The sequence below is a fragment of the Gardnerella sp. DNF00753 genome (assembly GCF_049244275.1).
Lineage (GTDB): Bacteria > Actinomycetota > Actinomycetes > Actinomycetales > Bifidobacteriaceae > Bifidobacterium > Bifidobacterium greenwoodii.
In genome coordinates, this window is the sequence record NZ_CP058393.1 from 230685 (window position 1) to 346027 (window position 115343).

At 46.6% G+C, this 115343-nt stretch carries 95 protein-coding genes and 2 tRNA genes (2 of these 97 cut by a window edge); 81 read left to right on the forward strand and 16 right to left on the reverse strand.

Annotation, left to right across the window (positions count from 1 at the left end):
- From HXT33_RS01030 to HXT33_RS01240, 43 genes are all read left to right on the forward strand, one after another.
- Nucleotides 1-613, forward strand: partial view of an EamA family transporter gene (locus HXT33_RS01030; protein WP_421787181.1) — the 3' portion only. 320 nt of this gene lie to the left of the window's left edge; the window shows 613 of its 933 coding nt (coding positions 321-933); the start codon falls outside the window, past its left edge; it ends in the stop codon at nt 611-613.
- Nucleotides 614-712: 99 nt separating this feature from the next.
- Nucleotides 713-799, forward strand: a tRNA-Ser gene (locus tag HXT33_RS01035).
- 602 nt (nt 800-1401) lie between these two features.
- Nucleotides 1402-2310 (forward strand): hypothetical protein, encoded by a 909-nt coding sequence (locus HXT33_RS01040; protein ID WP_421787183.1) that lies wholly within the window; start codon nt 1402-1404, stop codon nt 2308-2310.
- 597 nt (nt 2311-2907) lie between these two features.
- Complete coding sequence (locus HXT33_RS01045) at nt 2908-5808, forward strand: peptidase (protein WP_421787185.1); 2901 nt, start codon at nt 2908-2910, stop codon at nt 5806-5808.
- Between the two features lie 196 nt (nt 5809-6004).
- Nucleotides 6005-6298 (forward strand): metal-sensitive transcriptional regulator, encoded by a 294-nt coding sequence (locus HXT33_RS01050; protein ID WP_019260714.1) that lies wholly within the window; start codon nt 6005-6007, stop codon nt 6296-6298.
- Nucleotides 6299-6304: 6 nt separating this feature from the next.
- Entirely contained in the window at nt 6305-6970 is a 666-nt protein-coding gene (locus HXT33_RS01055; RefSeq protein WP_421787187.1) for an IMPACT family protein, read from the forward strand.
- 39 nt (nt 6971-7009) lie between these two features.
- On the forward strand, nt 7010-7642 hold the full coding sequence (locus HXT33_RS01060) for an AbrB family transcriptional regulator (protein WP_421787189.1): 633 nt from the start codon (nt 7010-7012) through the stop codon (nt 7640-7642).
- A gap of 8 nt (nt 7643-7650) precedes the next feature.
- Complete coding sequence (malQ, locus tag HXT33_RS01065) at nt 7651-9816, forward strand: 4-alpha-glucanotransferase (protein ID WP_421787191.1); 2166 nt, start codon at nt 7651-7653, stop codon at nt 9814-9816.
- 273 nt (nt 9817-10089) lie between these two features.
- Nucleotides 10090-10539 (forward strand): 50S ribosomal protein L13, encoded by a 450-nt coding sequence (gene rplM / locus HXT33_RS01070; protein ID WP_004129067.1) that lies wholly within the window; start codon nt 10090-10092, stop codon nt 10537-10539.
- Nucleotides 10540-10556: 17 nt separating this feature from the next.
- Complete coding sequence (gene rpsI, locus HXT33_RS01075; protein WP_004129066.1) at nt 10557-11045, forward strand: 30S ribosomal protein S9; 489 nt, start codon at nt 10557-10559, stop codon at nt 11043-11045.
- Nucleotides 11046-11388: 343 nt separating this feature from the next.
- Nucleotides 11389-14091, forward strand: coding sequence for a bifunctional acetaldehyde-CoA/alcohol dehydrogenase (adhE, locus tag HXT33_RS01080; RefSeq protein ID WP_421787193.1), 2703 nt, complete (start codon nt 11389-11391; stop codon nt 14089-14091).
- 321 nt (nt 14092-14412) lie between these two features.
- Nucleotides 14413-14721: a 30S ribosomal protein S10 gene (rpsJ, locus tag HXT33_RS01085; RefSeq protein ID WP_003808013.1), complete on the forward strand. Its 309-nt coding sequence runs from the start codon at nt 14413-14415 to the stop codon at nt 14719-14721.
- A gap of 13 nt (nt 14722-14734) precedes the next feature.
- Complete coding sequence (rplC, locus tag HXT33_RS01090) at nt 14735-15385, forward strand: 50S ribosomal protein L3 (protein WP_004105519.1); 651 nt, start codon at nt 14735-14737, stop codon at nt 15383-15385.
- Between the two features lie 5 nt (nt 15386-15390).
- Entirely contained in the window at nt 15391-16056 is a 666-nt protein-coding gene (gene rplD, locus HXT33_RS01095) for a 50S ribosomal protein L4 (protein ID WP_004135723.1), read from the forward strand.
- Nucleotides 16057-16061: 5 nt separating this feature from the next.
- Nucleotides 16062-16358: a 50S ribosomal protein L23 gene (rplW, locus tag HXT33_RS01100; RefSeq protein WP_004105515.1), complete on the forward strand. Its 297-nt coding sequence runs from the start codon at nt 16062-16064 to the stop codon at nt 16356-16358.
- A gap of 34 nt (nt 16359-16392) precedes the next feature.
- The gene (gene rplB / locus HXT33_RS01105) at nt 16393-17223 is read left to right on the forward strand and encodes a 50S ribosomal protein L2 (protein WP_004129060.1); all 831 of its coding nucleotides are present in this window, start codon (nt 16393-16395) and stop codon (nt 17221-17223) included.
- 15 nt (nt 17224-17238) lie between these two features.
- Complete coding sequence (gene rpsS, locus HXT33_RS01110; RefSeq protein ID WP_004114357.1) at nt 17239-17517, forward strand: 30S ribosomal protein S19; 279 nt, start codon at nt 17239-17241, stop codon at nt 17515-17517.
- Nucleotides 17518-17533: 16 nt separating this feature from the next.
- Complete coding sequence (gene rplV, locus HXT33_RS01115) at nt 17534-17893, forward strand: 50S ribosomal protein L22 (RefSeq protein ID WP_004105510.1); 360 nt, start codon at nt 17534-17536, stop codon at nt 17891-17893.
- Between the two features lie 2 nt (nt 17894-17895).
- The gene (gene rpsC, locus HXT33_RS01120) at nt 17896-18711 is read left to right on the forward strand and encodes a 30S ribosomal protein S3 (protein ID WP_004129057.1); all 816 of its coding nucleotides are present in this window, start codon (nt 17896-17898) and stop codon (nt 18709-18711) included.
- Nucleotides 18712-18715: 4 nt separating this feature from the next.
- Nucleotides 18716-19135: a 50S ribosomal protein L16 gene (gene rplP / locus HXT33_RS01125; protein WP_004109684.1), complete on the forward strand. Its 420-nt coding sequence runs from the start codon at nt 18716-18718 to the stop codon at nt 19133-19135.
- Nucleotides 19135-19386, forward strand: a complete 252-nt coding sequence (rpmC, locus tag HXT33_RS01130; RefSeq protein WP_004129054.1) for a 50S ribosomal protein L29 — start codon at nt 19135-19137, stop codon at nt 19384-19386. Before rplP ends, rpmC begins: the two co-directional genes overlap by 1 nt.
- A gap of 2 nt (nt 19387-19388) precedes the next feature.
- Nucleotides 19389-19655, forward strand: a complete 267-nt coding sequence (gene rpsQ, locus HXT33_RS01135) for a 30S ribosomal protein S17 (protein WP_004114365.1) — start codon at nt 19389-19391, stop codon at nt 19653-19655.
- Nucleotides 19656-19746: 91 nt separating this feature from the next.
- The gene (gene rplN, locus HXT33_RS01140) at nt 19747-20115 is read left to right on the forward strand and encodes a 50S ribosomal protein L14 (RefSeq protein ID WP_004129052.1); all 369 of its coding nucleotides are present in this window, start codon (nt 19747-19749) and stop codon (nt 20113-20115) included.
- Nucleotide 20116: 1 nt separating this feature from the next.
- Entirely contained in the window at nt 20117-20452 is a 336-nt protein-coding gene (rplX, locus tag HXT33_RS01145) for a 50S ribosomal protein L24 (protein WP_004129050.1), read from the forward strand.
- Entirely contained in the window at nt 20449-21021 is a 573-nt protein-coding gene (rplE, locus tag HXT33_RS01150) for a 50S ribosomal protein L5 (RefSeq protein WP_004129048.1), read from the forward strand. The genes rplX and rplE overlap by 4 nt, the downstream gene beginning before the upstream one ends.
- Nucleotide 21022: 1 nt before the next feature.
- Nucleotides 21023-21208 carry a type Z 30S ribosomal protein S14 gene (locus tag HXT33_RS01155; RefSeq protein ID WP_003808046.1) on the forward strand — a complete coding sequence of 62 codons (186 nt, stop codon included), beginning with the start codon at nt 21023-21025 and terminating at the stop codon, nt 21206-21208.
- Between the two features lie 86 nt (nt 21209-21294).
- Nucleotides 21295-21693: a 30S ribosomal protein S8 gene (gene rpsH, locus HXT33_RS01160; protein WP_004105495.1), complete on the forward strand. Its 399-nt coding sequence runs from the start codon at nt 21295-21297 to the stop codon at nt 21691-21693.
- A gap of 16 nt (nt 21694-21709) precedes the next feature.
- Nucleotides 21710-22249: a 50S ribosomal protein L6 gene (gene rplF, locus HXT33_RS01165; RefSeq protein WP_004129046.1), complete on the forward strand. Its 540-nt coding sequence runs from the start codon at nt 21710-21712 to the stop codon at nt 22247-22249.
- A 1-nt stretch (nt 22250) separates the two neighbouring features.
- Nucleotides 22251-22622 carry a 50S ribosomal protein L18 gene (gene rplR / locus HXT33_RS01170; RefSeq protein ID WP_004109670.1) on the forward strand — a complete coding sequence of 124 codons (372 nt, stop codon included), beginning with the start codon at nt 22251-22253 and terminating at the stop codon, nt 22620-22622.
- Nucleotides 22619-23347, forward strand: a complete 729-nt coding sequence (rpsE, locus tag HXT33_RS01175; RefSeq protein WP_004134284.1) for a 30S ribosomal protein S5 — start codon at nt 22619-22621, stop codon at nt 23345-23347. The genes rplR and rpsE overlap by 4 nt, the downstream gene beginning before the upstream one ends.
- A complete protein-coding gene (rpmD, locus tag HXT33_RS01180) occupies nt 23347-23529 on the forward strand; it encodes a 50S ribosomal protein L30 (RefSeq protein ID WP_004105491.1) in 183 nt (60 codons plus the stop codon). Before rpsE ends, rpmD begins: the two co-directional genes overlap by 1 nt.
- A 2-nt stretch (nt 23530-23531) precedes the next feature.
- Nucleotides 23532-23987: a 50S ribosomal protein L15 gene (gene rplO, locus HXT33_RS01185; protein ID WP_004134287.1), complete on the forward strand. Its 456-nt coding sequence runs from the start codon at nt 23532-23534 to the stop codon at nt 23985-23987.
- A 195-nt stretch (nt 23988-24182) separates the two neighbouring features.
- Nucleotides 24183-25523, forward strand: a complete 1341-nt coding sequence (gene secY / locus HXT33_RS01190; RefSeq protein WP_421787195.1) for a preprotein translocase subunit SecY — start codon at nt 24183-24185, stop codon at nt 25521-25523.
- A gap of 34 nt (nt 25524-25557) precedes the next feature.
- Nucleotides 25558-26118 (forward strand): adenylate kinase, encoded by a 561-nt coding sequence (locus tag HXT33_RS01195; RefSeq protein ID WP_004129023.1) that lies wholly within the window; start codon nt 25558-25560, stop codon nt 26116-26118.
- A gap of 168 nt (nt 26119-26286) precedes the next feature.
- Entirely contained in the window at nt 26287-26505 is a 219-nt protein-coding gene (gene infA / locus HXT33_RS01200) for a translation initiation factor IF-1 (RefSeq protein ID WP_004129021.1), read from the forward strand.
- A 21-nt stretch (nt 26506-26526) separates the two neighbouring features.
- The gene (gene rpmJ / locus HXT33_RS01205) at nt 26527-26640 is read left to right on the forward strand and encodes a 50S ribosomal protein L36 (RefSeq protein WP_003842636.1); all 114 of its coding nucleotides are present in this window, start codon (nt 26527-26529) and stop codon (nt 26638-26640) included.
- A gap of 137 nt (nt 26641-26777) precedes the next feature.
- A complete protein-coding gene (rpsM, locus tag HXT33_RS01210) occupies nt 26778-27155 on the forward strand; it encodes a 30S ribosomal protein S13 (protein ID WP_004105472.1) in 378 nt (125 codons plus the stop codon).
- Nucleotides 27156-27238: 83 nt separating this feature from the next.
- Nucleotides 27239-27637, forward strand: coding sequence for a 30S ribosomal protein S11 (gene rpsK / locus HXT33_RS01215; protein ID WP_004105468.1), 399 nt, complete (start codon nt 27239-27241; stop codon nt 27635-27637).
- A gap of 79 nt (nt 27638-27716) precedes the next feature.
- The gene (locus tag HXT33_RS01220; protein ID WP_004134296.1) at nt 27717-28712 is read left to right on the forward strand and encodes a DNA-directed RNA polymerase subunit alpha; all 996 of its coding nucleotides are present in this window, start codon (nt 27717-27719) and stop codon (nt 28710-28712) included.
- A gap of 85 nt (nt 28713-28797) precedes the next feature.
- Entirely contained in the window at nt 28798-29232 is a 435-nt protein-coding gene (gene rplQ / locus HXT33_RS01225) for a 50S ribosomal protein L17 (protein WP_004129014.1), read from the forward strand.
- Nucleotides 29233-29360: 128 nt separating this feature from the next.
- Nucleotides 29361-30602 carry an Mbeg1-like protein gene (locus HXT33_RS01230; RefSeq protein ID WP_421787197.1) on the forward strand — a complete coding sequence of 414 codons (1242 nt, stop codon included), beginning with the start codon at nt 29361-29363 and terminating at the stop codon, nt 30600-30602.
- A gap of 27 nt (nt 30603-30629) precedes the next feature.
- Entirely contained in the window at nt 30630-31547 is a 918-nt protein-coding gene (locus HXT33_RS01235) for a tRNA pseudouridine synthase A (protein WP_421787199.1), read from the forward strand.
- A 90-nt stretch (nt 31548-31637) separates the two neighbouring features.
- Nucleotides 31638-31723: transfer RNA gene (locus HXT33_RS01240), tRNA-Ser, on the forward strand.
- A gap of 199 nt (nt 31724-31922) precedes the next feature.
- Here HXT33_RS01240 and HXT33_RS01245 read toward each other — a convergent pair.
- Both HXT33_RS01245 and HXT33_RS01250 read right to left on the reverse strand, forming a co-directional pair.
- On the reverse strand, nt 31923-32363 hold the full coding sequence (locus HXT33_RS01245; RefSeq protein ID WP_421787201.1) for a hypothetical protein: 441 nt from the start codon (nt 32361-32363) through the stop codon (nt 31923-31925).
- A 36-nt stretch (nt 32364-32399) separates the two neighbouring features.
- Complete coding sequence (locus HXT33_RS01250) at nt 32400-33443, reverse strand: hypothetical protein (RefSeq protein ID WP_421787203.1); 1044 nt, start codon at nt 33441-33443, stop codon at nt 32400-32402.
- Nucleotides 33444-33615: 172 nt separating this feature from the next.
- On the opposite strand from HXT33_RS01250, the gene nusA reads away from it, so the two are divergent.
- The 5 genes from nusA to ribF all read left to right on the forward strand — a co-directional run bounded on the left by nusA (nt 33616) and on the right by ribF (nt 40770).
- On the forward strand, nt 33616-34653 hold the full coding sequence (nusA, locus tag HXT33_RS01255) for a transcription termination factor NusA (RefSeq protein WP_004135703.1): 1038 nt from the start codon (nt 33616-33618) through the stop codon (nt 34651-34653).
- Between the two features lie 290 nt (nt 34654-34943).
- Nucleotides 34944-37751, forward strand: coding sequence for a translation initiation factor IF-2 (gene infB / locus HXT33_RS01260; RefSeq protein WP_421787632.1), 2808 nt, complete (start codon nt 34944-34946; stop codon nt 37749-37751).
- A 1-nt stretch (nt 37752) separates the two neighbouring features.
- Nucleotides 37753-38295: a 30S ribosome-binding factor RbfA gene (gene rbfA, locus HXT33_RS01265; protein WP_421787205.1), complete on the forward strand. Its 543-nt coding sequence runs from the start codon at nt 37753-37755 to the stop codon at nt 38293-38295.
- A gap of 23 nt (nt 38296-38318) precedes the next feature.
- Nucleotides 38319-39455 (forward strand): tRNA pseudouridine synthase B, encoded by a 1137-nt coding sequence (locus HXT33_RS01270; RefSeq protein ID WP_421787207.1) that lies wholly within the window; start codon nt 38319-38321, stop codon nt 39453-39455.
- Between the two features lie 70 nt (nt 39456-39525).
- A complete protein-coding gene (gene ribF, locus HXT33_RS01275; protein WP_004128996.1) occupies nt 39526-40770 on the forward strand; it encodes a bifunctional riboflavin kinase/FMN adenylyltransferase in 1245 nt (414 codons plus the stop codon).
- 25 nt (nt 40771-40795) lie between these two features.
- On the opposite strand, the gene radA is transcribed toward ribF, so the two are convergent.
- Nucleotides 40796-42292, reverse strand: coding sequence for a DNA repair protein RadA (gene radA / locus HXT33_RS01280; RefSeq protein ID WP_421787209.1), 1497 nt, complete (start codon nt 42290-42292; stop codon nt 40796-40798).
- 117 nt (nt 42293-42409) lie between these two features.
- On the opposite strand from radA, the gene HXT33_RS01285 reads away from it, so the two are divergent.
- Both HXT33_RS01285 and HXT33_RS01290 read left to right on the forward strand, forming a co-directional pair.
- Complete coding sequence (locus HXT33_RS01285; protein ID WP_374043018.1) at nt 42410-43012, forward strand: hypothetical protein; 603 nt, start codon at nt 42410-42412, stop codon at nt 43010-43012.
- 104 nt (nt 43013-43116) lie between these two features.
- Nucleotides 43117-43206, forward strand: a complete 90-nt coding sequence (locus tag HXT33_RS01290; protein WP_004268639.1) for a 30S ribosomal protein bS22 — start codon at nt 43117-43119, stop codon at nt 43204-43206.
- Nucleotides 43207-43343: 137 nt separating this feature from the next.
- On the opposite strand, the gene rpiA is transcribed toward HXT33_RS01290, so the two are convergent.
- The 4 genes from rpiA to HXT33_RS01310 all read right to left on the reverse strand — a co-directional run bounded on the left by rpiA (nt 43344) and on the right by HXT33_RS01310 (nt 48415).
- Nucleotides 43344-44027, reverse strand: a complete 684-nt coding sequence (gene rpiA / locus HXT33_RS01295; protein WP_421787211.1) for a ribose-5-phosphate isomerase RpiA — start codon at nt 44025-44027, stop codon at nt 43344-43346.
- A 461-nt stretch (nt 44028-44488) separates the two neighbouring features.
- Nucleotides 44489-45481, reverse strand: coding sequence for a ribonuclease H family protein (locus HXT33_RS01300; RefSeq protein WP_421787214.1), 993 nt, complete (start codon nt 45479-45481; stop codon nt 44489-44491).
- Nucleotides 45482-45581: 100 nt separating this feature from the next.
- The gene (pgm, locus tag HXT33_RS01305; protein ID WP_004134346.1) at nt 45582-47255 is read right to left on the reverse strand and encodes a phosphoglucomutase (alpha-D-glucose-1,6-bisphosphate-dependent); all 1674 of its coding nucleotides are present in this window, start codon (nt 47253-47255) and stop codon (nt 45582-45584) included.
- A 35-nt stretch (nt 47256-47290) separates the two neighbouring features.
- Entirely contained in the window at nt 47291-48415 is a 1125-nt protein-coding gene (locus tag HXT33_RS01310; RefSeq protein ID WP_004134348.1) for a diacylglycerol/lipid kinase family protein, read from the reverse strand.
- A gap of 112 nt (nt 48416-48527) precedes the next feature.
- Between HXT33_RS01310 and HXT33_RS01315 the strand changes: the two genes are divergently transcribed.
- The 6 genes from HXT33_RS01315 to HXT33_RS01340 all read left to right on the forward strand — a co-directional run bounded on the left by HXT33_RS01315 (nt 48528) and on the right by HXT33_RS01340 (nt 58792).
- A complete protein-coding gene (locus HXT33_RS01315; RefSeq protein WP_421787216.1) occupies nt 48528-49487 on the forward strand; it encodes an alpha/beta fold hydrolase in 960 nt (319 codons plus the stop codon).
- A 71-nt stretch (nt 49488-49558) separates the two neighbouring features.
- A complete protein-coding gene (locus HXT33_RS01320) occupies nt 49559-51403 on the forward strand; it encodes a L,D-transpeptidase (RefSeq protein WP_421787218.1) in 1845 nt (614 codons plus the stop codon).
- A 10-nt stretch (nt 51404-51413) separates the two neighbouring features.
- Nucleotides 51414-52892 (forward strand): App1 family protein, encoded by a 1479-nt coding sequence (locus HXT33_RS01325; RefSeq protein ID WP_421787634.1) that lies wholly within the window; start codon nt 51414-51416, stop codon nt 52890-52892.
- Between the two features lie 10 nt (nt 52893-52902).
- Nucleotides 52903-55479 (forward strand): S9 family peptidase, encoded by a 2577-nt coding sequence (locus HXT33_RS01330; RefSeq protein WP_421787220.1) that lies wholly within the window; start codon nt 52903-52905, stop codon nt 55477-55479.
- 223 nt (nt 55480-55702) lie between these two features.
- A complete protein-coding gene (locus HXT33_RS01335; RefSeq protein ID WP_116794305.1) occupies nt 55703-56428 on the forward strand; it encodes a Crp/Fnr family transcriptional regulator in 726 nt (241 codons plus the stop codon).
- Between the two features lie 36 nt (nt 56429-56464).
- Complete coding sequence (locus HXT33_RS01340) at nt 56465-58792, forward strand: transglycosylase domain-containing protein (protein ID WP_410314576.1); 2328 nt, start codon at nt 56465-56467, stop codon at nt 58790-58792.
- 120 nt (nt 58793-58912) lie between these two features.
- Here the strand turns inward: HXT33_RS01340 and HXT33_RS01345 are convergent, their stop codons facing one another.
- Nucleotides 58913-60067 carry a quinone-dependent dihydroorotate dehydrogenase gene (locus HXT33_RS01345; protein WP_421787222.1) on the reverse strand — a complete coding sequence of 385 codons (1155 nt, stop codon included), beginning with the start codon at nt 60065-60067 and terminating at the stop codon, nt 58913-58915.
- A 175-nt stretch (nt 60068-60242) separates the two neighbouring features.
- On the opposite strand from HXT33_RS01345, the gene HXT33_RS01350 reads away from it, so the two are divergent.
- Nucleotides 60243-61100 carry a DeoR/GlpR family DNA-binding transcription regulator gene (locus HXT33_RS01350; RefSeq protein ID WP_421787224.1) on the forward strand — a complete coding sequence of 286 codons (858 nt, stop codon included), beginning with the start codon at nt 60243-60245 and terminating at the stop codon, nt 61098-61100.
- A 47-nt stretch (nt 61101-61147) separates the two neighbouring features.
- Here HXT33_RS01350 and HXT33_RS01355 read toward each other — a convergent pair whose 3' ends face one another.
- On the reverse strand, nt 61148-61984 hold the full coding sequence (locus HXT33_RS01355; RefSeq protein WP_421787636.1) for a peptide ABC transporter permease: 837 nt from the start codon (nt 61982-61984) through the stop codon (nt 61148-61150).
- 31 nt (nt 61985-62015) lie between these two features.
- On the reverse strand, nt 62016-62705 hold the full coding sequence (locus HXT33_RS01360; protein WP_421787226.1) for a tRNA (cytidine(34)-2'-O)-methyltransferase: 690 nt from the start codon (nt 62703-62705) through the stop codon (nt 62016-62018).
- A 675-nt stretch (nt 62706-63380) separates the two neighbouring features.
- On the opposite strand from HXT33_RS01360, the gene rpoB reads away from it, so the two are divergent.
- The 11 genes from rpoB to HXT33_RS01415 all read left to right on the forward strand — a co-directional run bounded on the left by rpoB (nt 63381) and on the right by HXT33_RS01415 (nt 90939).
- Complete coding sequence (gene rpoB, locus HXT33_RS01365; protein WP_421787638.1) at nt 63381-66929, forward strand: DNA-directed RNA polymerase subunit beta; 3549 nt, start codon at nt 63381-63383, stop codon at nt 66927-66929.
- Nucleotides 66930-67011: 82 nt separating this feature from the next.
- On the forward strand, nt 67012-71031 hold the full coding sequence (locus HXT33_RS01370; protein WP_421787228.1) for a DNA-directed RNA polymerase subunit beta': 4020 nt from the start codon (nt 67012-67014) through the stop codon (nt 71029-71031).
- Nucleotides 71032-71611: 580 nt separating this feature from the next.
- A complete protein-coding gene (locus HXT33_RS01375; RefSeq protein WP_421787230.1) occupies nt 71612-72694 on the forward strand; it encodes an ORF6N domain-containing protein in 1083 nt (360 codons plus the stop codon).
- Between the two features lie 170 nt (nt 72695-72864).
- Complete coding sequence (locus HXT33_RS01380; RefSeq protein WP_230453930.1) at nt 72865-73287, forward strand: type II toxin-antitoxin system RelE/ParE family toxin; 423 nt, start codon at nt 72865-72867, stop codon at nt 73285-73287.
- Complete coding sequence (locus HXT33_RS01385; protein ID WP_421787232.1) at nt 73287-73646, forward strand: helix-turn-helix domain-containing protein; 360 nt, start codon at nt 73287-73289, stop codon at nt 73644-73646. The genes HXT33_RS01380 and HXT33_RS01385 overlap by 1 nt, the downstream gene beginning before the upstream one ends.
- Nucleotides 73647-74440: 794 nt before the next feature.
- The gene (locus HXT33_RS01390; RefSeq protein WP_421787234.1) at nt 74441-76228 is read left to right on the forward strand and encodes a SpaH/EbpB family LPXTG-anchored major pilin; all 1788 of its coding nucleotides are present in this window, start codon (nt 74441-74443) and stop codon (nt 76226-76228) included.
- Between the two features lie 249 nt (nt 76229-76477).
- Nucleotides 76478-76804 carry a hypothetical protein gene (locus HXT33_RS01395; RefSeq protein ID WP_421787236.1) on the forward strand — a complete coding sequence of 109 codons (327 nt, stop codon included), beginning with the start codon at nt 76478-76480 and terminating at the stop codon, nt 76802-76804.
- 283 nt (nt 76805-77087) lie between these two features.
- On the forward strand, nt 77088-78269 hold the full coding sequence (locus HXT33_RS01400) for a class C sortase (protein ID WP_421787640.1): 1182 nt from the start codon (nt 77088-77090) through the stop codon (nt 78267-78269).
- A gap of 170 nt (nt 78270-78439) precedes the next feature.
- On the forward strand, nt 78440-88021 hold the full coding sequence (locus tag HXT33_RS01405) for a hypothetical protein (protein ID WP_421787238.1): 9582 nt from the start codon (nt 78440-78442) through the stop codon (nt 88019-88021).
- A 190-nt stretch (nt 88022-88211) separates the two neighbouring features.
- The gene (gene thiD, locus HXT33_RS01410) at nt 88212-89210 is read left to right on the forward strand and encodes a bifunctional hydroxymethylpyrimidine kinase/phosphomethylpyrimidine kinase (protein WP_421787240.1); all 999 of its coding nucleotides are present in this window, start codon (nt 88212-88214) and stop codon (nt 89208-89210) included.
- Nucleotides 89211-89598: 388 nt separating this feature from the next.
- Complete coding sequence (locus tag HXT33_RS01415; protein WP_421787242.1) at nt 89599-90939, forward strand: hypothetical protein; 1341 nt, start codon at nt 89599-89601, stop codon at nt 90937-90939.
- A 651-nt stretch (nt 90940-91590) separates the two neighbouring features.
- Here the strand turns inward: HXT33_RS01415 and HXT33_RS01420 are convergent.
- Both HXT33_RS01420 and mvk read right to left on the reverse strand, forming a co-directional pair.
- Nucleotides 91591-92052 (reverse strand): hypothetical protein, encoded by a 462-nt coding sequence (locus HXT33_RS01420; protein ID WP_421787244.1) that lies wholly within the window; start codon nt 92050-92052, stop codon nt 91591-91593.
- Between the two features lie 480 nt (nt 92053-92532).
- Nucleotides 92533-93663 (reverse strand): mevalonate kinase, encoded by a 1131-nt coding sequence (gene mvk, locus HXT33_RS01425; protein ID WP_421787246.1) that lies wholly within the window; start codon nt 93661-93663, stop codon nt 92533-92535.
- 315 nt (nt 93664-93978) lie between these two features.
- Between mvk and mvaD the strand changes: the two genes are divergently transcribed.
- The 10 genes from mvaD to HXT33_RS01475 all read left to right on the forward strand — a co-directional run bounded on the left by mvaD (nt 93979) and on the right by HXT33_RS01475 (nt 106061).
- The gene (mvaD, locus tag HXT33_RS01430) at nt 93979-95121 is read left to right on the forward strand and encodes a diphosphomevalonate decarboxylase (protein ID WP_421787248.1); all 1143 of its coding nucleotides are present in this window, start codon (nt 93979-93981) and stop codon (nt 95119-95121) included.
- Nucleotides 95118-97532, forward strand: coding sequence for a type 2 isopentenyl-diphosphate Delta-isomerase (gene fni, locus HXT33_RS01435; RefSeq protein ID WP_421787250.1), 2415 nt, complete (start codon nt 95118-95120; stop codon nt 97530-97532). The genes mvaD and fni overlap by 4 nt, the downstream gene beginning before the upstream one ends.
- A gap of 139 nt (nt 97533-97671) precedes the next feature.
- Nucleotides 97672-97866: a 50S ribosomal protein L28 gene (gene rpmB, locus HXT33_RS01440; RefSeq protein WP_004105392.1), complete on the forward strand. Its 195-nt coding sequence runs from the start codon at nt 97672-97674 to the stop codon at nt 97864-97866.
- Between the two features lie 267 nt (nt 97867-98133).
- The gene (locus HXT33_RS01445) at nt 98134-100527 is read left to right on the forward strand and encodes an ATP-dependent DNA helicase RecG (protein ID WP_421787251.1); all 2394 of its coding nucleotides are present in this window, start codon (nt 98134-98136) and stop codon (nt 100525-100527) included.
- A gap of 216 nt (nt 100528-100743) precedes the next feature.
- A complete protein-coding gene (locus HXT33_RS01450) occupies nt 100744-101892 on the forward strand; it encodes a PfkB family carbohydrate kinase (RefSeq protein ID WP_375169064.1) in 1149 nt (382 codons plus the stop codon).
- 468 nt (nt 101893-102360) lie between these two features.
- Nucleotides 102361-102657 (forward strand): 30S ribosomal protein S6, encoded by a 297-nt coding sequence (rpsF, locus tag HXT33_RS01455; RefSeq protein ID WP_004136958.1) that lies wholly within the window; start codon nt 102361-102363, stop codon nt 102655-102657.
- 141 nt (nt 102658-102798) lie between these two features.
- Nucleotides 102799-103404 carry a single-stranded DNA-binding protein gene (locus HXT33_RS01460; RefSeq protein ID WP_004128901.1) on the forward strand — a complete coding sequence of 202 codons (606 nt, stop codon included), beginning with the start codon at nt 102799-102801 and terminating at the stop codon, nt 103402-103404.
- Nucleotides 103405-103512: 108 nt separating this feature from the next.
- The gene (gene rpsR, locus HXT33_RS01465) at nt 103513-103761 is read left to right on the forward strand and encodes a 30S ribosomal protein S18 (protein ID WP_004105399.1); all 249 of its coding nucleotides are present in this window, start codon (nt 103513-103515) and stop codon (nt 103759-103761) included.
- Nucleotides 103762-103777: 16 nt separating this feature from the next.
- On the forward strand, nt 103778-104224 hold the full coding sequence (rplI, locus tag HXT33_RS01470; protein WP_004128899.1) for a 50S ribosomal protein L9: 447 nt from the start codon (nt 103778-103780) through the stop codon (nt 104222-104224).
- Nucleotides 104225-104519: 295 nt separating this feature from the next.
- Entirely contained in the window at nt 104520-106061 is a 1542-nt protein-coding gene (locus tag HXT33_RS01475; RefSeq protein WP_421787252.1) for a zinc ribbon domain-containing protein, read from the forward strand.
- A gap of 27 nt (nt 106062-106088) precedes the next feature.
- Here the strand turns inward: HXT33_RS01475 and HXT33_RS01480 are convergent, their stop codons facing one another.
- The 4 genes from HXT33_RS01480 to HXT33_RS01495 form a co-directional block, all read right to left on the reverse strand.
- On the reverse strand, nt 106089-107405 hold the full coding sequence (locus HXT33_RS01480) for a hydroxymethylglutaryl-CoA synthase (RefSeq protein WP_421787254.1): 1317 nt from the start codon (nt 107403-107405) through the stop codon (nt 106089-106091).
- A gap of 24 nt (nt 107406-107429) precedes the next feature.
- Nucleotides 107430-108794, reverse strand: coding sequence for a hydroxymethylglutaryl-CoA reductase, degradative (locus tag HXT33_RS01485; protein WP_421787256.1), 1365 nt, complete (start codon nt 108792-108794; stop codon nt 107430-107432).
- 79 nt (nt 108795-108873) lie between these two features.
- Nucleotides 108874-110094: an acetyl-CoA C-acyltransferase gene (locus tag HXT33_RS01490; protein ID WP_421787258.1), complete on the reverse strand. Its 1221-nt coding sequence runs from the start codon at nt 110092-110094 to the stop codon at nt 108874-108876.
- A 558-nt stretch (nt 110095-110652) separates the two neighbouring features.
- Nucleotides 110653-111234 carry a xanthine phosphoribosyltransferase gene (locus tag HXT33_RS01495; protein ID WP_421787260.1) on the reverse strand — a complete coding sequence of 194 codons (582 nt, stop codon included), beginning with the start codon at nt 111232-111234 and terminating at the stop codon, nt 110653-110655.
- Nucleotides 111235-111400: 166 nt separating this feature from the next.
- On the opposite strand from HXT33_RS01495, the gene HXT33_RS01500 reads away from it, so the two are divergent.
- From HXT33_RS01500 to HXT33_RS01510, 3 genes are all read left to right on the forward strand, one after another.
- The gene (locus HXT33_RS01500) at nt 111401-114106 is read left to right on the forward strand and encodes an ATP-dependent helicase (protein WP_421787262.1); all 2706 of its coding nucleotides are present in this window, start codon (nt 111401-111403) and stop codon (nt 114104-114106) included.
- A gap of 141 nt (nt 114107-114247) precedes the next feature.
- Nucleotides 114248-114640, forward strand: coding sequence for a DUF4418 family protein (locus HXT33_RS01505; protein WP_102694940.1), 393 nt, complete (start codon nt 114248-114250; stop codon nt 114638-114640).
- A gap of 45 nt (nt 114641-114685) precedes the next feature.
- Nucleotides 114686-115343, forward strand: partial view of an ABC transporter permease gene (locus tag HXT33_RS01510; RefSeq protein ID WP_004136972.1) — the 5' portion only. The gene runs 554 nt beyond the window's last position; only the first 658 of its 1212 coding nucleotides appear in the window; the start codon lies at nt 114686-114688; its stop codon lies off the right edge, out of view.

Consider the following 115343-nt stretch of genomic DNA (forward strand, 5'->3'; position numbering starts at 1 on the left):
TGTAACTATAGAATTTATTGGCCCGCTGCTTGTGGCTGTTATTACCGGTCATGAATGGCGTGAAAGAGCGGGTATGGTAATTGCTGTTTGTGGAATTGCTTTACTTGCAAGCGCTTCCATGCATAGTGCAGTAAGTCAGCATTTTCTAATAGGTTTATGCGCTATTATTGTTGGCGGCTTAATGTGGGGCGTGTATATTGTTTCCGGACGAAAAATTGCAAAAGCTTCGCATGCTATTGACCGCGTAAGTGTTGCGGCTCTTATTGGATGGCTTTTGCAATCTACAGTTCTTGCTGTTCCTGCAGTTAAGAATGTTATTTGGCCTAAAGCGGAGGCTACGTGGGCTTCTAGGCCTGGGGGATCTTTTGCTTTGCTTGCATTGATGCTTGTGATTGCAGTATGTGCTTCATTCTTCCCGGCTTTGCTGGACCAGGTTTTACTTAAGCGCGTTAGCTCCGCAAAATATTCTGTTATGCAAGCACTGTATCCTGCAATTGCTGTGGTTATTGGAATGGGATTTGGTGAGATTCCAACTCTAACAGATGTTGCTGGTATAGCTTTGGTTATGTGTGCTGTGGTGGTTACGTTCTCTGGCGACCATAATCCTGTTTAGTGCTTTGATTGATTTTAAGTGTGTCGCGTCGGTCTTGTTTACAGTCCGTAAGAGGTGCTATAGTGTCAATCTGTTGCTAATTGTACGCAACAAATAATTGGAGTCATGCCTGAGTGGCCGATAGGGGCACCCTGCTAAGGTGTTAGTCGCGTAAGCGGCTCGAGAGTTCGAATCTCTCTGACTCCGCGGATTACTCCGGATTGCTTTTTGCAGTCCGGAGTTTTTGTTTTTTGTTACTTATGTAGCTGCGTTTCTGCGCTGGTAACGAATAAATGGTGTTTTGCGTTGTTAGTGCAGTGGGCAATCTGCGTTAGTAACGAATAATTGCGATTTATTGTTACTCGCGCAGTACATAATCTGCGTTAGTGACGAATAGGTGACGAGGGCGTTTGTGCGTGCGTGGGGGCGCACGGCGTGTCGTTTAGGAATGGCGGTTTTTCAAGGGTTTGCGGGCGGCGTGGGGCGGAGTGCGTGAGTTTCCTGAGAGTTTTCTGAGAAAAATCTTTGAAAATCGTGAAATAGTATTTTTTACGATTAAACAGTGTTGTTTAGCGTATTTTTTATAGTTTTACGCGCTTTTACTGGAATATTTTCGCAGTTTTGTTGATATTTTCTATGTCGGATGCTTGTTTTTGCTCTTGACTTTTTCGAACGGGGGGGGGGGGGTATCTTAAATAGCAAGCGCCGGTCAGTCCTAGTTTGACAGGCGTGTGTAGCTCCGCTTGGAGCTGCATAGCAAATTTTTCTTCGTGTGCCTAGCACGAAGGAGAAGAAGAAAGGAAAATATTATGTTTAACAAGAAGGCTATCGCCGCACTCGCTGCTGGCGCCACCCTCGTTTCCGGCTTGGCTTTCGCCGCCCCAGCAATGGCTGACGAAGTTGAAGATCTCAGCAAGCAGCTTACAGCTACTATTAATGCAGACCCATCTCTCAAAGCTACTATGGACAAGCTTAACGAGAAGTTGAAGAAGGATAATAACGGCGAAATCACAGCGACAAAGGTTGGTGATGGTGTAAATACTAACATCAATAATGCTGAAGCTGCAGTTAGTGCCTCAACAGATCTTGTTAAGAAGCTTAACCAAACTCCTAAGGGTAAGGAAGTTGTTAAGCAGCTTAACATTGTTCAGTATTACTATAACAAGATCGAGAATATGATTCTTGGCTTGCGCGATAAGTTAGGTGACTGCAATTATCTTCGTCACACCCTTCCACAGTTGAAGGCTTTGTTGGCTGATTTGAATGCTCAGTACAAGGCTTTGCAGACTGCTTGGACTGCATACTACGATGCTCGTGAAGCAAATCGTTATGTAGATCAGTCTCGTCCTGCAGAAGAGCAGGCTGTAACTGTTGATATGCATGCTGCTTCTGACATCTCTAAGTCTCTCGTTGAGGCTAAGCAGGATGAGACTCAGGTTCTTATCGATAAGGCCAATGCTGATGTTAAGGAAGTTGAAGGCAAGCTTGCTGATTGCAAGGCTGCTGTTGACAAGTTCATTGGTGGCGTTCATGACGGCATTAACAAGTTGAGCGGCGCTAAGGACGCTAAGAAGGCTGACAAGAAGGCTGACAAGAAGGCTGCTGATAAGAAGGCTGCTGCTCCATTGGCTAAGACCGGTGCTGCTGTAGCTTTGGCTGCTGTTGCTGCTTCCGTGCTTGCTGGCATGGGTGCTGCTCTTCGCAAGATCCGTCACTAAGCTGTTAGCACATTAAGTGTGTTGATTGTTTAATGGTTTGTTTGTGAGCGCACTGTATGTGAGTATGGTGCGCTCACTTGTTAAATCTTTCACTCAACGTGCTGTAAGGGTTTTATGTTCTTGCAGCGGGTTTGCTTTCGGGCTTTTGCATGATTCTACTGTTTTGCCAAATCTCTTTCTTTACAGTGTGATTATGTGCGGTTCGTTAGTGTAACTGTTGAGTGTAGGCCGGTTCTGTTTATTAGGGAAAACGATCCGGTTTTTTAAAGGGCTTGGGCTTGGCACTGTAGGGGTGCTATCTCCAAGCCTTTTTTCGTATGTAGATTCTTATTTTTACGGTAAGCGACCTAAACTGCTCAGCGGTGAGTAGTTTATGTCGCTTTTGCGGAAGATTTCGGGTTATTTCCCAAATTGTGGATTTGTGGATAACTTTTATTCAAATCTGACCTTTTAACCACAATACTAAAAAAATATTTACGCAAATCTTTTCTAAAGTCATAGTTGATGTCATGAGCGCTTACTCTAGTGCTCAATGCAAATAGAAAATTATTCTCATAATTCGCTATTGCATTAAGGGTTGGGTTAAAGGAGATTTTTATGGAAACATATTTGGGGAAGCATACTAGTTTTAGTTGTGCAAATAAATTGCGAAACCTCATGAAACAAAAAAATATTCGCAAAATGTTGGCATTGTTTACTTCCGCAGTACTAGTTCCTTCGGTGCTTTGTTCGCAAATTGCTATGGGATCTGTCGATAAATTAACGGGTTATTATTACAAAAAGTCGAATACTGTTGAATGGCTAAGCGAAAAGATTGCAAGGCTAAGGCTCGGTCCTGTTACGGATAAGTGGGGAGGTAGAAAGAATTCTATTTTTTGCATTGAATCTTCCGTATTTATAGATTACAAAGGCGATATTAAGCAGATGAATGGTGAAGATTATCGTATTGCTGCAAATATTATTAAAACGCACAACACCAATGACGATGATCTAACTCAGGCTGCTTTGGCGTTTATGATTCATAGTCGTTTTGATATTAATCAAGATAGATGGAAGGAGGTTGTTGAAAACGGATTTGTAGGCGTTGAAACAGAAACTTTAAGGAATAAGGCAGATGAGTTGTGGCAGCAGGGTGTTAAAGAAACTCCGGTTAAGGCTGTGCTAAAAAATGATTACACTAAGGGTAAGCGCGTTGGTGTAATGCATATTAGTCTGCAAAATTCTAATGGAGATTCTTTAGGAGGAGTACCTATTAAAGTAAAATCCTCAAATAATCTTATTAAATTTGCTAACGGATCTGAGTCTTTTGAAGGAAAATCTAAAAAAGAAGGTTTAGATATTACTTGGAACGCACTTGATGCTGGAAACGCTCGAGTTGAAGTTTCTTTTAATGCTCCAAAAGCTGAACGTTTATTCTCTCCAGATGGTCAAGATGTGATTAGATCTTTTGAAAATACGTGGTATCCACAAGATTTTTCTTTTGGTGTAGAAAAAACTTTCCAGCCGTTGCTTAAGTCGAAAATATCAAAGCATGAGCTGCGTGCAGGAGAGCAGGTAGATAGTACTGTAACTAGCGGTGTTGCGGGAAATGATTCTTGGCCAGAAAATGTTCGTCTTCGCGCGCAAGGCTACTATTTTGTAGGTTCTGCTGAAGATATTTTGCATATTCAACAGCGAAATAGTGGTGAATCTGCTAAAGAGTACTTGAATCGTATGCGCTCTATGCCTAATTTGCGTCAAGTTGCTGCGGCTAAAGCTAATTTCTCTAATTCTGGCGAAACTATAACTGCAGTAGCAAAACGTGCTAATGGCGATATTACAGCATCTGATCTTGATAAAGCAGAAGCTTATAAAGTAAATGATTTAGAAGCAGGTTTGTTTGGCACATGGGTTTGGATTATTTCTCGCGATTCCCAGAATAAATCTGACCGAGAGTTTTTGAAAGATGATGTTGTGCAGCTATTTGGTTCTACAGACACTACGGCTGTTCATCAAGCAACTGTGAGCTCAGATATTGTTGCTAAGCAGCAAACTGTTGGGCTTAATACGGAAATTGTTAATGAGATTACTGTAAGAGGTCTTCCTGAAACTTACGGATCTTTTAAGGGAAATAACAGTTACGGCTTTAATGAAGATAAAAAAGCGCATATTCGCGTTTGGTGGGCTGGTGCAGGTAGCGAAAATCCTACTAAAAAAGATAACGAAAATTATATGCCGGGATCTAAAGGCGAGCCGTCTTATCAAGAGCCAAAAGAAGATAGTCATCATCGTTTGATTGCTAAGTGGGATGTTCCTGCAGTTAATGGCGTGTACAAGATTGGCAACGGAAATATTACGCTTAGACCTATTGCTGGAACTGATAGGTCTACTACTGAGCCGAAAGTTTTGGAAAATAACGTGCATATTCGTGCCGATAAGAATAGTGCTTCAGGCTGGTATGTGTTTGTGTACGATTTTCCTGGATCTTCGCGTGCTGTAGCTTATAAATCGGCGTACGACAATTTGTGGAGCCGCACGTATGTAGAACCAACTGCTTTGGTTCATCCTGTATCTGTTACAACTAGAGTTAGTGACGATAAAGTGCAGGTTGGAGAAAAGTTCCATGATAATGCTCGTATTACCGGTGATGTTCCAAAGGGAAGTTACGTAGTATTTAGCGCATATGCGTATGGTGACGATAATGCTAACGATAAATACAAGTCTTCTTCGCTAAAGTCTGATGCAGAAGAAAAAGGAAAGGCAAAAGAAAAGGCAAAGGTAAAATCAACTGATGCGCCTCATGCTTCACCATCTGCCAACTCTGTAACATCTGCACAAAGCGATGAGATTATGCCTGAATCGCGCGTAAATATTACGGATAAGCAATCTGAAGATAGCAAGAAATCTCCGATTACCGTTAAATCTGCGGATATTACTTTGAATCACGACGGAATTGTTTATTGGAAGGCGGAAGTTTTCGATGTTCAAGGTCATCCTTTAGCTACTCATGTTTTGGGTGTAGAGGGTGAAACTGTGCAGGTAATGGATAATTCTGCGCGCTCTTATGGAGATCAGAATCAGGATGATCAAGCTGATTTTGAGAATCAAGGTGAAAATGGCGAAAACGACAAAAGTGGTAAAGGCAGTGCAGATGGTAAGTCCGATGCAAATTCAAATTATCCAATTGATTTAAAGAATTTTGGTTTTGCGGATGGCAATAATGGGAATAACGCTAAGAGTGGCAAAAGCAATACACAGTCTACTCCAAACAATTTGGATGAATTGTCGGATAACAGGTTAGATAAAGATGATAGTGATGAAATAACAAATACGAACCCATCTTCACTGGCTGTTACTGGCGTGTCTGGTGCAACTGTAATGCTTCTTGCGCTAACAACGCTAACATTCGCTAGTGGAATGTTCCTAGGGCGATTTGTTGCTGTAATTCCTAGACACGGACGCAAATTCGACAACGCGCGTCACGGTTGTGCTCGTCAATTGAAACGTAGATTGGTGTAGTACTTATTCCTAGGAATATTCGGAATTTGGCGCGTTAATCTTATGAATTTTTCAAAAATATGATTAGCGCGTCAAATTTTTTGTTGTAATTGCTTTACAATTTGCGCATAATATGAGTAGTATGTCAACTTGTGCTATATTGGCTATGACGTTATGACATATATATTACTGTGCTTTTATTGAAGAGGGAGCAGCAATGAAAGATTATGATATTGATAAAAATAAACTGTTAGTACGCTTGCACAGAGTGCAGGGGCAGCTTAGCGCTATCAATACTATGATTGAGAAAGATGCTGAATGCAAAGATGTTCTTATGCAACTTTCTGCTGCAACAGCTGCGTTACATTCTTTAGCTGTGTTGACTGCGCGTGAGCATGTTAATAGTGATATACAGCATGCTGTTGAAACAGGCACGGCTGAAGGCGCAAAACAAGCAATGGAAGATGTTACTGAGATTATTGATCGTTTGCTTCGCTACGAAAAGGCCTAGTATATAGTGCCAGATTTGCATACTGATTCGCATACTGATTCGCACACAGTGCAAGAAAATTCTTCTAATCCGGCGCATGATGCGTTTGTTGAGAAAAAGTCAGAATTTATTGGCAATATTTGTCATGTAACAACTCTTGATGAAGCTGTGGATTTTGTGCAGTCGGTTAAAGTTGCGAATCCTAAAGCGCGTCACGTTGCGTATGCTGCTATATGCGGAATGCATGGAGCGCAATTATGCGAGCGAATGAGCGATGACGGCGAGCCTGCCGGAACAGCTGGAAAACCAATACTTGATGTTTTACGCTCAGCAAATTTAACAGATTGTGTAGTAACAGTAACGCGCTACTTTGGCGGTATTTTACTTGGCTCGGGCGGATTAACGCGAGCTTATGCTAAGTCTGCAAGTATGGCGGTTGCTGCAGCAAAAATCGTAGATATTGTTTCTTGCATTAGCTTTGCGTGTAATCTTAAATATCAGCAATTGCGCATGTTGCAGCATATAGTCAATCAAGTAGAAGGCGTAATTGACAGCGAAAATTATGGAGCTGATATTACTCTAAATATTTCCGTACCAACTTATAAATCGGAAGAATTTCTTTTGCTAGTTAAAAATGCTTTTTCTGGAAGTGTTGTTCCTGAAGTGTTGTGCCGAAAGCAGATGGTACTCTAAGTAATAAGCTAATCGACATAAAGCGTTAAAGGTGATTTTATGAGTACGAATAATCAAGAGCAGCAAAATAACGATGCAGAATATGAGCCTTTAACCGCAGTATATGAGCATTTGCGCCATAGTGAGGATTCTGCAGAACTTCACGAATTTGCTAGACGCAAGTTGCCAGATAGGTCTGATCAAGCCGCGTTTTCTAGAGCCACTTCTTTATTGGAAGCTGTTGCTGGAAACGCAAATACTCCAGAAGAAGACAGAATCTACTTAGCTACTTCAATGCCATTCCCGAATATATTAGTGAAACTTTCAGAAGATTGCGCAGATGATGTTCGTCTTGCTGTTGCTGAAAATCACGATGCTAAAAATTGGTTAGTTGGAAGACTTACAAAAGATTCTTGCCCTAAGGTTCGCGATGCTGCATTGTGCAATCCAAAAGCATCTTGGAAAATGCGTTTAGAAGGTGCGCAAGTAGATGGCGTAAGTGCGAAAACCTTGCAATATCTTGCATCTCTTGGAGTAAGTATAGAAGAAAGCGCGCCAACCGTATTGGCAACTATGGTGCGTAGAGCAGTTGCGCTAAATCCTGGAGTTCCGCAAAATGTTTTGCAAACTTTGTGCAACGACAAGTCGGAAGATGTGGCTTTGGCGGCGCGCGGTCGTTGCTCTCGCGAATAATGGGAAACATGAATAATAAAACAGAAGAAGTGACAGAAGCGTCGCCACTGCATCGCCTAGCAGAATTAATGGGCGTAGGTGTGCGTTACGTTGGTTCCGACAATAAAGAACATGAAATTCAAGATAATGTATTGGTGTCTGTTTTAGCCGCATTAGGCGTAGATGCTTCTAGCGATGCTGCAATAGAAAAATCTATGCAAGATGTTTTGGCTTATCGTCACGGGCGTATTGTTGCTCCAACAGTTTTGCATACGGTTGGAAAGTGCGATGAAGTAACTGTGAATACTGGAATTCTCGAGTATCCAGTGGCAACTATTACGTTGGAAAATGGCGAACAGTATGAGGGTGAATTAGAAATCGTACCTAACGATAACACCACTGCATACCCTGTAAATGGCAAGTTTGTAGCTACATCTTTAATTAAAATTCCTGAAGATTTGCCAATGGGCTACCACACTTTGCGAGTAACTGTTGGGGAGCGTCAAGAAGAAGCAACACTTATTAGTGCTCCAGAAAGCATTACTACACTTGATTCTCTTGAAGCAAACGGCGAGCAGCTTTGGGGATGGATGGCTCAGCTTTATTCAATCCGTTCTTCAAAGTCTTGGGGTGTTGGCGATTTTGCAGATTTGGCAACTCTTCTTGCTGAATCTAAGAAAAAAACTGGCGCCGACTTTGTGCTAATCAACCCAATGCATGCAGGTGAGCCTGTAACTCCGCTTACGCCATCTCCGTACTTACCGGTTGCTCGAGGAATGGTAAACGTAACGTATATTCGCCCAGAAAGTATTCCTGAGTATGAAACGTTAAACGATAAAACTCGAAAAGAAGTCGAAAAATTACATGCCCAAGTAGAGCCTCTTAACAACGATGCTCAAATCATTGATAGAGATTCTATGTGGCGTGTAAAAATGCGCGCATTGTGGCTGATTTTCAAGGCTGGCATGCCAGAAAATCGCACTCGCGTTTTTGACGAGTTTAAGCAGGAAATGGGCGAGCGTCTTGAATCCTATGCCACATGGTGCCTTTGCTACGACAAGTGGGGTGCTCCAAAGGGTGACGATTGCTGGGAGAAGACTCTTACTAAAGATTCTGACCAAGTGCGCGAATTAGCTAAGCGCTTCCCGGATACTCTTGAGTTTTATCGTTGGCTTGAATGGGTTGCTTTTACGCAATTGCATGATGCTCAAGTTGCTGCACGTGCTGCTGGTATGAAGATTGGCATTATGTCAGATATGGCTGTTGGTGTGCATCCTGCAGGATCTGAAGTTTGGTGGAATCCAGAGAGATTTGCTAACGGTGCTACAGTTGGTGCTCCGCCTGACTACTTCAATCAGCAGGGCCAGGATTGGTCGCAGCCTCCACTGCATCCGTTTGAGCTTGAGCGCACTGGTTTTAAAACATACCGAGATATGGTTCATGGAATGTTTGCTTCAGCTGGTGCTGTGCGAATTGATCACATTCTTGGACTTTTCCGCTTATGGTGGATTCCAGAAGGTTCAGCTCCAAGTGGCGGTGCTTACGTTTACTACGATGCTGACATTATGCTTGGCATTTTGGCAATTGAAGCCGCTCGCGCTCACGGTGTAGTTGTTGGCGAAGATTTGGGTGTTTTGCCTGCAAATGCTTTGGATGTGCTGCGCAAGAAGGCTGTGCTTGGTTGCACGGTTGAATGGTTCGAGGTGCAAGATGGTGAATTCCGTTCTCCAGATAAGTGGCGCGAAATGACACTTGCTTCTGTAAATACCCACGATTTACCTCCTGCTGCTGGTTATTTGCGCTATGAACAGGTTAATATTCGTGAGCGTTTGCACTTGCTTACGGGTTCTGTTGAAGAATTCCGCGCTGGAGCTGAAGCAGAGCATCGTGCCATGATGCGCATGTTAGTTAAGGGCGGTTATTTGGATGCTCAGTTGCTTGAGGATGAGGATGCTCATACTCAGGAGATTATTGAGGCGTTGTATCGTGCTTTGAAGGATGCTCCTTCACGTTTGCTTGCTGCTTCTTTGGTTGATGCAGTTGGTGAGTATCGTGCGCAAAATCAGCCTGGAACTAATGATGAGTACCCGAATTGGCGTATTCCGTTAGCTGATGGTGACGGCAATCCGGTGTCTTTGGATACTATGTTTGATTTGCCTCGTGTGCGCTCGCTTGCTGCGATTATGAATGCATAACATCTTGTGATTTATTTTGTTTAGCAATTTGTTGAGCAATTTGTTGAGCAATTTGTTTTGTATTCGTCTCAGCCTTATATAAAATAGACACTTGCAAGTAGTCGCCACTTGGCGATATACTTGCAGATTGTTGTGTTTCCCTAAGGGGTCCTTCAAAGCGCTTTTCCCACTCGCCATCGAGGACTTTCAGGGAGCCCACGGATTATGAGTAACGTATTTTCTATAAACCAAGAAAATACAACGCTCGAAACACAATAGAGAAAAGGTACGATTGTGAAGACTTTCACACCGAAACCAGCAGATTTGACTCATGACTGGTACATCATCGATGCCACTGACGTGGTACTTGGTCGTTTGGCCTCTCAGGTAGCAATCTTGCTGCGTGGTAAGAATAAGCCAACGTTTGCTCCTCATGCTGATTCTGGCAATCACGTTATTATTATTAACGCTGAAAAGATTGCTTTGACTGGCAATAAGTTGAGCAAGGAACTGTATTCCCACTCTGGTCGTCCAGGCGGCCTTCGTCGTGATAGCTATGAAGAGCTTTTGGAGAAGAATCCAAAGCGTATTATCATGGCTGCTGTCAAGGGCATGCTTCCAAAGAATCGTCTTGCTAAGGTGCAGCTTGACCGCCTTCGTGTGTTCACTGGCGCTGAGCATCCGCACACTTCGCAGAAGCCACAGGTCTTCGAGATCGCTCAGGTCTCTCAGCAGGCTAAGTGAGATCAAGGAGAATAGATATGGCAGAAAATAACAACTCCGCGGTTCTTGAAAACGAAGAAGAACTGACTAGCTACACTACTGAAACTAACGCTGGTGCAGGCACCGGCACTTCCGCAATCGAGCCAGGCTACGGCACTGGTCGTCGTAAGGAAGCTGTTGCTCGTGTACGTTTGGTTCCAGGCTCTGGTAAGTGGACCATCAATGGTCGCACTTTGGAAGAGTACTTCCCATCTCGCTTATTGCAGCGCGAAGTGAATTCACCAATCGTGTTGCTCAAGCTTGAAGGCAAGTTCGACGTCGTAGTCCTCGTTGACGGCGGCGGCACTACCGGCCAGGCTGGTGCTATTCGCTTGGGTGTTGCTCGTGCATTGAATTCCATCGATCGCGATGCAAACCGTATTGCTTTGAAGAAGGCTGGCTTCTTGACTCGCGACGCTCGCGTTGTGGAACGCAAGAAGGCTGGTTTGCACAAGGCACGTCGTGCACCTCAGTTCTCGAAGCGTTAAGTTTCGCAGAATATATATTTTACAAAATGGCTTCAGGCTTTTGCTTGGAGCCATTTTTGTATATCAAAATCTAACAAAATCTAAATATCAAAATCTATATAAAAAAATAAAAACGAACGTAAAAGTAAGCAAAAGTACTCAAAAAACGAACATAACTCTACCGTGCTCAATCATAAATAGCGCAACTCGCTGCAAAGATGCAAAAGTACAGTAAAACGGCTAAATTGTGACTTGTATCACATATTTACTTACTGTGAGTAACAACAGGCAAAAAATATTTGCTATTAACGTCGTTATTAACGTCGTTATTAATGCCGTTGGTAAAGATCAAGGAGGACTACTCATGGTTGAGGCACAGAATAAGGCCGAAACAGAGTCTAAAACCGTCGATGATGTTGAATTGGCAGCACAGCAAGAGGTTGATCAACTTGTTGAAAAAGCATCACATGCTTTAGATGAATTTGAAAAGCTTAATCAGCAACAAATTGATCATATTGTAGCTAAAGCATCTGTTGCAGCGCTAAATAAGCATTTGGTTCTTGCAAAAATGGCTGTTGACGAAACTGGGCGTGGTCTTGTTGAAGATAAAGCGACAAAAAACATTTTTGCATGCGAACATATTACGCATTACTTGGCAGGACAGAAAACAGTTGGAATTATTCGCGAAGACGATGTTCTTGGAATTGATGAAATCGCTGAGCCAGTTGGTATTGTTGCAGGCGTAACTCCAGTTACAAACCCAACTTCTACAGCCATTTTTAAGTCTCTTATTGCGCTAAAAACTCGCTGCCCAATTATTTTTGGTTTCCATCCTTTTGCGCAGAAGTGCTCTTCTGAAGCAGCTCGAATTGTTCGTGATGCTGCTGTGGCTGCTGGTGCGCCAAAAGATTGCATTCAGTGGATTGAGCATCCTTCTATTGCTGCAACTGGCGCTTTAATGAAGCATCCGAAGATTGCAACCATTCTTGCAACAGGTGGTCCTGGAATGGTAAAAGCTGCGTATTCTTCTGGAAAGCCAGCTCTCGGTGTTGGAGCTGGAAATGCTCCTGCATATGTTGACAGTGATGTTGATATTTCGCGTGCTGCAAACGATTTAATTCTTTCAAAGCATTTTGATTACGGAATGATTTGCGCAACCGAGCAGGCAATTATTGCGAATAAGGACGTATATGAGCCATTACTTCGCGAATTGAAGCGCAGGAAAGCATATTTTGTTAATGCTGATGAAAAAGCTAAGCTCGAACAATATATGTTTGGCTGCACTGCATATTCTGGAAATACTCCAAAACTTAACTCCACTGTTCCAGGAAAATCTCCTCAATACATTGCTCACGAAGCTGGATTTGAAATTCCAGAAGATGCTGTGATTTTGGTTGCAGAGTGCAAAGAAGTTGGTGAGATGGAGCCGCTTACTATGGAAAAGCTTGCTCCTGTTCACGCAATGCTTCGCGCAGAAAATAAGGAACAAGGCTTCAAGATGTGCGAGCAGATGCTTGTGCATGGAGCTGGTCACACTGCTGTAATTCACACAAATAATCAAGATCTTGTGCGCGAATATGGCGTTCGTATGCATGCTTGCAGAATTGTTTGGAATTCTCCTGGATCTCTTGGTGGCGTTGGAGATATTTATAATGCTATTGCTCCTTCGCTCACTCTTGGATGCGGATCTTACGGTGGAAATTCCGTTTCTGGCAACGTACAAGCTATAAATCTTCTTAATATTAAGCGTATTGCACGAAGGAATAATAATATGCAATGGTTTAAGATTCCGGCTAAAACTTATTTTGAGCCGAATGCTATTCGTTATTTGAGGGATATGTACGGCGTTGAGCGCGCAGTTATTGTGTGCGATAAAGTTATGGAGCAGCTTGGCGTAGTAGATAAGATTATTGACCAGCTTCGTGCTCGAGATAATCGCGTTACTTTCCGCATTATTGATTACGTTGAGCCTGAGCCAAGCGTTGAAACGGTTGAGCGCGGAGCCGCAATGATGCGTGACGAATTCCAGCCAGACACAATTATTGCTGTTGGTGGCGGTTCTCCAATGGATGCTTCTAAGATTATGTGGCTTATGTACGAGCATCCGGAGATTTCTTTCGCTGATTTGCGCGAAAAGTTCTTCGATATTCGAAAGCGCGCGTTTAAGATTCCGCCTCTTGGTGGCAAAGCTAAGCTTGTTTGCATACCAACTTCTTCCGGAACTGGATCTGAAGTTACGCCTTACGCTGTTATTACAGATCACAAGACCGGATACAAGTATCCTATTACGGATTACGCTTTGACTCCAACGGTTGCAATCGTAGACCCTGTGTTAGCTTGTACGCAGCCTCGTCGTTTGGCATGTGATTCTGGTTTTGATGCATTAACTCACGCTATGGAAGCTTATGTGTCTGTTTACGCGAATGATTTCACGGACGCTATGGCATTGCATGCTTCGAAACTTATTTGGGAAAATCTCAACGATTCTGTGAATTGTGAAGATTCTCAGCGCAAGGTTGAGGCGCAAGAAAAAATGCACAATGCAGCTACTATGGCTGGAATGGCATTTGGTTCCGCATTCTTAGGTATGTGCCACGCTATGGCTCATACTATTGGTGCTTTGTGCCATGTTGTACACGGACATACGAACGCAATTTTGTTGCCTTATGTTATTCGCTACAACGGTCAGATTCCGCAAGAGCCAACTAGCTGGCCAAAGTACAATCATTATATTGCGCTTGAAAGGTATCAGGAGATTGCTAAGAATCTTGGTGTAGATCCTGGTAAGACTCCTGAAGAAGGCGTGGAAAATCTTGCTCGCGCTGTTGAAGAGTATCGAAATGAAAAGCTTGGAATGGACGCTTCGTTTAAGGCTTGTGGCGTAGACGAAGAGTACTACTGGTCGATACTTGACAATATTGGCATGCGTGCTTACGAAGATCAGTGCGCTCCTGCAAATCCTCGTATTCCGCAAATTGAGGATATGAAGGATATTGCTATTGCTGCATATTATGGTGTTTCTCAAGAAGAAGGCCATCGCATGCGCTTGGAGCGTGAAGCCGCGTAATTATTTGCGTATTTAGTTAATAATGGCAGAAGCTAAACTAATTGTAGTTTCTGCCATTTTTTGTTGGAAAATAGCCGACACGCCCGGTTTTTAATAATCGAAGGTTGATGGTTTAATTACTTAGTTGCCTGTTTTAAGGCTCGCATATTGTAATTAAAAAAAGCGAGCGCGGAAGCAAAAACTTTGAATCGAATTTTTTTGTATGAATAGGTTTTTGATGCCGCGCACTGATGTGGAATTGCCCTAGGGGCTTATTCTCGCCGGTGCCCTTGAATTCAGGTTGGTAAACAGTAAACGAATCGCTAGAAAGGGCGGACGGCAATGGCGGGACAGAAAATCCGCATCAGGCTTAAGTCCTATGACCATGAGGTCATCGACCAATCGGCGAAGAAAATCGTCGAGACGGTGACGAACGCGGGCGCCACAGTGGTGGGTCCGGTTCCTCTGCCGACCGAGAAGAACGTGTTTGTTGTTATCCGTTCTCCTCATAAATACAAGGATTCTCGCGAGCATTTCGAGATGCGCACTCATAAGCGCCTCATTGACATCGTAGATCCAACGCCAAAGGCTGTGGATTCTTTGATGCACATTGACCTGCCTGCGGATGTAAACATCGAGATCAAGCTGTAGGAAGGGGGAGAAAATGTCGCAGAATAAGAATCGCACTGCATTGCTCGGCCGCAAGCTGGGTATGTCGCAGGTTTGGGATGAAAACGGCTTCTTCGTCCCCGTAACTCTGGTTGAAGTTGCTACTAACGTAGTTACCGCTGTAAAGACTGTAGAGTCTGACGGTTATTGCGCAGTACAGCTCGGTTATGGCCAGATTGATCCTACCAAGGTGACCAAGCCATTGGCCGGTCATTTTGCAAAGGCTGGTGTAACTCCTCGTCGTCACCTCGCTGAGGTGCGCACGGAGAACGCAGCAGATTATCAGCCAGGTCAGGAATTGACCGCTGAATTGTTCGCTGAGGGTTCTGAAGTAGATGTCACTGGCACTACCAAGGGTAAGGGCTTTGCTGGCACTATTAAGCGTTGGGGCTTCAAGTCCTATCGTCGTACTCACGGCTCGCACAAGAACGAACGTCGCCCAGGTTCTGTGGGCGCTTGCGCAACTCCAAGCCGCATTTTGAAGGGCAAGCGTATGGCTGGTCGCATGGGTCATGTGACTTCCACCGCGCTTAACCTCACCATCGTTTCTTCGGATGTCGAGAACGGCATTCTCGCTATTAAGGGCGCTGTTCCAGGTCCTAAGGGCGCAATCGTTCTCGTCCGTTCGGCAGTGAAGGGAGCCTGATAATTATGGCAAACGTAACTCTGAACGTCACTGATACTAAGGGCAAGGCAAGCGGAACCGTTGAAGCTCCTGCTGAGATTTTCGGCATCTCCAACGAAGACGTTTTGGCTCACGGCCCACTGGTTCATCAGGTCGTAATCGCTCAGCTTGCTGCTGCTCGTCAGGGCACCCATGCTGTGAAGAATCGTGCTAATGTTTCCGGCGGCGGTAAGAAGCCATGGAAGCAGAAGGGCACCGGTCGTGCTCGCCAGGGTTCCATTCGTGCTCCACAGTGGGTACATGGTGGCGTTGTTCACGGTCCAGTTCCTCGTAAGTACGATCAGCGCACCCCGAAGAAGATGAAGGCAGCTGCTCTTCGTTACGTTCTTTCGGATCGTGCAAATGCTGGACGTATTGCTGTAGTTGACTTTGGTATTAAGGATGTTCCATCCACCAAGGCAGCTGTTGCAGCACTTACCCCTGTGACCAATAACCAATTCACTACTGTTGTTCTTTCTCGTGAGAACATCAATGAGTGGATGTCTGTACGCAACATTCCAACTGTTCACGTGATCTTCGCTGATCAGCTCAACACTTACGATGTTGTTACAGCTCAGTACGTCGTCTTCTCCAAGGAAGGCTTCGAAGCCTTCGTTGCTGCTAAGACCGAGCCTGTCGTTAAGGAGGCCTGATTTAAATGGTCGCAGTCCATAACCCAGCACATGACGTAATTCTTAAGCCAGTTGTTTCTGAAAAAAGTTATGCAGCTTCTGATCGTGGCCAGTACACTTTCGTAGTGGCTCCAGATGCTAACAAGGTTCAGATTAAGCAGGCTATCGAAGAAATCTTCAAGGTCAAGGTGACAAACGTTAACACTTTGAACCGCGCTGGCAAGTTGAAGCGCTCTCGCACCGGTTTCGGCCGTCGTGTGAACCAGAAGCGCGCTATTGTCACCGTGGCTGAAGGTCAAACGATTGACATCTTTGGTAACTGAAGGCTAGCCGAGAAAAGTAAAGGAATACTATATTATGGCTATCCGCGTTTATAAGCCGACGACTGCAGGCCGTCGTAACGCTTCGGTTTCGGATTTTGCCGAGATCACGCGTTCTACGCCTGAAAAATCGTTGGTACGCAAACTCAGCAAGACTGGTGGTCGTAACTCTTACGGCCGCATGACTTCTCGCCATCGCGGCGGCGGTCACAAGCGTCAGTACCGTCTCATCGACTTCAAGCGTTGGGACAAGGATGGCGTGCCAGCAAAGGTCGCTCATATTGAGTATGACCCTAACCGTTCCGCTCGCATCGCATTGCTGCACTACGCAGATGGTGAGAAGCGCTACATTATCGCTCCTGAAGGTATTGCCCAGGGTGACGTTATTGAGACTGGTGCTCAGGCTGATATTAAGCCAGGTAACAACCTGCCTCTGAAGAATATTCCAACCGGTACCGTGGTTCACGCAATCGAGCTTCGTCCACTTGGTGGCGCAAAGATTGCTCGCTCCGCTGGTGCTGCTGTTCAGCTCGTCGCTAAGGATGGCGCTTACGCTCAGTTGCGTATGCCATCTGGCGAAATTCGTAACGTTGACGCTCGTTGCCGCGCTACGATTGGCGAAGTTGGTAATTCTGATCACGCCAACATTGAACTTGGTAAGGCTGGTCGCGCTCGTTGGCTTGGTCGTAGGCCAATCACTCGAGGCGAATCCATGAACCCTGTGGACCACCCACATGGTGGTCGTACCCGTGGTGGCAAGCCGCCAGTTTCTCCATGGGGCAAGGGCGAGGTTCGTACACGTCGTCCAAAGAAGGCTTCGAACAAGATGATTGTTCGTCGTCGCCCGAATGGTAAGAACCGCAAGTAAGGGAGTGTCGAATAGATGACTCGTAGCATCAAGAAGGGCCCTTTCGTCGACGCCCACTTGCAGAAGAAAGTCGACGAGCAAAACGACAAGGGCACGCATAACGTCATTAAGACGTGGTCGCGTCGTTCGATGATCACTCCTGATTTCATTGGACACACCTTTGCCGTACACGATGGCCGCAAGCATGTGCCGGTATTCGTTACCGAAGCCATGGTTGGTCATAAGCTCGGTGAGTTCGCCCCAACCAAGACCTTCAAGGGTCATGTGAAGGACGACAAAAAGGCACGCCGCTAAAGGAGAGTTAGGACACATGGAAGCTAAAGCAATCGCTCGTCACGTCCGCGTGACGCCGCGCAAGGCTCGCCGCATGGTCGACCTCATCCGAGGCAAGCGTGCAAGCGAAGCTATTACCATTTTGAAGTTTGCTCCTCAGGACGCATCATTGCCGGTGCGCAAGGTTCTTGAAAGCGCGATCGCTAACGCTCGCGTAAAGGCTGAAAAAGCCGGTGAACCATTCCGTGAGCAGGACTTGGTCATCAAGGAAACCTACGTGGATGAGGGTGTAACGCTTAAGCGTTTCCGCGCTCGTGCACAGGGTCGCGCTGCGCGCATTAACAAGCGCACCAGCCATATCACCGTTATCGTCTCGCTTAAGGAAGGAGCCCGCTAAAGATGGGTCAGAAGATAAATCCTTTCGGCTATCGCCTGGGCATCACCGAGAATCATCGTTCTAAGTGGTTCTCCGACTCCAACAAGGCTGGCGAGCGTTATCGTGACTTCGTCCTTGAGGATGACAAGATTCGCAAGGAAATGAGCCATGACCTCGAGCGTGCTGGCGTATCTCGTATCGTCATCGAGCGCACTCGTGATCGCGTTCGTGTTGATATTCACACCGCTCGTCCAGGTATTATTATCGGCCGTCGTGGTGCTGAAGCTGAGCGCGTTCGTGCAAAGCTGGAGAAGCTCACAGGCAAGCAAGTACAGCTCAACATCTTTGAGGTGAAGAATGCTGCACTTGACGCTCAGTTGGTTGCTCAGGGAATTGCGGAACAGTTGACAAACCGCGTTACATTCCGTCGTGCTATGCGTAAGGCACAGCAGGACGCAATGCGCGCTGGTGCCAAGGGTATTCGTATTAAGCTCTCCGGTCGTCTTGGTGGCGCCGAAATGAGCCGTTCTGAGTTCTATCGTGAGGGTCGCGTTCCACTGCAGACCCTTCGTGCCCTTATTGATTATGGCTTCTTTGAAGCTAAGACCACTTACGGCCGTATTGGCGTTAAGGTCTGGATTTACAAGGGTGATATGACCGAGCGTGAGTTTGAAGAGCAGCAGGCTCAGCAGGGTAAGCGTGAAGGCCGTCGTGGCGATCGTCGTCCACGTCGTGGCGCACGTCCTGCTAACCAGCAGAAGGCTGCTGAAGCACAGGCTGAAAAGCCAGCTGAAGCTGCAGCTGCTGAAGCTCCTGCCGCAACGGAAACGAAGGAGTGAGCAGATGCTTATCCCAAAGAGGACTAAATATCGTAAGCAGCACCGTCCTACCCGTAGCGGCATGTCTAAGGGTGGCACCGAGATTGCTTTCGGCGATTTCGGTATTCAGGCGCTGGCTCCGGCCTACATCACTAACCGACAGATCGAGGCAGCTCGTATCGCAATGACCCGCTACATTAAGCGTGGCGGTCGTGTGTGGATTACGATCTTCCCAGATCGTCCATTAACCAAGCACCCGCTTGGTGCGCGAATGGGTTCCGGTAAGGGTGCTCCAGAATTCTGGATTGCCAACATCCACCCAGGACGCGTAATGTTCGAGATCGGTGGTGTTTCTGAGGACATCGCTCGCGAGGCTTTGCGCCGCGCTATCGATAAGCTCCCAATGAAATGCCGCGTTATTGCGCGTGAAGGCGGTGACATCTGATGCCAGTCGGAACTGCAGACTACACCATCAAGAATTTGAACGAGAAGACCAATGCTGAAATTGAAGGCTTCTTGAAGAAGTCCAAGGAAGAGCTTTTTAACTTGCGCTTCCAGGCAGCAACTGGTCAACTTGAAAACAGCGCTCGCCTCAAGGCGGTCAAGCACGACATAGCCAGGATGTATACTGTCCTGCGTGAGCGTGAACTCGGCATCAGCCAAGAGCCTGGCGCCACTGAGGTCAAGGAGAAGTAAGCATGGCTGAGAACCAAGAGCGCAACTTCCGCAAGGTTCGTCGCGGCTACGTCGTGTCCGAGGCCATGGACAAGACGATTGCCGTTGAGCTGGAGCAGCGTTCGACACACCCGCTTTACGGTAAAGTCGTTCGCTCCACCCGCAAGGTCAAAGCCCATGATGAACACAACGAGGCACATATTGGCGACCTCGTGAGTATTATGGAAACTCGGCCCCTGAGCAAGACCAAGCGTTGGCGTCTCGACTCGATTATCGAGCGCGCCAAGTAAACAAGTTCGGCAAGGCTCCGCGCTTCACCTGTGTCTGTTCTTTGGGCAGGCACAGGTGAGTGGGGAGAACCAGCTCGGCTAAGGAGAATCAATGATTCAGCAGGAAACGCGGCTTCATGTCGCCGACAACACGGGTGCTAAGGAATTACTTGCCATCCGCGTGCTCGGTGGATCGAAGCGACGCTATGCCGGCATCGGCGACATCATCGTCGCCTCCGTCAAGGACGCGATCCCTGGCGGGTCGGTCAAGAAAGGCGACGTAGTTAAGGCTGTCGTCGTCCGTACTGTCAAGGAACATCGCCGTGTCGATGGTTCCTATATTAAGTTCGATGAGAACGCCGCCGTCATTCTCGGCTCTGGCCGTGAACCAAAAGGCACTCGTATCTTCGGACCAGTCGGTCGTGAATTGCGTGATCAGCACTTCATGAAGATTGTGTCCCTTGCCCCGGAGGTGATCTGATATGGTAGCCAAGATTAAGTCCGGCGACCAGGTGAAGGTTATCCGCGGTAAGGATCGCGGTAAGGAAGGCAAAGTACTTCGCGTACTTGCCGACGACCGTTTAGTCGTAGAAGGCGTTCAGGTCGTTAAGAAGCACGTTCGCGCCACCCAGCAGGGTCAGCAGTCGGGCATTGTTTCGGTTGAGGCTCCAATCCATCGCTCTAACGTGATGGTTATTGATCCAGAAACCAAGCAGCCTACTCGCGTTGGCGTGATTGTTAAGCAAGAGGCTCGTGACGGCAAGGTTAAGACCGTGCGCGTGCGTGTCGCCAAGAAGTCCGGAAAGGAGCTGGCATGACCGATACTACAGTTGAGTTGCCGGCAACTCCGCGCTTAAAGCAACAATACAAGGATGAAATCGTTCCAGCCTTGGAGAAGGAATTTGGCCACACCAATCCTATGCAGGTGGCTCGTGTACAGAAGGTTGTCGTCTCTATGGGCGTCGGCGCTGCAGCACGTGATTCCAAGCTCATCGAAGGTGCGATTAAGGATCTCACTTTGATCACCGGCCAGAAGCCAAAGGTCACTAAGGCAAAGAAGTCTGTCGCTCAGTTCCATCTGCGCGAAGGCCAGGCTATCGGTGCTTACGTAACCCTTCGTGGCGATCGTATGTGGGAATTCTTGGATCGTTTGCTTACTCTGGCTTTGCCTCGTATCCGCGATTTCCGTGGTATTAACGGCAACCAGTTTGACGGTCAGGGTAATTACAACTTCGGTCTTACGGAACAGTCTATGTTCCATGAGATTGATCCTGACTCGATTGATCATCAGCGTGGTATGGACATCACCGTGGTGACTACCACCAAGGACGATGTGGAGGCCAAGTCTTTGCTTAAGCACCTCGGTTTCCCATTCAAGGAGAACTGAAATGGCAAAAACCGCTCTGAAAAACAAGGCGGCCGCTAAGCCGAAGTTCAAGGTACGCGCTTATACGCGTTGCCAGGTTTGTGGTCGTCCTCACTCCGTGTATCGCAAGTTCGGTCTGTGCCGCATCTGCCTTCGTGAGAAGGCTCATCGCGGTGAGTTGCCGGGTGTTACGAAGTCCAGTTGGTAAATATCGACGCTGAAGGTCCACTGCCTAAAGACAAAGGTCTTATATAGAGGCGGTGGAAACCACGGCGAGAAAGGGCGTTAGCCCACATGACAATGACAGATCCAATCGCAGACATGTTGACACGTCTGCGTAACGCGAGCGCGGCAAAGCACGATACCGTGGAAATGCCGTACTCCAAGTTCAAGGCGAATATCGCCGAGATCCTTAAGCACGAAGGCTACATTAAGGACTTCGCTGCTAAGGAAGCTAAGGTTGGACAGACGTTGGAAATTACGTTGAAGTATGGCTCCAATGGCCAGCGTTCTATCCAGGGCATCAAGCGCATTTCTAAGCCAGGCTTGCGTCGTTACGCTAAGTCTGATGCTTTGCCAATGCCTCTTGGTGGTCTCGGTATCGCTATTATCTCGACCAGCTCGGGATTGTTGACTCAGAAGGAATGCCTCGACCGAGGCATTGGCGGCGAAATTGTCGCCTACGTATGGTGAGAAAGGAGAGCTGAAGATGGCATCGCATATTGGTAAGCTCCCCGTCGACATTCCTCAAGGCGTGGAAGTAAAGATTGAAGGTCAGTCCTTCAGCGTCAAGGGCGCTAAGGGTTCTGACTCCTATGTAATTCCAGAGGGCATTACCGCGGAAGTTGCTGAGAATCAGATTGTTTTGACTCCAGTTGACGATTTGCGTCCAACTCGTGCAAAGCACGGCTTGGCTCGCGCAATTGTTGCTTCCATGGTTAAGGGTGTGCATGAAGGCTACACCAAGACTTTGGATATTGTCGGTACCGGTTATCGTGCAGTAATGAAGGGCAAGGGCATTGAGTTCTCGCTCGGTTATTCTCACACTATTACCGTTCAACCACCGGCAGGTATTGAGTTCGAGTTGCCAAATCCTAACCAGGTAATCGTTAAGGGCACCGATAAGCAGACTGTTGGCCAGGTTGCTGCTAACATCCGCAAGCTTCGTGCTCCAGAACCTTACAAGGGTAAGGGTATTAAGTACACCGATGAACGTATCCTGCGCAAGGCTGGAAAGGCTGGTAAGTGATATGAGCGTTAAGATTTTCGGTAAGGGTACCAAAGTCGCACGTTTGCGTCGTCACGCCCGTCTTCGTAAGCATATTGCTGGTACATCTGAACGTCCTCGTTTAGTTGTTTCTCGTTCTAACCGTCACATGGTTGCTCAGATTGTGGACGATACCAAGGGCATTACTTTGGTAAGCGCTTCCACTTTGACAGCTGACTTCGCTGGTTTCACCGGCACGAAGACTGAAGCTGCAACCAAGGTTGGCGAATTAGTAGCGGCTAAGGCGAAGGAAGCGGGCATCACCGCTGTAGTCTTCGACCGTGGCGGTAACAAATATCATGGTCGCGTCGCAGCAGTAGCTGAAGGCGCCCGTCAGGGAGGTCTAGCACTGTGAGCGACAACGAAAAGGAAACCCAAGTGGCTGAAGAAACTCAGAACACTCAGGCATCCGCTGAGGAACGCAACGATGATCGTCGTTCTCGCCGCAATAAGGGCGAGGGTAAGCGCGGCGAGCGTCGTAATCGTCGTGAAGAAAACCGCGGCGAAGAGCTTCTGGATCGCGTAGTTACTATTAACCGTGTTTCCAAGACCCACAAGGGTGGTCGTACCTTCAGCTTTGCAGCACTTGTTGTTGTTGGCGACGGTAAGGGCACTGTTGGTGTTGGTTACGGCAAGTCTCGTGAAGTTCCAGCAGCTATCGCTAAGGGTCAGCTTGACGCTAAGAAGCATATGTTCACTGTTCCACGTATTCGTGGTACCGTCACTCATCCAGTGCTCGGTCACGATGCTGCTGGTACCGTGTTGCTTCGTCCAGCTGCTCCAGGTACTGGTGTAATCGCTGGTGGTGCTGTGCGTGCTGTTATGGAGTGCGCTGGCATTACAGATATCCTCACCAAGTCCATGGGTTCTGCGACCGCTGTAAACGTGGTGCGCGCTACTGTGGACGCTTTGAAGAAGCTCGAAGAGCCAGAAGAGATTTCTGCTCGTCGTGGTCTTTCTCTTGAGGAAGTTGCTCCTGATGCTTTGCTCCGTGAGCGCGCTGCCGGCATTGCCGAAGCTCGCAAGGCTCGCGAAGAAGCTCAGGCCGCCAAGGCAGCTGAAGCAAAGGATGGTGAGTGATGTCTAATTTGAAGATCACTCTGGTGCACGGTTTGGTTCACACCACTGAGCGCCAGCGCGCGAATGTTCATACGCTCGGCCTTCATAAGATTGGTCACAGCGTAGTTCGCGAAGACACCCCCGTCAATCGTGGCTTGGTCATGGCCGTGCGCCACCTGGTGAGCGTCGAGGAGGTCGACTGATTATGGCTAACGAAGAACCAATGCTGCATATGCACACATTGCGTCCAGCTCCAGGAGCTAAGAAGGATCGCATCCGCGTAGGCCGTGGTGAAGGCTCCAAGGGTAAGACCTCGGGTCGTGGTGACAAGGGCACAAAGAAGCGTTATCAGGTTCGTCCTGGCTTCGAAGGTGGCCAGCTTCCACTTTACATGCGCTTGCCTAAGTTGCGTGGATTCAAGAGTCCTTTCAAGAAGGAGTTCCAGGTCGTTAACGTTGCAGCTCTCGCTGAACTCTTCCCAAAGGGTGGCGATGTTACTGTAGCTGACCTTATTGCAAAGGGCGCCGTGCGTGATGGTTACCCAGTTAAGGTTTTGGGCGATGGTGAATTGACTGTTGCTTTGAACTTGAAGGGTATGAAGGCTTCTGCTTCTGCTAAGGCAAAGGTTGAGGCTCAAGGCGGCTCCATCAGCGAAGAGTAGTTAGAATTACTTTAAGCTTGATGCAGTTATAAAGCTGTAGATAGTCCCTCTAGCATTGTCTAGGGGGACTATTTTTATCGACAAAACTCACCAATAATCTGTTTCAGTATGCACCGTGAGTTACACTATTGCCTCAGAGTTTGTTTTTTGCACTGTTGCGCCTAGGAGTGCGCGAAAAAAGGGAGGAAGACCCAGGTGAAAACGTTAATCCAGGCCTTCAGGACGAAGGAGTTGAGGAATAAGATCCTCTTCGTCTTCGCTATGATTATCATCTACCGTATCGGTTCGTTTATTCCGATTCCAGGTGTTGACTATAAAGTAATTCGTGCTTGCACAGCTAAGTTAGCTTCGTCAAAAGAGAACTTTATTGGGTTGGTCAACTTGTTCTCCGGCGGCTCGCTGTTGCAGCTTTCTATCTTTGCTTTGGGCGTAATGCCTTACATTACAGCTTCCATTGTGATTCAGCTTCTTCGCGTTGTTATTCCGCGCTTCGAAGCGTTGCATAAGGAAGGTCAGTCTGGCGAGACAAAGCTTACTCAGTACACTCGTTACTTGACTATTGGTTTGGCTGTTTTGCAGTCAACAACAATTTTGGTAACTGCTCGCTCAGGCGCTTTGTTTAATTATCAGTGCGGTCAGGTTATTCCAGATGGTGGCTTCTGGAGCTTGGTTGTAATGGTTTTGATTATGACCGGCGGCACTGGCCTTATTATGTGGATGGCAGAGCTTATTACAGATAAGGGCATCGGCCAAGGTATGTCCGTCTTAATCTTTATGTCCATTTGCTCCGGCTTCTTGCCAAAGCTTTGGGAAATTGGTTGGGGCACTAACGGTTCTAATGGTGATTGGACTAAGTTCTCCATTGTTGGCGGCGTGCTTCTTGTAATTCTTGTTTTCGTTGACTTTGTGGAACTTGCGCAGCGTCGTATTCCTGTGCAGTACACTCGTCGCATGATTGGCCGCAAGATGTACGGCGGATCTTCCACTTATTTGCCGTTGAAGATTAATATGAGCGGTGTTATTCCACCAATCTTTGCTTCTTCTATTCTCGCTGTTCCTACTCTTATTGCTCAGTTCGGAGATAAGAGCAAGCCTTGGGTACAGTGGATTGAGAACAATTTGGCAAATTCCACGTCCGCTTGGTATATTGCACTATACACTGTGATGATTGTGTTCTTCTGCTTCTTCTACACCGAGATTACTTTTAATACGGATGAAACTGCAGATAACATGAAAGAGTATGGCGGATTTATTCCTGGAATCCGTGCCGGTAGCGCAACTAGCAACTACTTGAGCTATGTTATGAACAGGCTTAACACGGTCGGCGCTATTTATTTGCTTTTCGTTGCTTTGATTCCTACCGTTTTGATTATGGCTTTGCACTTGAATACAAAGTTGCCATTCGGCGGTACAACAATTCTGATTATTGCTGGCGTAGGTTTGGATACTTTGCGTCAGGCAAAGGCTCAGACTGAACAGTTCCAGTATGCTGGTTTCTTGTTCAATCACGAAAATCAAAAGCAAGTATCTAAGTAAATAAAATAATTTGTGAAGAATCAAGGAGATGAATATGCGATTGCTGATTATGGGTCCTCAGGGCGTTGGCAAGGGCACTCAGGCTGCTTTGTTAAGCGAGCATTACAATATTCCAGCAATTTCTACTGGTGATATTTTCCGCTATAACTTAAAAAATCAGACTGAGCTTGGCAAGCAAGTGCAGGTTTATCTTGACAAGGGCGAGTTGGTTCCAGATGAGCTGACAAACAGCATTGTTAAGGATCGTCTTGCACAAGATGATGCTAAGAATGGCTGGATTCTCGACGGTTATCCTCGCAACGCTTCCCAGGTTCAGGCTTTGGATTTAATGTTGGAAGAACTTTCAACTCCGCTCGACCACGTTGTGGCTTTAGAGGCTGAGCGTGAGGTTTTGCTCGAGCGCATGCAGAAGCGCGCAGTAGAGCAGGGTCGTTCTGACGATACTCCAGAAGTTATTGCTAAGCGTTTGGAAACATACGAAAAAGAAACTGCTCCGCTTCTTGATATTTACGATAGCCGCGGTCAGTTAGTTGAAGTTGATGGTGTTGGTGATATTAAAGAAATTAATAATCGCATCATTGAATCGCTAAACTAATAGCAGTAGGACAATAATACTAGACTGATTTATTACAGTCAGGTTTGTGTGAGAAATGCGCCCCATGCGACACGCCGAGTGTTGTATAGGGCGCATTTACTGTAATATAGAAGATTGGCGTGTCTTCGGATGCGCGAAGTAGTATGCCCAAGGATCGGAACGAGGCTCATGGCAAAAGACGGTGTGATTGAAGTCGAAGGCAAGGTAGTCGAAGCACTGCCGAACGCGATGTTTCGCGTTCAGCTCGAGAATGAGCACATCGTTCTAGCTACGATTTCCGGAAAAATGCGCAAGAATTATATTCGCATTCTTCCTCAGGATCGTGTAGTGCTGGAGATGAGTCCATACGATCTGAACCGTGGACGTATTACGTACCGTTATAAGTAAAGGTACAAGCAAAGGAAAACCATGAAGGTCAGCCCTAGCGTGAAGAGGATCTGCGAAAACTGCCGCGTGATCCGCCGTCACGGCCGCGTCATGGTGATCTGCATTAACCCACGTCATAAGCAGCGTCAGGGCTGAGCAGATTTCCATCGCGGAATACAAAGAATAAGGCGCTAAGTCACAGCAGAAGCTGAACCCTGGGTGCGCAGGCCCAGGCCGCATCTAATAATGCGGAAGACTTGGTGCACGACCTGCGTAACAGTAAAGGAATTACAATGGCACGTCTTGCCGGAGTAGATATTCCCAATGAGAAGCGCATTGAGATTGCCCTCACCTACATTTTTGGTGTTGGCCGCACTCGCGCTAAGGAAACGCTTGCCGCGACCGGTGTGAATCCGGACACTCGCGTCAAGGATCTTACGGATGAACAGCTGATCACCTTGCGTGATTATCTCGAGGCTAATTACAAGATCGAGGGCGATTTGCGTCGTGAAATTGACGCAGACATCCGTCGTAAGATTCAGATCAACTGCTATCAAGGCCAGCGTCATCGCAAGGGTCTTCCTGTGCGTGGTCAGCGTACCAAGACTAATGCTCGTACCCGTAAGGGCCCGAAGCGTACTGTCGCCGGGAAGAAGAAGGCCACCCGATAGTAGTCGGTGGTCGGCTCTAGGCCACGGATACATTTCCATCGTCTAGACATACCAACTCATTCGTCATTAGGAAACGAGGGTCAATGGCAGCTGCAAAGCAAGCCTCGCGCAAGCCGCGTCGCCGGGACCGCAAGTCGGTGCCGGTTGGGCAGGCGCATATTAAATCAACATTCAATAACACGATTATCTCCATCACCGATCCATCCGGTGCAGTCCTTTCCTGGGCTTCCGGTGGTGACGTCGGCTTTAAGGGTTCCCGTAAGTCGACTCCTTACGCTGCAGGTATGGCTGCTGAGTCTGCCGCTCGTAAGGCAATGGAGCATGGCCTTAAGAAGGTCGACGTGTTTGTTAAGGGTCCAGGTTCCGGTCGTGAAACCGCTATCCGTTCCCTCCAGTCCGCGGGTCTCGAAGTTGGTTCTATTACCGACGTTACCCCGCAAGCGCATAACGGCGTACGCCCACCAAAGCGTCGCCGCGTCTGAGCACTCTTACGAATCCATCCATCCAACCCGCTTATGGGCGGCGAGTGCACCACCGACCAGAAGCTGAAAGGATACCAAAGTGCTTATCGCACAGCGTCCGACACTTACCGAGGAATCACTGAATCCCCAGCGTTCTCGCTTTACTATTGAGCCGTTGGAACCAGGTTTTGGCTACACTCTCGGCAATTCGCTGCGTCGTACCTTGTTGAGCTCCATTCCAGGTGCTGCCGTTACTTCGGTACGCATTTCCGGAGCTTTGCATGAGTTTACGACTCTGCCAGGTGTTGAAGAAGATGTCACTGAAATTCTGCTGAACATCAAGGGCATCGTGCTCACTAGTGAGTACGACGAGCCTGTAGTGATGTATCTGCGCAAGAATGGTAAAGGTGAAGCAACCGCTGGAGACATTACTCCTCCGGCTGGCGTTACTATTGCCAACCCTGAATTGCATATTGCTACACTTGCTGAAGATGGTGAACTTGAGATTGAGTTTACTGTTGAACGCGGTCGCGGCTACGTACCAGCTCAGATGAACAAGCAGGAGAACAGCGAAATCGGCCGCATTCCTGTGGATTCGATCTACTCGCCAGTTTTGAAGGTGAGCTATAAGGTCGAAGCTACCCGCGTGGAACAGCGCACGGACTTCGATAAGCTCATCCTGGATGTGGAAACCAAGCCAGCTATTACACCGCGCGATGCTGTTGCGTCCGCAGGTTCAACCTTGGTTGAGCTTTTCGGCCTTTGCCGTGAGCTTAATCTTGAAGCTGAAGGTGTTGAAGTTGGTCCAGCGCCAATGCGTGAGGAATCTGATTCCCAGCTGGCTATACCGATTGAAGAAATGAATCTTACCCAGCGCAGCTACAACTGCTTGAAGCGCGAGGGTATTCATACAGTCGGCGAATTGGTAGTTCACACTGAGCAGGATTTGCTCGATATTCGTAATTTCGGCATGAAATCCATCGATGAGGTCAAAGAGAAGTTGCAGTCCATGGGTCTGTCTTTGAAGGCTTCGCCGATTGGCTTCGACGCCAATAATCTCGAAGGTGGCACTTTCTTCTCGCCTGAAGACGAGTAGAATTCACCTGCAATCGTCGTAAAATTCGGATGTTCGGGTTGATGCCCACCTGAATTTTCGGCAATTGCGACAATAAGGAGTAATAATGCCTACACCGAAACAAGGCCCTCGTCTGGCTTCTAGCCCGGCTCATGAGCGCCTGATGCTGGCCAACATGGCGACCAGCCTCTTCCAGCACGGTCGTATTGTGACGACGTTGCCAAAGGCAAAGCGTCTTCGTCCGCTTGCTGAGCGTTTGATTTCATTCGCTAAGCGTGGCGATTTGCATTCGCGTCGTCGCGTGTTGCGCGTGATTCGCAACAAGTCCGTGGTTCACGTTCTTTTCACTCAGATTGCTGAGCAGATGAAGCAGCGTGAAGGCGGCTACACCCGCATCGTGAAGATTGCTCCACGTCGTGGCGATACCGCTCCTCAGGCAATTATTGAGCTTGTAACTGAGCCAGTAAGCCCAAAGAAGGCTGTTGTGAAGGAAGCTGAAGCAGCTACTAAGGTAGCAGCTAAAGAAGAAGCTGCCGAGTAGTCAGCATTTCAGCTTTACGCATCGGTAAAGTAAATCTTAAAGTTAAGCGTAAATTCGCTTCTTGAAGAATTGCTAAAACGAGTCGAGGATTTCCTCGGCTCGTTTTTTATTTGTATTATTATTGAATTATGTCGAATGTTATTGATTTGTTGCGCAACGATTTCTCTACCTTCGCTCAGCGCAAGTTTAATGCCGTAGATGCGCTGATTTTGTGCGAGCTATCTTATATAAATATGCCAACGTACGTGCCAAAATATTGCGATAATCCAAAGAATATTTCTACTGTATCTATTAACGAATTGCTTAGAATAGAAGAATATTCGTCAATGTTTTCTTCTGGATCTCCCAAAGTAGATAAATTCCGCAGGAAGCTGCTTCTTGCTGTCGCTTCCAGCCCTAGGTATAGGGGAATTCGCGTAGGGGAGTATCTTGAGAGGTTTGATGAATCAAATATTGACGAATCATTAGAGCAGCAGTTTGCTGGAGTTACTTTTGATCTTAGCAATTGCGAGGGGATTGATAATCCTCATACTCTTGTTGTGGCTTTTCGCGGCACTGACAGTACGCTTGTTGGGTGGAAAGAAGATTTCAACATGGCTTTCCGCTGCCCAGTGCCAGCGCAAGAATCTGCTGCTGAATATTTGACTTCTGTAGCGCAAAGATATAGCAAACGTTATTCTAATAAAAACTTCTTTAATAAAATTTTTGCGAACAAACTTTTTGCCCGCTTTTCAAAATCTTCCGTAGATGCGCAAAATAATCCAAATATTATTGTTGTCGGTCATTCAAAAGGTGGGAACATGGCTGCTTATGCGGCTATGCGCTTAGATGCTACAAGTCAAAAACTAGGTGATCTTGTATCAAAAATTTATTCTATGGACGGACCTGGTTTTGCGTCTGATGTAGTGGATACAAGCGTTTTTGCGAATGTTTCAAGTCGTATTGAAAAAGTAGTTCCGCAGTCTGCCTTTATTGGATTGATTATGGATACGGGAGTGCCGTATAAGGTTACATTTGCCGATTCGATTGGATTAATGCAACATTTTGGCATGTATTGGCAGATTAAAAATGGTGATTTTGACTACTGTGATTGCGTAACTCCGCGCGCTCTGGCCGTTTCTAAGGCTGCAAACGAGTGGATGATGAATCTGCCATTTGAGGAGCGAAAGCGCAGAATTGACAGCGTTTATAGCATTTTTAGCAGTTTGGGATACCCAACTTTTGATGAAATGTCTTCTCATTGGTCGGAGGTTGTTCCTAAATTATTGAAGATTGCAATGCATATGGATTCAAAAACTTATGAGCTTATTCGTAGTGTTATGAGTGCTTTTGCGCTTGCGGGCGGCAGCTCTTCGGATAAGAAAAGCTAGTGTAAAGTCTGTTTGGAAAGGTTTTGAATGCGACTTCGCTTAGATTTAGCTTACGATGGTGGCGGATTTTACGGTTGGGCTAAGCAGCCTACTTTGCGAACTGTGCAGGGTGAAATTGAGGGGGCTTTGCACACAGTATTGCGTGTGCCAGAAGGGGATGCTGCTGAGCCGCTGCGCCTTACTGTGGCTGGTCGTACGGATACGGGCGTGCATGCGTCGCATCAGGTTTGTCATCTTGATGTTTGTGAAGAAACTTTATTGCGATGCGTAGGTCATACCGGATTGGACGGTGTTTGCGCGCTCGAGTACCGGCTTAAGCACGTTTTGCCGCAAGATATTTCGTTGCATAAGGTAAGTGTTGCGCCCATTGGTTTTGATGCGCGCTTTTCTGCGTTGGAGCGCACGTATGTGTATCGTATTTGCGACGCTTCTGATTATTGTGATTACGATCCTCGTATGCGTGGTTTTGTTTTGAAACTTGACGATGTTTTGGATGTTGATGCAATGAACCAGGCTGCTGGGCTTATGATTGGTCTTCACGATTTTGGATCTTTTGCTCGCCCTAATCCTGGCGGCACTACTATTCGCGATGTAAAGAGTGCTTGTTGGGAACGTGTTGGAGAGCGCGCTAATGACGTGCGCGTTAAGCTTAAAACTGGCTGCGTACCGCCTGTTGAGCAGGGTTTACTTGAGTTTACTATTGTTGCTGATGCTTTCGCTCACAATATGGTGCGCTCGCTTGTGCAGGCTTGCGTGCAGATTGGGCGTGGTAAGCGCACGCTTGATTGGTTTGTTGAGAAGATTAATACGCCGATTCGAGAAGGTTCTACAGGCCCTATTGCGCCGCAAGGTTTGACTTTAGAATATGTGGCGTATCCGCCAGATAATGAGCTTGCGGAGCGTGCGGAAAAGATTCGCGCTCGCCGTGATTCTGCTGAGTTATAGCGTTTCAACTCGCCATAATTTTATATTCGCGCCATGGTTTACAATTGAAAAGTTGCGTTTGTGCGCGATTTTGTTGCGCGAATCGCAAGTGGATGAATGTCCGAGCGGTCTAAGGAGCACGCCTCGAAAGCGTGTGAGGGTAAAATCCTCCGCGAGTTCGAATCTCGCTTCATCCGCGAATTAACCAAGCCTAAAGCATGTAAATTGCTTTAGGCTTTTTTATTTGCCGAGCTTTCTCAAAACTGAAAGTGCAGTGCACTTTCAGTGAAAGCGAGGTCTGCCTTCGTCTCGATTGACGAGGGCAGGGCAGGCTAGTGTGTTAGCGTAGTGTGTTAGGTTTGTGTTGCTGCATTTTTAGATTATATGACATTTAGTTTAATAAACTTTATTTTCATTTGCTTGTGATTCTTTCTCTAATACGGAACTGATCCAATCTAAGTCGTCCATAGTAGATATCTGCAATTCATTGGTATATCTACGAAGATATAGCCATCGTCCAATTACATCCCAAATAAAAATACTTCTTGGACAAGTATTTTTTTCATCAAAATTAGGTGTTTTTCTCTTTCTAACTAATTTAACGTATTTTTGCAATGATTTAGATTCTTCTATATCTTCAACAACAGATGCAGTGGAATTTGCATTTACTACAGCATATTCACAAACTGATTCCTCATGTTCAAGAAGTATATATGATAACAAAAGTAAAATCATATACGAAACAATAAAAACAGTAATATATTTACGAATACGTTTTTTAGCTTGCTCTGATAAGCGATTAGACAGTGTACGTTTTAAATAATGTAGTAACGACATTAGTTATACCTCTATTGGAGACCATACCAAATTATACTATTTCAAAACCAAATTTGTCTCTGTTGGGTAGCCTAGAGCGTAGGCGCGCAATAATCTGGAAGTAATCAGCTTTATTACAGCATCTTTAAAAGCCTTATGCGCTTGAACAGCAGAGTATTCGTAGCTTGTTTCGTCGCGATTGTTTTTTGACGCGCTTTTAGTTTTATTTTCTTCAATAACTATTATTTGATTAAAAGCAGTAAGTTCAGTTCGTGCGCAATCCATATAAGCTATGGCTGCAATCGGCAAATCTTTTCCGCTTGCCTTATCTTGCGCTTTTCCACTTTCAAGAGCGTCGGATGGAATCTCATATATTTTTTTGCGCAAATCATCGCCTTTTCCGGATGCGTTCATAAAAGTTTGAGCATTTGTTGATGCCATATCGCTATATTCCAACGGCAGTCCTGGAACTTTTTTTGCGGCTAAAGTTTGTAGTATAAACGCTAGCTGATCTTCTGCAGCTGCTGCGCTGGCCAAAGGGTGATGTGTCCATTGAAAATTGTTGTAATGCTTTACTGTTTTTGTAAATTGTATATAAGCATTACGCTCTAGTTGATGAGTTATTGAAGATTCTGGGTTTTCTTGGTTTTCTGTGCTTGCGTAAGCATTTTCCTCATCGCTTGTGCCAGCAATCTCTTCGGCGATTTTTGACTTATTGTTTCCAGATTCTTTAGATAATATTTCCCATTTTGCTTTAGCGCTATAAACAATACTTTCGCTTAATCTTCCTGGGCATTGTTGTGCTACAGTTTCCCATTCTTTTGCGTAAGATTCCAAGTCTGAAGTAGATACATTATTTACGTTATTTTCAATAAATTGTTGATTTTTTTGCGCTAAACGGTAGGCTTTTGCGCAAATATTTTCGCCAGAATTAGATTTTACAGTATGATCTACGTGAATGTTTTGCAATGTGCCGCAAGATGCTAGAGTAAAAACTAGCGTAGGTGTCAATAAAGCACAAACGAAAATCTTAAGCGCAATTTTTATGCTGCGCTTTGCGTTAGTACGCACGGCTTTTAACAAAACATAAAGTGTCTGCATAATCTACTAAAATAGCCACTGACTGTGACCAATATCGACTGTATTAATTCAGTAAGGTGTTGGCTTGTCTGCGACTTAAAGCAAATCTGATTATAAATGCTATATCAGAAGGCAAAACGGTTGCAAAAATAATAATCATAAATGAATGCGTTATAACGAGAGGACGTGCGCGATGGAATTGGATTTGGCGGGAATGCATCAGCTTGCGGCACAGCAGGGGATTAATGCCGAGGAGCTGGACGAGGCGCTCGCCGAGGCCTTGCGTCTTGCGTATATGAAAACCGCTCATCCTGCAAAGCATGTGCGAGTTGAACTGGATGAACGTGCAGGTTCGTTCACTGTGTGGGCTAGGGATGAAATTCCTGGTAAGCCTACTGAAGATAACCCGTATCCGGCTCCAACGCTGGGAGAAGAGTACGACGATACTCCTCGCGATTTTGGTCGTCTTGCTGCGGCAACAGCCCGCCAAGTTATTAGCCAAATCTTCCGTAAGGCTGAAGATGATCGCGTATTTGGTGCTTTTTCTGGCCAGAAAGGCAAGCTGATTAACGGAATTATTCAGCAAGATGCCAAAGATACTACTAATATTCACGTTGCTGTTGGGGATGTTGAAGCGATTTTGCCTCGCCGTGAGCAGGTTCCAGGTGAACGTTACCGCCATGGTGAGCGTATTCGCGTATATGTTGTAAATGTTGCGCGTGGTCTTCGCGGACCAGAAATTGTGGTTTCTAGGTCGCATCCTGAGCTTGTTCGTCGTCTTTTTGAGCGTGAGGTTCCAGAGCTTGTTTCTGGCGCTGTTTCGATTATGGCGATTGCTCGAGAGGCTGGAGCTCGCACGAAGATTGCTGTACGCGCTAACTCTGAGGGCGTTAATCCAAAGGGAGCTTTGATTGGTCCTGGAGGCTCTAGGGTGCGTGCGGTAATGGAAAATTTGGGTCAGGAAAAGATTGATATTGTCGATTGGTCGGATGACCCAGCGAAGTTTGTTGCCGCCGCGCTTTCTCCAGCAACTGTTACGCAGGTGCAGGTAGTTAGCGAAAAAAATCAGACTGCAGTTGCGTTTATTCATGATGCTCAGCTTTCTCTTGCTATTGGCAAGGAAGGTCAGAATGCTCGTTTGGCTGCAAAGCTGACTGGTTGGAAGATTGGCATTGAGTCTCAAGAAGAGCATGATAAGAAAGTTGCTGCAGCTCAAGGTCAAAACGCATAATCTTTAGTAGTGGCGACACTCGCACCAATCCAACGTTTCGAGTATGCTGAAAGCTGGAATCTGGGCGAAAAAGCAGTAGCATCGTCCTGCACAAGACGAGGTACAAGATCATGGTCGCACGATGATATATCGCACGATAATAAATAATAAGCTCGCAATAATGTAAAGTGGCCGCGTGTGCTAGCGCTGCCACAGACAGAGGAGAACACTGAGTGGTTAAAAAGCGCGTGTATGAACTGGCCAAAGAATTTGGTGTAGACAGTAAAACCGTGTTGGAGCGTTTGAAGGGCATGGGCGAATTTGTTAAGTCCGCTTCTTCAACAGTTGAGGCTCCAGTAGTGCGTCGTTTGCAGGCGGCGCTGGCAGCTGAAGGAAATCAAGCAGGCAACAAGTCAGGTAGCAAGCCTGCTAAGGCTGCTGCAAATCCTGCTGCAACTACAGCTTCAAAGCAAGCTGCAAATCAAGCTGCAAATCAGTCTGTGAAACCTTCTGGTGCTGCAAAACCTTCTGCGCCAAAAGCTAAGTCTCAGGCTGAATCTCAAAAACGTGCTGCAGGTAATCAAAATTCGGAGCAATCCGAACGTTCTGCAGCTTCTAAGGCCTCACCAAAGTCTGAAGCAAATCACTCTCGCGCAAATCATAATCCTCGTCCATCTTCTTCTGGCGAATCAAAGAATGCAGAGCGTCGTGGTGAAAACCGTGAGAATCGCGAGAATCATGCGCAGATGCCTCCTCGTCCGCGCCCGCATCAGGGTGCTCAAGGAGCAGGTAATGCAACCCCTCGTCCTGGTAATAATCCGTTTAGTCGTAAGCAGGGCATGCATTCTCCTACCCCTGGAGATATTCCTCGTCCTCACCCGATGTCTCGTCCAGGCGCTAAAGATGGCCGCGGTGGCCGTCCAGGCCAGGGTGGAGCTGGTAACGCAAATGGTGCGCGCGGTGAACGTGGCGGAAATCGTTCTCGCGGCGCTCGCTCTAACCAAGGAGCTGGGCGTTCTCAGTGGTCAGGTCAGCGTCGCGGTGGCGCATCTAATGGCGCTGGCTCTTCAAATAGCAGGCCGTCTGCAGAATCGCGCTTTAATGCAAATCAAGCTGCAACTTTCCAGGCTGCGGCTGCTGGTGCTCCAAACGGTGGTCCATCTCGCGGCGGCGGTCGCGGTAGAGCAGGCGCTGCAGGCGCATTCGGCCGTCAGGGAGGCAAGTCTTCTAAGGCTCGCAAGAATCGTTTAGCTAAGCGTCGTGAATACGAAGAGCTTAAAGCACCAGTTATTGGTGGCGTGCGCATTCCTTCTGGTAACGGCGCTACTATTCGTCTGCGTCAGGGTGCAACTCTTTCTGACTTGGCAGAAAAAATTGATGTCAATCCAGCAGCTTTGGTAACTGTGCTCTTCCACTTGGGAGAAATGGCAACAGCTACACAGTCTTTGGATGAGTCGACATTCCAAATTTTGGGTGAAGAAATCGGCTGGAATATCAATATTGTTTCTGCTGAAGAAGAAGATAAAGAGCTTTTGCAGCAATTCGATATTGATTTGGACGAAGAAGAGTTGCAGGAAGATGACGATTTGCAATCTCGTCCACCTGTTGTTACCGTTATGGGTCACGTTGATCACGGTAAAACTCGTTTGCTTGACACTATCCGTAAGTCGAATGTTATCGATCGCGAAGCTGGCGGTATTACGCAGCGAATCGGTGCTTATCAGGTAACTGTAAATCTTGAGGGTAAGCCTCGTAAGATTACATTCCTCGATACTCCAGGTCACGAAGCGTTTACTGCTATGCGTGCTCGTGGTGCTGAGCTTACTGACGTTGCTATTCTTGTTGTTGCAGCAGACGACGGTGTTATGCCTCAGACTGTTGAAGCTATTAACCACGCTCAAGCGGCTCACGTGCCAATTGTTGTGGCTGTGAACAAGATCGATGTTGAAGGTGCTAACCCAGACAAGGTTCGCGGTCAGCTTACGGAATACGGTTTAGTTGCTGAAGAGTACGGTGGCGACACCATGTTTGTGGATATTTCCGCAAAGCAGGGCACTAACGTTAATAAGCTTCTTGAAGCTGTGCTTCTTACTGCAGACGCTGAGCTTGATCCTAAAGCAAATCCAAATATGGACGCTCGCGGCGCAACTATTGAGGCTCGACTCGACAAGGGTCGCGGTGCTGTTGCTACTGTTTTGGTGCAGCAGGGTACTCTTCACGTTGGCGATTCTATTGTTGCAGGCACTTCTTACGGACGTGTTCGCGCTATGCTCGACGAAAACGGAAATCACCTGCAGGATGCAGCTCCTTCCACTCCTGTTCAGGTGCTTGGTTTGACTTCTGTTCCAACCGCAGGTGACCTGTTCTTGGTTACTTCGGACGACCGTTCTGCTCGTCAGATTGCGGAGAAGCGTGCAGCTACAGAGCGTGCAGCTCAGCTTGCTAAGCGCCGCAAGGTTGTGTCTCTTGAAAGCCTTAAGGAACAGTTCGCTAAGTCTGAAGTTGATATGCTGAACATTGTTATTAAGGGTGATTCCTCCGGTTCCGTGGAAGCTTTGGAAGATTCCTTGATGAAGATTGAGGTTTCTGAAGAAGTTGGAATTCAGGTTATTCACCGCGGTGTTGGTGCAATTACTCAGAACGATGTGAACTTGGCAACTGTTGACAAGGCTGTGATTATTGGCTTCAACGTGCGTCCAAACCGTCAGGTTGCTGATTTGGCAGATCGCGAAGGCGTGGAAGTTAAGTACTACTCTGTTATTTACAAGGCAATTGAAGATATTGAAGCTGCTTTGAAGGGTATGCTTAAGCCGGAATTCGAAGAAGTTGTTACTTCGCATTCCGAAATTCGCGAAATCTTCCGTTCTTCCAAGTTTGGCAATATTGCTGGTGTTATGGTTCAAGACGGCGAAGTCAAGCGCGGTACGAAGTGCCGTATTTTGCGCGACGGCGTTGCTACAGTCAACGACCTGGAAATCTCCAGCTTGCGTAGGTTTAAGGATGACGTGCAGTCCGTTAGCGAAGGTTATGAAGCAGGTATTAACCTTGGAAGCTTCAACGACATTGAGCTTGGCGACGTAATCGAAACCTTTGAAATGAAGCAGATTGAGCGCAAGTAATATGGCAGGAACAAATCCTAGAGCTGCACGTATTGCAGCGTTAATTCAGCGCGTAATCGCCTCTAATATGGAGTCGCAGTTGCACGATAAGCGTCTTGCTAGTGTAACTATTACGGAAGTTAGAGTTACTAACGATTTGCAAATTGCAAAAGTTTATTGGACTCAGCTTGGTCATGCTGGAAAAGAGCAGGGTGAGCGTCAGCGTGCAGCCCAGGCTTTGCAGCAGGCTCACGGACGTTTGCGCTCTTTGGTTGGTGCAAAAGCTGGCTTGCGTTTAACTCCGCAATTGCAGTTCGTTTACGACGAAGTGCCTACGGAAGCGCACGAAATTGAGGATATTTTGGTTGCTGCTCGTCATCGTGACGAAGAGTTAGCTAAAATGCGCGAAAACGCTAAGTATGCTGGCGAATCTGATCCGTATAAGAAGCCGCATGAAGATGATGAGTCTGATGACGATTTTGAAGATGAGTCTGACGACGATTTTGAAGATGACGAATCTGCAGAATCTTCAGAACCTGCAGAATCTTCAGAATCTGCAGAATAGCGCGAAAAAATCTTAATTTGCATATGACGCAATTCACACCATCTTCCGGCATTTTACTTGTAGACAAGCCGCAGGGAGTTACAAGTCACGACGTTGTAGCCTGCGCTCGTCACCTTTTGCACACAAAACGTGTAGGTCACGCAGGAACGCTAGATCCTATGGCAACAGGTTTGCTAATCGTAGGTTTTGGTAACGCAACGCGCTTGCTCAACTACATGCTAGGTCACAACAAAACCTACGAGGCGGTAATTCGCTTGGGTGAGTCTACGACTACAGATGATGCAGACGGTGAGATTTTGCAACAAAACAATCTGCAATTAGGTCCGGGAGTTGTTACTAAAGCTGCAGACGATTTGCTTTTGAAGCTTCTTCTTGAAAGCGATTCTTGTAATAGTGAGCTCATGAACCAAGCTTTTGAGCGCATTAAGCAAGTTATTAAAGAAAACTTAACTGGCAAAATTATGCAAGCTCCAACCGCTTTTTCTGCAATTAAAATTAACGGTCAGCGAGCATACGATTTAGCTCGCGAAGGAAAAACTGTAGAAATTCCGTCTCGCGAAGTAACTATTAGCGATTTTTATGTTGCTAATCCTTGTATTTTGCGCGGCAAAAGCGGAAGAAAAGTATGCGATATTACTGCAACTGTTTCTTGCAGTAGTGGCACGTATATTCGTGCTTTAGCGCGCGATTTAGGCCGTCTTCTTGGCGTTGGTGGACATTTGATTTCGCTTAGACGCACAAGCATCGGCGATTTTTCAGTAACAGATCCTCGCGTTCTTAAACTTCGCACGGAAACTCGCGAATTTACCGATAGGGAAGGTGTTTTGCAAAAACGTTCAAAAGCTGTGCCGAAAGAAGATTTTGACGCCGATATTTGTCTTCCTAAAACCTGCTTAAACATGTTTGAAGCAGCCGAGCATACTTTACCAATGCTACAAATTGACGAAACTCAAGCAAAAGACTTGCGTTTTGGACGCTGGCTTAGTTTTGAATCAGAAGAAAATTCTCAACAATATCCTGCAATAGCCTACGTTAAATCCTCAAACAATGAGCAAAATGACGTAGTTGCTGTAGTTGAGCAAGCAAAAAATAGCAAAACTAATCAAATCAAACCAATTGTGGTATTTCCGGCAAGCCAGAAGACTGGTAAACTGTATTAAGGATTGAAAATAAGGAATTACGCAAGACGTATTGCGTACGTAAAGCTTCAACGCGGATAGTAAGGATATCATGAAGGTCATCGACATTCGACCAGATGCCAACGGCATGATTAATTGGCCAACGCTAAGTGCAGAGCGTAAAGCAGTTGTTACAATTGGTGTGTTCGACGGTATGCACAAGGGGCATCGTGAGGTTGTTCGCCGCACTGTGGAACTTGCGCACCGTCACGGCGCGTTTTCTGTTGTTATTATGTTCGATCCGCGCCCAAGTGTAGTACATGCAAACCCTGATTTATACGACGATTTTGGAGATTGCAACACGGATCTTCCGGAAGATTCGGATGCGCTTACCAGCGTTCGTCAACGCTTGCGCGTGCTTTCTGAGCTAGATGTTGATCACGTTGTTATTGTGCGTTACAGCCTTGCTTTTGCTGCAAAATCGTACCGTTTCTTCTTAGGTCAGCTCGTAGGAAAGCTTGGTATGCGAGCTTTGGTTCTTGGTTCTGACGCTGCTCTTGGTGCTCGTAGGGCTGGAAATATTCAAGCTATTCGCGAATTATCTAAAGCAACGGGCGTTTTTGAGCTTATTGAGGTAGAAGATTTAGGTCCAGAGGATGTTCGCGTGCCAGATCCTATTGTGCGCGAAGTTCCTAAGGGTTCTGGAGAGCCGGAAGATCCTGCTGAAGGCATGAATAAGGCGGAATATCGCGCTTGGAGTAAGAGTATGCCGAATAAGAAGGTGCGTGCTTGGAGCTCTACGAATGTTCGCTGGATGCTTGCAACTGGGCGTGTTAAGGCGGCTCGCGAAATTTTGGATCAACCGCATCGCGTTGAAGGAACAGTGGTTCATGGAGATGAGCGCGGTCGTGAGATTGGTTTCCCAACAGTGAATCTTGGCGAAAAAATTGAAGGATATATTCCAGTTGACGGCGTATACGCTGGTTGGGTTGTTGATTTAGATTCAGATAATAAGAATGAAATGCGCCCAACAAAGAGCACTGTGCCGGATGTTAGCGTTTTGCGCCGAGATGAGCTTCATTTAGGCGTACATTCTCCATGGCGTTGGCCAGCTGCGATTTCAATCGGCACAAAGCCAACGTTTAATAAAGATGGTGAGGACGAAGCTGAACGCACAGTTGAAGCTTACGGATTGTTCGACGATTGGAAGGATTTGTACGGACACCGCGTTTGCATTGAGTTTGCTAGCTTCTTGCGCCCACAGCAGGCTTTCGATTCTGTTGATGAGCTAAAAAATATGCTTAAAGCCAATGTTGAAGAGGTGCGTGCAATTACTGACGCTGAGGCTGAAGACTAAGTTTACTTAACTTGTCTTACATCCTTTACAGCCCAAGCGCTTGCAATGCATCTCGAACGTTGCGCACTTCAACAATCTGCAATCCTGGAATATTAATTTTCTTTCGAAGCGGGCACACAACAGCGCGCTTGTATCCTATTCTGGCTGCTTCGCGCAAGCGCGGCTCCATTCTAGGAACAGGACGCACTTGACCAGTTAAGCTTATTTCGCCAATTGCGCACGTTTTTTTAGCTACAGCTTTTCCGCTTGCGGCGCTTGCCAAAGCAGCAACAATTGCAACATCGCACGAAGGCTCTTTTGCAAGCGCGCCGGCAATCGTAGAAACATACAAATCTTTTGCAAGTAAATTAACTCTTCCATGACGATACAAAACAGCCGTAAGCATTGCAATACGGTTTGCATCAACCCCAGAAACTGCGCGACGAGGAGTTGGGAGTGCAGATTGCGTTACAAGCGCCTGTATTTCAATTGGCAGGCTTCTGTGTCCTTCCAGCGTAAAAGTGACGCAAGTTCCGTCGTTTGTGCCATCTTGCGCATTTTTATCTTGATTATCGTTTTCTGTAGAAGACAAAAACAGTCCGGAAGGATCTGGCACTTCCTCAATTCCTTCTCCGCTCATATCGAAGCAGCCAACTTCGTCAGTTGGCCCAAAACGATTCTTAACAGCCCTAAGCATGCGCAAAGCCGTCTGCGAATCTCCCTCAAACTGGCAGACTGTATCAACTAAATGCTCAAGAGTGCGAGGGCCTGCAATAGAGCCGTCTTTAGTAACATGACCAACCAGCATAACTGGAATATTATTCGTTTTAGCAACATCAATAAGCGCGCTCGCAACTTCGCGCACCTGAGTGGAGCCGCCGGTAATGCCTTCAACGTCTCGAGCAACGATTGTTTGCGCAGAATCGACAATAGCAAGCGTTGGCCTGTGAGCTTCAATAAGATCAAGAACAGTGTCTAAGTCTCCGGTTGTTGCAAGAAGCAAGTAGTCGTTTACAGCGTTAATTCTAGATGCGCGTAACTTTACTTGGGCAGCTGACTCTTCGCCGGAAATGTATAAAACAGGAGGAGTTCCATTTAATTTCGCCTGTTTTGCAATATTTGACGCAGCTTCTAAAAGAAGAGTTGATTTTCCGATTCCAGGCTCACCTGCAATAAGAGTTACTGAACCCGGCACAAGACCGCCGCCTAAAACTCGATCAAATTCGCCAAAGCCTGTGTGAATACGAAGTGCATCGTCGGCTTCAATTTCGCTCATCGGTTGAGCTGATATTGATGAGTTTATTGCGTTTGCTGAGTTTGCTGAGTTTGCTGACAAGTATCCTGCGTTTGCTGCCGTATTTCTACCATTTCCAGAGCGCGTCATCCTCGAGGCGCGAGTAGTTTTTGAAAGCCCGCTAACGCGCGCTTCTTTAAACTCGTTTACTGTGCCCCATTCGCCACATTCCGGGCAGCGTCCATACCATTTTGACCCGCTCCATCCGCATTCGGAGCATAAATAGTGCAGGGGAGATTTACTAGCCATATTTAGACGCTATATGTCTTTAGCGACAATGACGCGCTGTGCTTTATAAAGCCTCAAAAAAGCAGCGTTACAGACTTACGCGTCATCGTGCTGTGAGATAATGCAAGTATGTCGGATATGAATGTTTCAAATGCTAATGGATCAACACATCACAAGTTATTAGTTGTAGTTACGTCTGCAGCAGTAGTGGTTATTTTAGCGTTTCTTTCAGCTTTCGTGTGGCCGGGTTGGGCGCTTAATCACGATAATTCTGCAAATAAAAATCATGTTGCTGTGCCAAAAACACCATCTATACCGGCTAAAGCTTTGCCGGTTTCTTCAACAGCTTTGTTGAAGTCTATGCCGGATAGTGTTCTTGATTTTGCGCGAGTTGACGCAATTCCTAGCGCAACTTGGACTGAATCGTCGCCTTTGGAAGAATATAGCGTAAAGTATTCAACAGGTCAGAGCGATGGTGAGGTTTCGCTAACTGTTGCGCAATGGTCGAATCGTGATTCTGCAAATAAGCAATACGAAGCATTGCTCGACGGTCTTAAGGGTTCGGACGTTGCAAGCGGTAAGATTCAAGTTGCTGGTAAAACGGTTGGAAGCTACGTTCTTCGCGTTGATGAGAATGATAAAACTCAGGCGAGCGCATTATGGCAAAACGACACTGCTGTTTTTGAGGTAACTGGTTCGAAGCAGTCTGTAGAGCGTTTTTACCACAGCTTCCCAATGTAAATTTCTTCAAAAAGCACTGTTCTTTGTGACGGTACTGTCCAAAGTCGTCAAAACGGTGTAACATTAGGCAAGTTGCACACTTTAGATAGGAATGGAGGCTTCAGATGGGTTCTGTCATCAAGAAGCGCCGCAAGCGGATGAGCAAGAAGAAGCACCGCAAACTGCTGCGTAAGACTCGTCACCAGCGCAAGTAATTATGCTTATGCGTTGATGCGTGTCTGAACGTTTAGGCACGTAAATACTTTTTATAAAGCGTCGGTTTTTCCCGGCGCTTTTTTATATACAAAAAAGTAGAGCCCGCATTGCGGACTCTACTTTGCGCTTAGTTTCGTTACTTATTTGGGTTTGTAAGTGTGCGAGGGCCGTTAGGGGTGTCAACCATGTTCAAGAACAAGCCGTGTTCTACGACGCCGACGGTTTCAATCAAATCCTTAGCCAACTCCTGAGGATGCTCAATGCGCTCCATGTGCAAATCAACCACGAAGTTGTTCTCGTCGGTGCGCACTTCCTTGCCGTCCGCATCAAGACGCAAAACCGGCTTATATCCGCGCTTTTCGAACTTACGAATCACCTGTGCGGAACCAAACGGAATCACCTCAACTGGAAGTGGGAACTTGCCAATTGTGTCAACTACCTTGCTTGCGTCCACAATCCACACAATGCGGTCTGAGTTAATGGCCACAATCTTTTCCCAAAGAAGTGCCGCGCCGCCGCCTTTAATGCCGTTGAAGTTCTTATCGACTTCGTCGGAGCCGTCGATTGTAACGTCAATGTGGTCTACTTCGTTAATGTCGAGAATTTTAATGCCGTAGCCTTCTGCCTGCTCTTGAGTACGGCGTGAAGTGGTGACTCCCGTGAAGCTCAAGCCTTCTTCTTTAACTCTGCGGCCAAGCTCATCTACCAAAAAGCGCACGGTGGAGCCGGTGCCGAGGCCAACCATCATGCCATTTTTCACAATCTTTGCGGCTTCAATGCCGGCTGCTTTTTTAAGCGCGTCTTGTTGTGCTTTATCCATTATTCCTGCTTTCTTATGTTTTGTTATTCCCGAGTTCGTCGATGAACTTCCATCGCATTTGCGGGAGAGGCGTTTTACGCTTTATGCTGTTGCGCTTTTATGCGTGCCTCATTTTCGTACATTTCCATATTAGTCTGCGTGCAGATTTTTTGAACTGAGCGAAGGACGCTCGCACGCTCCAAATGTGGGCGCGACGACCTGCTTTCGCGCTCAAAGTGTAACGCGCGAAAGCAACTCGGAGCGTGAGCTTGCTCAAGTTGAAAGCACGGTGTGCTTTCAACGCAAGCTCAGTAGCGAGCGCGCCTAGGCCGCGCGAGCGATCTACTACGTTTGGAGCGCCAGATACACAGAAACCCTCCAAATGCGAGATAGATTCCTCGCGTTTGGAGCGTTACGCAACGAATAGCCCTCCAAATGCGGAGAAAGTTGCGCGCGTTTGGAGCGCCACATTAAAAAATAACCTATGAAAGGTAGAAGGCGGTTGGAGCAAAGTGTAGGGTTCCATCTGGTTCAACGTATCCGCTTACGTTAATTGTGCCGGAAATAAAACGCGGCTCGCCGTTAAAAGTTGGGCTTGTGTTTGGTGGAGGAGTAAACTGCAGCACGCCAGAAACGCTTAATCCTTTAACTGGCTGCGGCTTTATTTGCGCCTTGTTTTCGGGATTGTTTTCGGGCTTATTTTCGGGATTTACTTCTGACTCGTGCGCCTCGTTTGTTTCACATGCTTCGTTTGATTTTTGCGTAGAATCTTGCATATTTTCGGCAATTTTAGACGCGTCTTGAGTTTTTGCTTCGTCGCAATCGTTGCTATTTTTTACGAAATCTGGGTTTGTGTCTTCTCCAACTGCGCGCCCAATATGGTATTCCTCGCAAGAAATCTTATTTTCCATTAGCGCTTTTGCGTCTTGCGGAACGTCAGTTCCACTTGCGTATGGTGAAGAAAGTAGCGACTTCCAGCCTTCTAAAGGCAAGTATCCGCTTTTCACGCCGCTTCGGCAATCTTCTGCGTATGTGCGCGCTAATGTATCAACTTTTTCGTTTCCAGCGTTTCCAGCATGCCCTTTAACCCACACAAATTTTACAGCACCTTCGCGCTTAGTAAGTTCCGCGTCAATTGCGCGAATCAAATTCGCGTTTTTAACAGGCTCGTTTTTGGAATTCTTCCAACCGTTCTTTTTCCAGCCGTGAATCCACGTAGTTGAGCAGTTGATTGCGTATTGTGAATCAGTTTCGATTGTGAGCGGCTCGCTTCCTGGGTGCGCTCGCAAAGCTTCCAAAACAGCGCATAATTCGCCGATTTGATTCGTGCCATTAGTTGCGCCCCCAGCGTCCGCGTTACCAGTGTGATGGTGCTCGCTAGTGCTACCAGCCTCGAAGCTGTGATCTGCCCATGCCCAACCCATTGAACCATTCGGATTTCCTAATGCGGAACCGTCTGTAGAAACAACTATCATGGCAAACCTTTCAAAAATGCGCCGGCTGCAAATTGCAACCAGCGCAATTAGTGTATTTTTTATTTACGCAAGATTATTACGTTACGCAAAGTCTTGCAGACTATGCTAAAGCCTTGTCGACTACGGCAGTGGCTTCTTCAAGCACTTTGTCAAGTGCTTCTGGAGAAACGAAGGATTCTGCGTAAACCTTGTAAATGTTTTCGGTACCAGATGGGCGAGCAGCGAACCAGTTGTTCTTGGTAGTCACCTTCAAGCCGCCAATCTTTGCGCCGTTTCCAGGAGCTTCCGTAAGCTTTGCGGTAATATCTTCGCCAGCAAGCTTGGTTGCTTCAACATCGTCGCCGCTCAAAGCTGCGAACTTCTGCTTCTGTTCAAGCGTGGTTGGGGTATCAACGCGCTTATACCAGCTTTCGCCAAAGCGAGCAACCTGATCCTGGTGAAGCTGAGCTGGGTTCTTGCCAGTCTTTGCAGTAATTTCAGCTGCGAGCAAGTCTGGAATAAGGCCGTCCTTATCGGTAGTCCAAACGCGACCATCCTTGCGCAAGAAGCTCATTCCGGAGCTTTCTTCGCCGCCGAAAGCAACTTCGCCGCTAAAGAGTGGGTCAACGAACCACTTGAAGCCAACTGGTACTTCCACGAGCTTTGCGTTAATAGAAGCAGCCACGCGGTCAATCAAGGAAGAAGACACAAGCGTCTTGCCGATTGCCGTGTTCTTTGGCCAATCTGGGCGAGCGCCGCCGAACAAGTACTCCACGCACACTGCAATGTAGTGGTTCGGGTTCATAACGCCCCAGTTTGGGCACACAATACCGTGGCGGTCAGCATCTGGATCGGTGCCGCCAACCAAATCGTACTTATCCCAAGCGCCGGCGTTAAGCTGGTCAACTAAGCCCTTCATTGCGTAAGGGGAGCTTGGATCCATACGAATCTTGCCGTCGTGATCGATCGTCATGAATCGCCAAGTTGGATCAACTTCTGGGCGCACAACGCCAATGTTCAGGCCGTACTTTTCGTTCATAAGTGGCCAGTAATTTACGCTTGCGCCGCCGAGTGGGTCGATTCCCAAGCGCACGCCGCTGGAGCGAATCACGTCGAAGTCGATTACGTTTGCCAAGTCGCTTACGTAATGTTCGCGGTAATCGAAGCCTTCTACTAAGTCAGACTTGATTGCTTCCTCGAATGGAACGCGCTTTACTGACTTGTAGTTGTCGAGCAATTCGTTTGCGCGAGCTGCGATTGCGTTAGTTACGTCTGCTGGGGCAGGGCCGCCGGTTACAGGATCGTACTTAAAACCGCCGTCGGTTGGTGGGTTGTGTGAAGGAGTGACGACGATGCCATCAGCCAAGCCGTCGCCGCTAAAACGCTGAGTGCCGTCGGCTGCGCGATTATGCGTCAAAATAGCTTGGGATACAACAGGCGTTGGCACGAAGTCGCCGCGAGAGTCCACGCGAACGTGAACGCCGTTAGCAACCAAAACTTCGATTGCGGTTTTTTGAGCAGGCTCGGAAAGTGCGTGCGTGTCACGGCCGATGTAAAGTGGGCCGGTTACGCCAGCTTTCTTGCGATATTCGGCGATGGCTTGGGTGATTGCCACAATATGAGCTTCGTTAAACGAAGTTTTTAAAGCGGAACCACGGTGACCGGACGTGCCGAAAATCACGCGTTGTTCTGGAATATTGGAATTTGGAACTTCATCATAGTAGGCGCCAACCAAAGCGTCGACGTCGACTAGATCTTCTGGGGTGGCGGGCATTCCCGCATTTTTTGCTACCATAATTTTTTATTTTGCCACGGCGCTTGTATTTTATATTATTCACTCACAGCAACGCTGGTTTTTACGCTTGCTGGCACGCGCACGCACAGTGCTTGTTTGTCAACAGTGAATCGCAAATGTTTTGTGTAACCCAAAATGTCGCCGTCCACCTGCACTGGCGCCGCTTTTTCCAACTGCACTTCCGCACTAAATCCTTGCGTCTGGTCAATTCTTGAGCCGGCTGAAAGTGACTCCTGCTGTAGCGCGTGCCCGGTTACGGTTTGGTGTACTACTCCGCGGAATAAATTAGCCCAGCCAATCAATCCGCCCGAAGTGTCAATAATTTCAAAGTCGAGTACGCCGTCGTCGTAAGCTGCTTCTGGCATTAGCGAGAACATAGGAATTTGCCCGCAATTTCCTGCCATAAGTGTTCGGAAGGTGAGTCCTTTTAGCACGCTTTCGTCGCCGTTTGATCTTTGCAAAGTTACGGTTGCGCGATACTTCGGCATAAACAAATGTTTAACTCCGGCCACAAAATAAGCAAGCCAACTAATATTTTTCTTTAGCTTCGGGTCGGTGTCGTCAATCATAAGCGCATCGAAGCCAATTCCAGCAATAATCAAAAACGCGTGGCCGTGGTCTTCGTTTGGATTGTCCAGAATTGTTACGCGTCCAACATCAACCTGCCTGGACCCGTGCGAAGTAGCCACGCGCAACGCAGCTTCCACATCGTTTACAGGTATGCCCATGTTTCTTGCAAAAAGATTTCCGGTGCCAATAGGAATAATTCCCATCGCATGCCCTTTGCCGCTTACTGCGCTCGCAACTGTTCTAACTGTGCCGTCTCCGCCAACTGCCACAACAACGTTAGCTCCGTTGGAAAGTGCATCTAAAGCGCACTCGCGTCCGTCTTTATCTAGCTGCGTGTCGATTATTTCGTAAGTTAGCTTGTGCTCGTTGCAATAATTTTGAATACTTTCGCGGTAAGATTCTGCCTGCGGCTTTGAAGGATTTAAAATAAACGCGTAATGCACGGAGTCGCCGTGTCGTTTTGCGAGTTTTTTCGCTAAATGATGCCGTTTCATGGCGCGCGTAACAATCATGATGACGAATGGCGCAATAACTAGCGCAAAAACAATCACCATAAGTGCAATGGTTGCTTGAATAGGCATAATTGGCATACCCCCTATTCTTGCACATTATTTCTATTGATACGATAAATTTTGCTTAATACTGTGAATATTTACGTTTTTTACACATTTGTGTTATTGGCTAAGACTATTATTAGGCACTATGTGTGAAGCTTTTAATAACGCAAATAATAAGTGCGATTCTTTTAAGGATTGCTCACTTTTTCAGTTGCACAATACGGTTTATAGAGATGTAAAAAATTCTGACGATTCAAACAATTCCAATATTGTTCCAATCGTTTTAATCCACGGTTTTCCGGTTGATCACCGCATGTGGGATGCTTGTGCAGATTCTTTGAACGCACAAATTGATGCCGCTCTTGAATCCGGCTTGTTAAAGCATGACGTTCCTATTTTTGCTCCGGATATGGTTGGTGCCGGCTTGAGCGAGACTCCAAAAGCCGAAAGCTCTGAGTTTAACGAGGCTGATTACGCTCACGCTCTCGACGCTCTTAGCGCATCTTATGTAAAGCTTATTAACGATTTGGGCTTTAAGCGCGCTGTATGGGTTGGTCTTTCTATGGGCGGCTATGTGGCTTTGGACGTTCAGCGTCTTCTTCCTAAAGCTGTTGCCGGCATTGCTTTATGTGATACTCGGGCCTGCGTTGACGCTCCTCAAGCACGCGCTAAGCGTCTTGAAATTGCAGATGTTTGCGAGCGCGACCAAACGGTTGAACCTGTTATGCATTTTGCTCACGCAACCGAAAAAGATTCTACGGTTAAACAGTCGCCTGAGTTTATTCATACTTTTGAAAATTGGATTCATGATCAGAAGCCTGAAGGTTTGGCATGGCGTCAGCGCATGGCAGCCTGCCGTCCAGATATGGAAGACCAGCTGCCTTTGATTACAGCTCCAGCTTTGGTTATTAGCGGCACTTTGGATCCATCTAGTGCGCCTGAAATTATGCGTCCAATGGCTGACGCAATGAAATCTTCCTCGCACGTAGATTTTGTTGAGATTGAAGATTGTGGACATTTCAGCGCTACTGAGCATCCGTATGAGGTTGCTTCTGCCTTGGTTGCTTTATTGTCTGCAGTGCAGCGTTTGCAGAGAAATCTGTAATTTCGTGCGTCGCTAGTGATAAACTGTACAAGCGTGTTTTTGCGTACAATTATTGAGCAGAGGTTATTAATATGACTGATATGCAGCACAATCCTGAAGGCGAAAATTCCTTCAATCAAATGCCGGGTCATACGCCTGATGACGCAAGCGACGATACAGTTGCTTTTGCGCAAGTCGAGCAGAATCAGGTAGATAATCAATCTGCCGATAATGATGGAAAAACTCTTGCCGAAAATCTTGGTGAAGTTGCAGACGAGTACGAAGATCAGGATTCTTTCGACAGCGGTCTTTCTGTACAAGAAATACTTATTAACAATTCTGCTGATTCTACAGCAACAGACACTTTTAAGGCTGTAACGCCTGATTCTCAATCTGAGTCCGAAAATGGCGGCAGCAGAAATGGTAAAGGTGGCAATCGAGGCGGTCGTGGTGCTAACGGAGCGAAAGCAGGCTCAGCTAATCACGGCAATCGTTCTGCGCTCGCATTGCTTTATTCTCTTTTAGTTTTTGTTATTTTGATAGCTGTAGCATTCTTTGCCCTACAGTGGTATTTCCACGATCGCGTATCTCCAGGCGTTAATTTTGGCGATGTTTCTGTTGCTCGTAATCTTACGGGTTATAAGGAGGATTCCGTAAAGCGCGTTGTAAGTGATGCCGTGGATGCTTCTTCTTTGGTTATTAAGGACGACCGTGGAAACAGTATTACTGCAGATTTAGGTGAGCTTGGTGTAAAAATCAATCAGCCAAATACTGTGCGAGCAATTATGCAAGCTAAGCATGATAATTTATTCACTCGCATTATGCCTTGGATTCAGCAGTCTGTTAGTTTGCAAGCTAAGGTTGACCATTCTGCAATGGATTCGTATGTGCTTACTAGGTTTGTTCGCGAGCGTGATCGTGCCGTTCCTTACAGCGCAAAATTCGACAAGAATTCCGAGTCTTATGTTGTAGAAGATGGTATTCCTGGACGCACTATTGAAACTTTGTCCGTGCGCGAAGCGGTGAAAAAAATACTGGCTCATCCTGGTAAAAGCTTAAAAGTTTCAGTTACTTCTCGCAAAACGCAAGCTCCTATTAAGCGCGATGCTGCACAGAAACTTGTTGACGAATTAAATAAGTTGCTGTCGAAAAAAATTACGTTTAATAACGGCGACGGAAAAGATTTTACTGTTCCTAAAACAGTTCTTGCTTCTTGGATTACTGTAAAAGCTGATACTACGCGTCGTAAGCTTTCCTACACTATTGATACAGATAAAGCAGACGATTTCTTGTCTCAGGCGCTTCCTAAAGAGCTTAATCAGCAGAAAGTTAATCAGGAAGACGCAATCAATAAAGACGGAAAGTTTATTTTCACAACCATGAAGGGTTCTAATGGTGTTGAAATCACTTATGCAAAATCAGCTGCAGAAAAAGCAGTTGATGCTTTGCGTAAGGGAAATGATTTTAAGCTGACCCTTCCTGCGAAAATCACTAAGTTTACGGTTGAGAAAAAGCTTGTGGAAATGCGCATTGTTGTTGATAAGTCAACTCAGACTGCGTCTGTTTATAAAAACGACGAGCTTGTGAAGACTTTCCCTGTTTGCACCGGTAGGACTGGCGCGGATGATTCAACTCCTGGCACGTTCTTCATTTACTTGCGTTACGCTTCTCAAGATATGCGCGGTAGAAATGGCGATGGTTCTTCTTACTTCTCGCCTAATGTGCGCTGGGTTAGCTATTATCACGCTGGAGAAGGATTCCACACTGCTTCTTGGAATTATGATGGTATTGCTACTGGCGATGCTGCAAATCACGGTTCTCACGGATGCATCAACATGTACGAGCAGGATGCGCGCTGGATTTATGAGAATTGCCCGCGCGGCACGATTGTTCAGATTGTAGGAACTACTCCGGATGGTCCTGTGCGCGAGAAATGAGCGTATGAGCATGTATGATGAAGGTTCTGAGGATGAAACTAGCTCATTCGATGAGAATGTAGCTACTTCTGCAGCGCCCTCAAAGCATGCTGTTGCGCAAAAAACGGAAGCGCTGTTAAAACCGGCTGTGCAATCGAAACTGGAAGCGCTGTTAAAACCGGCAGCACCTTCGTCATCTCGTCGAATTAGCAGCACCCCAATTCCTGTACACGTTACAGCTACACTTTTTGACGCACCGTCTGAAGACGAAAAAATCAGCAATAAACCTTGGTTTGTGCGCGTAGTAAGACGTGTTATTACGTCTTGTGTTGGAATATGGATGCGATTTGCCTCTCGCATTGCTCGCCGGTCAGGGTGGTATCCAAGCGTAGAGCCGTATATTGGCTATGGAACGCATCGCTATGCTCGCTTAATTTGCCGCACAGTGTATGCTCCAAAGCGCGGACACCGTTCAGTGTTAAAGCGCGGTATTTACGCAATGCTTGTGATTCCAGCCGTTCGTGTTCGTGTTGCGCTATCAATAGACAATATTCCTGTAGAAACCGCGCAAGTTGGTGATTCTGAAGTTTATGACAAGCCGGAAGAGGCTCGTGGTGGTAGTGCTGAATATTGTATTTCTGATCGTGCAGGCTACTTGGATTTGATTACAGAACGCGCGCTTTTGCCGGGTCGTCATGTTGTTTCTTACACGCTTGAAAATCGTGAGCCGGTTAAAGCAAGCTTGTTTGCTATTGATGACAACGTGCCAATCGGAATTATTTCCGACGTTGACGACACTATTATGGTCACTCAAGCGCCTTCTCCAATTCGTGCCGCGTACAATCTGCTTATTATGAATCCGGCGCATCGTTCGCCTGTTGCTGGAATGTCGGAGTTTTTCCAGTCGCTGTCTGATTTGCGTAACGATATTCCATTTTTCTATCTTTCTACTTCTCCTTGGAATGTTGAGGCTTCAATTCGTCACTTTATTGAGCGCGAAAAGTTTCCTGAAGGCCCTCTTTTGCTCCGCGATTTAGATCCGCGTCCTAAGACTTTTATTCCAAACGGTCCGCAGCATAAGTTGGAGTTTGCCACCCAGCTTATGGATGATTTTCCAGGTATGCGTTTTGTGCTTATTGGTGACGACGGCCAAAAAGATCCAAGCACTTATGCGAATATTATTCGTCAGCATCCTGGCCGAGTGCTCGCTGTTGGCATTCGTCAGCTTCATAAGCGGGATACTGTAGACAATTTTCGACGTAAATTATCGCGTGACTTTGCGGTTGCTCTTAGTGCTTCTCGTCGTGCTTATATTTTTGCAGATGAAAGTATTCCGGAAATTCCTGAAACGGAACTTGAAAAACTTGACGATAATCTAAATGTTGTAGAAGCAAAAGGTGCTGCTGGAACATTGCAAGGAGTTCCATTTTTTGCGTCTCCTACAGGTCAAGGATTGTCGGAAGTAATGCTTCCGTTTATAAAAGAGGCTATTAAAAGCAGAGTAAGGTAAAAAAATATTTATGAGTGAAAAGATTTGCGAAACAAGCTGTAAAACAACTTCTCAAACAGTCTTTGAAAAACCTGCAGAAGCTAAGCGAATACCCTCAAAGCGCGAATTTCATGGCGATACTTATGTTGACGACTACGCTTGGATGAAAAATCGTAGCAGCAGTGAGCTTCTTGAATATATAAATTCTCAAAATGCGTACACTGCTAAGCGCGTTAAGCGTTTAGAAAACTTGCGTTCTACCTTATTTAATGAATTGCGCTCTAGAGTTCAAGAAACAGACATGTCGGTTCCTGTGCGAATGAATAATTACTGGTATTACGTTCGTACGCAAGAAGGAAAACAGTACGCTATTCAATGTCGTATGAAAGTTAGCGATGAAGCTAATTGGAATCCGCCTACTATAGATGAGTCTGCTGAGCCGGGCGCAACTGTAGGTGAAGAAATGCTTTTTGATGCAAACAAAGAAGCAGAGCTTGCTGGAAGCAAATTCTTCCGGCTTGGAGGCATGGATTTAAGCTCCGACGGCTCTCGTATGCTTTACGGAGTTGATACTCAAGGCGACGAACGTTTTAGCTATTTTATGCGAGATTTTTCTTCCAGCACATGCTCTTGGTCTCCTTTGGAAGAGTCTTGGGAAAATCTTTCTTCTGCTTCACTTTCTCCGGACGGAAAATGGGTGTTTTATGTAAAAATAGACAGCGCATGGCGTCCTTACCAGGTTTGGCGGCATCGCGTTGGAACGCCAACAAGCAGCGATATAAAAGTGTTTGAAGAAAAAGACGAGCGCTTTTTTGTTGACGTTTACGAAAGCTTTGACGAACGCTACATGATGATTAGTAGCAGCTCTAAAACAACCTCTCGCGTGCTTATGCTTCCGCTAAGTACGCCTGAAGGTGATTTTCGCATGGTGATTGAGCCGTCCGAAGGCGTTGAATACGACATTTCCTTCGCATGCTTTGAAGGCGCTGGTAAAAATGGTGAGGATATTCCGGTTGCTATTGTTTGCCACAATGCTAAAAATCCTAATTTTGAGATTGATGTTATTGATATGCGAAATCTTCCGGACGCAGAATCGGACGCAAATATGGACGCAGATACAAGCGAAGGTGCGAACGCAGTCTCATCTAAAATTGCGACTTATAAACTAGGTGATGGCGTTTGCGTTGCTTCCGGTTCTCCTTACGGCTGTGAAAATGGAGATTTGTGGGAAGATTCGGCCAGCAAAAAGCCTATTTGTCAGCCGTATAATTGCGAACAAAATCCTGAAATATTGCGAAACTCAGTCGGCTTAAGTATAAGCGGATTGTCAATGTATAAAAATTATGTTGCGTTGGCGTATAGAGCTCAAGGATTGCCGCATCTGGCTGTAGTTAGCAAAAAGCGCGCTGTAGAAGACTTTTTAAGCGGAAAGCCGTGGCGTTTTTACGAAGTTCAGCCTCAAATTGTTTTAGATCACGAATCTACTTGCGTTAATGTTCAAAACGTAAGTATTTCGCATGTTAATAATCTGCAATCTTGTATAACTAATCAAGCTAAATCTTCTTCTCGTGAATGTCTTTGCAAAATATCTAAAGAAGAAATCAAAAATAATCGCTTGTTCAGCATTTCTATGACTGGGAATCCTTCTTATGAAGCTCCTCGCATGCGTTACGCTTTTGGAAGTTACGCAACTTTAGGTCAGCTTCGTGAGCTTGATCCTTCAAGCGGCGAAGACGTGTTACTTAAGCGCGGGAAGATTCTTGGCGAGTTTGACGAGCATAATTACGCCGAAAAACGCATATGGATTACTGCTAGAGATGGCGAGCGTGTGCCGGTGTCTATTGTTTGGCGTCCGGATAAAATTTCGCAAAACGAATCAATGTTTATTACAGGATACGGCGCGTACGAAGTAAGTTCTGACCCTAGTTTTTCTGTTGGACGCTTGAGTTTGCTAGATCGCGGAGTGCTGTATGCTCAAGTGCATGTGCGCGGCGGCGGTGAAATGGGTCGCGCGTGGTATGAGCAGGGTAGGCGCGTTAATAAAAAGCACACTTTTGAAGATTTTGTTGACGCAACGCGCGCATTGCAGAATGCTGGTTTCGCTTCTGCTTGCCATACTGTTGCAAATGGCGGTTCTGCAGGCGGCTTGCTTATGGGTGCTATAGCAAATATGGCTCCGGAATGTTATGCGGGAATTGAAGCGGATGTGCCGTTCGTTGACGCACTTACTTCTATGCTTGATTCTTCTTTGCCGCTTACTGTAACCGAGTGGGATGAGTGGGGAAATCCGCTTAATAATGCTGAAGATTACGCTTATATGAAGTCGTATACTCCTTACGAAAACGTGCCTTGTGCTGGTAGTGAAGATGGGCGCAAAAAATTAGCTGATTTCCCGAAAATCTTAATCACATCGTCTATTCACGATACTCGCGTACTTGTTACTGAACCTATGAAGTGGCTCGCGAAATTGCAAGCTTCTGGGGTGGATGCTATTGCGCGTGTTGAAACTGACGGTGGCCACGGCGGTACTTCGGGTAGGTATAGGCAGTGGCAGGAGCTTGCGTATGAAAACGCCTGGTGTCTTGGCGCTATGGGCATAAACGAATAGTCTAAAACGACCGAAACTACTCAGCTGTGTGCTGTTTATGTCGTTTTCTTGCGAGATTCCGACCCAAACTACTCATCTGTGAGTAGTTTTGGTCGCCTACGTGCCAGCATCCGTGATATTATAGTTCGAAGTGATGTTCGTTTACGCACATACGTTTACGTTCATCTGTATGCGTAGGTAACTCAAAGGCGATATATCTACTTTGCTTGAGAAGGGTAAAGCAATGGTGATAAGCAAAACTAGTGCAGTGATTACAAATAGTGATAGATTGTCGCTGCAACATACTGCATTGTTTAAGCAAGTTCCTGCGGATCAAATGAAGGAACTTTTGGTGCATCTTCAGGAGTCGATTTTTAACAAAGGTGAGTCGATTTTTAATGAGGGCGATACCGATCATAGAATGTACCTTCTTGAGCGCGGTCGCGTAAAATTAGTGCGTCATTCTAACGATAATCGTGTGCAATTGCTTAGTATTCATACTTCTGGTGAAATTTTGGGCGAAATTCCTGTTTTTGACCCAAAGGGCGGTCCTCGTACCGCTTCAGCAATCACCATTACAAGCAAAACAAAAGTTTTGTGGCTGGAAAACGATATTTTATTCGCTTGGCTAAATAATCATCCTCGAGTTGCTGTAGATATGCTGCAAGTTTTGGCTGCGAGACTGAGGGCTAATAATGAGAGAATTTCAGATTTAGTTTTTATGGATGTTCCAGCTCGTTTGGCAAAAACTCTGTTGAATTTGGCATCCAGATTTGGCGAGCCAATGAGTGACGGTTTGCTTGTGCCGCATGATTTAACTCAGGAGGAATTAGCTCAGTTGGTTGGTTCTTCTAGGGAAACTGTGAACAAAGCGCTTATGGATTTTGCAAATCGCGGGTGGATTATGCGAAAAGGACGTTCGATTATTATTTATAAGCCGGGAATGTTAATTCGAAGAGCAGGACGCTGATTATTCAAGTAGAGGCAAACCTTTAGAATAGTACGCATGCCGAAAAAGAATTCACTTACTGCTCGTCGTGTGCTAGCGCTGTTTCTTACCTACATCACTTTGTGTGTTGCGGGTGGTGTTGCTGCAAGTATTATGTTCGTTCCTGGCGTTATGAGTGTGAATAGCGTGGTGAAAACAGTTGTTCCTTCACTTCGCGTTGATGGCATTGATTTTGATGTAACTGCTTTGCCGCAAAAATCGCGACTTTATGCATCTGATGGCAAAACAATTATCGCAACATTTTATGCGCAAAATCGCACTGTTGTGCCGCTTAGACGTATTTCGCAATATATGCAGCAGGCAATGGTTGCTCGTGAAGATAGGCGATTCTTTGAGCATTCTGGCGTTGATGTTCAAGGCGTTATGCGCGCGTTTGTGAAAACATTCGTTAAAAAGTCAGATATGCAAGGCGGCTCTTCTTTAACACAGCAGTATGTGAAAAATGTGCTTATGATTAAAGCGCGCGAAAACAACGATCCTTTGGCGGAATATCACGCTTCTGAAGGTACGATTGCGCGTAAGCTTCGCGAAATGCTCATAGCAATTCAAATGGAAAAAAAGTATTCAAAACTTGAGATTTTGCAAGGCTATCTTAATATTGCGCAATTTGGTAGCAATAATATTTACGGTGTAGAAACTGCAGCCCACCGCTACTTTAATACGAGCGCTGCAAAGCTTAATCTTGTGCAGGCTGCAACTATTGCTGCAATCACAAAAAATCCTTCTCATTACGATCCGTCTATTGAAGAAAATCAGCCAGAAGCGCAAAAGCAGCGCAATATTGTGCTTGATTTAATGCTTCGTCAAGGTTTTATAAATAAAAAAGAGCATGATTCTGCCGTAGCAATCCCGCTAAAAAATACTCTTAATGTTCAGCGAGAAGTGTCTAAGATTGGTTGCCAGGCTGCAGGTGACGCTGCATTCTTCTGCGATTACGTAACCAAGCGAATTTTGCACTCTCGCGAATTTGGAAAGACGGCTGTTGCGCGAGAAAAGCTTCTTACTGAAGGTGGTCTCGATATTTACACCACTATGGATTTGCGTGCAAGTAAGGCTGCAATGAAAGCTGCTCGTGACACGATTCCAGTAAACGATAAAAGCGGTTTTGAAGTTTCGATTGCTGCTATTAAGCCTGGAACTGGTGAGGTTTTGGCCTTTGGTAGCAATCGTATTTATGACGCGTCCGACGCTGCTAGGTCTGATCCAACTCATACTGCTCTTAACTACGCTGTTGACGAGCGAGATGGCGGTGGTCTTGGCTGGCAGATTGGTTCTACTTGGAAGCCTATTAATATGGTTGCGTGGATGCTTGCTGGAAAGTCAATAAACCAGCCTCTTCGCACGACTATCCGATACAATAATTCTGATTTTAACTGCAATAAGTTCCGCGGAGTCGGCTCATGGTTTGTGCAAAACTCCGGCGGTGGAACTGTTAGCCCAGAAACGCCTTTGCAAGGTCTTGTTCGTTCTCACAATACTACGCAGGCGTCTATGGCTCAGCAAATTAAGCTGTGTTCTATTGCAGACGCGGCTAAAATTCTTGGATACCATAATTCGCCTCTTGGTCAGGAAAGCGTGTATTCGGCTAATTCTTTGAACCCGCCAATGACCATTGGTTCTGTGCAGGCTTCGCCTTTAACTGTTGCTAATGTGTATGCAACTTTGGGTGCAGATGGTGTTGCTTGCGATCCTATTGCTATTAAGCGAGTTATTGATAAGAATGGCAAGCGTTTAAGAGTTCCTAGTGCGCATTGCCATCAGGCTATTCCAAAGGGTATTGCACAAACTGCCGCATACGCACTTAATCAGGGTGTTGTTCAACCTGGTGGTGAGGCTTCAACAACTCAGCTTGACGGCGGACGTAAAACCTTCGCAAAAACTGGTACTAACGAACAGTACTACATGACCACAGCTGGATTTGTGCCGTATCAGGTGGCTTCGTTTGTGGCCGTCGGCAATGCCGAATCGCAAAAAAGCTTTAACGGCATGACTATTAACGGCCGCACAATGGCAGCTTGGTATGGTATGTATATTGCAACGCCTGCCTGGAAGCAGTTTATGAACGACTATTTGAAGGCTGCTAATATTCCTGTTGATAACGATTACGGAAAGCCTGATCCAAAGTACACTGCCGGAGCTTCCTCAACGCACGACTCGCTTTATAAGAAGCCTGCCCAAACTGAGCAGGAAAAGCGAGATGAAGACGCTCGTCGTCAGGCCGCTAGAGAACAGCAGGAAGAGGCTAATAATCAGCAGCAGACGCAGGATCAGTATGGAACTGCTCGTCGCGATGATTACAACACTTCCACAGGAGATGCGTATTAAGTTTTAGATGATTAAAACAGCGCAAGCGGCATAAACTACTCAACGCTGCGCTGTTTTGGTCAAAATCGCGCAAAAAAACGGCATAAACTACTCGCGACTGGGTAGTTTATGCCGTCACTTTTAGTCTAAATCTGCTCCAACAGCGTCGGAAACATGTTCGAATCCGTCTCGCTTCAAAAGATCCGCAAGTCCGCGCTTTAATGTCGTAATCTGCTGCGGTCCTCTGTACATAAGAGACGTAATAAACATAACCAAATCCGCACCAGAGCGAATCTTCTCGTACGCTTGCTTTGGTGTAAAGACGCCACCAATTCCAGCAATAGCAAAACGATTACCAAAAGCCTTACGCGTGCGACGAATAAGTTCGTTGCTTGCCTGGTAGGTAGGGCCTCCAGAAAGTGCACCTTGCCAATCTGCTGGAACGTCAAGTCCGGAGCGGTTCTTCTGCAAGTTCGAAATACTTACGCCATCAACCTTATGTTCGGCAAGAACATCTAAAAGCGACTTAAACTGCTCCCATCCTCCCGGCAAGTTAAGCGGCATTTTAACAAGCGTTGGCTGAGGTCGCTTAATAGTATCAAGATCGCTAAAAAGTTTATCCAGTGCTTCTGGCTCTCTAAAAGGTTCACCTACGCGAGTATTTGGGCAGGAAATATTCACCTCAATAATCGAGCTACGTCCAGCCGCGCGCTCCATAGAAATGTGATAATCTTCAATGCCTTCGTTTAAGTCGCCAACTAAATCGTCGTTTGTGCGAGCAATTGAAATAGACATATTCATTGATTTAGCTTTAGTCCACGCTTTTTCTGCACGTGCAACAACCGCTTCGCTGCCGTCGTTTGCCAAACCTGCGTGCACCAAAATAGAGTCGTATTGCGGAAGACGATGATACCAAGGCTTCTGATTTCCTTCGCAAGGACGGCTTGTAGTTGAGCCAACTGTTTCAAAACCAAAGCCGGCATTGTCTAGCACGGTTGCCATTTGGCAGTTTTTATCTAATCCAGCGCTTAAGCCGAACGGGTTCGCAAAATCCAATCCCATAACATTAGTTTCAAGAACCGGATCCGTGTAGTTAAGCATTGTTCGAAGAAGCCACATAAGACCCGGCGTATTTTCGCTGAATTTGCAGAAGTCAATCATGCGTTCGTGAGCTTCGTCAGGCGGAATGTTGAACACAAAATGTGGTTTTATTACATGCTTGTAGGAGAAAGTGAACAAATCAGTCGTGGCTTTATTGACGACATTGTGCAATGAATTTTCAGAAACGTAATGCATATCTATATATTAAGGCATTATTTGTGCGTTTACCACCCTAATGCGCGTTCGTTTTTGTGCGATTTATTACAAAAATAAGATTTGAATGCGGGTAAATGTGCGTTCTTTTCGTTTTTACGCCCCAAAACGCTCAATTGCGTTTGTTTTTTGCGTATACTTGTGCGATAATGTTCGTATGATTTCTTCGCAGCGTCAACATTTGATTTTAAGCCGTCTTCGTACGCGCGGTGCAGTTCGTATTACCGCGCTATCTAAAGAGCTGAATGTTTCTGCAATGACAGTTCGCAGGGATATTGCCGAGCTTTCCGATCGAGGGCTTTTGAAGCGAGTTCACGGCGGCGCTGTAACTACTAACACTTTGCTTTCTGAACCACTGTTTTCTGTGAAATCGCAGATGGATATTGGTTTGAAGGATGCTATTGCTCGCTTGGCTGTGGACTATGTTTCTCCGGGGGATGTTATTGCTATTGGCGGTGGCACAACGGCTTACGTGTTTGCGCAGCATTTGCTGGAGTCGCGTAGGGCTTCTGGAATTACGATTTTGACTAATTCGATTCCTGTTGCCGAGCTTGTGCAGGCGTTGGAGTCGAAGGATGTTGAGGTTATTGTAACCGGTGGCGTGATTACGCGCTCCAACTCGCTGGTTGGTCCTATTGCAGATAAAGTTGTGGCTTCGCTTCGAGTGAATACTGTGTTTCTTGGAACGCATTCTGTGTCTCTTCCTCGAGGATTCCTTATGCCTAACTCTTTGGAAGCGGCTACGGATATGGCTTTAATGGATATTGCTGACCGCACGATTATTTTGACGGATCACACTAAATGGAGCTGCACGTCGCTTTCGCTGTTTGCTCGTTTTGATCAGGTTGATACTGTTATTACTGACGATGGTTTGGATGCAGATTCGCAGCTTCGCACGCGAGAGCTTGTTAAGGATTTGGTTTTGGCTCCTGTTTGTGACGATCGTGAAATTCTTAATTCCGCTTCAGATGCTGCGGATTTTGATTTAGCGCATAATTCTGTGGACGAAAACTGACACGAAGCTTTAGAGAAGTTTTGCGTGAAGCTGTAATACGCTTTTACTTATCGCACGTTTACAAAAAGCGGTTCGCTATGCAATCCTGCAACGCGCTTATGCTCAACTCTAAGAACATAAGTTCCGCGATCTACCTTCGGCAAATCCTCGTCCGCAGTGCAGCCTTTTCCTGCATTCGTGTTGGTATTCCAGGTAATCTTCTTTTCAAAATGATCGCCCTTAGCCATAAGAAGCGGTTTTAAAGCAGTATCGCAAGTGTCTGAACGCCACACTGCGTTAGATAAGTAGTTGCTGCTATTTGCGTCTTTAGAGTCTTTTGCATCTTTAGTATTTTGGCCGTTTTTTACTTCTTTGCTATCTTTGTTACCTTTACCATCTTTACTATCTTTTGCGTCATCATTCGACCTACTAACAGCATCGCTACTGTTTACAGACAGCACAGAATTCATGTCGGAAGCATCAATAAGACACGAAGTATTTCCTTCATATACAAAACGCTCAGTAATCTCAACGCTACCGCCCATCGGAACGTTTTGAGATTTCACAGAAAGCTCAATATTAATATCGCGCGCAGTGCATCGGGGAGTGAGTCCAACCGGTCGCGGCTCAGGCACGGATTTTCTAGAAACATCAACTTCATGCCCTGCAATCGCACCGCCAACTGCAGCAAGTCCCTTACCTAAGCTAATAACGCAAAATATTGCCAGCGACACAATCAAAAAAAGCACTACACACACAAAAACGCGTCTGCGAAAATACATTTTTTGCTGCGACGTGCTCATTTTTTTGCCGGATTTACGCAATTTACTGCGATTAAATATGGCGCTCGCTTTGCGCTGCACCTGTCGCTTTATTTTGCGCTGTATTCCGGATGGTGTGAACATACTATCCATTGTAATGCATAGTTTGATGTGCTTACTTGCCGCCGGCGAAACCGAGCTGTCTCCACGCTTCGTACACTGCAATAGAAGCGCAATTTGTAAGATTTAAGCTACGAAGCGAAGGTCGCATTGGAAGACGAACCTGCTCTGCCACATGCGGGCCTGCCATAACATCCATCGGATCCGGAATATCTCCAGGTTCTGGACCAAAAAGCAGAATATCGTTCGGTTTATATTCAATTTCAGTGTAAAGTTTCGTAGCATTTGCGGTAAAAGCAATAATTCGCGAATTAGGCATCGACTCAACTAAATTCTCAAAATTCGGATGCAAAACAACGTGAGCCATATCGTGATAGTCCAAGCCTGCGCGACGCAATTTAGTATCGTGCAAATTAAAACCAAGCGGTTCAACCAAGTGCAAAATAGTGCCAGTTACAGCGCAAAGACGAATTGCGGAACCGGTATTTCCTGGAATACGAGGGGAGTAGAAGCAAAGATGAGGCGTGTGCGTTTCTGCTCGCGCGGCATCGTCGGCGCTGAGCATGGCGTCCATAACGCTAATTGGATTTCCATGAGCGTCGGTTACAAGCTCGTCAGGGCCATAGTTTGACTTGCGGTAGCCGTACTCGTACATTTGCTCTACGCGACTTGCGGCGGCTTTGTGCGCGTCGGCTTGCTCTTCGGCTTTTGCCGCTGCTTCTTGCGTATTCTCGCTGTTATCCATTCTATTCCTTAGCTTTTAAGTATTCCTTACGTAACTTCGTAATCGTAACGTATTTAGTTTACTCGCAACTTGTATCGTTTGCCGTTGCGCGGGTTTTGTGTAATCCTACTTAATGTTGCGCGAGTTTTAGGGGATTTCTCTCCTCGCACGTCCCGTCCTTCGGGCGCTCTGGCTGTTAAAGACGTTTAGTGTGTTCGCCTTTCTTAAAGAATGTAGCTTCTCAGTCCTCTTTTAGTGCTCGTAAAGAAATCCCCCAAACTCTGCATACTAATTCGTTAATAACCATGCCAATCGCAGAGATTTTTCGATTTTTCTTCTTCGCTCGACGAATCAGCAGCCTTCGGCTCTGACGTTCGCCTCGCTCAGTGCGAAAAATCTCAAATCTCACCACACGAATATTCGTTCCACTGAAGTAGAGAATATTAAGCATCCAAAAAATTGCAAGCGCTAGAGCAGACTTTTTTATTAATAAGGAAGTCTGGAGCTTTCGCTAGAATAGACAGTCTGTGTAAGGTGTGTCATATAGCGGGCATGCTCATGGAACCGAAGAAGGCGCTCGCGAATCACAATATGCTTAAATAAGCACATCATTTGCCGCGATTTTCTTCAGTTTTCAAAGATTAAATAGTTAACTAGCGAGTGATAAAGGAACGTCCATTGGCTGCTGAACAAGCTATGACGAGCACCACGAAAGTCATCGCACGTGCTGACGAGCATGATATTAAACTGCACAAAGCGTCAGATCGTGTGAATTTTGGCTCCATTTGTGAGCCTATTGATGTGCCATACCTCCTCGGCGTGCAAACCGACAGCTTTGATTGGTTGATCGGCTCTGAACGCTGGAAGAAGCGCGTTGCCGAAGACGAGGCAAACGGAACTCACACCGTGCCTCATGTTTCCGGTCTTGACGAAGTCTTCCAGGAGATTTCCCCAATCGAGAATTTTGCTGAGACAATGAGCCTCACATTCTCCGACCCATACTTTGAAGAACCACGCCACACTGTGCTTGAGTGCAAGGAAAAGGATTACACCTATTCCGCTCCACTTTATGTGAACGCTGAGTTTGAAAACGGCGAAACTGGCGAAATTAAGAGCCAGACTGTTTTCATGGGTGATTTCCCACTTCAAACTCCACACGGTACTTTTATTATTGGTGGCACCGAGCGAGTAATCGTTTCGCAGCTTGTGCGCTCTCCAGGCGTGTATTTTGATCGCACGCAGGATCGCACTTCCGACAAGGATGTTTTCGGCGCGAAGATTATTCCAAGCCGCGGCGCGTGGTTGGAATTTGAGATCGACAAGCGTGACGTTTTAGGCGTTCGCGTTGACCGCAAGCGTAAGCAGTCTGCAATCGTATTCCTTATGGCTATTGGCATGACCAAGCCGGAAATTGCCGAAGCTTTCAAGGGTTATCCACTTGTTTTGGATGCTCTCGAAAAGGAATCAATCGATACTCAAGAAGACGCACTTACCGACTTGTACCGTAAGATTCGCCCAGCCGACACTGCAACTCCAGAAGCCGGCCGCAATCTTCTCGACTCCTTCTACTTCAACACAAAGCGTTACGATTTGGCTCGAGTTGGTCGTTACAAGATCAACCGCAAGCTCGGTCTCGAAGCAGACTACAGCGATCGCAGCTTGAACCGTGAAGATATTATCGCCACTATCAAGTATTTGGTAACCTTACACGCAGGCGAGAAAACCTTCCAAGGTAAGCGCGACGGTCAAGACGTGCAGGTGCGTGTTGACGTTGACGATATTGATCATTTTGGAAACCGTCGTATTCGCCAGGTTGGCGAGCTTGTGCAGAATCAGCTTCGTACCGGCTTAAGCCGCATGGAGCGTGTTGTGCGCGAACGTATGACAACTCAGGACGCAGAAGCAATTACTCCTCAGTCCTTGATTAACATTCGTCCAGTAAACGCAACTATTAAGGAATTCTTCGGAACTTCCCAGCTCAGCCAGTTTATGGATCAGAACAATCCATTGGCAGGCGTTACTAACAAGCGTCGTCTTTCCGCACTCGGCCCTGGTGGTCTTTCTCGCGATCGCGCTTCCATGGAAGTTCGAGACGTGCACCCATCCCACTTCGGACGTATGTGCCCAATCGAATCCCCAGAAGGTCCAAACATCGGTCTTATCGGTTCTTTGGCAACCTTCGGACGAATCAACCCATTCGGCTTCATTGAAACCCCATACCGCAAGGTTGTTAACGGTCACGTAACTAACGAAGTCGAATACATGACTGCAGACCGCGAAGCCGAGCACGTTATTGCTCAGGCAAACCAGGAACTCGACGAAAACGGCAACTTCGTTGGCACTCAAGCACTTGCTCGTGTGGACGAAGAAGAAGCAGTCGATGTGCCTGTTAGCACTGTAGACTACATGGATGTTTCCCCACGTCAGATGGTTTCCCTCGGCGCTTCCTTGATTCCATTCTTGGAGCACGACGAAGGCCACCGTGCATTGATGGGTACGAACATGCAGCGTCAGGCTGTGCCGCTTATTAAGTCCGAGCGCCCACTTGTTGGTACCGGCTCCGAATGGCGTGCAGCAGTTGATTCTGGCGACGTAATCTTGGCAGAAAAGCCGGGTGTTGTAACATACGTTTCTGCAGATATTATTCGCGTTATGAACGACGATGGAACTCAGTCCAGCTACAAGCTTTCAAAGTTCCAGCGTTCTAACCAGACTACTTGCTACAACCAGGTGCCACTTATTAAAGATGGCGAACGCGTTGAAGCTGGTACTGTTTTGGCAGACGGTCCTGCAACCGATAAGGGCGAACTTGCATTGGGTAAGAATTTGCTCGTTGCGTTCATGCCTTGGAATGGTTACAACTACGAGGATGCTGTGATTATTTCCCAGCGTCTTGTGCAGGACGATACGCTTTCTTCTATTCATATTGAAGAGTACGAAATCGACGCTCGCGAAACCAAGCTTGGTTCCGAAGAGATTACTCGCGATTTGCCAAACGTTGGCGAAGATGCGATTGCAAATCTCGACGAGCGCGGCATTATTCGCATCGGCGCTGAAGTTGAAGCCGGCGATATTTTGGTTGGTAAGGTAACCCCTAAGGGCGAAACCGAGCTTACTCCAGAAGAGCGTTTGCTTCGTGCAATCTTCGGCGAAAAGAGCCGCGAAGTGCGTGATACTTCTTTGCGCGTTCCACACGGTGAAACCGGTACTGTGATTGCAGTTAAGGAAATCACTCGCGAAGACGCTGAAGACGACGGCGACGAGCTTCCAAACGGCGTGAACCAAATGATTCGCGTTTACATCGCTCAGCATCGTAAGATTACTCAGGGCGATAAGCTTTCCGGCCGCCACGGCAACAAGGGTGTTATTTCCCGCATTTTGCCAGAAGAAGATATGCCATTCTTGGCTGATGGTACTCCTGTTGACATTATGCTTAACCCGTTGGGTGTGCCTTCTCGAATGAACTTGGGCCAGGTGCTCGAGCTTCACTTGGGTTGGATTGCTCACGCTGGCTGGGATATTAACTTGGATCCAGACCTTGAGGCTGCTTGGAAGAAGTACGTGCCGCAGGGCGCTGAGCATGGCGATCCATGCACTCCAGTTGCAACCCCAGTATTCGACGGCGTTCGCCCAGAAACTTTGAAGGGTTTGCTTTCTACAACTCTTGCAAATCGCGATGGCGAAAAGCTTGTTGGTTCAGACGGTAAGGCAACTTTGTTCGACGGTCGCACTGGCGAGCCATTCCCGAAGCCAATTTCTGTGGGCTACATGTACATTTTGAAGCTGCATCACTTGGTTGATGATAAGATTCACGCACGTTCCACTGGTCCTTACTCCATGATTACCCAGCAGCCGTTGGGTGGTAAGGCTCAGTTCGGCGGCCAGCGCTTCGGCGAAATGGAAGTGTGGGCGCTCGAGGCTTACGGCGCTGCTTACACATTGCACGAAATGATGACCACGAAGTCTGATGACGTCGACGGCCGCGTGCGCGTGTATGGCGCTATTGTTAAGGGCGATAACCTCCCACCAGCAGGCATTCCTGAATCCTTCAAGGTGTTGCTTAAGGAAATGCAGTCGCTTTCCCTTAATGTTGAGGTGTTGAACGCTGAAGGCGTTGCAATCGACATGAAGGATGAAGAGGACGACCCAGTTTCATCTTCCGACGATCTTGGCTTCAATATTGGCGCTCGACCAGATTCGTCCGCCAAGGAAGATCAGATTGCTGTTGAACCTGAATACCAGTGATTCGGTAACTGATTCAGTAACGAACACACTTTAAGAAATTAAGAAACATTAGAAAACAATTTCATGAGACAGGACGATAAGAGTGCTGGACGTCAACGCATTTGACAAACTGAGGATTGGACTGGCCACCGCCGAAGATATCCGTAGCTGGAGCCACGGCGAAGTAAAGAAGCCAGAAACCATTAATTACCGTACCCTAAAGCCAGAGAAGGACGGTCTGTTCGGTGAGCAGATCTTCGGTCCAACTCGCGACTGGGAGTGCGCGTGCGGCAAGTATAAGCGCGTGCGCTTTAAGGGAATCGTGTGCGAGCGATGCGGCGTGGAAGTTACCCGCAGCCGCGTTCGCCGCGAACGCATGGGTCATATTGAGCTTGCAGCTCCGGTAACGCACATTTGGTTCTTCAAGGGTGTGCCAAGCCGTTTGGGCTACTTGCTCGACATTGCACCTAAGGATCTTGAAAAAGTAATCTACTTCGCAGCCTACATGGTTACGAAAGTCGACGAAGAACAGCGTCATCAAGATCTTCCAGATTTGCAAGACGAATTCGATACCGAAATCGCCAACTTGCGCAAGCGTCGCGATAACGAAATCGAAGCTCGCGCTAAGAAGGTTGAAGAAGACTTGCACGAGCTGGAAGAATCTGGAGACGGTAAGGGTGCTGCAAAATCTAAGTTGCGCGCTAGTGCAGAACGCGAAATGTCTGCTATTCGTACTCGCTACGACGAGCAGATTCAGCGTTTGAACGCAGTGTTCGACCGTTTCAAGGGCTTGCGTGCCGGCGATATGGAAGGCGACGTTGACTTGTGGCGCGAGATGGAAGATCGCTACGGCGACTACTTCGAAGGCTGCATGGGTGCTGAAGCTATTAAGAAGCGTTTGCAGGACTTCGATTTGAAGTCTGCCGCAGAAGAGCTTCGCGCAGAAATCGACAACGGAACCGGTCAGCGCAAGGCTCGCGCTTTGAAGCGACTGAAAGTTGTAAACGCATTCTTGACTACTGGAAACAAGCCAGAAGCTATGGTTTTGGACGTAATTCCAGTAATCCCACCAGATTTGCGACCAATGGTTCAGCTCGATGGTGGTCGTTTTGCAACTTCCGATTTGAACGATTTGTACCGTCGCGTAATCAACCGTAACAACCGTTTGAAGCGACTTATTGAGCTCGGCGCTCCTGAAATCATGCTTAATAACGAAAAGCGCATGCTTCAGGAAGCAGTCGACTCGCTCTTCGACAACGGTCGCCGCGGACGCCCAGTAACCGGCGCATCCAACCGACCATTAAAGTCGCTTTCCGACATGCTTAAGGGTAAGCAAGGCCGATTCCGCCAGAACTTGCTCGGTAAGCGTGTTGATTACTCCGGTCGTTCCGTAATCGTCGTTGGCCCAAGCCTTCGCATGCATCAGTGCGGTTTGCCAAAGCCAATGGCATTGGAGCTTTTCAAGCCATTCGTTATTAAGCGTTTGGTAGATCAGGGCTTCGCTCAGAATATGAAGAGCGCAAAGCGTTTGGTAGACCGCGGTGACTCCGAAGTTTGGGGCGTGCTCGAGGAAGTTATTTCCGAGCATCCTGTGCTTCTTAACCGCGCACCTACACTTCACCGCTTGGGTATTCAGGCATTCGAGCCAATTTTGGTTGAAGGTAAAGCAATCCACCTGCCACCACTTGCCTGCGCAGCATTCAACGCAGACTTCGATGGTGACCAGATGGCAGTGCATCTTCCGCTTTCTGCCGAAGCTCAAGCTGAAGCTCGTACTTTGATGATGGCTTCCGACAATATTTTGAAGCCAGCAGACGGCCACACCGTTACAATGCCATCTCAGGATATGATTCTGGGTCTTTACTACTTGTCTACCGTAATTGATGGAGCCAAGGGTCAAGGCCGAGTCTTCTCCTCGCTTGCTGAAGCTGAAATGGCTCTCGACAAGCATGAGATTGACATGCAAGCTAAGGTGCTGATTCGCGTTCCTTCAGACTTCGTTTTGCCAAGGAATTGGGAGCCTTCCGAGCTTAAGGTTGTTGATCCTGAGCCAGGCAGCCCAGACGTTGTGCGCGAAGAGCGTTTTAAGGACGGAACTGTACTGTTTGCAACTTCTTGCGGACGTATTTTGTTCAACGGAACTTTGCCGGTTGACTATCCGTTCGTAAACGAGCAGGTGCCAAAGGGCGTACTTTCTAAGATCGTCGACGAAATCGCAACCCGCTATTCTACAGCGCAAGTTGCAGCAACACTCGACGCTTTGAAGGATCTCGGCTTTACTCGCGCTCCTTGGTCTGGCGTAACAATGGCATTCTCCGACATTGTGCTTCCTCCAAATCGCGAGCAAATCGCGCAAGATTACGAGGATCAGGCTGCAAAAATCAACTCCCAGTACGATATGGGTCTTCTTACCGACGAAGAGCGTCGTCAAGAGTTGATCAACTTGTGGACTGAATGCACCGACAAGGTTGCAGACGCAATGCGCGAAAACTTCCACGACGACAACAACGTGAACATCATGGTTCAGTCAGGCGCACGTGGTAACTGGATGCAGATTCGCCAGATTGCTGGTATGCGAGGCCTCGTGGCAAACCCTAAGGGCGAGATTATTCCTCGACCTGTTAAGTCAAACTACCGCGACGGCTTGTCTGTGTTGGAGTACTTCATCTCCCAGCACGGCGCTCGTAAGGGCCTGGCAGATACCGCACTTCGTACGGCAGAATCTGGCTACTTGACTCGTCGTCTTGTGGACGTTTCGCAGGAAGTAATCGTTCGCGAAGAAGATTGCGGCACTAAGCGCGGTCTTATGATGAAGATTGCTGATCGCGACGAAAACGGCAATTTGACGCTTGTTAAGGCTGCTGATGGCGGTCCATACTCGCGCTTGCTTGCTGCAGATGTTCTCGATCCTGCTGACGGCACTACAGTTTTGGCAAAGTGCGGAGATGCGCTTTCTATGGACGTTTTGCGCGATTTGGTTGCGCACGGCGTTGAGGAAGTTAAGGCGCGTTCTGTGCTTACTTGCGAATCTAAGCGCGGCGTTTGCGCAAAGTGCTACGGCTGGTCCTTGGCTACGAGCCGACTCGTGGATGTTGGCGAGGCCGTTGGTATTGTGGCAGCACAGTCCATTGGTGAGCCTGGTACGCAGCTTACGCTTCGTTCCTTCCACTCCGGTGGTGTTGCTTCGGCTTCCGATATTACGCAGGGTCTTCCTCGTGTTACGGAGCTTTTTGAGGCTCGTACTCCTAAGGGCGAGGCTCCAATTGCTGAGTTCCCAGGCGTTGTGAAGGTTGAGGATACCGATCACGGCCGTCAGGTGACTTTGACTCCAGACGACACTACGGTTGAGCCAATCGTTTACCCTGTGACGCGTCGTGCGCCAATGCTGGTAAAGGATGGCGAGCATGTTGACGTTGGTACGCAGCTGATTGAGGGTTCTGTGGATCCTAAGAAGATTTTGCGAATCCTTGGTCCGCGCGCAGCTCAGGTGAATATTGTGGAAGAGGTTCACAACGTTTACCGTTCTCAGGGCGTTGATATTCACGACAAGCACATTGAAGTTATTGTGCACCAGATGCTTCGCCGTATTACGGTGATTGATTCTGGCGACACTGAGCTTCTTCCGGGCGAGCTTGTGGATCAGGCAAAGTTCCGTGAGGCAAACTTGGCTGCCGTTAAGAACGGTGGCAAGCCTGCTGCCGGCCGACCAGAGCTTATGGGTATTACCAAGGCTTCTTTGGCTACGGATTCTTGGCTTTCTGCCGCATCCTTCCAGGAGACTACGCGCGTGCTTACCGAGGCCGCCTTGAGCCAGAAGGAAGATGACCTTAAGGGCTTGAAGGAGAACGTTATTATCGGTAAGCTCATCCCAGCTGGTACCGGTTTGGCGCGTTACCGCAACGCTAACGTGGAGCCGGATCCTCAGGTGCGCGACTCCATTTACCCTAACTTCGGTTTGGGTGGGGCTGACGGCACGCCATCGAACTTCGGTGAAAGCGATATGGCGGATGTTGACTTCTCCAACATTGATTTTGGCGATATGAAGCTCGGCGACGACTTTAACCCGGATGATTTCCTTGACGACCAGGGTGGTCAGGGTGATTACGGCGACGAAGCTGAGTGATTGCGATAATCTGATATAAAAATGGGGCTTCAAGCTTGCGGGCTTGAAGCTCCTTTTTTGTTGCTGGACATATTGCGTTCTGCGTGCGTGTCTCATTTTGCTTGTTTTGGGACACTGGCGCAGTCGGTGTTCTGCGCGAGTGTCTGATTTTGCTTGTTTTGGGACACTGGTGCAGTCGTCGCTCTGCGAGAGTGTCTCTGGTTGCTTGTTTTGGGACACTCATGCAGTCAGTGTTCTGCATTAGTGTCCCTTGCGTAGTATTCGTAATCTTACGTAACTACTTATTTACGTGCGCTCAATACCTTTTATCCACAATGCGTTAATCTGATTGCGAAATTATTGTCAAGTCGAATAACCTCAGTCGTATGATTGCAGCAAATACTAGTACTATCATCATGGTTTCAAGCGCTGAACAAGAGCATCGATGCATCATACCTATTAATTCAGCTCAAAGACTAATAAATCTACGCACGATGTTGTTTATTTGTTACTGGCGCAGTTGATTTAAAAAAGTTACGCAGTAAAAGTTACGCAGTGCGTGGCGGATTGGAAAAGATATTTAGATAATGTTGGGGGCATTATGGCAGAAGAGAATAAAGAGATTGTTGTAATAGATGGAACTACGCTTAAAAGTAAGATTCACTATATAAGAAATCAAAAAGTTATGCTTGATTCGGATTTAGCTGAAATTTATGGTTATGAGACAAAAATGTTTAATAGACAGGTCAAAAGGAATATTGAAAAATTTGATGACGATTTTATGTTCCAATTAACCGATGAGGAAGTATCTGAACTTTCAAGGTACCATTTTGGCACCTTGAACGATGGGCAAGTATCTGAACTTTCAAGGTCGCATTTTGCGACCTTGAACAAAGCGCAAGGTAGAGGCAGTAATATTAAATACAAGCCCTACGCCTTTACAGAACAGGGAATCTATATGCTTATAACCGTATTAAGGGGAGAGCTGGCAGTTAAGCAAAGTAAGGCTTTAATACGAATGTTTAAGCAGATGAAAGATTTCATTATTGAAAATAGAGACTTTCTTAGCTCAAAAGAAATGGCGCAACTGTTATTGCAAACAAGTCAAAATACAAATTACATAATGCAGCATTCAAAAGAAATAGCAAATATAAATGATAAAATTAGCACCTTTGCAACAAAAGAAGATCTGAAAAAGGTAATGGATAATTTTATAGATAGTAACACCTACAAGCATTTTCTTTTGCTGAATGGAGATAAGATAGAAGCAGATGTTGCCTATACAAAAATATATAAGTCAGCAAAGAAAAGCATCTATGTTATAGATAATTATATAGGGCTTAAAACATTGGAACTCTTAAGGGCTGCAAGAGATAACATGCAAATCATAGTTTTTAGCGATAATGTAAGAAATAAAGATATGCTTACGAAAAATATTTTAGATGATTTTAGAAAAGACTATCCTAATATAGATTTGAATTTGAAGATAGCTGATAAAAAATACCATGATAGATATATTGCAATAGACTTTGGGGCAGAAAATGAGGCCTTTTATCTTTGTGGAGCATCATCAAAGGATGCAGGAAATAAAATATCAAGTATTACCAGGATAGAAGAATCGTCGAAGGATATGTATCATACAATGTTTGCTGGAATGTTAAACAATAAGAATTTGAAAATTTAATACACAGAGAACAAAGTAGATAGTTGTATGAGCTTTAAGCAAGACGGTAGAAATAAAAATCTATCGTCTTTTTAATTACTGCAAATTAGAGAACGCGTGTGTTCTGCGTTAGTGGCTGATTTTGGTTGTTTTGGGACATGCGTGCAGATTGGCGACTGCGTTAGTAACGTATGGTTGCTTGTTTTGACAAGATGTATACAAGAGATTATGCTATATATAACATAAAACAGGGGGTTGGGGAATTGTTTGATGTGATTTTTTACAGTGATAAGGATGGTGATAAGCCAGTACGTGAGTTTATTAAAAGTTTAGATGTTAAGTTGCGAGCAAAGGTGGTTTCGGATTTGCGTCGTTTGGAGATGTTAGGAAGCGACGCAAGAGAGCCGCTTAGTAAGCATGTTGGCAACCATATTTTTGAGCTTCGCACTATTTTAGGTAGCAACATAGTGCGTATTTTATACTTTTTTGATGCTAATAAAATTATTGTTGCCACCAATGGGTTTGTTAAAAAGCAGCAGAAAACTCCGCGTAGTGAAATATTGGTAGCTATGCAGAGAAGGGCTGAATATTTTAATAGAAAGATGGGCTTGTGATGGAAAAGCAAGAGTTGCAGGGAATGCAAGTGGGGCAGGGAACGAGTGCAGTACAGGAAACGCGAATGAATGATTTGCATGAACTCACGGACGAGCTTATGAAGGATCCCGAGTTCAAGAAAGAGTATGATGCGCTTCAGCCGGAAAGAGATTTGACTATGTCGCTTGTTATGGCTAGAAAAAAGGCTGGTTTGACTCAGGCTGAGCTGTCGGAGAAGACGGGTATAAGTCAGTCGGATATTAGCAGGTTGGAAAATGGTTCGAGGAATCCGACTATTGCTCTTTTGAATCGTATTGCAAGTGCTTTGAACGCGACTTGCAGGATTGAGTTTGTGCCGAATGTGCGACAATCTGCTTGAGTGCTGCGATTTAGCGCTCAACTTGCCTTGTACTTTCCAAACGAACTTGTTGGAAATTCTGACAGGTTGACTTTTCGTTAGGAATATAAAGAAAGCACAATCGTGTGCGCGCTTGCGCGTAAAGCCCACTGGGCTTTACACAATATGCAAGCGCTATCGCATTGGGTCGCTTTTCGCGCTACGCTTAAGCGAAAAGCGAGTCAATTGTATTTGTATCTTATTGGATTATTGCTCGGCAGATTACGCTTTCTTAAGAAATAAAGAAAGCGTAATCGTGTGCGCTCCGACGCTGAAAGCACACTGTGCTTTCAACATTGAGTCGTCGCTACCGCATCGATTTGCTTTTTCACGCTACGCTTTGAGTGAAAAAGCAAGGCGATGCGACACGCCGTATTTTATTTTTTAGAAAAAAATAAAAACGCGCAAAAAGCGACTGAGCTAGTAATTTGACACCTCCAAACCCATTGATTTTTAACAATTTTTGTACCGGGGGGGGGGGTAGATGCTCAGAAATATAAACATTTGACTATGTTATACTTCACGTTATTTTTCGTCTGATTATCAGTTATTATTGTATTTACTCATGGTTGAGCGTTATCGCACAATTGCGAAAAATAGCTGAATGATGAAGGTTGAAGTTGTATTCTGCATTCGCATCGTGTGTTTACAGTCGTGCGTCTGTGTCGATGCAGTTGTTACAACATTATAATCTTTTTTGTTTGGTCTACGAACAGCCTTTTTGAGTCTAAATAAAGAGGATAAGACGATTAATTGATTTATTGAAGAGAGGGAATATGCGTCTAAAGACTTCAAAGTTAAAACGCGCTGTTGCCGTATTAGCCGCGACCTGCACACTCGGAACGTGCTGTGTTGCAGGCTCTATTGCCTGGGCTGCTGGTGAGCAGAGTACTCCTGCTGAAGGTGAAAACACTGCGAATATTAAATCTGGTCAGGCTACTTCTATTACCATTTACAAGTATGAAGGTCCTGAGAGTCAGACTAAGAATAATGGTAAAGAACAGACTATTCCAGCTACACAAAAACCAATTTCAGGCGTGAAGTTCAAGCTCACTCGTGTTGTTAAAAATGATGATACTGACATTGATTTGTCACAGTCGTCAGGCTGGGAAGCAATTAAAAATCTTAATGTTGAGAATAAGACTGCTGCTCAGGCTTTAAAAGATGCTAACTTGAAGGCTTCTACCACTGCGGCTGATATTAAAGAACAAGCAACTTGTGCTACAAGTGATCAAGGCTGCACTAAGGAAGGTTCTACAACATTCAATCTTGGTACTACGTACGGCTTGTACCTGGTAGAAGAAGACTTGGCTAATAGCAAACCTATGAGAGATGGAAAACCTGTTAGCGTTACTAAGCAAGTTAACCCATTCCTTGTAACGGTTCCTCTTCCAAATACCAAGGATCATGATTGGATTTACAAGTTAAATATTTATCCAAAGAATGACGTGTCCACCAATAGGGTTACGAAGAAAGCTCAGGCTGCTCCAAATCAGCCGTTCATCGATGGCACTAAGACAACGATGGGCTGGGATATTTCCATTCCACTTACTGCTCTTAAACCAGGTGAGACTAAATACTCCAATGTTTCCTTCACTGATCCAATTAACACAGACTTCTTGAACTATAGCAGTGTTAAGGATGTGAAGCTTACTGATAAAGATGGGAATAATGCTGAACCGCTAGATACAAGCATGTATGAAGTTAAAGCATATTCTGATACAAAGGCAACTCCAACTGAGGTTACTGATTTATCCATTGCTGACAAGCTCAAGACTGTTAAGTGGATTCGCGTTAAGCTCATTGGTGAAGGTTTGACTAAGGCTACTGCAAAAGTTGGTGGCAAACTTATAGCAACAGTTGTAACAACAGTTATTGCTCCTGGACAAATTAAGAACTTTATAAACACTGATGTAGATGGCATAACAACTGGCGAAGGAGATAAAACTCCATGCGTTCCAACTAAGGATCAGCCATGCGAAACTCCAGGTAATCCTACTCACGAAGGTGAAGACACCACTAATTTCGCTACTCTAAACATCAATAAGATTGGTTTGAGTGATGGTGAGAATAAAGATGGAAAGCCTTTGAAGGATGCAGTGTTCCAGGTTTATGAAGCTGCTGAAGGAAAGCAACTAAGTGATCTTAATGGTAAGAAAGTTTCTGAAGTAAATACTGCTGATGCCAAGGGCTTAATAGACGATAGTGGCAAAGTTCGCACAATGGCTGCAACCGATGATAAAGGTAAGGCTTCTGATTCCTTCTTCGTTGGTAATAATTCTAAAACTTCACACGTTTATTGCGCAGTTGAAACTAAGGCTCCAGATGGATTTGAACTTGATGACAAGCTTCATTGTGTGAATCTCACTGCTGGTGTTGAAGATTCAGCTAACACATTGAAGATCAACAACAAGAAGTCTACTGCTGTTGACAAAATCCTCGGCGCGCTGCCTATGACCGGTGCTCGCGGATTGGTGATTTTGACGCTTTGCGGCATTGTTGGCATCGCTGGCACGCTCTTCTACGTTGTGATGAAGCGTCGCAAGGAGCAGGAACAGGAGTAAAACTCAATCGGCTGGCTGAGTAACTTAGTTGGCTGTGTGGCTTGAACAATTGTTCAGCTGATTTGCTCTGCCGGTTGCACAGTTTGGTTTTGAAACAAGCTATGCAACCGGTTTGAGCGGATTAGTTGTGCAGTTATTCAGTTGTGTGGATATTCGTGTGGTGAGATTTGAGGTTTTCGCACTGAATAAGGGATGCTCGCGCGCTTTGAACGAGCTTGAAATCAATGGGATTTCAAGCTCGGTCAAAGCATGATTTGGAATGTAAAGCACACCATGCTTCACATGCTAAATCAGCCGAACGGCTATGCTGCGGATTATGCGCGAAAGCAGGTCGGAGCTCAAACGCCGAAAATCTCCGTCAAATGTTTCCGAACAACGCAAAAACGACAACAATCGCCGGATATTTCTCAGCAAATGTTTCCGAAGCTTTGCAGTTTTGCTCTGCTGAAGTTGCTTCTGAAGCTTTGCATCATTGCTTTGCAGGCGCTGATTCCTGTTGATCAAGCGGACACTAGCATTTATGCTGCTGCACACACCACACCAAGCACACAAACCACGCACCCACCCGCAGCTTAGTTGCGCAACTTTAGTTGCACTTAGTAAGCCGCGCACTTTCGTAACAAACTTAACGAGTCTATGAGTTTTGTGTTGTTGTTTAGTATGTTGAGAGGCTGGAAAAATTGTGTTCAGCAATAAAAGAGGACTGAGAAAGCTACGTTCTTTTAAGAACAAAGCAGACAGTAAATCCTTTAACAGCCAAAGCGACGAAGGACGGGAACTTGCGCAAACACAAATTTTCCAGCCTCGTCAAGCTCAAAGAACAAGAACATCAGTCAAAACTCATAGACGATACTCAAAAATATCGAAAATAAACTCGCGCAACAACGCAAAAAAGTGGCGCTTTTCGAAGTCCTGTATAATCCCTGCTCTGCTGTTGCTTGCGTCGTTTGCGTCGCTTATTTATCCGCATGCCGCCATGTGGCTGAGTCAGTATCACATGTCGGAGGTTGCGGCTGAGTACGCGAAGCTTATTACGCATGCGGTTCCTGCTCCGCACGAGCAGTTGCGCCGCGCGCGCGAGTACAATCAGAAGCTTTCGTCTGGCGCTATTTACGAAGCGAATACGAATATTCCAACTTCGCATGGAGAAACGTCGGATGCTAGTCAGGACTATTGGGATCAGTTAAAAGCTAATGATGATGGCCTTATGGCTCGTCTTCGTATTAAGAAGATTGACCTTGATTTGCCGGTTTATCACGGCACGGAGGATGCCACTCTTCTGAAGGGTCTTGGCCATTTGCGTGGAACTTCGCTTCCGGTTGGAGGAAAGGGCACGCGCTCGGTTATAACCGGCCACAGGGGTCTTGCTAGTGCGGAAATGTTCACGCGTCTTGACGAAATCGTTAAGGGTGACACTTTTACGATTGAGGTTTTCGACGAGATTCTTACCTATAAGGTAGTTGACAAAATTGTTGTGAACCCGGACGAGACGAAGAAGATTGCGGCTGTGCCTGGCAAGGATTTGGTGACGCTGATTACTTGCACGCCTCTCGGTATTAACACGCAGCGCATTTTGGTGACTGGTGAGCGAGTTGTGCCGACGCCTGCTGCGGATAAGGCGCTTCGTGGTAAGAAGCCTGATGTTCCGCGATTCCCATGGTGGGTTTTGGGCTGCTTTGGAAGCTTGTGCGTGGTGGGCGGCTACATTTGGTGGGCTGGTTTGCCGGTTAAGAAGAAAAAGAAGGAAGACGAAGAAGATAGTGCGAAAGATAGCGAGTCAAGTAGCGCTGCAAGTAGTGCAGTAACTAGCGCGAAAGATAGCGCGAAAGATAGCGCGAAAGATAACGCAAGTAGCGCAGTAACTAGCGCTGCAACTAGCGCTGTACGCAGAGAAAATCTTGCGCGTGAGGAAGCTAGGGCGATTGCGAATCGGCCAAAAAAGAGGCCGAAGGTCAAAAAGTCTAGCTCGCGTAAGAAACGTAAGAGGGGCAGTCATGGCGAAAAGACGTTCGACTGGCTTATAAACATTCTCGGTTTATAAGCGATTGCGTATAGCAACAAAACTGAATACTAAAACTGAATACTAAAACTGAATACTAAAACTTAAAAACTAAAGCTTAACAACAAAACTTAATATCAAAACTTAAAAACAAACTTACGTTGCCGCGAGGCTACGTAAAGCGCGTAAAACAATGTAAAACAGGTGGAATTATGAAGAGTATTTGGACGATTATGCTAAACGTTCTTGTTCGCATAGGTCAGTTGACCCAGTGCGCAACTCGTGCGGCTGTTCGTGCGGCTCAGCATGCGTATAGTGCGGCTAAGCACGCGGATCAGCATGTGTATCGTGCTTTCGTTAGCGTTTTAACGAGTACGCTTAAGACAGTGCTGGTGTGCGCTATTTCTGTGGCTATGTGGCTGCCTGTTTGCTTGACTGCTGAAACTGCGGTTGCGGCGGATGGTGCTAATAATTCCAGCACTTCCGCTAATCCTGCTGACAAGCCTTCCGCAAATACTTCCGTAAATACTTCCGCAAGTCCAGATTCTCATTCTGGTTCTGAGCCGGTTTCTAATTCCGGCGATTCCGCTAATTCCGCCGCCTCTGCATCCTATCAATCGTTCTCCTCGTCTTCATACGCGTCCTCTGACCTTTCCTCATTACAGAGTTTCGGCAATCATCGAGTATTTGTAAACGAAAGCAATCCGTTCGCGCAAGATTTAAGCTTTGCAAGCGCAGATTCAAATTCCGCTTCTCAAAACATGTCACCTCTTGAGCGCGCTGCCAAAGAAGCTCAAGCCCAAGCACAAAACCGCGACGCTAATAATTACACAGCTCGTGAATCTTACGAAGTGTATCGCCCTGGATGCAACAAGGATTACGCTTTAGGTGCATGTATTACTACTGACGGCGACGGAGCTGGTTTGCGCGCCACTAACGGCCACGATTTGGATGTTAATAGTCTTGGATACAACTTGGAATCGGGTGACCAATTTGCTAGTGCAGCAACGAGACCTCGCGGCCACTACGAGAACGGTCCTGTGCCTGAAGATCCTTCCGGCACGGATCATTACGGCGCAACTTACTTCACTCCATACCCTAAGGGCACTTTTATTATGGGCCGTTTACGCAACATGGCCTTTAATTATAAGGGTTCCGGCGTCGACAGAATTAACTTGCCTATAGATGACACTGCAGATTTCGTGTTTGTAAAGCGTACTCCTAAGCTTTCCGGCGGCGGCTTCGTGTGGGATGTTATTTTTAACGCTGGCGGCCGTACTCAAGGCGCTGGTGCTGCTCTTGATTACTTTACGATTCCAAAAGGTCAGATCCTAGACAAGGGTAGTGAAGGCGGAAGGCAGTATATTCAGCGTGTTCTTTACAGTGGCAGGGAAGCTACTGCTTTGTATAAGAAGAAGCAAGGCAACAATAATCCTCCTCGCGAAACTTGCTCATTTTCTTGGGATAATCCTAACGGTTTATGCAGCATTAAAACTGACGGTAACGATTTTGATACTGGAGACGATTTAGTTGCAGCTTGGAATAAGATGCGTGGCACTGACGACAGTAAGAATGGCAATTATTCTAGGATTCTTCCGGATGCTGTAACAACTGAGGATTTGGGTAGTACTGAAGCTATTGGTTGGTGCCGTGATGGCACAGGTTTGGACTGCATTAGATCCAGTAGCTATGGTGCTTTGGATGAAGGCGATCTTAGAGTTGTTCCTAAAGTTGAAGGAAGCTATAGCAGAGGTTATAGTCCTGCTTATGTTGCTCTTGTGCAAAATCTTTATAGATCTATAAAAGATGACACGCAGCGCGTATTTAGTTTTGTGAACAATATTAAGTCTGGCGAAATTGCTTATACGTATAAGATTCACTTCACTACTACAACTTCTACGAATAAAAACGACGCATATTGCACTGCTAACAAGGGCGATGGCACGGGTTGCGAAAACTTTTCATTCTTCTACGCTGCAGGATCTTACTACGGTAAGAGACAGAGCAAAGGTTTTTATGGTGCCACTGATCCGTTTGGTGTTACTAAAGCCAGTAAATATTCCATGACTAATTTTGGTCGTGACGCTAACTTCTACATGTACACTGTAATGCATCAGCAGTGGTATGGTGCGCCGCGAATTATGGATATTCAGGCTCCTAGATACCACTTCCTTAAGGGTACTGGTTTGGGACCGTACAACAGTGACAGCGGTAATTATCTTAGGAACAGGCTTATTTCATTCTCTAGTGTGTTACTTGGAATAGTAAATCAGCCTTTGGGATCTTCAAGTCTTATGAACGAGAGTGAAGATATACGCTTATTGCCTGATTATTATTCTCCAAATAACGGCTATGCTCGAGGCAATCAGTGGTTCCGTAATCCTGGTATGAACGACCATAATACGAAGGATTCAACTCCTGGAAGGCATAAGCTTGAGCTTAGATATAACGATAGAACGTATCATATGAGCGAAACTCAGGATTTGTGGTATAGGGTTATTACGCAAGCAGACGTGTTTAAGCCTTTGCAAACTGAGGAATATGACGAAAATAACAAGACTCCTAAGTATTATTCTTACGATCAGCCGCTTCCTAATCCTCTTATTATTGATGATCGTGATAATAATGCTGGATTTGTGAATTTTGTTGGTAAACGTTCCGACTTGTATAAGCAGGTAATGGCTTTCGACCCTAACTTGTTCCCGCCTGTTAATAAGGATGAGTATGGTACAAGGCATAGGTATGGTTCCATAAAACAGAAGAAGGGTTCAAAGGCAAACGATTATCCGCTTGATGCGAGCTATTTGACTAGTAATCCGGATGGAGATTCTAATACTCCTCTTAAGAATCTTGCTGTTTATAAAGCTGAGTGGACGGATAAGTGGGGTGATGAGCCTCGCTCGAATACTCTTCAGGATGCTGATTTAAGCGTTGCTGCTAAAGTGCCTATTGTCAGCGTTGTAAATCCTTGCGGCCATTCTAAGATTCTTGACGAATACAAGGATAAAATTACCGGTCAGTCTAGGTCTTCTATTCAATTTAGATCCGTAGATAGTGACGATGCTTCCGCTGCAAACAACGATCGTGCAGCTATGGGTGAGGATCGTGAAGACAGCATGCCTGAATGCTGGCCTAAAGCGCAAAATGCTACTAAGCGTAATGTTTGGTTTGTAAGTAACGCTCCTAAGACTGGTGATGACGGTAAGGAGTTGAAGCCGGGCGATCCTGTAAAGCAAGAATTGCAGACGAAAGTCTTGGCTAAAATCAAGCGTATTTACAGAAACTGGATGCGAAACAAGTATAGTGCTCAGTTGCAGGATGGCAAGGATCCTAAAGTTTTGCCAAATTACGTGTTTGTAAAGTACGTAAAGATTACGTTCTGGGATAATTCGACTACTGTTATACCTGTTGTATTCCCGTACGTTGATTACGAGAAGCCAACGTTGGATGTAAAAGTGAGCGTGAATAATGGGGATCCTGTTGATGTTCCAGCTGATGGTTTGAAGATTCCTGTTAATAGCAAAATTAAGTTCTGGGTTAAAGGTCATGACGATAAGAGGATTTTGCTTGGTGTGAAGCCGAAGGAAGCTACTGACTACTTTACTAACGATAAAAATAAGAGATTCTTTGATGGTAAAAAAGTCGTTGTGCGCAATGATTTCGATATGATTACGACTAATCGTGATAAGAAGAATGATTGTGATAATCGTGGTTGCGGCGATTTTACTACTATAAGCTACGATCAGTTCATTCATAAAAATGGTGAATCTGATAGTCCGACGGATCAAGTTGGATGGGTTATTAACAGCAATAATTCTAAAGATGAGGGTTCTCCTACAGTATTAGTGGGCGATCAGAATAGAAATCACGGTGTGCATGATTTAATATTCCACGGTTGGGATGCTGCAGGTAATTCCGTAATAAAGAAACTTAGGCTGATTATTGTATCTCCTGGTTACGGTTTGCCAAACGTTTGGTGGGATAAGAAGCCGAATGGGCATTATGTTGGGCGAGTGAATCCTTGGGATGAAGATAAGCGCGTGCGTTCGATTATGGTACGCATTTGGGCGCGCGGTAAGGAAGCTCCTAAGAAGGATCATAACTACTTTACGATGTGCCCGAATGATGGCAGCTGCTACGGCATTGTTGTTCAGCGAGACGGTAATAAGAAGACTGATCTTTGGCATCAGGTTAATACGTATAACCACAATAATGATGCTGCAAGACCGGATGGGTCTAGGGCTGCTGAGGATAGGTCTGCTGAAGATAGGTCTGCTTTAGAGGACAGAGACGCGGCTGGCGATAAGGCAGCTGATGGCAAGTCGGCTGATGGCAAGGATAAAGATAAATCTAAAGCTGACGATAAGAATAAAGCTGGCGATAAGGCGAAAGTTGACAACAAGGCTAAAGCTGATAACGAAAAGACTGAAAATGCTAAACCTGGGGAGAACTCTACCCAAAATCAGCAGGGTAAGCAGGAACAAGGTCAGCAGCAGAAGTCGCAGAAGTCAGAAAATAAGCAGCAGGAGCAGCAGACTAATAAGTCTCAAACTAGCAACAAGCCTGCTTCTTTGAAGATTACTAAAGTGACTAAGAAGAACGCTAAGAAGCGCAATGTTCCGGGAAGGCGCGGTAGCGTAAAGCTTGCAGTTCTAAACGAAAGCGATTCTTCTAAGAAAGAAAATACACAAAAATCTGAAGTAAATAACGGTAGCAAGCAGAGCGATGCTGCTAAAACGTCCGAAAATGGTAGCGCAAGCAAGGATGACAAAGGCAGTAAAGATAGCAAGTCTTCCGATAAAAATGACTCCAAGAACGCTGAAGATTCTAAAGATGCTAAGTCGGAAGAATCTAAGGGTCAGGATCGAGATGCTGAAGGCGAAGATCGTTCTGTTGGAATGAATAACGATCAATGGCGTGAAGAATTTAGTAAGCGCATTATTACAGCAAATCTTGGAGACCATATCAAGGGTTGCACAGCTAACGGCGGCGACAGGTGCGAAATAACTTTTGATCCTGTAACTGGAAATATTACGATTCCGGAATACTTTGCGGAAATTGGTTCCAGAATTTACGTAGACACTTACTCTGTGCCGGAAAATAATCCAGATTGGCGTCAAGATAAACTTTGGAAGCTTATGGAGCCAGGCAATCTTCAGGATTACGAAGAGTCCGACCCGCTTCCGCTCGATATTGCGTGGCCAAACGGCTTAGTGCAAGTGAACCCGTTTGAGCTTAATAATAACGAAATCGTGGCAATGCTTTCTTGGATGAGGCATGATAAGCGGAACGAGCGAATCTTCGGCTACCGCAAGGAAGAAATTGGCGTTAAAGGTGAAAATAAGTACGATACTTATGACCAATACGATAACGGTTTTAATCCTGCAAAAACTACAGCAAAGTATGCTTATGGTGAGAATAAGCCTCAATACTCATGCCAGTCGAAGACGGATCAGAAGTGGAAGCTGTGCTTAGGTGGTGTTACTGGTATTGGCAAGCTAGGAGAAATTTCCGAAAAGAAGTATGCCGAAAAGAAGCTTTCTTTCAAAAAGTTGGAAGCTGATGACGAGACTACGCTTAACCCGATTGACCATAAGGTGACGCGCTTCGTTGATATGCGTAAGGACTATACGTGGGGATTAGTAGACAACAACAAGAAAAGTGTTGACGGGCGAAACGATCCTGGATTTGACGGGCCGCAAAACGGATTGCATGGAAATCAGAAGTTTGGCACGCAATACTTTGTGTACAAGTGGAACATAAACTCATACCGCAAGAGCGGCAATGGTAAGCCGTTAAACCTTCAGGATGTGCTAAAGCTTGTAAAAGGTACGCCTAGTATCAATACGAAAGATGAAAATAATCCGCAGCCTTCTCTAACTCCTATGAGCGCGGCGGATAATAGGCAATTTGACGCATGGAATGGTTCGTACCCTATGGCAGTCGATAATGGATTAGGTTACGCTGTGCATGACAATACATGTGCTGCATCTATTGCTTCTCATAACGGTGTTGCGCAAGAAGGTACGTGCCAGTGGCGAAATAAGCTTAATTTAGTTAAGTATACGCCTAAAGAATTTATTATGGATCGTTCTTCATTCTCTTACAATGCTTCTGTAAATATGAAGAACGGAAGTGAAGTACATATTACAGATAGGCTTATTGAAAATAAGGGTAGTCAGCATGCTGGTGAAGATAAGTATGTTAGTGAATATGCTATTCACAAGGACTTCCTTATGCCTGGCGGTGAAGATCTGAACGGTCAAGCGGATGGCGAAAATATTGGCGACATTATAACTAAGAATATTGATGTTGACACTATGAACGACTACGACGCGTACGGTGAAGGTACTTCGAAGCCTGAGGGATACGCAAATAACAGGCCGTTTATGCATGCGCAACTTTATGTGAATAATGGTCAGGTTACGAACGATCTTCTGCTTCGTGAGCCTGGTAAGACGCCAGATAACACAACGAACGTGATAAACGTATGGTTTATGCCGGTTGATAATGAGAAGCCGACGATTAGTGCGAAGAGTTATCAGGAGTGGGACGGTAAGCCGTGGGATATTCACGGAAGATGCATGATTAACGGCGATGTGAATAACTGCAATACAATTGATGATGATGTTATTACTCTTGATAAGAAAATTTATGAAAATAATACGAAAGCTTGGTATGAAGCTGATAAGGCTACGATTAATTTGCCTTCAGCGTTAAAGCTAGACGATGATTTCAATGAGTACGAACCAGGCAAAGGTGATCGCAAGTGGGTGCAAGTCCGTGGTTTTAATAGGAAATACGTTACTTTATACCCGAATAGTATAAACAGTAAAGTGCTGGTTAATAATCTGAATGTGTATATTCAAGCGAATAATATTCAGGATTCTAGTGGTAAAACTTCTAGTCCAATGCTGAAGTTTGTTAGTAACGGCGTTACGAATAAACATTTGCTTAGAAGGTTTGTTGAAAAATACAGAAGCACAGATTTAGACAATCCAAGTGTAAATAAGCAAACTGTATTTACAATGTATGCTGAAACTACAGATAGTGCTGGAAAGCAAAGTGCAAAAACTGTTGTTGGATGCTTTAAGGCTACGTGGACAGACATGGTGAAACCATCTGTTGTTGCGTACGATGGTAAAAGTGATGAATTTGCAAAGTATGATAGCTGGCTCAGCAAAGATGGTTCTTCACAAAATCGCGATTATAAAGTTGTAGTTAAATCAGGCTATGGAGCTAAAAGAATGGTAGTTTACTATCACCCTGCTTCAGAGCTTGAAAAGCCTGTTGCTGTTAATGGTCTTTTTGGATCTGCTACAAGTTCAAATGAGCCTGACGTAGAAACCAGCATTGGTAAAACAATTTCCGTGTGCTGGGATAAATCGTGGAGTGTATGCGCTGGTACTTCCAAGCCGAATGAAGTAACGCTTAATCAAGATGATAAGGGTAATGCTGTTATAACATTCCCTAGTGGTTACCTAGCTCCAGGAAGCGTGGTTCGAGCACGCAGCCGTCTTGAAGTTGGCCCATGGACGTATATGCCTGGTGTTAGAAGCCCTGAAGATCTTTCCGATGATTCGCCTAATAGGGACGGAAATAAGACTGCAAGAAGCGGCGGAAGTAATCGAAGCGGCGGAAATAGCAGAAACAGCGGAAATACGCGTGCTGCAAAAGGTAAAAATGCAAAAGGTCGCGCTGCAAAAGATAAAAACTCCTACAAAGACGACGCTAGTTCAGAAGATACTCTTGACGTGCTGCCAATGGCTTACGCAAAAGAAAAGCCTAGCGAAGTATGCCGTCCGGATTACTGGAGCGCAGACAACTGGTCTGGTTTGAAGAAGCCGTCCGACTGCGTGTACTTCGGTGTTACTATGAAGCGTCAAATAGTGCAAATACACCCGATGCTTCTAAGTGGTCACGAGGAGCGCGCAATACGAATGGATTTGCGCAGCGAAAACAACTTTGCGGGCGAACCAAAGAAGGGAATTTGGCTTCAAAACGATAGCGAAATCGTTACGAATGAGGATCCAAGGCTAGATCCTGGTAGAACTATGGTGACTTTTAGGAAGTATGACTATAATGCTATGGACGATGACCATAAGCCTTTGAATCTTCCTGGCTATGGTGATCGTCAAGTAGGAAAGATACAAGACGTTGCTGTTATGACTCGAGGCTGGAGAAGCCGCGTACTTGTGCCAAATCCGAGAGAAAATAAGATTACGCGATTTGTGCGATTGCGTGCACCTCAAAACGTAGATAGTGAGCATGGTGGTGATAGTAACGGTGCTGCAGACTACTTATCTGATGCGCCTACTAGCTTCGACGAAACTAAGGGCGATAAGGCTCTGCGCGTAGATGGTCGTCCGTATGATCCAGGATTTGTTCTTTCGCAAGATAAGAAGTCTCTTCTGTATCTGTACAATGCTTCAACTAAGCGCAACTTTACGCTTAATGATTTGCAATCTGCGTTGAAGCTTAAGCGTAACAGTACTTTGCACCCAGAAAACGAGTGTGGAAACTATGTTGATGGAAGTGATTGGGCGTTTGCTGATTGCCAGCCATCCTTGCTTCCAGAAGTAAGAGGTAGCGATAAGGTTGATGGCGAGCACAATCGAAACGGCTTCAGCTTTGATGGGAGTACGCACTTCTATACGTATAATCCATCTGAAGACCATAGGTCTGGTGCTAACGGCGCTGATAACGACAATGGTGGTGCTGCTAAAGAAACTTGGTATGTAAACGTCATAGATATGATTTCAAAGGGCGGTACCGGCGGTGGATATTCTATTCCTAATAGCTCTGGCGTAACGTCTGAGAGTAGTAATACTGGTCTTTCGCTTACCAACTTCGCTAGGATTGGCGCATGGGGTAGGTCTGGCGCAATCGACAGTAGCTTAATCGGCCATAAGATTCTTAAGAATCCAGATAATGGCTTATCGGTTATTATGACATATGGCGATAGCTGGGTTGGTGATACTCATAAAACGCGAGGTAAAGACGGCGGCTGGAATAACGATGCCAATTACGAATTTGTAATGCCTGTGTATCTGATTCCTGTAGATAACGAGAAGCCAACTGTTGCAGCAACTGGAGGATCGCTTCTAAGTGGTCACACGAGTGCTAATAATCCTTATGTTGTAACAATGGAAGAGAAGGACTACGCTAATCTCACGGTTAAGGGTAATCCTGTGGAATACAAGGACGGAAAAGTTTCGAAGTCGGAAAGCAAGGAGAGTGGAAAGACTCTGTTTGCGGATGTCCACGACGATTACGACAGATTTGGCGATCTCAGCAACCTTAATTTGGTTGCATGCAAAGTCAAGAAGCTTGGCGGCGCAACTGATTTTAATAGCTGCACGTCAATAATGGGCAATGATGGCTCTGTAGATGCTGAGGCGTTCAAGAAGCTAAAAACTGACGGCAGTGGAGTTGAATACGCTTTGTATGGACATGCAAAAGATAAGTCCAGCAATGAGAGCGACGGCTTTGGTGAAAATGGTAGCAGAGGCCACTTAGTCGGATACTTTAGCTTCGGATACTTAGTGCGTCCGGTTGCTCTGCCTTACAGCGGCGGTCAGGCTGCAATATGGTTCAGCTTCTTGTTCGGCGTGCTGTTGGCGCTGTTCTTGGCATCCGGCGCGTTCGGAAGGCGCGGATGGTTGGCATCGGTGCTTAGCGGCAACGGATTCGGCGCGTTAACCGACAGCAAGCATTGCGACGCTTCTGCGGAAGCGCTTCGAAGCGGAAAGCTGTTCAAGTTAAACTTCAAGTTCAAGTGGCTTCGGCTGTGATGAATAGGTGTGCGCGACGACCTGCTTGAGCGCAGCACAGCGCGCGCGAAAGCAACTCGGAGCGGAAACTCGCTTAGGTTGGAAGTCCAGTGGACTTCCAACGCGAGTTTCGTAAGCGAGCGCTTATAGCGCGAGCGTTGCAGTGGGTGTAAGTACACATTTGCGCGCGGCTGCGCAATATAATAAAATTATGACGCTAGTATCAAGCAAACAGCATGCGCAATCGTCCGCGCAGTCAATCGCGCAATCGTCCGCGCAGCCTGCCCAGCATGCGCAATCTCATACGCAGCAATCAAATCCAATCATCCCGCGCGTTTTAAGCGTGGCCGGCACAGACCCAACAGGCGGAGCCGGAATACAGGCGGATCTTAAATCAATCATGGCTGCGGGCGGCTACGGCATGTGCATACCAACTAATTTGGTTGCACAAAACACGTGCGAAGTGCGCGAAGTGTTTACGCCGCCGGTCAGCTTTTTCCGCACTCAACTTTCGTGCGTGTACGACGACGTTACGGTTGACGCGCTAAAAATCGGTATGCTTGGCTGCGCTGAATATATTGAGGCTATGAGCGATTGGATGCGTGATAATCCGGTTCCTGTAAGCGTGCTAGATCCTGTGATGATATCGACTTCCGGTAAGCGTTTGCTTGAGGCGAGTGCCGAAAATGCGATGCGCAAGTTTATAAGCTGCGTTGATGTTGTGACGCCAAACGTGCCGGAATTGGCGGCTTTGTGTAAGTTGCCAGTTGCGGAAAATTTTGAGGAAGCTTGCGATCAGGCGCGTAAGTTGGCTGCAAAAAATAGCGTTGTTGTGATTGTAAAAGGTGGTCACTTAACTGGCGAAGACGTTGGGAATACTGCGGTTTTTCCGGATGGATACGCGCAACACGTACCAAGCGAGCGCGTTGAAACAAGCACAACTCACGGAACTGGCTGCTCGCTTTCTTCCGCACTTGCTACGAAAATTGGGCTTGCTTTGCGTGAGGGAAAGAATTTGAGCGATCACGATACTGTGATGCGCGCGCTTGAATGGTCAACTGCGTGGCTTCGAGAGGCGATTGCGGCTGGAAGTGTGTTGCATGTTGGTCGCGGAAGTGAGGGCGGCGGCGAGCGCGGGGGTGTGCGTGGGCATGGGTGCGGCCACGGGCCGGTAAACCACTCCGTGCGAATCTTGCAGCAAACTGCGTGAATGTGGGCTGCGTGAATGCGGGCTGTGTGAATGCGGGCTGTGCCTGTGAAAGCGCGCGATTCTTTCGCAATAATGCAAACCTTAAAGAAACCTGAGAAAAGTATTAAAAAGTTCTGGTTACGGCGTGTCTTGTAACTTTTACACAAAATCCATATTAAAACCGTAAATATTTCGCCTTTTTAACACAAAAACAGAAAATATATCAAAAATTCGCTGCATTTGGGGGTATAAAAGTTGAACACAGGTGTTGAGTTTTCTGAGAGTATGCTGTAAGTTATAACTCAGCTACCGGTGAAATCCCTAGTTCCACCGGTGCGCGCGGGAAACCGCAAATGGCAAATTTTTCTTCGTGTACCTAGCACGAAGGAGAAGAAGAAAGGAAAATATTATGTTGAATAAGAAGGCTATCGCCGCATTCGCTGCTGGCGCCACACTTCTTTCCGGTATGGCATTCGCCGCTCCAGCTTTCGCTGATGAGCCTGCTAAGAAGCCAACTGCTGAACAGTGCAAGAAAGCTCAGGACGATGTTAATGATGCCAAGGCTGCTTTGCAGGATGCAAAGGATGATCTTGTTACCGCTAATGCTGCTAAGCGTCGTGCTCATGCTAAGCTTGACAAGGCTACAGCTCTTGTGAATGCTTATAAGACTGCTCTTAAGGCTTATAATGATGCTAAAGCCGCTGAAAATGGTAAGGCTGATGCAGAATTAGCTGATGCTCAGGCCAAGACGGCACATGCAAAGGTTGATTTCGATAAGGCTGCTAAGGCTGCAGAAGCTAATGATGATTTGAAGCTTGGTGCTACTAAGGAAGTTACTGCTGCAACTGCTGATGATTACAAGGATAAGCTCACTGCTCTTGATACCAAGAATGCTGATGAAGAAGCTCAGAAGAAAGAGGATGCAGTATCTGCAGCCCAGGATAAGCTCGATCTTGCTAAGATTCATTTGACGAATCTTGGTTGCGAGGCTAAGTCAGAGGATCCAAAGGATCCAAAGGATCCAAAGGATCCAAAGGATCCAAAGGAGCCAAAGGGCAAGGATGTTCAGCACACTCTCATCGACAAGGTTCGTTTTGCTAAGATGATGCTTGACGACGCTGATGATGCTTTGGCTCACGCAAAGGCAACTCTTAAGGATAAGACCGCTGCTCTTGCTGCTGCTACTGCAGAGCTTAAGGCTCGTGTCAACGATCTTGACAACGCTAAGTTGCGTCTTAACGAATTCTTGGCTTCTGGTGTAAACGATTCTGCTACCGAGACTCGTTTGCGTGACGCTGTGGCTCGCGCCGAAGCTCACGTAACTCGTGCAACCGCTGCTTTTGCTAAGGCTAATGCTGAGTATAATGATGCTTTGACCAAGGCTCTTGCTGCAGTTGACGCTTACAACAAGGCTTTGCTTGACTACAAGGCTGTTTACAACGAGGCTGTTGCCAACGGTGTAAACCCAGCTTTGCTTCCACCAGTTGTAACTTCTGACCCATTGTCCAAGAACTTCCCACAGGTTCCAGGTGCTAAGGCTCTCTACGACTCCGCTTTGAGCGGCAAGTTCGGCCAGGAAGTCAAGAAGATTCTTGAGGAAGCTTCTTCTAAGAAGAACGATGCTAAGAAGGCTGATGCTAAGAAGTCTGCTGCTCCATTGGCTAAGACCGGTGCTGCTGTAGCTTTGGCTGCTGTTGCTGCTTCCGTGCTTGCTGGTATGGGTGCTGCTCTTCGCAAGATCCGCCACTAAGCTGAGGCTGGTTCTGCACTGAATTAGTTGATTCGGCGTTGAACTAACTTAAGTAAACTTGCTGGAGGATAACTTCCTTCGGCAAGTATGCTAAGCTTTCGGGGACTGATTCGTCAGTCCCCGTTTTTTTTTTCTTTGCTCCAAACGTGGGGAATTTGTCTCGCATTTGGAGGGTTGTGGCTGGTTTGGCGCTCCAAACGCGCGCAACTTTTCTCGCGTTGGCGCGACGACTGCTTGAGCGCTGCACAGTGCGGCGCTCCAAACGTGGGGAATTTGTCTCGCGTTTGGAGTGTTCGAGCTACTTTATCGCTCCAAACGTGGGGAATTTATCTCGCGTTTGGAGTGTTTGAGCTACTTTAGCGCTCCAAACGCGCGCAACTTTTCCGGCGTTTGTGGTCGTTTTTGCATTGGCTGACCACATTTGCCGTGTTTTTTATTGTATAACCTATATAAATAATGCCGGGAGAAGTACTCTCTGCATTCTTTGTATACAAGTATTGTATGTATTCTCAATTTATGAGTTCTAAGCAAAAATAAAAACGTGCGGCGCAAAACCAACGATTTCACACCACACGTCAAAGTATGTTATTAAACGGCGCAAATTAGAACAACTTACACCTTTTAACTTTTCAATTATTCATTAGTTACGCATTAATGGCGGAACTTGCGAAGGGCAACACCCAAGCCTGCAATAGCAGAAGCAGCAACAGCAACCAAAGCTACTGCAGCACCGGTCTTAGGAAGCCTCTTGGTCTTAGTGTACTTAGGAGCTGGAGTGGCTGGAGTATCGAACTTGCCAGACAAAGCTTCGTCGTAAAGTGGGGTAGTTCCTGGCTCGTAAACTACAGTGCCCAAATGATTCGTGTATGTGCGAGTCTTTGGATTTGCAACTAAAGCAGCTGGAGCATCAGGCTGCTGAGCTGGAGCAGGAGCAGGAGCTGGAGCTGGAGCTGGAGCTGCAAAAGCTTCAGAACTTGTAGCAGAATCGTAGCTCAATGGATCAGCAGTATTCAATGGCGAAGTAGCATCAGCCATTGCTGGGGTTGCAAAAGCAAAACCAGAAATTAAAGTGACGCCAGCAGCGAATGCGGCAATGGTCTTTTTAGTCAACATTTGTAGACCTTCAATCTCTTTTATCTGATTCCCACGCAAAAGTTAGGGCTAACGCGTAGAAGACAGATACCAATATTTAGAACCTAAAACTGGAATAGGACGGTCAAAAATTTAACCGAAGTAAACCTATTTCAGGCTACAAAAACTTAGCCTACACCAATTCTTTGCAAATCAAAAGTTTTTCTAGAAAAAATCACTAAATAAAAGATGTTTTGTGGCAATAAGACACTACCGACAGTGTGGGTAGGACTTGACTCTAAGAATGGCATAAACTACTCGCGCGCGCTTGCGCGACGACCTGCTTGAGCGCAGCACAGCGCGGCTCTCCAAACGTGAGAGTTTCGTCTCGCGTTTGGAGAGTTTGAGCTACTTTAGCGCTCCAAACGCGCGCAACTTTTCTCGCATTTGGAGTGTTTGAGCTACTTTAGCGCTCCAAACGCGCGCAACTTTTCCGGCGTTTGTGGTCGGTTTTGCCTCGGCTTATGCCTGCGCGCCCAAGTCCACAATCCACGTGCCGCACGCGCCAGCCGCACGCAAAGCCGCGCCTACCTGCTCGGCCGCAGCCTCAGTATCCGCTAGCGCAATCACGCATCCGCCGCCGCCTCCGCCAGTAAGCTTGGCGCCCAACGCACCGTGATCTAGCGCAGCTCGCACCAACTTATCAAGCTGAGGCGTGCTTACGCCCAAATCCGCCAAAATCCGGTGCGCTCGCGTCATCCTCGCACCCATATCTGCAGCGCGCCCCAACGCCAAATCGTACGCCGCCTGATTCGCAATCGCCCCCAACTCATCCAGCTTATTTTTAACCGCATCCGGCTGCTCATCCATTCGCGCGCGCAAAGCATCAACCGTTACTCGCGTCATACCTTTGCACCCAGAATCCGCCAAAATAAGCCACGCTCGCATGTTGATTTCCATGCGCGAAAACTCACCACTGCTAAAACGCACAGGCCACGAAGCCGAAGTTGCAGTTGCGTCCAGACCAGACGGGCGTCCGTGGGCCACGCGCTCAGCAGATTGCGTCAGCGCAAAAATCTCATTTTCACTTGCGCGAATTTTATAGTAGTCAAGAATTGCGCGGATTACAGCTCCAGCCGAAGCGGCAGACGAGCCAAGGCCGCGCTCAGGCGGAAAATTAGACTCTGTTGCAACATGCAGCGAATCGCCGACGCGCCCCGCAAACTCGAGTGCCGCGTGAATTGCGGTGCTAACGCTGCTAAAACGCGGAGGAACTTCGGAAAGTTTGCCGTTAAAGTCGAGGCAGGAAAGCGTGATGCGCGAATCGGAATTTAGGGGGATTGTAGAGTCGGCAGACTCAGGAATTTCTGCGCAAGTTTCGCTAGTTTCGCAAGTTTCGCAAGTTTCGCAGACAGCATTTTCCTCACCAGCTAAATCGCGCCCAGTCACCGTAGCTCGCATGCGCAAGTTTTTAAGCGGCAGAGCAATCGCAGAATACCCATAAACCACAGAATGCTCGCCGAAAAGAATCACCTTTGCGCAAGTTTCGCCGTAACCCGAGCGCGCACAATTTCCAGACGCGTCAGCATAACTTGACGTCGTCTTAGCGTTGATATTAAGCGCTTTTGACGGTTCGCGTTGCGTTTGCTGCACGGCTTTAAGTCTCCTTTGTATTCTTGCGATTTAATTTGTAATTTTTACGATTTAACAATTGTTCTAATTTAGTCGCGTCGAAGGCAAAAAACTACGGTACGCGCTTTACGCTTACAACACATTCACATTTGCGGAAGATTTTCAGATTTTGCGCGCGTTTTCGTGTGCTTGCGAGTGTTTGCGCGCGTGTATTCGTTTGAGCGCGCTTTTTCGCGCGTGTGAGCTTTTGCGCCGGCAATTGCTAAAATAGATACTTAGTTGTGTCGCTTACCAGCCTCGTCGGCAGCGCCCACCAATTCGCAGCAAAGGAATCGCATGCAAAACGTTGAAATTCAGCCAAAAGTAACGTTTGACTCAAGTCTTGCTCCTAACTTTGCTGTAGCCAAAGCGAATGTGAATATTGCGCTGATTAAGTACTGGGGCAAGCGTGATGAACGGCTGATTTTGCCTTATACTTCCTCGCTTTCGCTCACTCTTTCGGATTTGTACGCAACTACTAGCGTGCATTTTGACGAAAGTCTTACTTCTGATTGCGTCACTTTGGACGAAGTTGAGCTGCCGACGGATGATTCCACGCGTCTTCGCGTAGTTGCTATGCTCGATTTGGTGCGCGAAAAGGCCGGAATTTCAACGAAAGCGAAAGTTGTTTCGCATAATCACGTGCCAATTGCGGCAGGTCTTGCTTCTAGCGCGTCCGGATCTGCTGCTCTTGCAGCTGCCGCATCTTATGCCGCCGGATTGAATTTGACTCCGCGCGAACTTTCTAGACTTGCTCGCCGAGGTTCTGGTTCGGCGTGTCGCTCGATTTTTGGCGGATTCGTGCTTTGGAATAAGGGCGAGGATGACGAAACGTCTTATGCAGAGCCGATTGCGGATTTGCTCGCTGAGACTGCTGATAAGCCGCTTTCCGCTTCTCTTTCCGCTTCTCTTTCCGCTTCTCTTTCTTCTTCTCTTTTCGCCCCAAAAAATTTGAATCCCGCAATGATTGTCGTCACGCTAGACCGCAGTAAAAAGCCGATTTCGAGCCGAACTGCCATGCGACGAACTGTTGAAACTTCGCCCGCGTACATGCCTTGGGTTGAGCAGTCGAAGAAGGATCTTGCGCGCGCTCTTGATGCGATTCGCGTTGGCAGCATTGAGCAGCTGGGCGAGGTTATGGAGCAAAATTCGTTGGGAATGCACGAAACTATGCGCAAAGCCAATCCGCCTGTAAATTATTTGACGGATAAAACTTACGCTGTGCTAGATGCTGTGCGCTCTATGCGTGAGTGCGGTTGGCCGGTTTGGGCAACGATGGATGCGGGGCCGAATGTGAAGGTGCTGACGGATGCGGGTTGCGCGACGCGTGCGGCTGAGGAGTTGCGCGGGCGAGTGGAGGAATCTGCCAAATTTACGATTGCTTTGCCAGGCGACGGCGTAAGCGTAAGTGCGAGTTTGAAACAGGCGGCGAAATTATGACTCAGGTGCAGGCGAGTGCTCCCGGAAAGCTTTATATTGCGGGCGAGTATGCGGTTGTTGATGGTTCGGCGGCGATTGTGGCGGCGGTGAATCGTTATGTAACCGTTATGGTTGATGATGAAAATTTGCCTACATTATCGCCGGAAAGTCGAAAATATTACGGCGTAATCGTATCTGAAAAAGAAAATTATAAGCCTATTTTTTGGACGCGCGCTTCTAACGGAAGTATCGAAATACTAGGCGACGAAAAGTATGCGTATGTGCTCGCCGCAATGCGTGTAATTGACTCTTATGCAAGCGAGTGCTTCGCGCCAAATATGGACCGCAAAAGCTACAATTTGCACATTTCCAGCGAACTCGACGACGCAAAATCCGGACGAAAATACGGTCTTGGATCTTCTGCTGCAATAACTGTTGCAACCGTGCGCGCGCTGTGCAAATGGTACGGATTGAAGCCGGATGTTCCAACGATTTGCAAACTTTCGCTGATTGCCTCTTCGATGGTAAAGAAGTCCGGCAGCGGCGGCGATGTGGCCGCGAGCTCCTGCAGCGGCTGGATTTTGTACCGCGCGTACGATCGAGAGTGGCTTGAGTCGGAGCTTGGTTTGATAAAATCCGGCGAATCTGATTTTAGTAAATTATTGCGTAAAAAGTGGCCGCGACTGGAATTTAAACGAATAAATGTGTCGAAAACGCTAAAACTTTTGGTAGGCTGGACCGGTTCGCCAGCTTCTAGCGCGCAGCTGGTAAGTAGCGTAGAAAGTAGCGTAGAAAGTAACGCTGAAGGCGGCGTAGAAGGCGGCGTAGAAAGTAGCGTAGAAAGCAGTGTTTCTTCCGAAATTGCGCACTCATTTACATACCAAGATTTTTGCGATCAAAGCGAAGTTTGTGTGCAGAAATTGGCGCAATCGCTAGAAAACTTCTCGCTGGAAAAATCTTCGCTAGAAAAATCTTCTCTAAAAGAATCAGAATTAAATAATATTTCCGCTTGTTTTGCACAAAATCGCGAATTATTACAAAAATTAAGCGCGCTTACCGGAACGATAATCGAAACTCCAAAGCTTACGCGTCTTATTGAAGACGCCATTTTTGCCGGGATTCCAGCGAAAACTAGCGGCGCTGGTGGGGGAGATTGCGCAATTGCGCTTACAACAATTTACGAAAAGAATCGGATTGAAAGTATGAAGTCAGCTTGGGAAAATCACGGAATTATGCCTTTAAATATTGAAGTTGCGCAAATTATTGATGACGGCGAAAATTCGGAAGCTTGCGTCGCTAAAGCGTCGGAAAATCAGCCTTCTAAATCAATTCAGAATCGCAAGGACGCGCATCTTGCCCTTGCGGACGCTCAGTATAATCCTCGCGCAAATTCCGGTTTTGACTCCGTGCGTTTTATGCCGAATGCTTTGCCGCAGTTGGCATTGGACGAGGTTGACTCTAGCGTGCGCGTGTTTGCGAAAGAGGCAAGTGGAGCCGACGGCACATCCGCCACTGCTGACGGCACATCCGCCAGCACATCCATCCTCACCCCAGACTTCCTTTGGCGCTCGCCGCTGTATATTAACGCAATGACCGGCGGAAGCTTCAACGCGCAAAAAATAAACGCACAACTCGCGCGCGTTGCGGCAAAAACAGGCGTGGCAATTGCAAGCGGATCTTTAAGCGCAGCCCTTCAAAATAACGCGCTATCCGCCACTTTTAGCGTGATTCGAAGCGAAAATCCGCGCGGTTTTGTAATGGCGAACGTAAGCGCTGGCACGAGTGCAAGCGATGCTATGCGAGCCGTTGAAATGCTGCAAGCAAACGCGCTGCAGGTGCATTTGAACGCGGCTCAGGAGCTTGTGATGACGGAAGGCGACCGCGATTTTCGAAATTGGCTTAAAAATATTGAGCAGATTGTGCGCTCGTGCGAGGCTCAGCATGTGCCGGTTGTTGTGAAGGAAACTGGCTGCGGTATGACGGCTCGAGATGTTTTGCGTTTGCGCAATATTGGTGTGCGCGCGGTTGATGTTTCTGGGCGCGGCGGCACGAATTTTGTGGCGATTGAGAATGCTCGTCGCTCGCACGGCGGATACGATTATTTGGCTGATTGGGGTCTTACAACCGTTGAGTCGCTTATTGATATTCAAAAGTGCGATGCGCTTAAAGCTAATCCTGTGGAAATTTTTGCTAGCGGCGGAGTTAGAACACCGCTTGATGTTGTGCGCGCTCTTGCGTTAGGGGCTTCTGCTGTGGGGGTTGCCGGCGAGTTTTTGCACACGCTTATGCACGAGGGCGAGGACGCACTTACGCAACAAATTTCAGATTGGCAGGAGCAGATTCGCGTTATTATGGCTCTTCTTGGGTGCAAGAGTGTTGCGGACTTGCGAGATAAGACGGAGTTTGTGCATTCGGATTGTCTTGGTAAGTGATATACTTGTGTAGTTGTGCGTTCGGCGTGCTTATTTGTTTGTGCTGTTTGCGTAGGCTATTTGAATACGTAATTTGCGCGGGCAGTGGCATGGTTGAATGACGCAAGACTTGCAAGTCAAAGAAAATAGGGAGTCCATTATGGCAGCTCGTTGCGCAGTATGTGGCAAGGGACCGCAGACCGGTTTCAGTGTTTCACATTCGCATATCCGCAATAAGCGCACCTTCCGCCCGAATCTTCAGCCGGTTCGCACTACTATTGATGGCGAAAATGTTCGTCTTCGCGTGTGCGTGAAATGCATTAAGGCTGGCAAGGTTCAGCGCGTTGAGGCGTGAATCGCGTATTGATTGCGTTTAAATTGTAAGGCCCTGAGCAGCGCTCGGGGCTTTTTTGTATTTGCATTTTCCCCGCGTTTGGAGGGTTTGGTCTGGTGTATCGCTCCAAATGTGAGCAACTTTCCTCGTGTTTGGAGGGTTTTGTCTGGTGTATCGCTCCAAATGTGAGCAACTTTCCTCGTGTTTGGAGGGTTTTGTCTGGTGTATCGCTCCAAATGCGAGTTAAGTTTCTCGCGTTTGGAGCGCGCTTAAGTAAATGCTTTGCGGATGATTTATAATCGAAATATGCTAAATATGCCCACGAACTCAGCCAAAACGCACGCTGCACTTTCCTCAATAATCAGCAACAAGCGCCGCGTTTCTGCTCTGAAGTCACTTGGCATCATCACAATCGAAGACGCTCTAACTTACTACCCGTTCAGGGTTACAAATCCGCTAAAAATTGCGCGTTTGCGTGATGTTCAAATTGGCGAAGAGATTGCGTTTTATGCTCAGATTCAGTCGATTAACCTTGTGCCAATGAACGCGCGCCGCGGGTTTAGGCTTGAAGTCAACGTTTTGCAAGATCAGCAATCAGCTGCGCAACTTATTTATTTTTCTAAAAATCGCGCTTACGCTAATTGGCTTTCGTCTAGGATGAGAGTTGGTGAAAACGTTGTGATTGGCGGCGTGTCGAGCGCTTTTAATGGCCGACTTCAGTTTGCGCATCCGCAGATTTTAATAGTAGATTCACAAAATCACGATAGTTTTAATAAGTCTGCCGATACTGTTGGAAGCGTTGAGGAAGGTTTGGCTAGACTTTGCGCCCCGCAGCCGGTTTATCACGCAAATTCTAGGATTTCCAGCGAGCATATTCACGAAACTGTGCTTTCTGTGATTTCTGCACTTTCCGCATCTAATCAACCTGCTCAGCCCGCGCAACCGGCTCAACCCACACTTTCCGCCCAAATCCCCAATATTCTTCCGGAATCCGTGCTAAAAAAGCGCAATCTTTTGCCTCGCGCGGAAGCAATTTGCGCTATTCACAATCCTCAATCAACCGACGAATTTTACAAAGCTCTTGCCACGTTGCGTTACGAAGAAGCTTTTGTTTCGCAAGTGGCTGTGCTGCAATCTCGCGAAAATTCTAAAAATAATCAGGCAAAATCCTGTAATAATTCTCGTCTTCGCTGCAAATTTACGGAAAGTTTACCGTTTTTGCTTACGAGCGGCCAGCAAGAGGTTATTGACGAAATTATTGGCGATATGCATGAGCGCCGCCCAATGCGTCGACTTTTGCAAGGCGAGGTTGGTTCCGGAAAAACGGTTGTGGCTGTGAGTGCAATGTTGGAAGCGGTCGGATCTGGGTATCAGGCGGTTTTGGTTGCTCCAACTCAGGTTCTGGCGTCGCAACACGCCGAAAATTTGCGGCAGATGATTAAGCGGGCGAAGCTAAATGTTCCTGTTATTTTGGTTACTGGCGGCATGAAGCTTGCCGAGCGTCGCCGCGCGCTCGCGAATGTTGCAAGCGGTGAGCCGGCGCTGATTGTGGCCACGCACGCAGCTTTTTCTGCGACTTTTAAGCCGACTAATTTGGCGCTGGTTATAATTGACGAGCAGCATCGTTTTGGGGTTGCGCAGCGAGATGTGCTAATGCGCAAAATGAGCGAAGATTCGCCTGCTGAAGTTTCGCGTGCTGAAGATTCACATTCTGAAGTTTCGCGTGCTGAAGGTTCTTCAATCACCCCGCATCTTTTGGTAATGACAGCAACTCCTATTCCGCGCTCTGCCGCAATGACTTGGTTTGGCGATTTGGATGCTTCGTATTTGACTGAACTTCCGGGCGGCAGAAAGCCGATTCGCACTTTTGTGGTGCAGGAAGCAGATGCTGCTACTATGGCGCGCATGTTTGCCCATATTCGCTCGCGAATTGACGCGGGGGAGCGTGCTTACGTGGTTTGCGCGCATATTGAGGACGATGATTTAGAAAGCGACGATGATTTATCGCAGGGCGATTCCGACTTATCTCGCGCCGCTTCCGACGATTCAGCAAACTTAACTCCTGCCCGTAAATTGCACACGGTTACCGGCATTTTAAGGCGACTTTCCGCACTTCCGCAGTTCAAAGGTATTAAGTTTGCTCAGCTTACCGGCCGCGACGATGACGCAACAAAGCGCGAAACTATGGAGCGTTTTGCGCGCGGAGACGTGCAGGTTTTGGTTGCAACTACTGTGATTGAGGTGGGCGTTGACGTGCCTCAGGCAAGCTGCATTGTGATTTTTGATGCGGATCGATTTGGTCTTGCGCAATTGCACCAGTTGCGTGGTCGAGTTGGGCGCGGTGGCACGAATTCTTGGGCGTTTTTGGTTGCGCAAACCGATGGTGACACGGTTGCTCAGGAGCGTTTGCAGGTTGTTGAAAATTCCCTTGATGGAGCGGTTATTGCGCAAAAAGATTTGGAATTGCGCAATGTTGGCGACGTTTTGGGCGATTCGCAGTCTGGTGGAAGCTCGAGTTTGAAGCTTTTGCGCGTTGTTCAAGATGCGAAGATTATTGCGCAGGCGCGAGATGACGCTGCTGAAATTTTGCGCGACGACGTGCATCTTACAACTTTTACGAATCTTGCTGGCGCTGTTTTAGACTTTACTAGAGGCGGACGCGCGCAAATCGTAAGCAACTAAACTTGCGTAGTCAAGTCTAATTAAGTCTAATTAAATCTAATAAAATCTAATCAAATCTAATAAATAAAACTCCTAAAATTGTAGTTCCTAGCACAAAAATAAACAAAAATACATAAAATTTTATAAATTTACGTGCATATTATGAGATTTGTGAATATCCTAGAAAGTAAGCAAAGGTAAGGATCATTTGTAATAGCAATAGAGATGAGGCCTACAATGACAGAACGTGAACAGCAAATCTTGGCTTGGATTCAACAAAATCCAATGATTAGTCAACAGGAACTTGCAAATCTTGCAGGCATTACTCGTTCTGGTATTGCGGCTCACATCTCTAATCTCATTCGCAAAGGCTACTTGCGCGGCAAGGGCTATATTGTTACGCCTCCAAGCTACGTAACCGTTGTTGGCGGCATTAGCATGGACGTGCTGGGAATTGCTTGCGGCGATTTGATGGATTACACGTCTAACGCTTCGCGCGTTCGTTACATGCTCGGTGGAGTTGGGCGAAATATTGCAGTTGCTTTGGAGCGACTTAATGTGCGCACAAGCATGGTTTCTGTGTATGGCGGCGACCACAATGGCGAATTGTTCCGCATTGATGCTGCTGCAAACGGATTAGATATTGGTTACGCAAAACAGCTTCCGGATTCTATGACCGCTTCTTACATGTATGTTGGCGACGCTTCCGGCCAGCGTTTGCTCGCTTTGGATGACATGAGTATTTACGACCACATGACTCCTGATTTTCTGCGCGAACGCATGTCGATTATTGAAAACGCAGATATTTTGGTGCTTGATACTAATATTCCACAGAAGTCGTTTGAGTGGTTGTGTGATAGGTATCGTCGTCCGATTATTGTGCGCGCGATTACGGATGCGAAGGCTCCGCGCGTGCTGTCTAGATTGTCTAGAATTGATACTCTTGTGCTAGATACTGCCGAGTCGCAGGCGCTTACTGGCATTAATGCGATTGACGAGCGTTCCGCGACGCGTTGCGCGGGTGCGTTGCTTAAGCGCGGCGTGAAGAATGTGTTTGTGAATGCTGGTCGCGCGGGTGTGGCTTATGGTGTGGCAGATGAGGGAGTGGCGTTTTACCCTGTGCCTGTAAAGCGTGTGCAGCGAATGATGCTTGCGCACGGTAATGGGAACATTGGCGTTGAAGCTGTTGGAAACGATAATGGTTCTAGCGATGCTGCGACGGCGGCGTTGATTTATGCGCGATATAACGAGTTTGATTCAGCTAAGACTGGTCGTTTTGCGGTTGCTGCGGCGGCTCTTAATACTGAGTCGATGCAGCCTGTGCACGAGTCGCTCAATCCGGAGCTGATTGCTAATCGCATGGTTGATATTCACGAGCGCGCGTAATCGCGACGACCTAAACTGCTCGTGTTTGGAGGGTTTGGTGTGGCGTATCGCTCCAAACGCGGGGAGATTTTCTCGCGTTTGGAGGGTTGTGGGTTGTGTATCGCTCCAAACGTGCGCAACTTTTCTCGTGTTTGGAGAGTTTAGGAGGGCTTGGCGCTCCAAACGCGGGGAACTTATCTCGCGTTTGGAGGGTTTTGGGTTGTGTATCGCTCCAAACGTGCGCAACTTTTCCGGCGTTTGAGTCGTTTTGGCCGGATTTTCCGCTTCTGTCTTTCACTTTTATCTCTTAACTATGTCGTCGCGAGCGCGGGGTAGAATAGCCAAGTTATGTGCGGTTTTAACGCTGCAAGCTGCCTAATTAGCGACTTCTGAGTTAAAGACTAGCGAAATCAGCAAAACGCCGCGCATATTTGCAAACACACTCCTGCTGTGGAAAGTCCATAGCCGATAGTCCGAAGGAGGTGGGTGATGTCTGCACATAAGTATGAACTGATGTTCATTGCAAATCCTGAGCTGGATGAGCACGGTCTTAAGAAGTTGACCGAGCAGTATCTTGAGCTCGTCACCAACGAGGGCGGTTCTGTTGACGGTACCGATTACTGGGGTCGTCGCAAGTTCGCTTACGAAATTGACGGCAAGACCGAAGGTAACTACGTTGTGGTTAACTACACTGCTGAGCCAGCCGTAAGCGACGAACTTGACCGTGTTTTGAACCTTAACGAGTCTGTAATCCGCACGAAGATTCTTCGCAAGGACGCTAAGTAAATAAGGTAATAAAGTAAATAATTGCAAGATTTAGTAAGATTTAGCTATATTTAGCAAGAATTTAGCAAGAATTTAGTTAGATTTAGCAAGAATTTAGTTGGATCTTAAAATCAAGCAAAAGCGAGAAAGAAAAGGCAAACTATGGCAGGCGAAACAATTATCACTGTTGTGGGAAATCTCACGGCAGATCCTGAATTAAGGTCGCTTTCTAATGGTGCTTCTGTTGCAAGCTTTACCATTGCGTCTACGCCTCGTACGTTCAATCGTAATACGAATCAGTTCGAGGATGGTCCTGCATTGTTTATGCGCTGCTCAGCTTGGCGAGACCTGGCAGAGCATTGCGCTAATAGTCTTTCTAAAGGTATGCGCGTTATTGCGCAGGGCCGATTGTCGCAGCGCTCGTATCAGGCGCAAGATGGTTCAAATCGCACGGTAGTAGAGCTTACTATCGATGAGATTGGTCCTTCTTTGCGTTACGCAACTGCTCAGGTTAATCGACAGACTTCCGCAGCTGGTTTTGCTGGCGGATCTCGTGCAGCTGGAGCTGGTAACGGTGCGAACGGTGCAAGTAATCCTAACTTCGCTCAGGGCGGTTATGCTGGCGGCGCGAATTACGCTGCAAGTCAAGCTGCTTCCAATGCGAATGCTGGAGCAGATCCGTGGAGTTCTGCACCAACGAACGACGGATTTACTACTTTCGGTGCCGGCGCTGATTTCGGCGGCGACGAGCAAGAGCCGGAATTTTAGGCTGTTTACTTAATATTGCTTAATATTATTTGCTTAATACTAATAATTTCATCATCAGTTAAATGTTATGCGAATAAATAGCATAACGGATTTGAGAGAGGACATCTTATGTCACGCAAGAGGCCGCAACCACCGGTCAAGCCTTTCAAGAAGAAGCCAAATCCTCTGAAGGCTGCCAAAATTACTGAAATTGATTATAAAGACGTTGCTTTGCTGCGCAAGTTCGTTTCTGACCGCGGCAAGATTCGTTCCCGTCGTATTACCGGCGTAACCGTGCAGGAACAGCGCAAGATCGCGAAGGCCGTGAAGAACGCTCGCGAAATGGCTTTGCTCCCATACGCCACTACCGGTCGCTGATTGAGAGGTTGTAACAATGGCTGAAACTAAGGTTATTCTTACCAAGACTGTTGCCAACCTCGGTCACTCTGGTGACGTTGTTGAAGTTAAGGCTGGCTATGCTCGTAACTACCTTATTCCACAAGGTTTAGCTTTTGCTTGGAATAAGGGTGCTGCTTCCCAGATTGAGGCAATGCGTCGCGCTCGTTTGGCTAAGGCTGTTGCTACTCGTGAAGAGGCTGTTGCAGCTAAGGCTCAGATTGAAGGCACCGTTGTTGAGCTCGCTGCTAAGGTTTCCGAGTCCGGCAAGCTCTTCGGTGGCATTTCTGCCGAGAAGATTGCTGCTGCTTTGGCTCCAAAGGCCGCTGTGGAAGCTCGCGCAATCAAGGTTGCTGCTATTAAGACCACTGGTGAGTTCCCAGCAACCGTAGCGTTGCATCCGGAAATCACCGCTTCCTTCACCGTGAAGGTTGTGGCTGAGTAGTAGATAGCTCTCGTTAGCAGTTTTGTAAATTTTACGAAATTGCTAGATTGTGAAATTTTACGAGATTTTACGAGATTTTACGAAACGTGTGTGGCAGGCAGATTGTTGTTTAGCTGTTTGCTTGTTTACTTGCGTTGATTGAACTTAAGCATTGGCTCTGCGCTGTGTTACTTGGGTTTTAAGACTCACGTAACACCGGCGCAGAGCTTTATTATTTGTTTTATCGTTTATCTATTAGAATTGATGATGGTTATGCGATTTAGCTTATGATTTGCTGCATGATAGAAGGTTTCGTATGTTTTGCATTAATTGTGGTAATCCTATCAATGGTACAGTCAAGTTCTGCACAAAATGCGGTGCAAGAGTAGAAGATGCAGCTTCTCAGCAGCCGCAGGATCAGCAATCACAACAATCGCAGCAGTTGCAACAATCGCAGCAGCCGCAACAGACTTACGCGCCTCAGCAGACTCAGCAATACCAGCAATACCAGCCGTCTAATCAATACCAGTCGTCTCAGCAATACCAGCAGACTCAGCAATATCAGCCGTCTCAGCAATACCAGCAATCGCAACCGTCGGCTTATACACAGCAGCTTAATCCAGTCAAACCGAAGTTTTCCAAGTTCTTTGCAGCGCTAAGTCAACCTAAGAATCTTATTATTGCCGTAATTTCCGCTGTTGTTGTAATTGTGCTAGTTGTATGCACTTGCGTATGGTATTTCCGCTCGAATAATAATTCTTCATCAACTCGCGGCGCAAATTCTAATCTGAATGCTGCAGGTAACAGTTTTAATAACGCAAGCGCACCTAAAGCTTTAACTCAAGACGATATTATCTCAAATGCCGGTAAAGCTTACAAAAATTTGATTGATAGCGGATCTTATACTTCTACTAATTTCCCTCAGCATTACAGCTATTACTACGCATTGTGGGATATTGATGGCGACAATATTCCGGAAATGGTTGTTACTGCGTCTGAAGATTTCAATATTGGTGAAGATCAATATATTCACGTATTCTCGTACAAAAATGGAAAGATTGTTTCGTATCCGGACATTATAGATAAGCATGATATTTATGAAGAGCGTGGCACTATCTTCTTCGGTGGCAATCATGACGGTATTGTTGTTGCAAGATCGTATCAAACTCCTGAAAATGATGGTGTTGATGGTCTTCCTTGGCATGTGTATACATACAAAATTAATGGTAAGAGTTTTGATAAATCTACGGTTGACGTTGATAAACCTATAGAATTTAAGACCAAATTTACTACAGGCTCGTTGGCTGGTTTGCAAAATTTTGTGTATCCAAAATTTGTGTCTGTTAACGACTTAACTGATATAAACAATCTGATTGATACCCCGAATTTAACTCCTGAGCAGAAGAAGATGAATAAAACTATTAATGAGTGGCTCGAAAAAGGGTATCAAGTTTTTTCTGGAACTGTTAAGAGGTTGAGTGCTGAAGAAGCGTACGATTATCCTGGCACTACTCCAAATGATCCAAATGCTAAGGATGAAGTTATGAAATCTCTGAACGAAGGAAACGAAGGAAACGGTACTTTTGACATTATTGCATTAGATCAGAAGCGTTCGGGTAACGGTTTTCGCACTGGAATGTATGGTGGGTTTATGCCAAGTCACATGATATTTGATCTTGTTTCTGTTCGATTTGATAATTCGGATAAAGATCAGGCTGCGTTTGTTGAAAAGTATGCGGGCAAAAAGATTATGGTTGCGGCTCACCCAGGTGGCTATGACGGTGGAAATTGGATGGAATTGCCGGCTCGTCAGCCTACTGTGGGTGAGATTCATTTGATAAAGGATTATAGCGAGTAGTTTATGCCGCGCACTTTGTGCCTCGCTTTAGTTCGAGCTATAGTGGCGCTCTTGCGATGTGATGCCTTCGAGGAAGAAGTGTGCGCGCTCGCGGTGAGACGTATCGCTTACGAAATCTTCCGGAGCGTAAGGCGCAACGCTAGAAAACATCTCCTCGTAATCTGCAACGCTTAATCGCACGCGCGAATCGAGCATATCCGCGTGCTCTCGAACAAACAGCGCGTCTTTAAATCCTGGAACAAGAGTTGCGCTAAAGAACTCGCCAACAGCGCCGGATCCGTAAGAAAATAGGCCGATTTTATCGCCGCTTTTAAGTGGAGGAAGCTCGCTATTTTCGTGAGAGCATCCGTCTAACTCAAGTCCGTCTAACTCAAGTCCGTCTAACTCAAGTAAAGACAGCAATCCCAAATACAGGGAACCCGTATAAATATTGCCTACGCGACGACTGTACTTTGTGCTTGTTTCGTAGCGCGAAAGTAATCGATTGCGTGACGACTCGCTTAGGTTGCTATTATCGCAAGAATCAGCGCAAGTAGTATCGCAAGTATCCATCGCCGCTTTAAGCGCTTTCAAACCCATTTTCGTATACGGCAAATGGAAGCAAAGTCCTGCAAAATCGTTGAAATTACAATCGTTTTGCGCACAATACTTTTGCCACACGTCGCAGAAAAATTCTATATACTGCTCAGTCGAAAACTTGCCGCGAGCAAGCGCAGTATCCTGGTAAACTGGTCGCCAAAAGTCCTGAATATCCGCGGATTTCACAACGCTATCGTCGTTAATTTTAAGCACGTGCGGATTCGCGCTCACAAGCATTGCCACAGCACCAGCACCTTGCGTTACTTCGCCAGGGGTAGCAAGCCCGTAACGCGCAATATCGGACGCAATTACCAGCACTTGCGGATCTTTTTCGGCGTGCGCGCGCACGTAGTCGCATGCCATCATCAAAGCTGCAGTGCCGCCGTAGCAAGCTTCTTTTACTTCAACGACACGCACCCACGGAGTGAGTTTTAGCAGATTTTGAACGTATAGTGCGCTTGATTTGCTTGCGTCGACGCCGCTTTCTGTGCCGACGATTAGCATTTTGAGGCGATTGCTATCGATGTGGGGTAACAGTGGGAGAGCGGCTTGGGCGGCGAGGGTGACGATGTCTTGGTGATTTGGTGGCACGGATTGCTCGCTTTGGCCGATTCCGATTGTGAATTTATTAGGGTCGATTCCGCGCGCGTTTGCAAGATCTGTGAGATTTAAGTAGTAGTGCGGGGTAGCGAAGGAGATGCGGTCGATGCCGACGGCAAGTGGAGTTGTGGTATTGGTTGTGGTTTTGGTATCTCGTGTGTTCATTTTCCCTAAATCCCTAAATTTTCCTCAATTTTTACTTGGTTCGCGAAATGTTTTAAGTAATTGCGCAACTTTTTCCGTAGTTCTTTCTGCAGGACTAAGTTGCAGAAGATTTTTTGCGATTTTCTCGATTTCTTCGCCTTTAGCGCCGGCTGCGATTGCAAGATTTGAGGCATGCAACAACATGTGACCGGCCTGAATGCCGGGGCCTGCCAACGCGCGCAGTGCCGCAAGATTTTGCACTAAACCGAGGGCTGCAAGCGTGTTTCTAAAGTCGTTTGCGTTTTTGTATTTGCCGATTTTAAGAGCGAGTTTTGCCATTGGAAGAGATGAGATTGAGCCGCCAACAATGCCGATCTGTAGCGGAATTTCAATACGGCCATGGAGTATGGTTTGGTTGTTTAAGCTTTCGGTGTTCCACGTTGACAGTGGTAGGTAGCGACCGGAGCGCGCCGCCCACGCGTGTGCTGCCGCTTCTAGCGCTCGCGTATCATTTCCGGACGCGAGCGCGGCTCCTGCAATGCCGTTCAGGATTCCTTTGTTGTGCGTGGCGGCGCGTTCAGGGTCGCTGGCGGCTAGCGCGCTTAATGCCGCGATTCGGCGTGCGAGGCGCTTTCCTTCGCCTTCGCGTTCGCATTCTTCAAGCCGCCTGGATGCGAGCGCTTCAACCGGTATGTGCACTTCTGCTGTGGTGGCAACGCGGCTTGTGTTGGTAAGAATCGCCACAAGCGCCTCAACGCCGAGCCAGCTTTCCAGCTGGGCTTTGACGGCTTCGCCCATAGTGTTCACTGTGTTTGCGCCCATTGCGTCGCATGTGTCTACGTCAATCTCGAGTTTGGCGAAGCCGTGCAAAGCTGAAGCGCGGCATTTTCGCGCGCCGCCACCCCTTTTACTCATTGATGGGTGTGACTCGTTTGCAACGCGCAGCAAATCCTCAACCTTTGCACAATCCTCAACAATCTCGCGCAAACGCGCCGCCACGCTCCCGTCCGCGTCTTCAAAAGCAATTTGCGCGGTGGTTACGTATTGTGGGGAGTGCGCAATAATTCCGCATTCATCATCAGCAACAGCCGCAACACCTGCCGCATCACAAGCCGCCGCCGCAATCCTCGCCCCATTGCACGCGGCCGCAATCACGGACGGCTCCTCTGTTGCAACCAGCACATCCCGAGCCTCGCCGTTCACAATCAGCCCGCGCACAACGCCAACCGGCAGCGTGTACTTTCCAATCTGATGCTCAATCATATGATTTGCAACATCCGCGGGAATCGTAGTATCAGAACTTTCCGAAAGCTGCTTAAGTAAAAAAGTTGCTTCAGACTCGTTTATCGCGCCATCATTTTTTAAGGTTTTGATGCGATTTTCCACGCTTAATTCACGAAAAGCAGTCATCGAAATCACCTCATGATTTTACCGACTACGAATGCTACTGATTGCTTCGCATTCTAGCTTGATTGTTTCGCATTCTAACTTAATTGTTTCGCATTCTAATCTGCATCGCAACGCCAATTCCGCCGCCAACGCAAAGAGCAGCCACTCCGTTTTTCTTATTGCTGTCTCGCAAAGCGTACATAAGCGTAGTCAAAATTCTCGCTCCGCTAGCACCCAGCGGATGACCGAGTGCAATCGCACCGCCCCTCACATTTAGCTTCGACTCGTCAATATGAAGTTGCTCCGAAACTGCAATGCTCTGAGCAGCAAAAGCCTCATTAATCTCAAACAAATCAATGCTTTCAACGCTGCTTCCGGTTGCGCGTAGCATGCGTTCCATCACGTGTTTTGGAGCGTATCCCATTAAATCTGGGTCAATTCCGCCTTCTGCAAATCCCACAATTTGCGCAAGATATTCAATTCCGCGCGCTTGCGCGTAATCTTTGCTCATAAGTACGAGGGCTGCGGCTCCGTCGTTGATTCCGCTTGCGTTTCCGGCAGTTACGGTAGATTCGCGCTCGCTAACTTCGCGCTCCGCGCCTGAATTTTCGTCCGACGCCTTAAACAGCGTGCGCAATTTCGACAACTGCTCTAAAGACGTATCTTCGCGAGGATGTTCGTCGCGTGTTACAACAGTTCCGTCTGCAAGAGTTACTGGCACAATCTCAGAGTCAAAATCGCCTCGTTTAATAGCGGCAACAGCTTTTTGGTGAGATTTAAGCGCAAAAATATCTTGTGCTTCGCGAGTAATACCAAATTTTGCGGCAACATTTTCTGCAGTAACGCCCATTGCGTCGCCTGTAAAAGCGTCGTTTAAGCCGTCGCGCTGCAGGCCGTCAATAAGCGAAAAGTTTCCGTATTTGTGTCCGCTAAATCGCGAGTTAGTTGCATAAAATGGCACGTTGCTCATACTTTCGGTGCCGCCTGCAACAACGACTTGCGCGTCTCCCATTGCGATTGCAGATTGTGCTAATCGCACTGCTTTTAAGCCGGATCCGCACACTTCGTTAATAGTCATTGCGCAGCTGGAAGTGTCGAGTCCTGCGCGCAATGCGATTTGGCGAGCTACGTTCTGACCGCTGCCTGCTTGCAAAACGTTGCCAAAAATGGCCTGATCTACGTCGTGAGCATTAAGACCTGCGCGTTCGATTGCGGCTTTTGCGGCAATCGTTCCTAAATCAACTGAGGAAAGCGAAGATAAGCTGCCGCCGAATTTGCCAATGGGCGTGCGTACAGCGCTCGCAATCACCACTTCAGTCATATGTTTAGCCACCTAATCAATTGTTTGTTGCATTTGAATTGCAACATACCAACCGGACTACTTTATCGTATTCCTGAGCAAAATCGAGAGTCTCAAAAAATTCTTCTCGGTTTTTTCACAATTAGACTTACTTCAGTGAGTTTATGTATTCTGTGAAAAGTGATTACTTGTTGATTAGCGAACACTAACATCTGTGCTTCCGCTAACACCACACCGGGCACACATACCACACATCAAACCGCAGCTTAATTTCGTGACTTTAGTTGCACTTAGTAAGCCACGCACTTTCGTAACTAACTTAACGAGTCTATGAGTTTTGTGTTGCGGTTTAATGTGTTGAGAGGCTGGAAAAATTGTGTTCAGCACTAAAAGAGGACTGAGAAGCTACATTCTTTAAAGATAGGCGAACGCAATAAGTGCCTTTAGCAGCCAGAGCGCCCGAAGGACGGGACGTGCGCAAACACAAATTTTCCAGCCTCGTCAAAACAAAAGAACAAGAACGTCAGTCAAAACTCATAGACGATACTCAAGAACATCGAAAAGAAAGTAGCACACTCGCTACTTACGGAACGAAATTGAGCCATCAACAGGATCCATCGCATCCACAATCGCCAGCGAATCCAAGTCGTATCCGGCTTCACGAAGCGAGTCGCCACCGCCTTGGAATCCTTTTTCAATCGCAATACCAATTCCGGCAACTGTAGCTCCAGCGTGATCGCAAATATCAATTAAACCTTGCAAAGCCTTGCCGTTAGCCAAAAAATCATCCAAAATAAGCACGCGATCTTCCGCACTCAAGTACTTACGCGACACAATTACCGGAAACTCGCGCTGCTTTGTAAAAGAGAATACGGTAGATACGTATTGGTCGCCATCGAGATTAATTGACTGCGCTTTTTTCGCAAAAACCACTGGAATATTGCCAAAATGGCGTGCAGCAACGCAAGCGATTCCAATTCCGGAAGCTTCAATCGTAAGAATCTTATTGATGCCAGCATTGCGGAAATGTTCAGCCCAAGCGGCTCCCATGTGGTCAAACAGCTCAACATCGCACTGATGGTTCAAAAAAGCGTCTACTTTCAAAACGTTTCCAGGTTTTACAATACCGTCTTCTAGGATGCGTTCTTCCAGTTCTTGCACGATGTTCCCCTTCTTGCGTAACTTACATTGCAAATACATTGCAATTACAGCAGATTACATTTGCAGATTGCACTTGCTTATTAAATTGCAGTACGCTCAAGCATACCCAAACGTGTGACACAAATCACGCAAAAACGACTGCAGTATGTGGTAAACCTGATTAAATATGTGCGTAATTAAAAAATCTTTACTCGAAGGCTTAAATCCGCAGCAATCTAAAGCCGTGCAGTACGACGGCCCGGCTCTTCTTATTGGCGCAGGCGCGGGTAGCGGCAAAACGCGAGTTCTTACGCGCAGAATCGCCTGGATTTTAAGCCAAAAAGGCGCGTGGCCTAGCCAAATTTTAGCGATCACTTTTACCAACAAAGCCGCCGCCGAAATGCGCGAACGTTTAAGCAGTCTTATTGGCAGCGAAGCAAATACAATGTGGGTTTCGACTTTCCATTCCGCATGCGTGAAAATACTTCGCAGGTCGGGTCAAAGTATTGGCTTAAAACCGGGATTTTCTATTTACGATACTGCTGATTGCGAGCGTTTAGTAAAAATGATTGCAACCGAGCTTAACGTTGATATTAAGCGATTTACTCCGCGAAATATTTTGGCGAAGATTTCGGATTGCAAGAATAGTTTGATTGGTTGGCGAGAGCAGCTAGACATGTATGCCAACGATTACAAGCCGGGCGTTTTGGGCCAGCAGATTGCGCACGCTGGGAATGCTGAGGCCGTGTATGCTTCGATTTATGCGGAATATCAGCATCGTTTGGCTCAGGCTAATGCTGTTGATTTTGACGATTTGATTATGCGAACCGTGCAGCTTATGCGAGAAGCTCCGGAAGTTGCTAAATACTACCGTCACAAGTTCCGCTATATTTTGGTTGACGAGTATCAGGATACTAATCACGCGCAGTATGAGCTTGTTCGAGAGCTTGCGGGCGTGGATGTAAAGCAATCTCGCGCAAACGCAACACAATCTAACGCAAATGCGGCACAAAGCGGCGCAGATGCAGCACAGCAGGCGCAGCAGCAACCAGCTGATCCTCCTGCATCAATCACCGTCGTCGGCGACTCCGACCAATCAATTTACGCTTTCCGCGGCGCAGATATTCGCAATATTCAAGACTTTGAAAAAGATTTCCCGAACGCAACGACTATCATGCTTGAGCAAAACTATCGCTCTACGCAAACAATTTTGGACGCTGCAAACGCTGTTATTTCGCATAATCAGGGCCGTAAGCCTAAAAAATTGTGGACTGCACTAGGCCAGGGCGCTCCAATTTGCGGCTACGCTGCAGACAGCGCTCAGCAGGAAGCGGCTTGGATTGCTGGGGAAATAGCGCGCTTAGCTGGCGAGGAAGGCGTTTCTTACTCGGATATTGCAATTATGTACCGCGCAAATGCGCAGTCGCGTTCGCTGGAAGACGCGCTTGTTAAGGCGGGTTTGCCGTATCAGCTGGTTGGCGGAACTAAGTTTTATGAGCGTCGCGAAGTAAAGGATGCGCTCGCGTATTTGCAGTCCATGGCGAATCCGGACGACGACGTTAATATGCGTCGAATTTTGAACGTTCCAAAGCGCGGACTCGGGCCTCGCGCAGAATCTTTACTTACCTTGTATGCGCAAACTCAGGGAGTAAGCTTCTGGCAAGCTTTGGAGCATTTGGAGTCGATTGAAGGCATGCCAACTCGCACTGAAGCAAAGCTTAAAGAGTTTCGAGATCTTATGCACAATTTGATGACGTGCATGCAAGATAACGATTCGAAGCCTTCAAAAGTTATTGACAGCATTTTAAAAGACAGTGGTTTGCTGGAAGATTTGCAGCGTTCGGAAGATCCGCAGGATGCTTCGCGCGTGGATAATTTGTCGCAATTGCAGTCGGTTGCGGCCGAATATGAGCAGAATACGCCGGATGCCAGCGTGGCTGGTTTCCTTGAAACGACGGCTCTTGTGGCAGATTCGGATCAGTTGCCGGATGAAAACGAAGACACTGGCAAAGTTACGTTGATGACGCTTCACACGGCTAAGGGCTTGGAGTATCCGGTTGTGTTCTTAACTGGCATGGAGCAGGGTACTTTTCCGCATGCGCGTGCTTTGGAAGACGATGGCGAGCTTTGCGAGGAGCGCCGTCTTGCTTACGTTGGTATTACGCGTGCTAAGCAGCGTTTGTATGTGACGCGCGCTGCTGTGCGTGCGCAGTGGGGTCAGGCTCAAGATATGCTTCCAAGCCAGTTTTTGGATGAGATTCCAGATGATTTGATTGATTGGAAGCGCAAAGAGGCTGATGTTACTCGTTGGGGTTCGTCGCGTGCGCGCGGAGGCAGTTTTGGCAGCGATTTCGATGCTGACTTCGACAGTGATTTTGGCGGCTGGGATGACGATTACAGCGATGCTTTTGGTGAAAAAACAACTTACGGCGGAAGCTCTTACGGATCTAAATCTTATGGATCTAAATCTTATGGATCTAAATCTTACGGATCTAGGTCTTACGGCTCCAGCAAATCTTACGGATCTTCCTACGGTTCTGGAAAGTCTTACGGCTCTTCCTACGGATCCGGCTCTTCTTACGGTTCTAAATCCTACGGTTCTAAATCGAATTGGTCTAAGTCAAGCGCTGTAAAAACGCGCAAAATCACCGCAAAATCCGCGTCGTCAACAAGTGCTACAAAACTTGGCTCATCTTCCTCAGTAGTAGACAAAGACAACAATCTCAATATTCAAGATTTTCAAGTTGGAGACAAAATTACGCACGACACTTACGGTTTAGGAACTGTTCTTGCAACTCAAGATAAGGGCAGAAACTCAATCATTACAGTCGATTTTGGCTCTGATGGCGTAAAGCGCTTAATGCTTCGAGTCGCTCCAATCGAAAAATTGTAAAATTTCGTTTTATGCGGTTCAAGGTAAGATATTTTTTAGCAGGGACGTGGCGCTTGAAGGTGTGGGCGCCGAGAAGCGTGTTGCATTAAGGAAAATGCAGCACTAAAAGATAAATAATATACATTTAATGAGGTATCAATTATGAAAAACAAATTATTCGCATCAATTCCATCTATTATTTTGGGCATATTGATTGCTATTGCTCCGCTAACTTTCGCAAAAGTTTGCCAAACTGAAGGCGGAATGCATATGGCATGCTACTACACTGGTCGCGCTGCCCTTGGAATTGGCTTAGTTATTGCAGTTCTTGGAATTGTTGCGCTTTTTGTTAAAGAAAATGTTCGCATCGGTTTGAGCATTGCTGTAATCGTGAATTCTTTGCTTATGATTGCTGTTCCAACATTCCTTATTGGCGTTTGCAAGAGCCCAATGATGCATTGCGCATCGGTTACGCGCCCAACGCTGATTGTTCTTTCCGTGCTCGCATTGGTGTTCGCAGCTATTTCCGTGTATTTGGATAGCAAAGAAGACTAATAGCTAATAGCATAGCTTGTAAAACGGCTTAATAAAGCAAAAATTATGCGCACTATTACGCTAAAGCGTTTGCCGCTGGAAAATCTTAAACGAAAGCCGCTTAGAACTGCCGCATTGCTGGTAGCTGCAGCGTGCTTATCTGCCATATTTTTCGGCGGCTCGCTTATTTCTATGAATCTTGCGCAAGGCTTGAACAGTATGCGCGCACGCATGGGAGCCGACATTATGGTTATTCCAAACGGCACGCATACTAAAGCTGAGGCGCTACTTACTAACGGCGGATCAAGTACTTTTTACTTCACCAATAATATTGAGGATTTAGTTAGACGTTCGCCTGGCGTTCAAAAGGCGAGCGCTCAAACGTACATTTCCTCACTTTCTGCAGGATGCTGCGCGGAAAAGCTGCAGATTATTGGTTTTGATCCGGATTCCGATTTTGTTATAGGCCCTTGGATTTATTCGCAGCATAAAAAGACTTTGCACAAAGGCGAAATGATTGCTGGAGCAAACGTACTAGTTTCCTACAAGAATACGGTTCGGCTTTTTGGTCACCAGTGGCCGGTTGTAGCTCAGCTTGCAAAAACTGGCACAAGCATTGATAATTCAGTATTTGTGCGCCGCGAAAGCGTGCCACAAGTAGTTGAGTATTCTACAAAAGTGCATCATACCGCCATTCCAAAAGAGTACGCAAAAAAAGCAATTT

What these genes read in the sequence shown, in the direction of transcription:
- HXT33_RS01040 (WP_421787183.1), top strand. Translation starts at nt 1,402, where the DNA reads ATGTTTAACAAGAAGGCTATCGCCGCACTCGCTGCTGGCGCCACCCTC.
- HXT33_RS01045 (WP_421787185.1), top strand. Translation starts at nt 2,908, where the DNA reads ATGGAAACATATTTGGGGAAGCATACTAGTTTTAGTTGTGCAAATAAA.
- HXT33_RS01050 (WP_019260714.1), top strand. Translation starts at nt 6,005, where the DNA reads ATGAAAGATTATGATATTGATAAAAATAAACTGTTAGTACGCTTGCAC.
- HXT33_RS01060 (WP_421787189.1), top strand. Translation starts at nt 7,010, where the DNA reads ATGAGTACGAATAATCAAGAGCAGCAAAATAACGATGCAGAATATGAG.
- malQ (WP_421787191.1), top strand. Translation starts at nt 7,651, where the DNA reads ATGAATAATAAAACAGAAGAAGTGACAGAAGCGTCGCCACTGCATCGC.
- rpsI (WP_004129066.1), top strand. Translation starts at nt 10,557, where the DNA reads ATGGCAGAAAATAACAACTCCGCGGTTCTTGAAAACGAAGAAGAACTG.
- adhE (WP_421787193.1), top strand. Translation starts at nt 11,389, where the DNA reads ATGGTTGAGGCACAGAATAAGGCCGAAACAGAGTCTAAAACCGTCGAT.
- rpsJ (WP_003808013.1), top strand. Translation starts at nt 14,413, where the DNA reads ATGGCGGGACAGAAAATCCGCATCAGGCTTAAGTCCTATGACCATGAG.
- rplC (WP_004105519.1), top strand. Translation starts at nt 14,735, where the DNA reads ATGTCGCAGAATAAGAATCGCACTGCATTGCTCGGCCGCAAGCTGGGT.
- rplD (WP_004135723.1), top strand. Translation starts at nt 15,391, where the DNA reads ATGGCAAACGTAACTCTGAACGTCACTGATACTAAGGGCAAGGCAAGC.
- rplW (WP_004105515.1), top strand. Translation starts at nt 16,062, where the DNA reads ATGGTCGCAGTCCATAACCCAGCACATGACGTAATTCTTAAGCCAGTT.
- rplB (WP_004129060.1), top strand. Translation starts at nt 16,393, where the DNA reads ATGGCTATCCGCGTTTATAAGCCGACGACTGCAGGCCGTCGTAACGCT.
- rpsS (WP_004114357.1), top strand. Translation starts at nt 17,239, where the DNA reads ATGACTCGTAGCATCAAGAAGGGCCCTTTCGTCGACGCCCACTTGCAG.
- rplV (WP_004105510.1), top strand. Translation starts at nt 17,534, where the DNA reads ATGGAAGCTAAAGCAATCGCTCGTCACGTCCGCGTGACGCCGCGCAAG.
- rpsC (WP_004129057.1), top strand. Translation starts at nt 17,896, where the DNA reads ATGGGTCAGAAGATAAATCCTTTCGGCTATCGCCTGGGCATCACCGAG.
- rplP (WP_004109684.1), top strand. Translation starts at nt 18,716, where the DNA reads ATGCTTATCCCAAAGAGGACTAAATATCGTAAGCAGCACCGTCCTACC.
- rpmC (WP_004129054.1), top strand. Translation starts at nt 19,135, where the DNA reads ATGCCAGTCGGAACTGCAGACTACACCATCAAGAATTTGAACGAGAAG.
- rpsQ (WP_004114365.1), top strand. Translation starts at nt 19,389, where the DNA reads ATGGCTGAGAACCAAGAGCGCAACTTCCGCAAGGTTCGTCGCGGCTAC.
- rplN (WP_004129052.1), top strand. Translation starts at nt 19,747, where the DNA reads ATGATTCAGCAGGAAACGCGGCTTCATGTCGCCGACAACACGGGTGCT.
- rplX (WP_004129050.1), top strand. Translation starts at nt 20,117, where the DNA reads ATGGTAGCCAAGATTAAGTCCGGCGACCAGGTGAAGGTTATCCGCGGT.
- rplE (WP_004129048.1), top strand. Translation starts at nt 20,449, where the DNA reads ATGACCGATACTACAGTTGAGTTGCCGGCAACTCCGCGCTTAAAGCAA.
- HXT33_RS01155 (WP_003808046.1), top strand. Translation starts at nt 21,023, where the DNA reads ATGGCAAAAACCGCTCTGAAAAACAAGGCGGCCGCTAAGCCGAAGTTC.
- rpsH (WP_004105495.1), top strand. Translation starts at nt 21,295, where the DNA reads ATGACAATGACAGATCCAATCGCAGACATGTTGACACGTCTGCGTAAC.
- rplF (WP_004129046.1), top strand. Translation starts at nt 21,710, where the DNA reads ATGGCATCGCATATTGGTAAGCTCCCCGTCGACATTCCTCAAGGCGTG.
- rplR (WP_004109670.1), top strand. Translation starts at nt 22,251, where the DNA reads ATGAGCGTTAAGATTTTCGGTAAGGGTACCAAAGTCGCACGTTTGCGT.
- rpmD (WP_004105491.1), top strand. Translation starts at nt 23,347, where the DNA reads ATGTCTAATTTGAAGATCACTCTGGTGCACGGTTTGGTTCACACCACT.
- rplO (WP_004134287.1), top strand. Translation starts at nt 23,532, where the DNA reads ATGGCTAACGAAGAACCAATGCTGCATATGCACACATTGCGTCCAGCT.
- HXT33_RS01195 (WP_004129023.1), top strand. Translation starts at nt 25,558, where the DNA reads ATGCGATTGCTGATTATGGGTCCTCAGGGCGTTGGCAAGGGCACTCAG.
- infA (WP_004129021.1), top strand. Translation starts at nt 26,287, where the DNA reads ATGGCAAAAGACGGTGTGATTGAAGTCGAAGGCAAGGTAGTCGAAGCA.
- rpmJ (WP_003842636.1), top strand. Translation starts at nt 26,527, where the DNA reads ATGAAGGTCAGCCCTAGCGTGAAGAGGATCTGCGAAAACTGCCGCGTG.
- rpsM (WP_004105472.1), top strand. Translation starts at nt 26,778, where the DNA reads ATGGCACGTCTTGCCGGAGTAGATATTCCCAATGAGAAGCGCATTGAG.
- rpsK (WP_004105468.1), top strand. Translation starts at nt 27,239, where the DNA reads ATGGCAGCTGCAAAGCAAGCCTCGCGCAAGCCGCGTCGCCGGGACCGC.
- rplQ (WP_004129014.1), top strand. Translation starts at nt 28,798, where the DNA reads ATGCCTACACCGAAACAAGGCCCTCGTCTGGCTTCTAGCCCGGCTCAT.
- HXT33_RS01230 (WP_421787197.1), top strand. Translation starts at nt 29,361, where the DNA reads ATGTCGAATGTTATTGATTTGTTGCGCAACGATTTCTCTACCTTCGCT.
- HXT33_RS01235 (WP_421787199.1), top strand. Translation starts at nt 30,630, where the DNA reads ATGCGACTTCGCTTAGATTTAGCTTACGATGGTGGCGGATTTTACGGT.
- HXT33_RS01245 (WP_421787201.1), bottom strand. Translation starts at nt 32,363, where the DNA reads ATGTCGTTACTACATTATTTAAAACGTACACTGTCTAATCGCTTATCA.
- HXT33_RS01250 (WP_421787203.1), bottom strand. Translation starts at nt 33,443, where the DNA reads ATGCAGACACTTTATGTTTTGTTAAAAGCCGTGCGTACTAACGCAAAG.
- nusA (WP_004135703.1), top strand. Translation starts at nt 33,616, where the DNA reads ATGGAATTGGATTTGGCGGGAATGCATCAGCTTGCGGCACAGCAGGGG.
- infB (WP_421787632.1), top strand. Translation starts at nt 34,944, where the DNA reads ATGGGCGAATTTGTTAAGTCCGCTTCTTCAACAGTTGAGGCTCCAGTA.
- rbfA (WP_421787205.1), top strand. Translation starts at nt 37,753, where the DNA reads ATGGCAGGAACAAATCCTAGAGCTGCACGTATTGCAGCGTTAATTCAG.
- HXT33_RS01270 (WP_421787207.1), top strand. Translation starts at nt 38,319, where the DNA reads ATGACGCAATTCACACCATCTTCCGGCATTTTACTTGTAGACAAGCCG.
- ribF (WP_004128996.1), top strand. Translation starts at nt 39,526, where the DNA reads ATGAAGGTCATCGACATTCGACCAGATGCCAACGGCATGATTAATTGG.
- radA (WP_421787209.1), bottom strand. Translation starts at nt 42,292, where the DNA reads ATGGCTAGTAAATCTCCCCTGCACTATTTATGCTCCGAATGCGGATGG.
- HXT33_RS01285 (WP_374043018.1), top strand. Translation starts at nt 42,410, where the DNA reads ATGAATGTTTCAAATGCTAATGGATCAACACATCACAAGTTATTAGTT.
- HXT33_RS01290 (WP_004268639.1), top strand. Translation starts at nt 43,117, where the DNA reads ATGGGTTCTGTCATCAAGAAGCGCCGCAAGCGGATGAGCAAGAAGAAG.
- rpiA (WP_421787211.1), bottom strand. Translation starts at nt 44,027, where the DNA reads ATGGATAAAGCACAACAAGACGCGCTTAAAAAAGCAGCCGGCATTGAA.
- HXT33_RS01300 (WP_421787214.1), bottom strand. Translation starts at nt 45,481, where the DNA reads ATGATAGTTGTTTCTACAGACGGTTCCGCATTAGGAAATCCGAATGGT.
- pgm (WP_004134346.1), bottom strand. Translation starts at nt 47,255, where the DNA reads ATGGTAGCAAAAAATGCGGGAATGCCCGCCACCCCAGAAGATCTAGTC.
- HXT33_RS01310 (WP_004134348.1), bottom strand. Translation starts at nt 48,415, where the DNA reads ATGCCAATTATGCCTATTCAAGCAACCATTGCACTTATGGTGATTGTT.
- HXT33_RS01315 (WP_421787216.1), top strand. Translation starts at nt 48,528, where the DNA reads ATGTGTGAAGCTTTTAATAACGCAAATAATAAGTGCGATTCTTTTAAG.
- HXT33_RS01320 (WP_421787218.1), top strand. Translation starts at nt 49,559, where the DNA reads ATGACTGATATGCAGCACAATCCTGAAGGCGAAAATTCCTTCAATCAA.
- HXT33_RS01325 (WP_421787634.1), top strand. Translation starts at nt 51,414, where the DNA reads ATGTATGATGAAGGTTCTGAGGATGAAACTAGCTCATTCGATGAGAAT.
- HXT33_RS01330 (WP_421787220.1), top strand. Translation starts at nt 52,903, where the DNA reads ATGAGTGAAAAGATTTGCGAAACAAGCTGTAAAACAACTTCTCAAACA.
- HXT33_RS01335 (WP_116794305.1), top strand. Translation starts at nt 55,703, where the DNA reads ATGGTGATAAGCAAAACTAGTGCAGTGATTACAAATAGTGATAGATTG.
- HXT33_RS01340 (WP_410314576.1), top strand. Translation starts at nt 56,465, where the DNA reads ATGCCGAAAAAGAATTCACTTACTGCTCGTCGTGTGCTAGCGCTGTTT.
- HXT33_RS01345 (WP_421787222.1), bottom strand. Translation starts at nt 60,067, where the DNA reads ATGCATTACGTTTCTGAAAATTCATTGCACAATGTCGTCAATAAAGCC.
- HXT33_RS01350 (WP_421787224.1), top strand. Translation starts at nt 60,243, where the DNA reads ATGATTTCTTCGCAGCGTCAACATTTGATTTTAAGCCGTCTTCGTACG.
- HXT33_RS01355 (WP_421787636.1), bottom strand. Translation starts at nt 61,984, where the DNA reads ATGTTCACACCATCCGGAATACAGCGCAAAATAAAGCGACAGGTGCAG.
- HXT33_RS01360 (WP_421787226.1), bottom strand. Translation starts at nt 62,705, where the DNA reads ATGGATAACAGCGAGAATACGCAAGAAGCAGCGGCAAAAGCCGAAGAG.
- rpoB (WP_421787638.1), top strand. Translation starts at nt 63,381, where the DNA reads ATGACGAGCACCACGAAAGTCATCGCACGTGCTGACGAGCATGATATT.
- HXT33_RS01375 (WP_421787230.1), top strand. Translation starts at nt 71,612, where the DNA reads ATGGCAGAAGAGAATAAAGAGATTGTTGTAATAGATGGAACTACGCTT.
- HXT33_RS01380 (WP_230453930.1), top strand. Translation starts at nt 72,865, where the DNA reads ATGGTTGCTTGTTTTGACAAGATGTATACAAGAGATTATGCTATATAT.
- HXT33_RS01385 (WP_421787232.1), top strand. Translation starts at nt 73,287, where the DNA reads ATGGAAAAGCAAGAGTTGCAGGGAATGCAAGTGGGGCAGGGAACGAGT.
- HXT33_RS01390 (WP_421787234.1), top strand. Translation starts at nt 74,441, where the DNA reads ATGCGTCTAAAGACTTCAAAGTTAAAACGCGCTGTTGCCGTATTAGCC.
- HXT33_RS01395 (WP_421787236.1), top strand. Translation starts at nt 76,478, where the DNA reads ATGATTTGGAATGTAAAGCACACCATGCTTCACATGCTAAATCAGCCG.
- HXT33_RS01405 (WP_421787238.1), top strand. Translation starts at nt 78,440, where the DNA reads ATGAAGAGTATTTGGACGATTATGCTAAACGTTCTTGTTCGCATAGGT.
- thiD (WP_421787240.1), top strand. Translation starts at nt 88,212, where the DNA reads ATGACGCTAGTATCAAGCAAACAGCATGCGCAATCGTCCGCGCAGTCA.
- HXT33_RS01415 (WP_421787242.1), top strand. Translation starts at nt 89,599, where the DNA reads ATGTTGAATAAGAAGGCTATCGCCGCATTCGCTGCTGGCGCCACACTT.
- HXT33_RS01420 (WP_421787244.1), bottom strand. Translation starts at nt 92,052, where the DNA reads ATGTTGACTAAAAAGACCATTGCCGCATTCGCTGCTGGCGTCACTTTA.
- mvaD (WP_421787248.1), top strand. Translation starts at nt 93,979, where the DNA reads ATGCAAAACGTTGAAATTCAGCCAAAAGTAACGTTTGACTCAAGTCTT.
- fni (WP_421787250.1), top strand. Translation starts at nt 95,118, where the DNA reads ATGACTCAGGTGCAGGCGAGTGCTCCCGGAAAGCTTTATATTGCGGGC.
- rpmB (WP_004105392.1), top strand. Translation starts at nt 97,672, where the DNA reads ATGGCAGCTCGTTGCGCAGTATGTGGCAAGGGACCGCAGACCGGTTTC.
- HXT33_RS01445 (WP_421787251.1), top strand. Translation starts at nt 98,134, where the DNA reads ATGATTTATAATCGAAATATGCTAAATATGCCCACGAACTCAGCCAAA.
- HXT33_RS01450 (WP_375169064.1), top strand. Translation starts at nt 100,744, where the DNA reads ATGACAGAACGTGAACAGCAAATCTTGGCTTGGATTCAACAAAATCCA.
- rpsF (WP_004136958.1), top strand. Translation starts at nt 102,361, where the DNA reads ATGTCTGCACATAAGTATGAACTGATGTTCATTGCAAATCCTGAGCTG.
- HXT33_RS01460 (WP_004128901.1), top strand. Translation starts at nt 102,799, where the DNA reads ATGGCAGGCGAAACAATTATCACTGTTGTGGGAAATCTCACGGCAGAT.
- rpsR (WP_004105399.1), top strand. Translation starts at nt 103,513, where the DNA reads ATGTCACGCAAGAGGCCGCAACCACCGGTCAAGCCTTTCAAGAAGAAG.
- rplI (WP_004128899.1), top strand. Translation starts at nt 103,778, where the DNA reads ATGGCTGAAACTAAGGTTATTCTTACCAAGACTGTTGCCAACCTCGGT.
- HXT33_RS01475 (WP_421787252.1), top strand. Translation starts at nt 104,520, where the DNA reads ATGTTTTGCATTAATTGTGGTAATCCTATCAATGGTACAGTCAAGTTC.
- HXT33_RS01480 (WP_421787254.1), bottom strand. Translation starts at nt 107,405, where the DNA reads ATGAACACACGAGATACCAAAACCACAACCAATACCACAACTCCACTT.
- HXT33_RS01485 (WP_421787256.1), bottom strand. Translation starts at nt 108,794, where the DNA reads ATGACTGCTTTTCGTGAATTAAGCGTGGAAAATCGCATCAAAACCTTA.
- HXT33_RS01490 (WP_421787258.1), bottom strand. Translation starts at nt 110,094, where the DNA reads ATGACTGAAGTGGTGATTGCGAGCGCTGTACGCACGCCCATTGGCAAA.
- HXT33_RS01500 (WP_421787262.1), top strand. Translation starts at nt 111,401, where the DNA reads ATGTGCGTAATTAAAAAATCTTTACTCGAAGGCTTAAATCCGCAGCAA.
- HXT33_RS01505 (WP_102694940.1), top strand. Translation starts at nt 114,248, where the DNA reads ATGAAAAACAAATTATTCGCATCAATTCCATCTATTATTTTGGGCATA.